The sequence below is a fragment of the Gemmatimonas groenlandica genome (assembly GCF_013004105.1).
Classification (GTDB): domain Bacteria; phylum Gemmatimonadota; class Gemmatimonadetes; order Gemmatimonadales; family Gemmatimonadaceae; genus Gemmatimonas; species Gemmatimonas groenlandica.
Genome location: NZ_CP053085.1, coordinates 865,072 through 980,414, shown reverse-complemented (window position 1 = coordinate 980,414; position 115,343 = coordinate 865,072). Strand labels below are relative to the sequence as shown.

Sequence of the window (115,343 nt, the reverse complement as noted above, 5' to 3'; positions counted from 1 at the left end):
ACGTCGCGGTTGGCTTTCTCATGGCATGGCAGACCGCCGTGACGCCAGGACCGCTTGCTCTACCGCTTCCGTCGGATTCCCTGCACCAGCCACGTGCGGCCGTCGTGATGCAGCCGGTCGGCCTGACCATGGCTTCTGCGGATACCGTGCCACGCGTGCGCCGGAAGGCGGTCGCGTACAGCGATGGCTACGCGACGCGACTGCGGATCCACAAAATTCTGAGTTGGGGAATGATTCCGTTGTTTGCGGCGTCGTACTTTTCCGGCGACCAGCTGCTGGAGAAAGGTACGGACGCCCCGTCGTGGGCGCGCAACATGCACGCGCCAGCCGCCACGGGAAGCGCTATCCTGTTCGGCGCCAATACGGTCACCGGAGGATGGAACCTCTGGGAAGGCAGAAAGGATCCCAACGGCCGCACCCGTCGCATTATCCATAGCGTGCTCTTCACCGCCGCCAGCGGCGGATTTGCCTATGCCGGGACGAAGCTCGCCGACGACGCCGAACAAGACTTGGACGCACGCCGCAAGCACCGGAACGTGGCGCTCGGCTCGATGGGTGTCTCGACCGTGAGTTGGCTCATCATGCTGATCGGCAACTGACCCACCCTCTGCCCACGTTATCCTGATGCTCGAGACGCTGACCACCCTGCTCCTCCCCTGGTCGGAGCTCTATGCCGACAGCGCGTGGATTCCCACCACGATTCTTGCGGTGCACGTGCTGGCGCTGTTTGCCGGCGGCGGCATTGCGATCGCGGCGGATCGTCGCGTGCTGCTGGCGACTCCGGGCACGCGTGAGGCATATCAGGCGGCGGCCGAGGATCTGCGTACCACCCATGCCATCGTGATCGGTTCGATCGCGATGATGGTGCTGAGCGGCATCGCGCTGGCGGCCTCCGACATCGGGACCTTCGCGGTCTCGAAGGTGTTCTGGGCTAAGATGGCTGCGTTCACCGTGTTGATCGCGAACGGGGCCTACATGCGACGTACGGAATCGCGCGTGCTCACCGCGGCGACCGATGCGGGCGTCGTGATCGACAAGACCACGCAGTGGCCGAGCCCGCACCTTCCGTGGGCCGTGCTCAAACGATCGGCCACGATCAGTCTCGTCTCGTGGTTCTGCGTCGTCCTCCTTGGCGTCGTGCTCTCCGATATCTGAGATCTCCTGTCCATTTTGCCACGGATCATTTTCGTATGACTGATTTCGACTCGTCCTGCTCCGGGTGTTCGGGGCGCCGCGAGTTCCTGCGCACCGCGCTCACGGGCGCGGCCTCGATCGCGGCCCTCTCGGCGCTGGGGCCGGTGAACGCCATCGCGGCACTTGCCCCGCGCGCACCCGGCGGCAGTGTGCGCTACGCGCTGCCGGCCGCCGACGGCGTGTCGATCGACAGCGCGAACGAAGTGATCCTCTGCCGCACCAACGGCGAGGTGTTTGCCTTCGCGCTCTCGTGCCCGCACCAGAATACGGCCCTCAAAACGATGCCGAAGAACGCGGGCTTTCAGTGCCCGCGCCACAAGTCGAAGTACCTGCCCAACGGGACGTTTGTCAGTGGCCGCGCGACGCGGAACATGGACCGCCTGCAGATCTCGCGTGAGAGCGCGCAGATCATCGTGGATCCCGATGTCGCGTTCGAAAGCGACGTCGACCCCGCGAAGTGGGCAGCAGCCTTGGTGAAAGTCTGAGCCACTGCGGCCAGATCTCTACTCTACACGGAGTCGTCATGTCCGACTGTACGAATTGCCCAGGCGCCGGCGTGAATCGGCGGGAGTTTCTGGCCACGAGTTCCGCGCTGGCCATCACCGCCGTGCTGGCCGCCTGCGGCGACGGCATTGGCGGAAGTGCCACCGGGCCGTCCAACGTGAACGCCACGGTTACCCTGGCCAACTACGCGACCCTTGGCACCGTGGGCGGGATCGCGGTGATCAGCGGAGCCGGAACCCCGATCGCCGTGGTTCGCGCCTCCACGACGCAGTACCGCGCGTTTTCATTGATTTGCCCTCATCAGGGCACCACCGTGGCGATCAGTGGGACGGGCTTCCGCTGCCCGAACCATGGCGCCACGTTCAATGCGAGCGGCGCGTGGACCGGTGGCCAGCGAACCAACGGTCTGTTCGAATTCACCGTCGCTTCGAACGCCACCGCCGGTACGATCACGATTAGCTCCTGACGTCATGTCCCCTCTTGTTTCGCCTCGCAGCGCCGGCACCATGATCCCGGCGCTGTTGTCGTTTTTCACACTCTCGCTGACGTCGCCGGCCATTGGCCACGCGCAGCAGCCCAAGGTCGCCGCCAAGGCCACACCCACCGAGGCCGCGCTTGATCGCCTCGCCAAACAGCCCGCGGTCGCCAAGGCTATGGCCGCGCTGCAAAGCGAGAACGAGTGGACGCTGACCGAGCAGGCCGCGCTTTGCGAGATTCCGGCGCCGCCATTCAAAGAGGCCGCGCGCGCGGCGGCGTTCAAGGACAAGCTCGCGGCGCTCGGCGTGCAGAAGCTTCGCATCGACCGTGAAGGCAATGTGATCGGCGAGATCAAGGGCACGGGCCCGGGACCGACGCTGGTGTTGAGCGGTCACCTGGATACGGTGTTTCCCGAAGGCACGAACGTGAAGGTGAAGCGCGAAGGCACGAAGCTCACCGCGCCCGGCATCGGCGACGACTGCCGCGGCCTGGCTGCCGTGCTGGCCACGACACGACAGATCATCGCGAACAAGATCCCGTTCAACGGCCGACTGCTGATCGTCGGCACGATGGGTGAAGAGGGTCCGGGCAATCTTCGCGGCGTGCGCGCGCTCTTCAGCGGTCCGCTCAAGGATTCGATCGACATGTTCATCTCGATCGACGGCACCGGATTCGGCATCACGAACGGTGCCGTGGGCAGCAATCGCTATCGCGTGACGTATAAGGGCCCGGGCGGGCACAGCTACGGCGCGTTCGGCATGCCCAATCCCATTCATGCCATGGGGCGCGCCATCGCAAAAATCGCCGAGCTCGAGGCGTCGACGAACCCGAAGGTCACGTTCAACGTCGGTCTCGTGTCCGGCGGCACGTCGGTGAATTCCATTTCTGCCGACGGCGTGATGGACATCGACCTGCGCAGTGAATCGGCGGCGGCGTTGGCCGACATCGACGCTCGATTGCAGGTCGCGTTGCGTCAGGCGCTGGCCGAAGAAAAGGCACGCTGGCCGAAGTCGACGGTACCGCTGTCGCTGGTGATCGACACGACCGGCCTTCGTCCCGCGGGCACGACGGCGGACAGCACGTTCATCGTCCGCACGTCACTGGCGGCGGCACGCACGATGAACGTGTATGCGCCGCTCACGATCTCGAGCACCGACGCGAACATCCCGATTTCCAAGGGTGTCGCTGCCGTGACGCTCGATGGCGGTGGCGTGGGACGCGGCGCGCACTCGCTCGACGAGTCGTACGACGACCGCGCCGATGGCTACAAGGGACCGCAGTGGATTCTGCTGGTCGTGATCGGCCTGCTCACGACACGCTGAACGCGTTCACACCCGATTGAAACAACGCCGGCAGTTCGTCGATCGAGAGATCACGTGCTGCCGGCAACAATCCCGAGAGGAACGCCGCCTCTCCAAGCAGTCCCGCCGCGTGTGCGCCGGCGGCGCGGCGCTCACGAATCGACGTGTCGTGATTCGCCTTGCTGAGCTTACTGCCGTCGGGATGCACGAGCAGCGGATGGTGCCACCACGACAGGGGCCGCTGGCGTTCGAGCATCGCCGCGAGACGCAGCTGCCGGCCCGTGCTGGCGAGCAGATCTTCGCCGCGAATCACGACATCGATATCGTGCGCCATGTCGTCGACGACCACCGCGAACTGATAGGTCCACTGGCCGTGCCGATCACGCACGAGCACGTCGCCGCACTGCGCCGCCGGCGACTGCTGCACCGGGCCAAGACGCCCATCGTCGAACGGCACATCGCCGTCGGCCATACGTGCCCGTCTCGCCAGCGATTCCGAGTCGGCATGATGCGCGTCACGGCACGTGCCTGGATAGCGCGGCTCTTCGCCCGGCGCCCGCGGCGCATGACGCGCGATGTCGCGTCTCGTGCACGTACATGTATAGGTGAGTCCGCACGCGGTGAGTGCGGCCAGCGCTGCCGCATAGCGTGCGTCATTATCCGACTGACGCTGGGTATGACGCGGCGCGTGCGCGCGATCGTGCCGGGCCGCGCGAAAGCTGTCGGTGCTGCCGATGTCAGGGGCGAAGCCGAGCCAGTCGAGATCATCGAGCAGCGCGTCTTCGTATTCGTCACGGCAGCGTGTGCGATCGTGATCTTCGATGCGCAGCAGCACCTCGCCACCGAAGGCGCGCGCCAGGCCCCACACGTGGAGCGCGTTGACGACATGCCCGAGATGCAGGTACCCGGTCGGTGCCGGCGCGAAGCGTGTGCGCCAGGCCACCAGCTACTTCCAGCTGGTCACGTCGGCCTTGTCGCCTTCACCGCCCGGCTGACCGTCGGCGCCGTACGTCAGCAGGTCGTAGCTGCCGGGATTCACTTTACCGGGCGCCACGTACAGGTACGGACGCCCCCACGGATCGTCAGGGACGGGCTTCCGCAGATACGGTTCGGTCCATCCACTCGGCGGATCAATGACCGGCTTCTGCCACAACGCCGCGAGCCCCTGCGTGGTGGTCGGATAACGGCCGTTGTCGAGACGATAGGCGTCGAGCGCGGTGCCGAAGCTCTCAATCTGCGCCTTGGCCGTCGCCACACGGGCGTCGTTCACATTGCGGAAGAGACTTGGGGCCACGAAGGTGGCGAGTACGGCGATCACGACGATCACCACCAGCACTTCGATCAGCGTAAAGGCGCGCCGGGAGGAGATCGCGGTCATTCTCCGCGACTGCGCAGTGAATCCGGCGCGAAGAGACGCGGATCGACCCAGCCGTTCACGTCGGGGGAACGCACCTGACGCCAGCCGGCGCGATCGGTGCCGAGCATGGCGCGGGATGCAGGTTTGATGACACCCACCACTTCGCCGCCACGGCTCGCGTCGTTTCGGACGTTCACCCAAGTGCGTGCCACGGCCGGCGTCCACGTGATGCTGTCGATCGTACTCGGCGTCGCCAGCGCCAGGCTGTCCGGCAGCGCCATCGTCGCGACGGTTGCCGCGCTCGCGACGTCGGCCACAGCGGTCGGCGCGCCCGACGCGCGCGCGCTGGTCGCCACTTGATTCACCGCCACCGATTCGGCGTTCAGCCGCTGCAGGAGGTCGGCTCGCAACGGTGATCCATAGCGCCACGCGGCGCCGGCCACCGTGACCGAGAGGAGTACGGCTGCAGCCGATCGCCATACCGCGGGTGACTGCCACGACGCCTTGGGGAGCACGCCGCACCAGTGGCAGGTGGCGTCGAAGCGATGCATGATCCCACAGCCACGACAACGCGACAGCTTCACCCGGTCACCGCGTGAACTCAGCAGGTTGAACGGGTGAGCACAGCGCGGACACTGCGAGGCAGCGACCAACGCTTTAGAACCACATGCGGTGCAGCGAAGATAGGCCATGGGATCGAGCGGCCGAAGAAGCAAACCCTACTGTGAAGAACGCGATGCCGTGCGTCACCGGGATTTCGCAACGAGCGATGCGCGGCCATCCTAGTGACGGTTGGGAGTCGTGTCCGTAACCGTCGCACAAGGATTGGAGACCAAACCCATCCGCGCTACGTGACGGCGAGCAAGCGGAGCGGGAATCTTCAGACTCAGCGTTCACCGGCCGTGGTCAGCCTTCGCGAACGGGCTGATGCACGGTGCAAGTGGATGCTTGCTAGACCTTTCGGGCGCCTTAGAATCGAACCGCGAGACCGGCTCCTTTGCCGCCTGGGGCGATGATGAACTGCGCGGGCCCGCGCTTGGCAAACCAGGCGGCTTCGAGGGCAGCAGCGAGCGTGATCCCTGCCGCGGTCGCCAGCGCCGCCGTCCGGTACGGGCGCTCCTTCACGAGCGTGATGTAGGGCGCAGGTACGCCGTTGGGATCGACATACGGCACCGTCACGTTGCGGTTGGCCGTGTGCAATGAAGCGTAGGCGGCCCCGCCCACCAGCGCGAGCACCGCGAGGCCCTGCGCCGGACGGCGTGTGTAGAACTGTCCCATTCCTGGAATGAGCCCGCTGGTGAAGGCAGCACCGGCAGAATGCTGCGGTCGGCCGAGTGCGTCGATGGACCGTTGTACCAAGGCCCGATCCATGGCATCGGGACGGCGCGCGAGATATGCGGTCAAATCACGACGCGCGGCCGACCGGTCACCGAGTTGAAGCTCGGCGATCGAGCGATTGAATAGAGCGTCGGCCTCCGTAGGAATGGCACGGGCGGCGTCGTCGAACGCGCGGCGAGCCTCCTCGTTGCGACGCGCATCGAAGGCTACCACGCCCATCCCGAAGCGCTCACGCGCGCGGAAGAGTGCATCGGCCGATGCACGCGGCGTCAGTTTCGCGACGCGGGCGCGAACGTCGGCCGCGTCACGGCCGGCGGGCGAGAGGCGAAGGGCCCGACAATACTCACGCAGCGCCGACGTGCTGTCGTTGGCTTCCTCCAGCGCGCGCGCAAAGGCGTACGCGATGCGATCGTCGGTGGGATCGAGCGCGGACGCACGCGCGAAGGCGACCCCGGCCCCTTTCGGATCGCCCTGCAACGCCAGCTCCTGTCCCGACGCGAACACGCGTCGCGCTTCCGCCGCGTCGCGTGGCAACGCGCCGATCGCACTCACCGTCGGTTGGCACCCTGCAACCTCGTTTGCGGCGAACGTGCGTTTGAGCGAGAGGGTAATCGGCTGAGCACGAACCGGCTGTGCGATGCACCCAGCGATCAGTATCAGGGTCAGCAACGGTCGCACGTGTGGCGCGCTCATCGCCTCACCACCGTGATCGCGGAGGTACCGCCCTTGGGGCCACTGGTGGCAGTGATGGTTGCCGTGCCCTCGGAAAGCGCGGTGACCACCCCCGTGGGACTCACCGAGGCAATCAGGGGCGCGCTGCTGCTCCAGACGACGAGCGCATTCGTCAGGACGCTGCCTCCACTCGCGCTATCGGCGTAGACGACCGCATCGAGTTGCACCGTACGATTCGACGGCCCCGTCGATTTGATCGTCGCCGACGACGGACTCACCGTCACTCGCCCAACCGTTTGCACAACCGGAGTGGAGACGACGACTTGGGCCGTTCCCGACTTGCCATCCACCGAGGCGGTGACGGTAGCCGTCCCCGGCAGGAGCGCAGTGACACGTCCGGCGCTCGATACCGCGGCGACCGCGACGGCACTCGAACTCCAGGTGATAGTACGTCCCGTGACCACCGCGCCATTCACATCACGAACCGTGGCGACGAGATCGACGGTGCCACCGACATCGAGCGTGCTGCTGGCGGGTGCCACGGTCACCGTGCCGATCGGCGTAGGCGTCACCGTGATCTGTGCCGTGCCCGACCTGCCGTCGACCGTCGCGGTGATGGTGCTCGTGCCGGCCGACGCGGCGGTCACACGTCCCGTGCTCGACACCGTCGCCACGGCTGTCGCGCTCGACGTCCACGTAATCGTCCGCCCCGTGACCACCACGCCATTCACATCGCGTACGGTCGCGACGAGATCCGCGGTGCCGCCAATCGCCAACGTACTACTGGTCGCTGCGACGGTCACTGTGCCGACCGGCGTCGGCGTCACCGTGATCTGTGCCGTGCCCGACCTGCCGTCGACCGTCGCGGTGATGGTGCTCGTGCCGGCCGACGCGGCGGTCACACGTCCCGTGCTCGACACCGTCGCCACGGTTGTCGCGCTCGACGTCCACGTAATGCTCCGCCCGGCCACGACAGCGCCGTTCACATCGCGAACCGTGGCGACGAGATCGACGGTGCCGCCAATCGCCAGTGAGCTGCTGGTCGGTGCGACGGTCACTGTGCCGACCGGCGTCGGCGTCACCGTGATCTGTGCCGTGCCCGACTTGCCGTCGACCGTCGCGGTGATGGTGCTCGTGCCGGCCGACGCGGCGGTCACACGTCCCGTGCTCGACACCGTCGCCACGGCTGTCGCGCTCGACGTCCACGTAATGCTCCGCCCGGCCACGACGGCGCCGTTCACATCGCGAACCGTGGCGACGAGATCGACGGTGCCGCCAATCGCCAGTGAGCTGCTGGTCGGTGCGACGGTCACTGTGCCGACCGGCGTCGGCGTCACCGTGATCTGTGCCGTGCCCGACTTGCCGTCGACCGTCGCGGTGATGGTGCTCGTGCCGGCCGACGCCGCGGTCACGCGTCCCGTGCTCGACACCGTCGCCACGGCTGTCGCGCTCGACGTCCACGTAATCGTCCGCCCCGTGACCACCACGCCATTCACATCGCGTACGGTCGCGACGAAATCCACAGTGCCGCCAATCGCCAACGTACTACTGGTGGGCGCGACCGTCACCGTGCCGATCGGCGTGGGCGATACCGTGATCTGTGCCGTGCCCGACTTGCCGTCGACCGTGCCCGTGATGGTGCTTACGCCAGCCGACACGGCGGTCACCCTTCCCGTGCTCGACACCGTCGCCACCGACGGCGCGCTCGAACTCCAGAGCACAGCGCGACCAAATACGGTGGCTCCCGTCGCGTCTCGTACCGTGGCGGCGAGATCGACGGTGCCTCCCACATCAACGGAAACCGTCGACGGAGCAACCGTGACCGAAGCAATGGGCGGTGCGTTTACGGTGATGGTTGCCGAGCCGGTTCGGCCCTCCGCTTGGGCGAGAATGATCACGCTGCCGACGCCGACGGCGGTGACGACACCCGTCGTCGAGACCGTTGCCACGCTCGGTGATCCGCTACTCCACGCGATGGCGCGACCCGCGAGTGCAGCGCCCGACGCGTCCAGTGGCGTGGCGATCAGCGCGGTGTCTTCGCCGACCGTCAGCGTCGCCAGACTGGGCGACACGCGAATGCTGGCGATAGGAACCGCCGAGACCACGACGCTCACGCTCGCACTGCGCCCCTCGCTCGTCACAGTAATCGACGTGGTGCCTGGTGCGACGGCGGTCACGGTACCACCCGTCGACACCGACGCAACCCCGACGCTCTCGGAGCGATAAGTCACTGGTCGTCCGCTCAACAGGTTGCCCTGTGCGTCGGTGACCTGCACCGTCAGCGCTACCATCTGGCCGGCAATCAGCGACAGCTGCGACGGCGACACGACAATCGCATTTACTGGGCGCGCGGTGATCGTGACCGACGCGCTGCCTGAACGGCCCTCACTCGAGGCGGTGATGATGGTCGTCCCCGTGGAGACGCCCGTCACCAGGCCGGACGACGACACACTGGCGACCGACGCGTTCGACGACGCCCACGTAATCGTGCGTCCAGACAGCACAGCGCCGGACGAAGAGCGCGTTTCCGCGCGCAACTGCGTGGTTTGCCCTTCCACGATCGAGGTACTGGATGGCGTGAGCGCAACGGTGGCGACCGGTACCGACGTCACGAAGACCGCCGCGGTGGCTGTCCGCCCTTCGCTGGTGGCCGTCACGGTCGTGCCTCCGGGCGCGAGCGCCGTGACGGCGCCGGTGCTATCCACCACCGCGATGCTGGCGTCACCAACGGTCCAGGTGACCACGCGTCCACTCAAGGCCGCGCCCGACGCGTCGCGGGCGCTGGCGGAAAGCTGCACGCGCTGGCCGGTGGTGAGCCGTAGCTCAACGCTTGAGAGCTGAACACTGGTCACCGCGGTGGGAGCGACCGCGACATTCGCCACCGCGCTCTTCCCCTCTGCGGTCGCAGATATCTGCGCTGCACCCGGCGCCAGCGCCGTGACCAATCCCGAGGCCGACACCCGCGCGATCGTCACATCGCTGCTGGACCAAAAGATGGTGCGCGGGCTCGTGGGCTGACCCTCGGCGTCCAACAACGCGACATCGAGCGCGACACTGCTGCCCACACCAAGCGTAAGGGTTTGTGGCGAGAGCGTGATCGAACTGATCGACCCCGAGGCCGGTTTCGTGGACGATTCGCCGCCGCAGGCCACCACGGTCACGCACATGGCTGTGACCAGCAGCGCACGAAGCAAGTGATGCACGTCGTGTAGGGCACGCGGCATGTGTCGTCGCATCGAGTGTGGACGAGCAGTATTGCAGTGTTGCACGATCATCGCGGAGTTCCTACGCGGACCGGCCGCGGCTGATTGTTTCGGGTGCCATCGCCGAGTTGTCCGTCGATGTTGTATCCCCAGCACATCGTTTCACCGCTCGTGAGCACGCCGCAGGTATGCGCCCCGTTGGCGCTGAGCGACGTGAACGGCAACGGTGCGAGCACTTTGACGGGGACGTTTCGATCGACGGTTGTGCCATCGCCGAGTTGTCCGTATCCATTGCGGCCCATGCACCAGGCCTCTCCCGACGTCGATCGCGCGCAGACATGCACCGTACCGGCGACCACTGATGTGAAGGCGGCCGCTGACGCGACGCGGGTTGGCTCCGTGCGTGGCGTTCCAGGCGAGCTGCCCGCGCCGTCGCGTCCCCAACACCAGAGCGAGCCTAGGGTGGAGATCGCGCACGTTTGATTGCTGCCGGCGGCGATGCTGGTGAATCGCATGGCGCTCGTTACCGGCAAGGGTGTTGCCCGGGACACAACGGTGCCGTCACCCAACTGCCCGCTCGCGTTGTCGCCCCAGCAGATCGCAGCGCCATCGCGCGTGAGACCACAACTGTGTTGCCATCCTGCCGTCGCCGCGATGAATCGCAACGACGTGGCGGCCGCCGTCGGCGTGGCGCGCGCGATCGTGGTGCCGTCGCCGAGCTGTCCACGCGCATTGCTGCCCCAGCAGACCACGACGCCGTCAGTGGTCAGCGCACAGCTGTGATCACGACCTGCACGAATCGCCATGAACAGCAGATTCGACGCAACGCGAACGGGTGCACTGCGCGAGGTGCGCGTGGCATCTCCCAACTGTCCAAAGGCATCACTGCCCCAACAATACACGTCACCTTCACGCGCCAACGCGCAGGTATGCGAGAGACCGGAAGAGACTTGTGTAAACTGGAACTCGCCACGAACCGAGCCGGGAAACGACGCGTCGTCGAAACCGCCGCTGCCCAACTGCCCATCGTCATTCGCACCCCAACAGGTGAGTCGCGCGTCGTGCACCACGCATGAATGACGGCCACCGGCGGCGACAATGCCGGGATCGGACGTCGCTCGCAGCGAAGGCTCAACAGGCACGGGAGCAACCGGCGGGGCACCGGCGAGCACGGGCCCCGGAAGCGTCGGCTCAATCGGTCGTGCGCGTGGCAACACGTTGGTCGGCGCGGGCGGCGGCACGACAGCGTTCGACACACTATCATCCGGCGCGACATCGAGCGTGGCAGAAAGACTGTCGCTGGAGGAGTCGCTGGAGGAGTCGCCGACGGGTGGTGCGATCGGCAGTCCGACTGGCAACTCCCGAGCGGCAACGTCGGAGAGCGTGGAGATGGACGCGCTGTCGGACCGGCCGATCTCGGCGGGCGTGCCGAGCACGCGCCACGCGCCGATCAACGCCAGCAGCGCAACCACGGCAACGCCGAGCGCCACCCAACGACGTCCGCGCGACGGCGACACGATATCCACCTCGTCATTCCCGCCTTGCATCCACGTAGGCTGATCGTCGTTTGCGACGTTCGCGCCACTGTTGGTGTTGGCCGCGCCCGTGTTGATCACAGCGGGTGCCGCGAGTGCGGAACTCTCGACCAGCGCGATGGAGCGCTCGCTGTTGGATGTCGGGGTGAAAGGCTCCGCGCCCGACTCCGGTCGCCGAAAGCGGATCGTCTGCAGCGCCGCGGCGAAGAGACCAACGGGCGCCGCGCCGTGAGCGGCAGCGGCTCCATCGTGCGGCGCACGTCGACGCGCTTCGCGTTCCGCGGCGCGCACTTCCTGTCGGCGCTGATGCGCGACCCGCCAGTGCACCCAATCCGGGGGAAGCACACTCCCTTGGAGCTGGGCCAGCAGACCATCCGCGCCCGCCCAGCGCGCTCCCGGACGCTTCTGCAGGGCCCGTTCGATGAGATACTGCAGCCGCTCCGGCACGTCGGAGCGCACGTCATCGATCGGACGCAACGCTTCGTTCTTCTGCCGATACATGACGTTGTACAGCGAATCGCCTTCCCACGGACGATGTCCGGTCAGCATTTCCCAGGCGACCAGTCCGAGGCTGTACACATCGGAGCGCGCGTCGGCCGCCGCTCCATCGATTTGCTCGGGCGCCATGTACGTTGGCGTGCCGATCGCGGTGCCCGTCATCGTGAGTCGTGAGTCGAACTCGCGCGAGAACGCAATGCCGAAGTCACTCAGCAGCGCCCGCCCGCTCACGGCATCGAGAAAGATATTCTCCGGCTTCACATCGCGATGGATCACGCCATGCGCGTGCGCGTACGCGAGCGCCGAGGCAATGTCGCGCAGCAACGCTTCTGCACGCGCGGGCGCAAGCGGCCCTTCCTCGAGAATCGTCTGCTTGAGGGTACGCCCCGGTACCCACTGCATGATCAAGGCGAGTCCATCCGGCAGCCGCTTCACCGCATGCACCGACACGATCTGCGGATGCTGCAACTGTGCGACCATTCGCGCCTCGCGGCCCAATCGCGCGATCAGCTCGGCGTCGAGTCCATCGGGTCGCCCACGTACCACTTTGATGGCCACATCGCGGCCGAGCGCGCGATCCCGGGCGCGATACACGACCGCACTACCGCCGCGTCCCAACTCGGCGAGAATCTCGTACTCCTCATCGAGATCGGCGACGACCGCCGCTTCGCCGCGATCGTCCACCATCAGACGTGAAACCGGAAGACCACCTCGCCCATCTCAATCCGGTCGCCCTCGGCAAGTGCAAGGTCGACGTCGCCGTCGCCGTCGAGTACGAGACCGTTGCGCAGCACGGGATTGGTGGCGGAGAGATTGGACAGCAACCACTGTCCATCACGGTAGCGCATGCGAGCGTGGGCCCGGCTCACAGTGGCATCGTGCAGTTGCACGTGTCGATACGGCGGCCCTTCGTTCCGCCCGAATGTCACCTCGATGGCGTCACGACCGGGAGTGCGCACGAAGCGGATCTCGCGCCCGACATCGGGGCCACTAATGACCTCGAGGCGCCCGGGGAGAAACTGGAGCGTGCTATCGGTTGGAACGCTGTAGCGGATGGACCGGCCGTCGAACTCGGTCGCAGCGGGCATCGACACGTCGGGCATCGACACGTCGGGTAGCGGCGCGTATTCGGTGCGCGAGGCAGGTGCTGACCGGTTCGGGGACGCGGTTCGCGCGCTGCGCGACGGGACCCGATCGGCGTGATGAGCAACACCATTACCAGCTGCCGACGACGCCGTGGCAGCGGCACCGTTGGTCGCCGCCGACCAGTGGGGGGCACGCGCCATGATCAATTGCGCGCGTTCGACCTCATCGTCGTCGTCTTCGGCCCGTGCATAGACCACAGCGCGGTCGTGCCCAAAGAGTGGCAGTGCACCACTCGAGTGCCGACGGCCCGAGATCGGTCGGCGGACCCACCACACGAGTCCGCCGATGAATGCAATGAAGCACAACACGGCGAGCAGCGCGCCGAACACGAGGCCATAGGACATGTCCTCCTGTTAGCGCAACTTCCATTCCTCAGCTGAGCGTCGACGTGATATTCCGCACGAAATGCGCGGCGCTACTCAGCGAGCCCGTCCGTATTACCGACCCGTCCGCTACAGCAGCGTCGGATTGCGACGCCACACGACCACGGTGAGCGTCGTGGCAAACGTGACCCACGTGAGATACGGCACAAAGAGCACCCCTGCGAGCGTATCGCGACGCCAAAATAGCACGAGCGTAATGGCGATGAGAATCCACAGGCTCACCACTTCAATGGTGGCGCCGAGTCCGGTCCGTCGGACGAAGAAGAAGTAGCTCCACGCCATGTTGAGCACGAGTTGAACCGCATAGAACGATAACTCGACCGTGGCTCCGTCGAACCCAGCCAAACGCCACACGCGCCACGCGGCGGTTCCCATCAGGATGTACAAGAGAGTCCAGGCCGGGCCGAAGAGCCATCCCGGCGGGGCCCACCACGGCTTCTGCAGAATCCCGTAGAACTCGTTCGCCGACTTGGCGGTGACGGCACCACCGATGGCCGCGACACTGGTTCCGAGGATCCAGGCGAGCAAACTTGGAAGAGATTGCAGCATCCATGTAACATGGTCGACTGCGCGAACGAGCGTCAGGGACGCCATGATCGTGCGCCGGACGTGCTGGCATGCGCGTAATATGCGCGCTCACCGCGGACAGCACCAAAACTGATACATGGCCGCGAAGGTGTCCGGGTGCGCGGCCTCGAACGCCTCCCAAGCAGACAGTTCGAGCCACTGCGCAGGATGCTCGGCACGGAAGCGTGCCTGTACCGCTGATGAGACCTGAAAGCCAAGGAAGCGCAGCTCGAGCGTATCAAGATCGCGCGCGATGTCTGACACCGTATAGCTCCGCTCCTGCACGTGCATGAGCAGATCTCGGCACCCGCTCATCGAGAAGAAGTCGATGAACGCCAGCACGCCACGCGCCGGATGTACGGACGGCAACGCGAGGATGGCCTGTCGGCTGGCGCGAATGCCCTCGTCCGTAGCGGCGAATCCGCCCTGCTGCACCAGCTCCCGCGCGGCATCGATCTGTCGGCGCGCCGCCCTCGAGTACAGGCCGATCTTCATGACGCCGTGCGGTTCAAGTACACGGATCAACCGGCGCCAGCCGTCGAGTGGCTCGGCAAGATGATGCAACACTCCGGAGCAGGATACGATCGCGAAGGATCCGATCGATTCGTCGACGGCGAGGATATCGCCGTGTGCCCACTGCACATTCGTCACGCCATGTCGCGCCGCCATGCGAGCGGCATACGCGAGGCTGGATCGACTCAGATCGATCGACGACACGACGGCATCAGGAAATGCGAGCGCCATCTGTACCGGCTGCTGGCCGCTCCCGCCGCCAGCCACCAGAATGCGCGGTGTTTTCGGTACCGCCGATTCGGTGGGACGCAACGCGCGTACGAACGCGGGGATTGACGTGACCGCGGGCTGCTGCAGTGTGACCCAGCGCGGGTACGGGTTCTCCTCGTACATCGCACGGACGAGCGTCGACACGCCTTCCGAGATCGACGTCAGCGCGGGCAGCGCGTCGGCGATTGCCCGCTCGGCGTGATACTCCACCACCTGTTCGCGCACGAGGCTGGCCATCTCGTCTGACCACGTACCGGTTGCGCTGTCGTCGAAGGTGCGCCAGGCCGGGAACTGCCGTAACGTGTCGTACATGGCGGCGCGCACGATCGCCCACTCGCAGTCGTTCCTGCTTTCTCCAGCGCGCCAGGCCTCGTCCACACCGCGTCGTAGTTCGTCCAGCGCGACCCGCTCTTCGGCATCGACGGCCCAGCAGTACTCGGTATTGAATGCCTGCGAGGCGAGCGCACCAATGAACCGGGCGAAGCCCGACGTAGCATTGGCCGGAGCCATCAACAGCGCTTTCCGAAGTCTTGTGAGGAGCCACTCCATGTCCGCATCGGTCACCACTAGGCGAGGCAACGCGGCGAGGAGGAGTTCATCGTGGGCAAGCTCCTCCACCGCCTGCGATGCGACGCTCAGCACATCTTCTCTTCGCCGCAACGATGCCGTGATCGTTTCGTATGCCGGCGTGCCTTTCACTATTCCCAGCATCGCACCGGAGAGCGTCTGCGCTGATATTGATTCGTCGCGACACAGCGTGAGCAGGACGGACCGCACGAGTGGATTGCCCGACCCCAGGCTGACGCCTTGCAGCAGCACCGCGAGGCGTCCGCGCAGTAAGCCTTCCTGGGGATACGCCGCGACGGCCTCGAAGAGCATGATGAGCGCCTCCTCGATTCGCCCGCCCTGCTGCAGGGCGGTGGCCAGATTGAGGTGGGCGTCCACGTAGGGCGTGCGCCGCGCGATCGCCGCGCGGAACGACGCGATGGCCTCCGGCAGCTGACCGAGGGCACGCCACGCGTCGCCGAGCGAATTGTGGAAGTCGGCACGGTGGTCGGCGAGCGCGACGGCCCGCCGCAGCAGCGGAACGGCGTCAGACGACCGTCCTTGTTGATGCACCGCGAGACCGAGGAGATACGCCGCATCGGCGTGCTTCGCGTCCCGCGCAAGCACCGTGCGATATCCCTGCTCCGCCTCGGCCAGTAGCCCGGCTTGATGCGCGATCAGCGCGCGCTGCAGGACGTCCATCGACGAGGTAGACATGCTGCCGAATGTACAGGACGCATGGCGTTCGGCGCACGCTCTTATCGGCAACCTCGCCGCTGCCGATTTCGATCCATCACGCAGCGTTGCCGGTGCGTATAGCGAGTGGCACTATTGCCGGGCGTGTTTGGCCCGACCTGTCTCCCGTACCGGATCCTCATGCATTTCTCTCGTGAACTACTCGCCGGCGTGCTCTTGTCCGCCACGGCGAGCATCGTCTCGGCGCCGCTGGCCCAGGCACAACAGACGCCGCCCGCCGGCGGTATTGCACAGCCTCCCGCCGAGGGAGCCGCCGGGGCCGCCGGAGCTGGCGCCCGGCGTGGCCCGCGTCCGTATGCGCAGGTGATTCCGGCGCGCGCGCACACCGAACGTGGCGGCATCACCGTCCACCGTGTCGACGACCGCTACTTCTTCGAGGTCCCCGACTCGCTGGTGGGGCGAGACTTCCTCATGGTTACCCGTGTGGCTGGCGTGCCGGCGGGTGCCGGCGGATTCCAGAGCGCGGGCAGCTCACTCAACGAACGACTGATCCGCTGGGAGCGGGTCAACGACCGCGTGCTGCTGAAGAGTGTGAGCACGGGCGCCGTGGCCGACGACTCGCTGCCGATCGCACGCAGCGTGGCGCAGAACAACTATCCGGCGATCATCGGCGCGTTCCCGATTGCCGCCTTCGGACGCGACAGCGCGGCGTATGTGATCGATGTGACCGACTTCTTCGCGAACGACAATCCCGCCACGTCGGGTCTCGACGCCAACGCGCGTCGCACCTACGGCGTACGGCGCTACGACGCGGCGCGCAGCTATATCAGCAGCATGCGCGGCTTCCCGATCAACATCGAAGTCCGACAGGTGCAAACGTTCGATGCCGCCACGCCGCCGAGCGATGCCGACGGAGGCACGGTGACCATGGAGACGCGGCAGTCATTCGTGCTTTTGCCGAAGACGCCGATGCGCCCGCGCTACGCCGACGCCCGCGTGGGCTATTTCTCGGTGGACCGCGTGAACTACGGCCTCGATGTGCAGAAGGCCGAGAGTCAGGAGTTCATCACGCGCTGGCGCTTGGAGCCAAAGGATCCGGCAGCATATGCCCGCGGCGAACTGGTCGAACCGATCAAACCCATCGTGTATTACCTCGACCCAGCCACGCCGACGCGCTGGAAGCGCTACGTGCGCGAGGGCGTCGAGAACTGGCAGAAGGTGTTCGAGAAGGCCGGATTCAAGAACGCCATTCTCGCCAAGGACGCGCCCACGCGAACGGAAGATCCGGATTTCGATCTCGACGACGCGCGCTATTCCATCGTGCGCTGGGCCGCGAGTCTCACACGCAATGCCACGGGCCCGCATACCCATGATCCGCGTTCCGGCGAGATCATCAACAGCGAAATCACGTGGTATCACAACCACATGCGCTCGTACCGCAACTGGCTGATGATGGAAACCGGTGCGGCCAATCCATCGGCGCGGACACTCGACATTCCGGAAGAGCTGATGGGCGAGACGATGCGTCAGGTGATCACGCACGAAATCGGCCACGCGCTTGGGCTCCAGCACAACATGATCGCCTCGGCGTCGTTCCCGGTGGATTCGCTGCGCAGCCCGTCGTTCACGCGCGTGTATGGTGTAAGCGCGACGATTATGGACTACGCACGACAGAACTACATCGCGCAGCCGGGTGACGGCTTGCAGCCGAAGGACTTCATCCGTCGCGTCGGACCGTTCGACGATTTCGCCATCAACTGGGGGTATCGCGTGATCGCCGCGCCGACGGCCGAAGCCGAGCGCGCCACGCTGCACCGCTGGCTCACGCAGCAAACCGGCGTGTTCCCGTATCGTTTCGCGTCGCAGCAGCTCGCGGCCGGCGACCCGCGTAATCAGACCGAGGATCTGGGCGACGACCCGATCAAGGCGTCGACGTTCTCGACGATGAACTACAAGCGCGTGATTCCGAATCTGGTGGCATGGACGTCGACGCCAGGTGAGGACTACACCGAGCTCCGCGAGCTGTACGAGGAGACCGTGTCACGCTGGTTCGGCAACATGAACCATGTGGCTACGATGGTCGGCGGTGTTGAAGTGGACCTCAAGACCTCCGAGCAAAGCGGCGCAGTCTATCGCGTGGTGCCCAAGGCACGGCAGCAGGCGGCGCTGGCGTTCCTCTCTTCGAACGTCTTCGCCACGCCGGCGTGGCTGTCGCCGCCGGGCATAGCGCAGCGGATCGGCCCGAGTAACGTGGTATCGACACGTCAGGCCGGCGTGCTCACGTCGCTGCTCACGCCCGCGCGCCTCGGCCGCTTGGCGGAATCGGAGAAGTACGATGTCGTGAACGCCTATCCGCTGGCCGAGTACATGGCGGATCTCAAGCGTACGGTGTTCAGTGGCAATGCGCCCGACGCCGGCCGTCGTCAGCTGCAGCGCGTGTACGTGCAGCGGCTGGAGGCCTTGATCACGCCGCCGGTGGCGCCGACCGGTGGACTGCCGGGCGGCGGTGGCGGTGGAGGCGCGGCCGCGCGCTTCGTTCCGTTTGTCTCGGCACCAGCCGTGGCGCAGAGTGACTTGCCTGCCATGGCCCGCTTGCAGCTGCGCGAAATCCAGCGTGAAGCACGCGCCGCCGCGCTCGCGTCGGCCGGCACGACGAATCGCGCCCACTGGAGCGACATCGCCGACCGTGTGACCGCGATTCTCGAGCCGAAGTAGTCCACATAACGGCGGAGTAGGGAGTAAGTACGGCGTTAGGAGAAAAAGAAGGGCCCCGAACAATCCACCGTTCGGGGCCCGCTTTGCCGGCAGGAAGCACTAGCGACTCCCTACCCCATACTCCGTACTCCCTACTCCGCCGTTATCAGGGGAGCCGATCGGTGCAACCCTTGAAGTTCGGGTTGTTCCGCTCGTCGGTGACCACGGGGAGATTCACATCCCCACCGTAGTTGCCGCCCTTGTAGTGCACGCCTTGCGGGAACGTGTTGTCGACCGTCCGCCCATACTGACGGATCAGGCGACGCATGTCGCCGAGACGCTGGCCACGGCTGAACGTCCAGAAGGCCTTCTCCCGGAAATGCAGCGAGACACGGCTGGCTTCCGTACCCGGATCGACCAGCGCCGTCATGGCGGCGGGCTGGATCTCTCCGAGCTTCGGCGGCGCTGCGCGAAGCGCGTTGTGAATGGCGAGCCACGACGTCACGTTGCCAGCCTTGAGTGCCGCCTCGGCTTCGATCAGGCGCGCATCGACGCCGTTGGCCACGTCGACGGCCGAGAACTGGCCCCACATCGTGGTCGTGCGCGTGTAGGTCAGACCGTCCTGACCGTTTACTGAACCCGAAGTCGGTGTGACCACCGGTAGGCGATTGTCGCGGGCTGACGCGAACGGGATCGCGTTGCGCACCAGAATCGTGCGCGCGTTGCCTTCGACGCTGTCGCCCACGCTGTAGCGGCGGGAGCTGAGTCCCTGCCCCCAGATCGTGTTGGTGCCAGCGTTCGCCGAGAACGTGTGCTGATACGCAAAGGCCGTGGGCACGCCCGCGACCAGCGTACCTGCACCGGCAAAGTCCCCACGGGCGAGGGCCACACGGGCCCGCGCGACGCGCAGTGACCGGTTCATCAGTACGCTCTGGGCATCGGTGCCGTTCGCGAACGTCAGTCCCGAATCGAGCGATGCAGCGGCGATGGCGAACAGCTCTTGGTTCGACTTGGGTACACCGTCTTCCGGCGGCAACGCGTTGCCGTTGCCGATCGGCGTCCCGTTGCAGAAATCGGAAGCCAACTGCATCTCGGCAAAGCCGCGCGCCAGATACATCTCCGCGATCAACGCCCGCGCATCCGGACGCAACGCGACGAGTGCAGTGATCGCCTGATCCGAGCGGGTGCGCACGCGATACAGTCGACGCAACATGCCGGTAATCGAGGAGTTGAACTCCTGAATCTGCCGCTGGTCGGTCTCGTCGTTTTGGATGAACGTTGAACTGGTCGACCACTCGTCCGCCAGCAATCCACCAAACAGCCACGTGCTTTCGTCAGCGCCCGTCACCGACCGAAACGTCGCGATCGCACCGTTCGCAATCGCCACGGCCGCTTGCGGCGTGGTGGCCTCTGACGGCAGGATGATGTCCGGGTCAGTGACCTGGAGGAACTGATTATTCGCTTCCTGACACGCGGTGACCGACATGGCCAGCGCGAGAGTGAATCCGGTACCCAGGCGTCGCGGCATGGTGGACCGGCCCTTGGAGTTGTTCTTAGTCATGGGCGGTTCTCCTAGTAGCCGACGTTGACGCGGAAAATGAAGTAGCTAGGCGGACCGACCGTTTGGAACTCGTTCGGTGCTTCGGTACCCGAGGTCGTGTTGAAGCCCGACTCCGGATCCGTGCCACGGTACTTGGTGCTGAGGAACAGGTTACGACCGGTGAAGACCACCGACAGTGACTTGGCCCGCGTGAGCTTGGAGGCGAGCTCCGGCGACATCGTGTACTGCACCGAAAGTTCGCGCAGGCGGACGAAGGCACCCGGCTGGAAGTAGCCGTCGAGCGTACGCGCGGGATGCTCGTTGGCCGCGATGTTCGTGGCCTGGTCGATCAGTTCAGCGCTGGTGTTGAGACGGCCGGAGCAGTTCGGACGCGTGCAGCGAATGCGTTCGGTGTTGTTGTACCACTTGTTGCCACCACGGTAGTCCCACAAGGTGCTGACGCGGAGCTTGCGGGTGAAGAAGTCCCACCCCGAGCCGAGCGTGACCGAGTAGCGCGGCGCCGCGTATCCGCGGAAGATCGCGGAGTCGCCCACAAAGACTTCATTCTTGGCGTTGTCGGCCCAGTAGGTGAGCAAACCATCGCCGTTCTTGTCTTCGTAGCTGGTGATCGGGCGGGCCCACAAACCTGAGATCGGGTAGCCGGCCACGATGCGGGACGTGGTACCGACCTGCGGTGGGTTGTCGCCGAGCGACACGACCTTATTGTCGTTGGCGGAACCAGACAGGTTGATATCCCACCCGAGCTTGTCACCCTGCAGCAGCTGCGCATTGATCGCCACTTCAACGCCGGCATTTTTCACGGAGCCGAGGTTACGCAGCTGGGAAGTCACGATGCCATACGAAGGCGGCAGCACGGCGCTGATCAGCGCGTCCTTCGTGATCTTGCTGTAGTACGTCGCGTCGAGGTTAAGCCGCGAGTTGAACATGCCCACTTCAAAGCCGGTTTCCTGCTCGGCCGAGCGTTCCGGCTTCAGGTTGTCGTTGCCAAGGGCAGATTGAATGACGGCCGGCTGATCGGTGCTATTGATGTTTGTGTTGGAGGCCGTGAAGAACCGATTGGCATCGTTCGGACCCGGCTGTACGCCCGACTGTCCGTAGGCGTAGCGCAAACGCACGGTGTTCACGAACGACGGCGCCTTCCACCAGTCTTCCTGCGAAATCAAGTACGAAGCGGAGGCCTTCGGATACAGAATGCTCTTGAACTTCGTGCCGAACGCCGAGTTCTGGTCGCTGCGCACGGCGGCGGTGAGGAACAGGCGATCGCCTACATTCAGCGCCTGTTCAATGAACACGCCGAACGTTTTTTGGGTCGTGGTTGCCTCGCTGACCGAAGCGATCGCGCCCGAGCCGACGATTTGTGAGCCCGGCGCCAGCTGGGTCGATCCCGTGGAGGCACCTGCGGTGCGGAAGCCGATGTACTGCGCGCCAACCGTGGTCTTGAGCGCAAAGTTGGATAGCGAGTACGAGGCGGTGGAGCCGAGATCAACCGTGAGGTTGTTGGTATTGACCCGATTGATACCGCGGGCACCGAGTCGCGTGGTGGCGGTGAGCGGCGGCCCCTCGCCGTTGAGCAGCAGATTTTCATCGCTGCGGGCGGTGTAGTCATTGCCGACCGTGGCGCGATTGACCAGCCAGCTGAGCGGACGCCAGTTGGCGTTCGCCGACCACAGAAAGCGATTCACGTCCTGGTTGGTCTTTTCCTGCCACATGTATCCGGGCGTCCAGGCACGATAGCCATTGAGCGGCGTGCCGAGACCAGAAACGGTGCCGTTGCTGCGTGTGCCCGGACCACCGAAGAGATGCGAGCCGAGACCGGCGGTGGCGTTCGATTCGAGCGAGTAGCGCTGCGCGATGTTGATGAAGTTGGTTGCGACAGCGAGGTCCAGCTTCGGGTTGATCGCCGAGTTCAGATTCATGCGGAGCGACTTGCGCGCCATCACGTTCGGATGGCTCGTCCACGGGCGAAGCACCAGGCCGGCAGAGTCGAAGCGATCACGTTCGAACTGGGGGAGCGAGAGCACGCCCGTTTCCTTCTCGTCTTCAGCCGAGAAGAAGTAGCGAACGGCTTCCGTGCCACCCGACACCTGCGCACCCATCTGACGACGGACGCCCGTGCCGATCGGCGTGAGGTCCTTTTCGTTGAAGATATTGAGCGACACGGTCGAGTCGGCGGTGCAGACGCCGGTGCCGAGCGACTGCAAGCTGCAGCCGTTGGTGCGCGACGACGTGGTCGACGTTCCGCTCTTGGCGAACAGGCTGTATGCGTCCGGGTAGTAGTTCCGGTCGGTGAGTGCTCCGCCCTCGCCGTACACGTTCCAGCGGGCGGCGCCGGCACGACCCTTCTTGGTCGTGACCAAGATCACGCCGTTGGCGGCATCCGTGCCATACAGCGTGGCGGCCGACGGGCCCTTCACGATTTCGATGCTCTCGATCTCTTCCGGGTTGAGGTCGCCGACGCGGCTGGCATTGTTGCCGCCGGTAGTGCCACCGCTACCAGTTGCGGTATTGAAGTCAGCGTTGGTGCTCGTCATGCGAATGCCATCGATGATCCAGATCGGCTCGTTGGACAAGCTGACGGAGTTCGAACCGCGCACGCGGATACGCGAGCCGGTGCCCGTCTGCGAGCCGCTGGTGACGGTCACACCTGGGGCCCGCGAATTCAGCAGGTCACTGAGGTTCGACACCGGCGCCGACTGCAGCACCTTGCTGGCGTCGATGTTGGCCGTGGCATTACCGGTTTCCACGCGGCGGGTTTCGCCCGTGGCCGTCGTGACCACGGCGGCGAGATTGATCGCGGCGGTGGCCATGGTGAACTCGATGTTGGCCGTCTGACCGGCCGCGATCGGTACACGCTTCGTCTGTTCGGTGTAGCCGACACGGAGTACGCGCACCGTGTACTCAGCGGCGGGAATGCCGCGCAACGTCAAGCGGCCATCGACCCCGGTTGCGCCAGCGAAAGTGGTGCCGACGAGGAATACACGCGCTGCTTCGACCGGACGCTGGCTCGCAGCGTCAGTCACACGGACGGATAGCGTTCCCGGCCCGCTTTGCGCGCGGGCTTGGGGAACGGCGACCGCGATCGTGCCTGCGAGTAGCAGCAGGGCACGCCAAGGGTGTTGCATGAGCGGGTCTCCTCGAAAGTGGGAAGGAACTGGAGCGCCAGCCGACCGCTGCGGGGCAAGCAACGGTCGTGGACCTACGGTTGTCGAACCAAACGCGAACGGCTGATCAACGCGTAAAGCATACATCTCAGCGCATAACTATGCGAACCAACCTGATCTGAAGGCGACTTCACCCAGCGGGTTGAACGCGTACTACGTTTCCTAATCGACAACCACGACCGATGAGTTCGGACTCATGGGTCCACTCGCCACCGATTTCGCACTGCTCAACGTGCCCACGTCATACTTATTCGCTGTACTGCTGCAGGTCGTACAGCCGGTGCCGCCGGCCTCCACGGTGCCTGCCCCGACACGGCCGACTTCCGGACCGCCGGTCGCCAGCGCGTCCACAACGACGAACAGCGCAGCCGGTGGTTCGCGTCACGCCGGCGCCGTTTTCCATGGACGCCGCGGACAGCTCACCGTGACGACACCACGTCGCGACGCGGCCGTGGTCGTTGACGGCCGGTTAGATGAACCGGCGTGGGCTGATGCGGCCCTGCTGACGGGGTTCTCGCAGTTCTTTCCGGCCGATGGTATTGCCGCGCAGGACAGCACCGAAGTCCTGGTGTGGTACTCTGCAACGGAACTGCACGTCGGCATCCGCGCCTTCGCCGCCCCGGGCAGCGTCCGGGCCACACTCGCCGATCGCGACAAGATTTCGGCCGACGACAACGTGCAGCTGTTCCTCGGCACGTACAGCGACAGCCGCCAGGCAATGGTCTTCGCGGTGAATCCGTTCGGGATTCAGAGCGACGGCGTCTTGACGGAGACCGGCGCCAGCGTTGGCGGCGGCTTCAACGCCACCACCGCCAAAGCCCGCGAAAGCTCCGACCTCGCGCCGGACTACGTGTGGAAGTCGAAGGGGCAGCTCACGGACTTCGGCTATCAAGTGGAGCTGTCGATTCCGTTCAAGAGCTTGCGGTACCGCGCCGGCGACGAACAGCGCTGGCAACTGAATGTAGCGCGCACGGTGCAGACGTCGGGACACGAGGAGACGTGGACGCCGGCGCTTCGCGGCGCCTCGAGCTTTCTCGCGCAGTCGGGTGTGCTGGCGGGCCTGCGGGATTTGCGCCGCGGACTCACGGTGGATGTGATTCCGACCATCACGTCGAGTACCGTCGGGACGCGCAATACGAGCAGCGCCGCGTGGGACTACAACGGTGGTCGGCCCGAGCTCGGCGGCAGCGTCCGGTGGGGCGTCACGAGCAATCTCACCGTGGCCGGTACGGCGAATCCCGACTTCTCGCAGGTGGAAGCCGATGCCACGCAATTCTCGTATGATCCGCGCGTAGCGGTGTTCTTTCCGGAGCGACGCCCCTTCTTTCTGGAGAGTCAGGAGCAGTTCACGACGCCGAATCGCCTGATCTACACGCGTCGCATCGCGCAGCCAGTGGTGGCCAGCAAGCTCACGGGCAAGTACGGCGGTTTCGATATCGGCCTACTCTCGGCGGTGGACAATCAGGACGCGTCATTCGACCAGCAGCATTCGCCGTTGTACAACATTCTGCGACTGCAGCGCGACCTCGGCGCACAGAGCCGCGTGGGTGTGGCCTACACCGACAAGGTCGACGGGCAGCGATGGAACCGCGTGCTCGGCGTCGACGGGCGGCTGGTTCGCGGCATCTACAATCTGCAGGGGCAAGTCGCGAACAGCTTCACGAGCAGCGACAGTGGCACGCTGAGCGCGCCGCTGTTCGATGTGAGTGCGTCACGCAACGGCCGCCGCTTCGTGGCCCGCTACGCCATGAATGGCATCAGCCCCGACTTCGACGCACAATCCGGCTTCATCGCACGCCCGGGCATTGCGAACATCTCGGCCACCCATCGCTGGAATTTCTACGGCAAGCCGAAAGCGTTGCTCGAGCTGTTCAGCCCCGAGTTGTTCATGCTGGGCCGCTATCAGTACGACCGCTTCGTGAACGGTGATGGATCGCAGGATCGGCAGCTGCATCTGCGCGCCAACGCACGGCTGCGCGGCGGCTGGCAGCTGGGCACCCAGCTGCTCCTCGAAGTCTTCGGATACGACCCGTCACTCTATGGCAACTACGTACTGCTGCAACCGACTGGCGGCGGACGCGTGGATACGGTGGGTTACAGCGGTGCGCCAAAGATCGGCAACCGCGACTGGGTCTTCTCGGTCGGCACGCCGGAGTTTCGCCACTTCAGCTACAACGGCTTCGCGGTGATCGGCTACGACGAAAACTTCCAGGAGTGGAGTTCGGCGCGCATCCTGAGCGTGCAGAACACGCTCACGCTGCGCCCCACCGAACAGCTGCGACTGGCCGCGACTTGGAATTTCGATTCGTTCGATCGTCGCAGCGACGGGACGCGGGTACTCACGCGCAACACCCCACGGCTGCGGGCAGAGTACCAGGTCACGCGGCAGTTCTTCGTGCGTGTGATCGGCGAGCACGCCGTGGTCACGCAAGATTCCCTGCGGGACGACACGCGCACGAATGCGCCGATCTATCTGCGCGGCGCCAATGGCACACTCACGCGGGCGGCGGCGTTTGAACGCACCCGCGCCCGTATAGACGTCCTGCTGTCGTATCTGCCGTCACCGGGTACTGTCGTGTATCTCGGCTACGGCGACGCGCTGGCGGCCAATCGTCCGGCCGGACCGGAGCGCCTGCAGCGTACGCGCGATCAGTTCTTCATGAAGCTCAGCTACCTGTTCCGCCTGCAGTAGCACGCTAGGCGCGATAGTAAAAAGCCCCGGTCGAGCGTTGCTCGACCGGGGCTTTTCGCGTTCCAGCGCTTAGAAGCTGCGAACTAGTTGCGGCGGCCCTGTAAGCGCGACAGCAGGCGCAGAAGCTCGAGATACAACCAGATCAGCGTGACCATGAGTCCGAACGCCGCGAACCACTCGAGCTGCTTTGGAGCGCCTGACTGCACACCCTGTTCGATGCGGTCGAAGTCGAGCACGAGATTGAGCGCCGCGATACCGGCGACCGCGAGATTAATGCCGATCGCGAGCGGACCCGACGATGTGAAGTAGCCGATCGAGACACCGAAGAACGAGAGCAGCATCGAGCCAAGATAGAACAGGCCGATACCGATCATGGCGGCAAGCATCATGCGCTTGAATCCTTCCGTGGCGCGCAGGATGTTGAAGCGGTACAGCAGGAACACCGACGCGGCCACACCAAACGTGAGAAGCACCGCCTGCTGCGGCAGTCCGGCAAAGCGCAGGTTATATAGCGCTGAGACCGCGCCCAGAAAGATGCCCTGCAGCGACGCGTAGATCGGCGCGCTCCACGGCGCCGTCTGCGGCTTGAAGCTGGCGATCATGCCGACAATGAACCCGCCGATTCCACCCAAAAGCATGGCCGGCATGAGCAGGTCGAGGTTGCCGGTGGCAAACTGCTGCCAGGTCACGGCGGCCGAAAAGAGCACGACCGCCAGCAGAATCGCGGCCTTACCCGCGACACCGGCGGTGGTCATGGAACCCGAGCGCGAACCGGCGGCGGTGGCACGTGCCGCGTCGGCTAGGCGGGACAAAACGGGATTCGTAGTGCGCATAGTCGTTCGTCGTCGAGAGAGGTGAATCAGCGTACACGTACAAGATACCCCACAGTGCTCAGTCTGGCCGCCCTTTACGTATCAACTTTTACTGATATATTACGTATCTGAGCGCCCTGCGGCTCGATTTATCCCGCTCCGCCAGCATCTTCCACGCGCTGTCCGACGAGACCAGGCCAGTTTCTGGCAGAAAGTGGCGTCGACGTGAATGCGAATCTCGACGAGATCGACGGCAAGTTCATGGCGGCGTTCGTCCGCGCGCAGAAGCCGGGTACCGACGCATGAGTGTCTCGCTGAGTGTCGACGACGGTAGCGGGCCGACCGCTTTGCGCAGCGGAACAACGGATGACCTGACGGCCGTGCAGCAATTGCTCACAATGGTGAAGCTGCCGATTGTTGGGGTCGACATGATTTTCGGGCTCCGCGCGGAGGATTTTGTGGTGGCGACCTACCCGGCGCAGCCTGCCTACTCACTACGACCGCCGAGCAATACTTCCCGCGCTGCGGTGCCTCTCGCGATCGCGCACACCGATGAATTCGCCGACGCGTGTCTGATGTGCGGGTTTCACTGACTTCCGGCGTGACCGCTTGCGGCGACGACCGTCAGACGCTTGCCTTCATCCATGGAATCGAATGGACCACGTCGCTTCGATGAGCAAGAAATCTCCAAGATTCTCGAGCACGCGAGTCAGCTCGACGCCGATGACGGCCCGGCTGAGCCGAAGAGTCTGAGCGGGCCATCGAATCCGGGAACAGCGCACGGCATGACCTTAGCCGAACTCCAGTCGATCGGCGAAGAGGCGGGGATCTCCAAAGCTGCCGTGGCACGAGCCGCCGGCGCCATTGTGCGCGGCGATCATCTCCCGCCCGAGCGTCAGTCACTGATGGGCCTTCCCGTCGGTGTGGCGCGCACCGTGGTGTTCGATCGTCAAGTCACCGACGTCGAATGGGAGCGCATGGTGGTGCTTTTTCGTCGCACGTTTGGCACGAGCGGCGTGCTGCGCGGAGCGGGTTCTCTTCGCGAATGGGGCAACGGTCGCCTGCGGGCGAGTCTCGAGCCCACGGCGCAGGGCGGACATCAGTTACGCCTGTCGACTACGAAGAGCGATGCCGGCATGTTCAACCTGCTGGGCACCGTGTTCTCCGTGCTCGGTCTGTCGCTCACGGGCCTCGTAGCCGTCAAGACCGGCTTTGATCCGTCGGCCGCATGGTTTGGACCGATGGCAATCGCCGCCGGCGGACTGATGGCGTTCGCGAGAAACGCGATTGTGCTTCCGCGATGGTTTACCCAGCGTGCGACACAGATGGCCTCGATCTCGGCCGCAGCATCGGAGATCGTTTCGGAGAGCACGACGATGGTCGAGCGAGAGACGTAGCGGAAAACACCAGTCCGTGTGGTGGGAACCCCGACGAAATCGGGGGAAGTTCCCGCTGATCCTCAATACAGAGAGCGCCGAGCATTCCATGCAATGCAAGTCGCCTCGTTCGAACGTCGCCGTTCTTCGCCCGTGCCGGTCGCGGCCGCGCTGCTCTTCGTGCTTGCCGCAACGAGTCCGGGGGAACTGACGGCGCAAGCCGCCCACAGTGCACCTCCTGTGTCTGCACCCGGGATCGCACCGGCGCTCGCGGCCACACTGAGCGCGCCGAGTCGGCCGGCCTTCGGCATGGGCGAGGTGCTGGACTATCGGGTGAACGTGTCCAGAGCCGGCAACGTCGGACAGGGACAGATGCGCGTCGAGGGTCCGGTCATGGAGCGCGCGACGCTCACTTGGCGACTGGTGTTCGTGATGCAGGCTCAACGCGGGCCCATCAAGGCCATCGACCGGACCACCTCGTGGATCGATCCCACGACGTTCGCGACCACGCGCTTCGAGAAGACCGAACGGCATCCGCTTTCGCGTGACCAAGAGACGGTCGAGATCGATGCTTCCGCCGGCACATGGACGCGCAACAACGGCGCATCGCAATCCCTCGCCACGACGCTGCCCCTGGACGAACTCTCATTCATGTACTTCCTGCGCGGCCTCCCGCTCGATCACGAGGGCACGTTCACGTTCTCGCGTCACTTCGACGAAGCACGCAATCCGACGGTCGTGTACGTCCGTGGAGAAGAAATGGTCGACACGCCGGCTGGACTCTTCCGAACGCGCGTACTTGACATGCATGTGCGCGACCCGAAGCGATTTCAGGGCGCGGGTGTTATCCGCATCAATCTCGATATGGCCGGCTGTCACATGCCGGTGCGGATTACGAGCAAGATGCCGATCATCGGCACCACTACGCTGACGCTCACGAACGTTAGCTCGACGGCCACCGTGGCCGAACACGCGCCCGCCAGCTGCGCGCTGTAGGGGTTCTCACGACCGAAGTCGTGCCGGATCACCACAAACAATCCGGATCGCCCTGACCGTGGGGCACACTACACGGGCCGAACATACAAGTATCAGCGTGCCGTTCGGCGCTGTGCCTTCATCATACAGGAGAAGCCACCATGCGCGTGCGCATTTCGCATCTTACGATCGCCTCGGCAGTCCTGCTGCTCACTGCCGCCACCGCCAGCCCGATGGAGCGGATCACGCTCGCTCCGGGCAGTCGCCTGTGGTTCGACGGTACCTCGACTCTCCGCTCCTGGACCTGTACGGCCGACAAGATCGAGTCGAAGATCGACGCCGAGTCCGGCGTCGCGGACGCGGTCCTGAACGGTCGCAAGGTCGCCGGAACGCTTGAAGTCGAGTTCCCCGTGGAGAAACTCGAGTGCAAGAACGGCACGATGAACGAGCACATGCGCAAGGCGCTCGTGGCCGCGAAGCATCCCGACATCACGTTCAATCTGTCGGGCTACGACCTCAGCAAGGGCACGCCACAGGGCGGGACTGTACAGGGCTCGTTGACCATGAACGGCCAATCGCATCAGGTCGCGGTGCCAGTGCAGTTCGTACGGGCTGACGGTGCGCTGCGCGTGACGGGCAAGTTGCCGCTCAACATGACCGAATGGGGCGTCAAGCCGCCGAAGCTGATGATGGGCACGATCAAAGTCGGCAACGTCGTGACCGTGCAATTCGACCTCCTGCTTCAACACTGACCGGTAATCCGGCCAACATTGCTCCCCTCCCGAGACAACTATATGAAAAGGACTCAAGTTCTGCTGGCACTCTCGCTACTCGGCATGGCGATTGCACCCCTCGGCGCTCAGCCGGCGGTGAACACCGACAGCTCGAAGACGCCGACGCAGCAGCCGGTCACCATCCAGTACCTGCGCGCCCAAGATGCGCGGGGTATCAACGTGTTCGAAGCGCCGAAGGAAGCGGGCGTCGCCTACACAGGCTTCAAGCTGGCCTGGGGCGCGGCGTTCACGCAGCAATTCCAGGGTATCACGCACGAGAACACCGCCGATTCCGTCTTTGTGGCGGCGGTGAATCCATCGCCGGGCAACGCGGGGAGCGTGGCGAATGCGAACAAGAATCGCTTGATGACCATCGGCAACGGCTTCAACAACGCCACGGCTAATCTGTTCATGCATGCACAGCTGGCGAAGGGCATCCGTGTGCAGCTCACATCGTACCTGTCGGCGCGTCACCACAACGAAACATGGGTGAAGGACGGCTTCATCCAGATCGACGACTCGCCGCTCGACATCAAGGCGCTCAACACGCTGATGAAGTACGCGACGCTCAAAATCGGTCACTTCGAAGTGAACTACGGCGACTTCCACTTCCGTCGCTCGGACAACGGCCAGGCCCTGTACAACCCGTTCGTCGGTAACGCGATCATGGAAGCGTTCACGACCGAAGTCGGCGTCGAAGCACAGCTCCGGCATAAAGGCCTGATGGGTGTCGTCGCGATGACCAACGGCGAGATACGCGGCAACATCGCCCGCCCGGCCGACCGTGCGCCGGCGTACATGGCGAAGCTTGGCTTCGACCGTCAGCTCAACAGCGATCTCCGCGTTCGACTCACTGGCTCGGTGCGTACGCAGAAGAGCGCGATCAGCAACACGCTGTATGCCGGCGACCGCGCAGGCTCACGCTACTACTACGTGCTCGAGAACGACAAGGCGACCGAGTCCGCAAACTTCACATCAGGTGCGATCAACCCCGGCTTTAGCGACAAGAGCAACTCGTACATGATCAACCCGTTCGTGAAGTTTCATGGCCTCGAGCTCTTCGGCATGTACGAGGGGGCGAAGGGCCGCTCAGCGCCGGACAACACACCGGAACGCGAAGTGAAGCAGTACATGGCCGAAGCGGTCTATCGCTTCCTGCCGGGCGAAAAGGTGTATGTCGGTGGCCGGTGGAATCAGGTGGAAGGCGATCTCGGTGGTCTGAACAAGGCGATCACCGTGTCGCGCAGCAACATCGCGGCGGGCTGGTTCATTACGCAGAGCCTCGAGCTCAAGGGCGAGCTGGTCGACCAGCGCTACACGGGCTTTGCGAAGTCGGACATTCGCAACGGTGGCCGGTTCAAAGGATTCGTGATCGAGGCGGTCACCGCCTTCTGATCGCGACTCGCCCCTGATGTACCAACGCCGATCCCTTACGGGATCGGCGTTTGGCGTTCGGACATGTCGTTGTTCACGTAATGTTGCAGCAGCTCTTCCGCGGCCGGTAGATACGCCTCGATTGGCGGTAGTCCGCCGTCGAGGTTTGGCCCAGCATCGCGAAAGACGGCCGCGATGCCGTGCGTGAGCGCCCCCAGATCGCGATGCTCATGCACGCAGGCGTCGAGGAGCATCACCAGGTAGCTGGCGAGGACTTCGGGCGTCGGCTCACGCACCGATCTCCATCCGATGCGCTCGAGCCCACGCGCGAGCGCCAAGGCCGCGCCGCCGCCCCCAAGTCCGGTGTCCGCCCGAAAGCGAGCGCTCAAGGCGTCGAGACGGATCATGCGCGTCGCATTTACTGCGCGACCACGTTGGCGCTCAGCGCCTTGGTGAGGCGATAGAGGAACTCCTGCCCTTCGTAGTAGCTCTTGATGCCCATGCGTTCGTCGCGACCATGCGCCCGTGCGTCGACCGTGGGATCGGAGAAGAGTCCTGACACGCCAAAGGCCGGAACGCCGAGGGCGCGGAAGAAGCGCGAATCGGTCGCGCCGGTGCTCATCGTGGGAATGATCGGCATCTCGCCCCACAGCTCTTTCGTAATGCGGGCGACGTTTTGCATCAGCTCCGGCAGCAGCGCCGACGGCGGTGAGGCCGGCCGCTGCGACCGGATGATCACCTGTACCGTGGTGTCGCCAATGGCTTTCGCCAGCTCAGCCTGCACCTGTGGCGCGGTTTGCGTGGGATATACGCGGCAGTTCACGTTCGCCTCGGCGAGCTGCGGCAGCGCATTCGTGGCGTGACCACCCTTCAGTTCCGTGGCCACGCAGGTCGTGCGCAGCATCGAGTTGTACTTGGGATCGGCCGTCACGACGGCGATGGCCGCCTTGTCGGCTGGATTCGCCACCAGCGCCTTCATGGCCTTGCCCATCGCGGGTTCTTCCAGCGCAGCCGTCTGCGTGAAGAACGCGCGTGTCACGTCGTTGAGCTGAATGGCGAATTTGTACCGGCCGACTTTCGACAGCGCGTCGGAGAGCGACGTGATCGCGTTGTCGTCGCGCGGCACCGAAGAATGGCCGCCCTTGTTGGTCACGCGCAGCGTGAAGTTGGTCGTGATCTTCTCCGTCGCCTGCACGCTATTGAACAACGGCTTGCCGTCGCGCAGCGTGCCACCGCCGCCCTCGTTGATGACGAGCGCGGCATCCACCAACTCCTTGTGATTCTTCAGCAGCCAATCGACACCATTGGCCGGACCACTTTCCTCATCGGCGGTGAGCGCGATGATGATGTCGCGATCGGGCACGAACCCTTCGCGCTTCATACGATAGACGTTGGCGACGAAGATCGAGGCCATGGCCTTATCGTCAGCGGTTCCCCGCCCGTAGTAGTAGCCGTCGCGCTCCGTGAACACGAAGGGATCGAGGTCGGGCGACCAATCGGCCTTGAGTGCCTCCACGACATCGATGTGCGCGAGCAGGAGCAGCGGCTTCGGCGCATTTGGGCCGCCCTTCCCGCGAATGCGCGCCACCACGTTGTGCTTCTCCGGGCGCGGTCCACCCACAAAGATGTCGGCCTCCGCGATGCCCGCCGCTTTGAAGCGCGCGGCCATGGCCACTGCGGCCGTCGTGATATTGCCGGTCTCCACGCCGGTATTGATCTCGACGAGCTCCTTGTAGATCTCGCGGGACAGCTGCTGCTGCGCCGTGAGCGCGGTCGGGTTGAAGATCGGCGCGCGTGATTGCGCCGAGGCAACGTGCGACACAGCGAACGTCGCGCTCAAACCGATGACGGGCACGAAGAACCGCCGCATGTGAACTCCACGAGTGGGACATGAAAAGACGAGCGGCATCTAGTGCCTGCCGTCGAGCGAAAAGGCGATCAGTTCGGCGTTGTCACCGCCGCCGGTGGCGATCACGATGTACTGTACCCCGTTCGCCGCGCGGTACGAAATGGGGTTTGCGTAGCCCCGCCCTGCTGGCAGGTCGAACTGCCATTTCACAGAGCCGTCGCGCGTGTCGAGCGCATAGAGCACCGAACCGCCGCCGGTGGCGAAGATCAGTCCGCCTTTGGTGACCGTACCGCCCACGGCTCCGGCCACCCCGAGCGGAGGCAGCTTCACGTTTTCGAGCAACGGGTGATTGCGGATCGCCGGTGTATCGCCGAGGGTCACCTGCCAGCGTCGCTTGCCGGTGTCGAGGTTGATCGCGGTCATGGTGCCATATGGCGGCTTGATCAACGGCAGCTGCTCGGGCGGCGCATGATCAGCTTTTCCCGAGTCGGGATCGGCCGTTACGCCAAGTCCGCTGCGCACCAAATCGACGGTATACTCGAATCCGATGGTGTCATTCGGCACGCCCTTCTGCACCCGATAGACGACCGGGTTGTCGGTGCCCTTCACGTACAGCGTGTGCGATTCGGGATCGTACGACGTGCTGCCCCAGCCTGCCCCGCCGATCGAGCCCGGCATCACGATCGTGCCTTCGAGCGAGGGCGGTGTGAAAATCGGACCGCTGCGATACTTCGAGAACACCTCGAGCGCGCGACGCCTGAGCTCCGGCGTGAAATCAATGAGATCGTTCTCGCTCACCGTTTGGCGGGTAAACGGGGCGGGATTGGTCGGCATCGGCTGGGTCAGTGCGGCACGCTCCCCCGGCACGTCGCTCTTGGGCACCGGGCGCTCCACGATCGGCCAGATCGGCGCCCCGGTCTCACGGTCGAACACGTAGATCCATGCAGTCTTCGACGGAACCGCCACGACATCGCGCGGCCTACCGTTCCAGGTAATAGTGGCTAGCACCGGCGGTGCCGGCAGATCGTAGTCCCACAGTCCGTGATGCACGATCTGATAGTGCCAGACGCGCGCGCCCGTTTTGGCATTCAGCGCGACGACGGATTCGGCGAAAAGGTTGTCGCCCTTGCGATCGCCGCCATACCAATCGTTTGTGGGTGTTGACACCGGCAGAAACAACAATCCACGCGCCGCGTCGAGGCTCATTGGTGCCCACACGTTGGTGTGCCCCATGTACTTGTACGAGCCGTCTTCCCAGGTGTCCCAGCCGACTTCGCCGGAATCGGGCACCGTGTGAAAGCTCCAGACGCGCTTGCCGGTGTTCACATCGAACGCTTGCACGTCGCCGGGCGGATCGTTGCGATAGCGAATGCGATCGCCCACGCCATTCCCCACGATCACCAGGTCGCCATAGACCACCGGGGGAGAGGTGTTCGTGTACTGCAACTGGTTCACGGCGCGACGAAGCTCTTTCGTGAGATCGACTTCGCCGTTTACGCCGAACGACGGGATGGGTTTGCCCGTGGCGGCATCGAGCGCGATCAACTTCCAACGTGCATTGATGAAGATCCGTCGCTGCGTTGACGATGCCCACGTGGCCACGCCACGGTGCACGAAACCGGTGCCGTTCGACGGCTGTCCGGTGCGCCACATTTCCGGATCGAACTTCCACAACTCGCGACCGGTGCGCGCGTCGAGCGCGGCCACCGCCGCGTACGGCGTTGAGACGTACATGGTATCGCCGAGCACGATCGGTGACGCCTGAAATAATCCGGGACGCGCGGCCTTCTGATTCGCGCTGGCTCGCACGCTGCGCTCGCCGGTGTTCCACCGCCAGGCGAGCTTGAGTCGACCCACATTGTTGCGGTCGATGTCCGCCAGAGGCGCATAGCGCATAGCGCCGGGATCTCCACTGGTATTCGCCCAATCCACGCGCTGCGCGAACGCCGGCGTGGCACCGACGAGGAGCGACAACGTCGCCGAGCGAAGCAGGGCGCGCACTATCGGGCCCTCGGTTCGCCGAGTTTCGACGCCTTGCGCACGTACTCGGCGACCTCCGCGTGCGTGGCCCACCACACCTTGCCGGCCCCTTTGGCCTGGATGTGCGCGATCAGCAGCTCGAGGGCCACAATACGGGAGCGATGCCCCGACACATGGGGATGCAGCGTGAGCACGAACATCGTACCCTCCTCGTACGCCTTGTCGAACTCGTCCATCCAGACGCGAGCGACATCGCGCGGATTCATGTAGCGCTCGCCGCGCGGATCGAACAGCGGCGCATCGTCGAGAATCCATTGCACCGGCAACTCCACGAGTCCGGTGGGTTGCCCGCGTTGCACCAACTCGTAGGGTGCATCATCGGCCATGAGCGAGCTCTCGTAGCGGAAGCCCATGTCACGAAGAATCGCCAACGTATTCGGACTGAAATTCCAGCTCGGTGCGCGGTAGCCGGTTGGCTTCTGCCCGGTCAGCGCCGTGAGTTCGGCGACGGCCTTCGCGAGCAACGCGCGTTCGGCCGAATCGGGGAGCGTCATGTTCAGCTCGTGAATCCAACCATGCACGGCAAATTCATGTCGACCGCTCTTCTTGATCAGATCGGCCATCGATGGCGTAATCGCCAGGCTCACCGAGGGGATAAAGAACGACGCGGGAATCTCGTGCTTGTCGAGCAAGCGCATGATGCGCGGCAATCCTACACGTGCGCCGTACTGCATCTCAGCCAACGATCCCACCGTGGGCTCACCGTAGCGGATCGCGATCGTCTCGTTGTCGACGTCGAACGAGAGCAGCACCGCGACGCGCGACCCATTCGGCCACGCCGCCGGCTGCAGCGAGCGGCCGGCGCGGACTTCGTTGACCACGGTGTGTACACTGTCCATGGTCCACTTCCATCCCGGCTTGGCGGTCGTGATCGGCACAGGCTGCGCCTGCGCCTGGAGGATGGCGGGACAACAGGCCAACAGCAGCGCGAGCGGGAATCGAAGCATGGTCGGGGGCGGGCGAGGAGTGGAGGTCGAGCTACACTGTTCTATCAGCGAATCGTCTTGAGCGCTATCCGGGTGTATCCAGCGACGGCCACGGACCCTCCAGACGCAACTCGCACAGCATCGACGGTGCGTCGGGATTGTCGACATCGAGCACCACAAAGACCTGGCGCTGGTCGGCGCGACCGCAGGCGATTCCCTCGACCTTGAGCGGCAGCAGCTCACCCTGCATGTCGCGTAACAACGCGTAGCGCATCACCGTCCCCTCACAACGCGGGTCGAGGAAGCCGATGGCGCTACCGGCCACCTCGCCGTCGCGCCGGGAGTCAGGTGAGCCTTCGGCGGCGGCCGTGTAGAGCACTACCGGCTGCGCCGACCGATCGCCCCACGCGACCGTGGCGTCGGTGAAACTCAGGCGCACGCCGTTGGCCTCGCCGAGGGAATACTGTCGCAACCGCCGGGGCATGGGCGGCTCCACGCTATCCGGCGCGTCGAGATAATCCCGTACCGAGGGCCAGTGCAGATCACAGGTGGCGTCGAGGGGCAGATGGCGTTTGCTCGCCTCCCCGTTGCCGCGCCCGAAGAGTCGTAACACATCGCCGATGCACACCGCGCCTTCGATGTTCATGTCACTCCCCGAGAAATCGGTCGCCTGACGCAGCACATCGTAAAGTCCCGGCGCCGCGATGAGCGACAGCGCTTCGTCGGCTTCACCAGCGCGCTTCACCGTGACCATGCGCTCGCGGCGCTTGGACGACCCGGAGCCGATGGCCAGCAAGAAGGGGCCGTCGGGGGAATCAACGCTGACCAGTGCTTCAAGATCGAACTTCTGCTTCTTGTTGCCGCGACCCGTATCGAACTGGCGCACCCCGCTTTCGCCGGCTGGCAGCACCACGGCGGTCGCATGACCCGACGCGGGATCAACCAAGGCGATGAAGTTGGCGTCGTCCTGCACGATGGCGAGCCGCTCGCCAACCCACGCCAATCCGGAACCAGCCCGCACGTGCGCTGGGCGATCAACGGAGGGGTCCGCGCCGTCCGCGTAGTGCAGCGGTAGCTGGCGGACAAGGCGGACAACGAGCGCCGGATCGTGCTGGGCGTGAATCATGGACGGGGCACTGACCTGATGAAGAGACGCGTGCGCAATGGCTCGACCGGTGCAATGTTCAAGCATGCCCACGTCGACGCCACTGATCAATCTGCACAATTTTGAGGCCGCTGCCGCCGACGTGCTGCCGCGCATGGTCTACGACTACTACGCCGGTGGCGCGAACGACGAGGTGGCGCTGGGCGCGGCACACGCGGCCTGGAATGACATCACCCTGCGATATCGGGTGCTGCGGGACGTCTCCGAGCGCTCACAGCGCACCGAAGTCCTTGGGCACACCCTCGATTGGCCCGTGTTCGTGGCCCCGATGGCGTTCCAGCAGCTCGCGCATGCGGACGGCGAGGTCGCCACGGCGATGGCGGCGGAGGCGACGGGCGCGGGTATGATTCTCTCGACGCTGTCGAACCGGACGATCGAGGCCGTGCGCGCCGGCACGTCGGGTCCCCTCTGGTTTCAGCTCTACATCTATCGCGATCGCGGCGTAACGGCGGAGCTCGTGCGGCGGGCCGAGCGCGCGGGGTGCACGGCACTCGTACTGGCCGTTGACGCGCCGCTCCTGGGAAGGCGGGAGCGCGATCTCCTCAACGGCCTTCACCTGCCGCCGGACGTGCCGGTGCCCAATCTCGGGGTAACGCTGCGTGACACGCTCGCCGCTGATCGTGATGTAACTGGGTCGCAGATCTCGGCGCTGGCGGAGTTCTTCGATCGACACTGGGATCCGTCGATCGCGTGGCGCGACCTCGCCTGGCTGCGGTCGATTACGACGCTCCCTATTCTGGTGAAGGGCGTCGTCCGAGGCGACGATGCGGTGCTGGCCATCGAGCACGGCGCGGCCGGCGTGATCGTATCCAACCACGGCGGCCGTCAGCTCGACACCGCGATCCCCACCGCCCGCGCGTTACCCGGGGTGGCCGACGCCCTTCGCGGGCGCGGCACCGTGCTCGTGGACGGTGGCATTCGCCGAGGCACCGATGTGATCAAGGCGCTCGCCATGGGTGCCCAGGCCGTCCTCCTTGGACGCCCGGTGCTCTGGGGGCTCGCGGTGAACGGCCAGCCAGGCGCGAAGCAGGTGCTGCAGTTGTTGAAGGACGAATGCGACCTCGCCCTTGCGCTCGCCGGCTGTCGCACGCCGGCCGAGGTCACAGCCGACCTGATCGCCTGACGACGGCTCGCGGTCGCGCGGTCGTTTCCCAAGCGGGACCTTTCGCCGCAGATTGTCTCGGAGCAGCTCACCCGAAACCCGAATGGTGCTCCGATGACCCGTGCTTTCGTTTCGCGTACGTTGGCCGCACTCTGCCTCGTGTCGTCGGCCACCACCGCTGGCGCGCAACGACGCGCGACGCCCGCGATTCCCTCGCCGGCGAGTATTCTCGGGTGGGAGCCTGGCGCCGATCGAAAGCTCCCTTCGTGGAAGCAAGTGACGGACTACTTCGCGGCCGTCGATAAGGCCAGCCCGCATGTCTCGGTGCGTACGCTGGGCAAGACCACGCTGGGACGTCCGTTCATCGTGGCCTTCATCAGCGACTCGGCCACGCTCGCCAACCTGCCGCGCTATCAGAAGATCCAGCAGCAACTGATGGATCCACGTTTGCGCACGGCGGCCATGCGAGCATCGCTGATTGCACAAGGCAAGAACGTCATTCTGATCACGTCGAGCATTCACTCCAACGAAGTCGGGGGATTTCTGACGCCGCTGGTGGTCGCCGACCGCCTCGCACGCGCCGACACACCGGAAGCCAAGTCGATTCTCGCCAACACGATCATCATGATGGTGCCAAGCCAGAACCCCGACGGCGTCGATATCGTCGGTGACTGGTATCGCAGCACACTCGACACGCCGGCCGAAGGCACGAATCCGCCGTCGCTGTACCACTTCTACACGGGACACGACAACAACCGCGACTGGTACGCCTTCACGCAGAAGGAGACCCGCTATACGGTGGACTCGCTGTATTCGCCGTGGACGCCGCAGATCGTGAACGATGTGCACCAGCAAGGCGCCAACGCGGGCCGTATCTTCATTCCGCCGTACATGGATCCGCTCGAGCCAAACATCGACCCAATTCTCACCGCGAGCACCAACGCGCTGGGCATGGCGATGGCGTGGCGCATGACCGCCGACGGCAAGACGGGCATTGCCACCAACGCGTCGTACGATCAATGGTCACCGGCGCGCCAGTATTCGCTGAATCACCGCGGTGCGCGTATTCTCACGGAAACGGCGAGTGCACGACTGGCGTCGTCGATTGATCTCCCGTTCGACAAGCTCGGCACAGGGCGCGGTTATGACGCCAAGGTCGCATCGTGGAATTTTCCCGCGGTGTGGCCGGGCGGTCGCTGGGGCATCGGCGACATCGTGTCGTATCAGGTGAGCGCGACGTGGGCGCTGCTGGTGCAGGCGGCGCGCGACCGCGGCGCTTGGCTCGAGAGCTATGCGACGCTTGGTGAGCGGGCGCTGGCGGCTGATCATCCGTGGACGACGACCGACGTGCCAGCGATGTACGTGATTTCGAAACAACAGAGCGATCCCGCCGCCCTCACGCGACTGCTGTGGACGCTGCAGCACGGGCAAGTGGTGGTCCACGAAAGTCAGCCTGCTGGCAGCTACCTCGTGCCGACCGCACAACCATTCGGGTCGTATGCCAAGGCGTTGCTGGAGCGACAGGCCTACCCGAATCTGCAGGAGTACCCGGGGGGTCCGCCGAAACGTCCATACGACGTCACGGCGCACACGCTGCCGCTGTTGTTCGGCGTGGATATCCAGGCGGTGAAAGCACCGACGATGCAACTCGGTGCCGTCGTGAAGCCGGTGGCCGAGCCGACGTACAACGTATCGGGCTTGAGTGGCACGAGTGGCAAGCGCATCGCCATTTACCAGAGCTACAGCGCGTCGATGGACGAAGGGTGGACACGGTGGGTGTTCGACGCCAACCGCATTCCGTTCACCACGCTGCACGATCGTGATGTCCGCGCCGGCGGACTGCGGGCGAAATTCGACGCGATTCTGCTGCCGGATCAGCCCGCCGCACAGCTCCGTCGCGGCCTCGCGGCGCCGTATCCGGATTCCCTGCGTGGCGGCCTCGGTGAGGCCGGCGCCGCTGCCCTCAAGGCCTTTGTGGCGGAAGGTGGCGCGTTGCTCGCCTTCAACGAGGCCAGTGAGTATGCCATCGAAGCGCTGGCGCTGCCCGTCACGAATGTCCTGGCGAATGTGCGCAACACCGACTTCTACGCACCGGGCTCGATGTTCGCCGTCGAGGTGAATCGCGCGCATCCGGTCGCAGCGACCTACCGTGCCCCGACACCTGCCGTCTGGTTCGAGGACAGTCCCACGTTTGCGATAACCGACACAACCAAAGCGAGCGTCGTGTTGCGCTATCAATCGGCGGGCGATCCACTGCTCTCCGGCTGGCTTCTGGGCGGAGCACGCCTGAACGGCCGCGCCGCGATGGTCGATGCCGCGGTTGGGACGGGCCATGTCTATCTCTACGGTTTCCGCCCGCAGTATCGCGCGCAAACCAACGCGACCTGGCCTCTCATCTGGAGTGCGATTCTGCGCTAGGCCGTGGACGCCTAGCCGCGGCGCGCAAAAGCCGGTGCGTCAGTGGTATGACGGTCAGCCTGACGCCGCAGGGCTGCACCGACTTTCGCCATCAACCGTTCACGACGGTACCACAGATGAGTTAAGCGTCGTCGGTGCCTGCGCATGCGTGCGCGTCCGTATCGCCCCGCTCGGCAGTACGGCGGGCCCGAGTTGTGCACAAGAGGAGTTGCGGATCCGAGAGTGATATGTGATCCGTGTCTCCCTTTTGCACACGGATCTGCCCGTTGACTCGCTCTTCGCACCGACCCTGCCCTCGTCACTGGTTCGACTTCTCTGGCGCCGAGCGCGCGAGGGCTGATCGGATGGCCGCGAGGTGTCTCGCGTGAACATCTCGTGGTTGGAACGGGATCGCATTGACGCGTCGGACGAATTGCTCGCCGGTCCGATTCATGGTGATCTGCTTGGCACGGAGCATCTGGCCGCTCGCGCCCGGGCCGTAGCCCGGGGCCAACGGCTCGCCGATCAGCGCCGCGCGCTGCGGCCGGCGCGACTGCTCGCCCGATTGGCGAATACCCGCAATATTCTCGCGGACGCACACGGGCGCCTGCTGCGAGCAGGCGAAGACGGCGTCGATGCCGGTCCGGCCGCGGAATGGCTGCTCGACAACTATCACGTCGTGCAGGAGCATCTGCTCGAGGTGCGCGAAAGCCTGCCCGGGAGCTACTACCGTGAGCTCCCTGAACTGGCCGCCGGTCCGCTCACCGGCTATCCGCGCGTGTACGAGATCGCGATCTCGCTGATCTCACACAGCGAAGCACGCATCAACCTCGAGAACGTAGACCTGTTCGTCGAGGCCTTTCAGAGTGTCACTCCGCTCGCGATCGGCGAACTCTGGGCCATGCCGGCGATGCTGCGACTCGGCCTGATCGAAAGCATCCGGCGCATGGCCCTGCGAACCGTCCAGCGTCTTGATGAGCTCGAGGCCGCGCAGCGGTGGGCCGCGCACATTCTGGAGGCCAACACCAAAGGCGGATCCGAGCTCAGGGCGGCCCTTCGGGAGTTTGCCGACGCGGAGCTCGCGCTCACACCGCACTTCGTCTCACAGTTCCTGCAAACACTCCGACATGCGGAAGGCGCCTCGCCGGCCCTCGCGTGGCTCGAACAGTGGCTGCGCGACGCGGGCCTTGCTCCCGAAAACGCCGTTGCGCTCTCGGCCCAGCGTCTCACGCTGACGCAGCTGATGATGGCCAACGGCATCACCAGCTTGCGGGATGTTGGGCGACGCGACTGGCGCACCTTCGTCGAGCATCAAAGCATTCTGGAGGCGACGCTGCGCGACGACCCATCCGGGTTCTACCCGCAGATGACCTTCGCCACACGCGACTCGTACAGGCATGTGGTCGAACGCATTGCCAAACGAACCGGTCACCGTGAGGCCAGTGTCGCGCAATGGGCAGTGGATCTCTGCCATCGCCCGCTCGGCGACAGGGATCGGGGCGACGGCGTCCGGCAGAGGCACGTGGGCTACTTCCTCGTGGATGACGGCGTGCGCGAACTCGAGCGCACAGCAGGCTATACGCCAACGCTGGCCGAACGACTCGAGCGGGGCGTACGCACGCATCCAAACGTGGTGTTCGTCGGCGGGCTGATCGCCTGTACGATCCTCGCGATCCTCGCTGTCGTCGCGCTCGTTGAACCTGATGCCCGCGCGTCATTCTGGCTGATCCTGCTCTTTGCGTTTCTGCCGGCGTTGGACATTTCCGTGACGGTGCTGAACCAGCTCGTGACCACGTGGCTGCCGCCGAACGTACTGCCGCGGCTCGACCTGCACGCCCTCGGCGTGCCGTCGCAGTACCGAACCGCGGTGGTGATCCCGACGCTCTTCGGCACCAGCGAGGACGTCGCCGATGCGCTCGAAACGATCGAAGTACAGTTTCTCGCCAATCGCGAAGCGCATCTGCACTTCGCGATCCTCAGCGACTTCACAGACGCCGCCACGGAGAGCGCGCCGACCGATGCGGCGCTGCTGACTCAAGCCATCGACGGCGTGACACAGTTGAATGCGCGCTATGCGCACGACGAGATCACGCCATTTCATCTGCTGCATCGTCCGCGGCGATGGAACGCGCAGCAGGGCGTTTGGATGGGCTGGGAGCGCAAGCGCGGCAAGCTCGCCGAGTTCAATCGGGTGCTGCGAGCGGACGGACGCACCACCGACCCGCCGATCGACCACACGATCATACCGACGAGCGCCTTCTCCACCATCATCGGTGATCCGGATGCGCTGCGTGGAGTGAAGTACGTCATCACGCTCGACGCCGATACGGTCCTCCCGCCGGATGCCGCTCCGTCCCTGATCGGCGCATTGGCGCATCCGCTCAACCGCGCTGTCTACGATCCCGCGCTTCGCCGGATCGTGCGCGGCTACGGCATTCTCCAGCCGCGGGTCGGTGTGTCGCTGCCGAGTGCTCATCGCTCGCACTTTGCGGCCGTCTCGTCGGGACATCCGGGTGTAGATCCCTATTCGACTGCCGTGTCGGACGTGTATCAGGATCTGTACGGCGAGGGCAGCTACACCGGCAAGGGCATCTACGACGTCGACGCCTTCGAGCTCGCCACGCACGGTCGCTTTCCTGAGAACACGCTGCTGTCGCACGATCTCATCGAAGGTAACTACGCGCGGGCCGGCCTCGCGACCGATGTCATCGTGTACGATGACTACCCGTCGTCTTACGTAGCCTTCACGCGCCGCAAGCACCGCTGGATCCGCGGTGACTGGCAACTCATGCCGTGGCTTGGGCCACGCGTACCGAGTGCGGAGGGCACCGAACGGAACCGGCTCTCCTTGCTTTCTCGCTGGAAGGTGCTGGACAATATGCGTCGCAGCACGGTGGAGCTGGCGCAATTGGCGTTCCTGCTGGCTGCCTGGTCGGTGCTGCCCGGCTCCGTCATTCGTTGGACGCTGCTCGCGATCGGCGCGATCATCGCGCCCTGGGCGACGTCGCTCGCCTTGGCGCTGGTGCGCCCGCCACGCGACAAGTCCTGGCGCACGTACTACGCGGCGGTCGGACAGGATGCCATGGTGTCGGTTCAGCAGGCGGGCCTCGCACTCGTGTTCCTGTTGCATCAGACGCTGATCTCGATCGACGCCATCGTCCGCTCGCTCTACCGACTGTACGTATCCCGCAAGCACATGCTCGAATGGCGCACGGCGTCGACCGTTGAGCGCAGTGTGGACGACGTCGGACAGGAGACGTGGTACGCGATGCGGATGTCCGTGCTGGCGGCGTTCGTTATCGCCGCCGCCATCGCCTACCAGCGTATCGGAGCGCAGCGTGCACTCGGTGCACCGCAGCTTGGGCTCCTGCCGACTGAGCTACTGCTGGGTGGCATCGTGCTACTCTGGATCATGGCACCGCGCCTGGCAGCGTATCTCAGTCAACAGCGGGTCGAAACCCGCCCTGCCCTCTCGACGTCCGACCGAGAGACAGCCCGCCGCTACGCGGCATTGCACTGGCGCTTTTTCGATCGGTTCGTCAATGCGTCGACGCATTGGCTGGCTCCCGACAATGTGCAGTTCGATCCCGAGTCGGTGGTCGCCATGCGAACATCGCCCACCAACATCGGCCTGCAACTACTCTCCACGATCAGCGCGCACGACCTGAGCCTGATCACGTCGGCCGACCTGACCGAGCGACTGGAACGAACGTTCGGCACGTTGCAGCAACTGCGTCGTCACAAGGGCCACTTCTTCAACTGGTACGACCTTCACGATCTGCGTGTGCTCGAGCCGGCGTACATCAGCACCGTGGACAGCGGGAATATTGCCGGGCACCTCATCGCACTGCGGCAGGCGTGTCTGGAGCTGGCGGTGCGCGAGCCTTTGCTCGAGGCGCGCGTACTCGCGCTCGCCGAGCAGGCCGATGCGTACGTGACGGACATGGATTTCGGCTTCCTGTACGATGCAAAGCGGAAACTTTTCACCATCGGGTACCACACCGAGTCACTGACGGCCGACGAATCCTTCTACGACCTGCTGGCGTCCGAGGCGCGTTTGGCGAGCTTCGTGGCGATCGCCAAGAATGACGTACCGGTCGAGCACTGGTTCCGGCTCGCCCGCCCGCTCAATCGCACCTCGTCGGCGACCGCTCTGGTGTCGTGGAGCGGAAGCATGTTCGAGTATCTCATGCCGCTGCTGGTCATGCGGTCGCTGCCGTTTACGATTCTCGATCAGACCTATCACGGCGTCGTCGAGCGTCACGCGGCGCATGGCCGAACGCACAACGTGCCGTGGGGCGTGAGCGAAAGCGCCTACAATGTGCGCGATCTGCATCTGACCTACCAGTACCGGGCCTTCGGCATTGCGGATCTGGCCCTCAAGCGAGGCCTCGAGCGCGATCTCGTCATTGCGCCCTACGCCACCGCGCTCGCAGCCATGGTGGAGCCGGCGCGAGCCTTCGAAAACCTACGCCGCTTGGAATCGCTCGGCACGCTCGGCGAGTTCGGTTTCGTCGACTCGCTCGATTTCACCAGAACGGCTCCCGGCGAGCGTTTCACCATCGTGAACACGAGCATGGCGCACCACGTCGGCATGACCGTGGTCGCGCTCACCAACCTGCTCGACAGCGATGTCTGGCAGAACCGCTTTCATGCCGCGCCACTCGTCCAGTCGGCGCAACTGCTGCTGCACGAGCGAATTCCCCGTCGCCTCTTGCTGCGTCAGGCGCAGATGCCGCGGATCCCCGTCGAACGTCCCGCCACCGCGAGCGATCAGCCGGTCGTTCGTGAAGTGGACACGACCACGCGTACGAAGCCGCGCGTGGCCATGCTCGGCGCGTTGCCGTACACGGTCATGTTGAACCACAACGGCAGCGGATACAGCCGCTACGAATCGCTGGCCGTTACGCGATGGCGCGCCGACAGCACACGCGACGATCTCGGGCAGTACTGCTACGTGAAGGATGTGGACAGCGGCCGCACTTGGTCCACGTCGCATCAACCCGTGTGTGCGCCAACGCATCACAGTAAGGTATGGCTGGCGTCCGATCGCGTGACGATGCATCGCGTAGACGGCGATATCGAGACACGCACGGAGATCACCGTCGTTGCCGCGGATTGCGCCGAGGTTCGGCGGGTCACGCTGATCAATCTGGGCAGCGAACCTCGCGACATCGAACTGACCAGCTACGGGGAGATCGTCATGGCGCCGCCCGACGCCGATCGGGCGCACCCGGCCTTTTCCAATCTCTTCGTCGAGACCGAGTGGCATGCGTGGTGTACCGCCATCACCGCCACGCGTCGACCCCGCTCTCCTGACGATCCGGCCCTCTGGTGCGTGCATGTCGTGGACGCCGGTCCGGATCGCGTCGGGGACGTGAGCTGCGAAACAGACCGGTCGAGATTCCTCGGTCGTGGTCGTGGCGTGCGTCAACCCGCGGCACTCGAGACGAACGGCGCACTGAGCGGCACCATCGGACCAGTGCTGGATCCGATCTTTGCCTTGCGCACCCGCGTGCGCGTGACGCCCGGGCGCGCTGTGAGTGTGGCCTTTACCACACTGGTGGCTTCCAATCGCAAGGCCGCCTTCGAGTTGGCGGGACGCTACCACGATGATCATGCCGCGCAGCGCGCCCTCGACTTCGCGTGGACATCGACCCAGCTCGAATTGCGTGAACTCGGCATCACACCGGCCAGCGCCGCGACGTTCCAGGAGGTCGCCGCTCAGTTGCTGTTCCGCGATGGGTCACTCGCACCGCCGCCCGATGAGATCCGACGCAACCGCGGCTCGCAGCCGCAACTTTGGATGTACGGGATCTCCGGTGATCGCCCCATCGTACTGGCGACCATCGACTCGATGGACGGTCTCCCGACGTTGCGGGAACTGCTCGTCGCCCACCGGTTCTGGAGTCGGCGCGGGCTCACGGTCGATCTCGTCATCATCAATGCGTCCGGCCATGACTATCTGCAGGAGCTGCGCGACGCCATCACCGAGGCTGTCATCTCGACCAATGACGCCGCGCTGATCGATAAGCCCGGCGGCGTGTTCGTGCGTCGACTCGACGCGTTCTCAACGGTCGACTACCTCATGTTGTCGGCCACGTCACGGGTGCAGCTCACCTGCGACGGCCGCTCGCTGACCCGCATTCTCGAGAGCGTGGCCCTCCAGGCCAGCGATCGACAGCGCAATGCGTCGCAGAGTCTCGCCACCCGCACGCTCGAGCGCAGCACGCCAAGCAGTTCGACCATGGGGATCGTGCCGGTTGATCGCCCGGGTGCGATCGCATCACTGGTGTCGGCGCTTCGACCGCTGGTCAAACCGTTGATGCCACGGATCCTTCGCGCGCGCGCAGAGCCGGATAGCCTGCCGACACTGCCGACGAGCGCGCGATTCGACAACGGGATCGGCAGCTTCGACGACGAGGGTGACTATCTCATCCGAGTCGACGACGAACAGCTTCCTCCGGCACCGTGGTCGAACGTGATCGGCAATCCGCACGGTGGATTCCTCGTTACCGAACGCGGCGCCGGCTGCATGTGGGCGGAGAATGCGTTCTTCTATCGCGTGACGCCGTGGCACAACGATCCGGTCTCCGATCCGACGAGTGACGTCCTCTATCTCAAGGACGTGGACACGGGAGACTTATGGAGCGCCACGCCGGCGCCGATTGATGACGGTCGCTATCTCGTCCGACACGGGGCTGGCGAGTCCACGTTTGAGCACGAGCACGATGGCATTCACACCACGCTACATCTTGGGATGCCGGATGATGCGGCGGCCAAGCTTTCTCGCTTGCGCATCACCAACACCTCGACCGAGACACGACAGCTCTCCGTCACGGCCTTCGTGGAATGGACGCTCGGCTCGCGTCGTGAGGACACGCAGCACCAGGTCCGCACTCGGTTCGCTCCCGAGCAACAGGCGATCCTCGCGCAGAACACCTTCGATGCGCAGTTCGCCGAGTGGACGGCCTTCCTCGCCGTCAGTGAGCCAGTGTCCAGCTATTCGGCCAACCGGCGCAGCTTTCTCGGGCGCAATGGCTCGCTCGCCGACCCGGCGGCGCTCCGTGTGGACGGACTGGACGGGATGACCGGTGTCGCTCTCGATCCGTGTGCAGCGCTGCAATTCGACGTTGTCGTGCCGCCGGGCGCTTCCCGTGAAATCGTGGTGGTGCTGGGCGCGGCGCGTACGGAGGCCGAGGCGCGTCGGCTCGCCGATCAACTCCGGTCTGTGCCGGGTGCGACAAGCGCCGCCCGGCGTACGGTCGATGCGTGGGACACACGACTCCGTGCCATCACGGTGCGTACGCCGGACCCGTCGTTCGATATCCTGATCAACAAGTGGTCGCTCTATCAAGCGCTGTCGTGTCGTATGTGGGCGCGGATGGGGCTGTACCAGAGCAGCGGCGCGTACGGCTTCCGCGACCAGCTGCAGGACGTGATGGCGTTCCTGTACGCCGAGCCAGGTGTCGCGCGCGAGCACATTCTGCGTGCGGCGTCGCGGCAATTCCTTGAAGGCGATGTGCAACACTGGTGGCATCCCCACAGCGGGCGCGGGGTGCGCACACGATTCTCCGACGACCTGGTCTGGCTGCCGTACGTGGTCGATCAGTATGTCCGTGTTACCGGCGACGCGACCGTGTTCGATGAATACGTACCGTTCCTGTCGATGCGTGAATTGCTGCCGCACGAGCACGAGATCTATGATTTGCCCACCGTAACCGAAGACTTCGGGAGCGTGTACGAACATTGTCGTCGGGCGCTTCGCCGGGCCTGCACCATCGGCGTGCACGGGCTCCCGTTGATCGGCACCGGCGACTGGAACGACGGCATGAGCCGCGTGGGTTCCGACGGCAAGGGCGAGAGTGTGTGGCTGGCGTGGTTTCTGGTATCGACACTGCGCACGTTCGCGACGCACTGCGAAGCGCGCGGCGATCATGGCGAAGCGCAGGACATGCGGCGGAAGGCAGATGCCTACGTGCTCGCCGTCGAAGCGAACGGCTGGGATGGCGGCTGGTATCGGCGTGCGTACTATGACGACGGTACGCCGATGGGCTCGTCGGCGAACTCAGAGTGCCGAATCGACTCGATCGCACAAAGTTGGAGCGTGATCTCCGGTGCGGGCAATACGGCACGCCAGCGCATGGCGATGGAAGCGCTCAACGAGCAGCTCGTACTCGACGATGCGCGGTTGATCATGCTGCTCACCCCGCCGTTCACCGAGGGAACGCACGATCCGGGCTACATTGCCGGATACGTCCCGGGAGTCCGCGAGAACGGGGCGCAATACACGCACGCCGCGCTCTGGGCCGTACTGGCCACGGCCATGCATGGGGACGGTGAGCGCGCGTACGAACTGTTCCAGATGATCAATCCGCTCACGCATGGCGCGACGGCCGAAGGCGTCGAGAAGTACAAGGTGGAACCGTACGTGGTGGCGGCCGACGTATATACGGCGCCGATGCTACTTGGCCGCGGAGGATGGACGTGGTACACCGGATCGGCCAGCTGGCTCTATCGCGTCGGCATCGAGAATATTCTCGGATTCACCAAGATCGGTGATACCCTGCGCATCGAGCCGTGCGTGCCGCACGACTGGCCGGAGTTTCAGATCCAGTACCGCTTCGGTCGCACGACGTATGACATCACCGTGCGGAACCCGGCGCTGCTGCGCCAGCGTGGTTCACGCGTCACTCTCGATGGAACCGTATTCAGAACCAATACCATTCCGTTGGTCGATGACGGCGCCGTTCATCACGTAGTCATCGACGTCGCGACACGACGGTGACATCGGACCGCGAACCATCCGGGGAGCGACTTATCGAGGGACCCGGCGGTCGATGCTCGTCGCAGCAGCACAGGTCGTGCCGACCGTCACGCGGTCTGGCCGGATCGGAGTGAGCACCCATCCGGCCTCGGCACTCCACGTGCCCGTTCCGAACGCCTCGCGGCATTCGGGCGGACGGCGCGCACCGACCACGTAGATCATGTCAAAGAGAATGCCCGACGCGCGGCGCAGCGCGTGGTGGGTGCCGAAGAGCTCAGCAAAACGATTCTCGGCCGAGAGGCCCTCGGTGGCATCGACCGTCTCGAGAGCGCCACGCCGCAACGGTCCGTCGCGGCGCTCTCCTGCGCGGGGTGTGCCGCTGCGAACCCTCGAGAGCGCGAGCATGCGATCGTGCCCCGAGACGTACAGCACCAGGCGTTCGGTGAGCGGCTGGAGGTTCGCGACCACCGAATCTGCGAAGCGGTCGCGATCAAGATCGGGCGCCGCGAACACGATCGCCCGCGTGGCCTCACGCGCGAGCCGCGCACGCAGCGCCGTGGAATCACTGAGCGCACCGACCAGCAGCTGCGCGCCAAGCGAGTGCGAGACCAGCATGAGTCGGGACGCGGGGAGCGCGTCGAGCATGACCTCCGTGGCGCGTACCAAGGCCGGCTGACTTTCCACGGCCACCGCCGAGTCGCTGCGGTAGGCGCGATCGAGAATTGCATTTCGCGTTGGCCGCTCGAAACCGGCGCCGTTCGACGGCCAACAGAAGGCCACCCAGGGCACCGGCGAGCGGGAGCGAATCCGCGCTTCCGCCGCGTATCGCCAGCACTCGCGCTGCGACGTGCCATAGCCGTGCACGAACAACACGGCGAAGTCGTCGGTCGCATCGCGGCCCGTCGCGTCCCGGATACCGCGCACAAACTCGCTGCGCGTCAGCATCACGGAGTCTGCAACCGCGATGTCCAGACCGTCTTCGAGCACGTCGGCGGCGCGACGATACGTGTGAATGGCGAGCCCGTACGCGAGCGAATCGGCGAACCGTCGCGTGTCCCGCCCAGCCTCACGGGCCCGCGCGGAGATGTACCACACCGTGTCGGCCAGTCGTACCGACGCCGCCGGTGACGACTGGGGCGCTGGCGTGGTTACCGGCCGCTGCGGTGCACACCCGGCGCCGCCGAGCAGCACGACGGCGAGGATCGTCCACAACCGCCCACGACGCGCGCCCATTGAAGCGTGAGACATGTCACCCGATAAAGTGTTCTGGCAGCGTCCTAGAAGTGCGCAGCGCTCGCATTCTCCCACGCACGAGACATGCCCGTGGTCGACGGGTCGATGAGCAGCTGCCCGTGCATAAGCTGCGGGTAGATGTCGGCGTAGCTGCGGATCTCCATGGCGCTGACGCGCTTCATGATGAACCACGGTTTGAGATCCTGCGGCCGTTGCAGTCCCGCGGCGCCCAGCACCTCGAAGAAGCTCTTCACCGTTTCGCGATGATACCGGGCCACGCGGTGCGACTTGTCTCCCACATGCAGCCCGCCCACCAACGCGGGATCCTGCGTAGCCACACCGGTCGGGCACTGGTTGCTGTTACACCGCAGTGCCTGAATGCAGCCGATGGCGAACATCATGGCGCGGGCGGCGTTACACATGTCGGCGCCGAGGGCGATCTTGGTGGCCATCGAGAAGCCGGTGTTCACCTTGCCCGACGCGATCACGCGAATGCGGTCTCGCAGTTCGCTGGCGACGAGCGCATTGTGCACGAACGACAGCCCTTCGTTGAGCGGCGTGCCCACGGAATCCGAGAATTCCAGCGGTGCCGCGCCCGTCCCGCCCTCGCCGCCATCGACCGTGATAAAGTCCGGCGTGATGCCCGTGCTCATCATGGCCTTGATGATGCCGAGGAACTCGTGTCGCTTGCCAACGCACAGCTTGAACCCAACGGGCTTTCCGCCAGAGGCGTCACGCAAGCGCTTCACGAACTGGAGCAGTTCCGTGGGGGTGGAGAACGCCGTGTGGGCCGGTGGCGAGATCACGTCGTGACCGGGCTCCACCCCGCGAATCTCCACGATTTCCTGGGTGAGCTTTGACGCCGGCAGGATGCCGCCGTGCCCCGGCTTGGCGCCCTGCGACAGCTTGATCTCGATCATCTTCACGTTCGGCAACGCGGCGCGTTTGGCGAACTCCGACTCGCTGAATCGCCCCTGCCGGTCGCGCGCGCTGAAGTAGCCCGTGCCGATCTGCCAGATGATGTCGCCGCCCGGCTCGAGGTGATACGGACTGAGTCCGCCCTCACCGGTGTTGTGCGCAAAGTTGCCCATCTTCGCACCGGTGTTGAGTGCGAGCACCGCATTTTTGCTCAGTGAGCCGTAGCTCATCCCCGACACGTTGAACACCGACGCCGAGTAGGGCTGCGTGCAATCGGGCCCACCCACCGTCACACGCGCAAACGCCGCATCCGGGTGCGCGGGCGCGAGCGAATGGTTGATCCATTCGTAGCCGGTAGCGTACACATCCTTCTGCGTACCGAATGGCAGGGTATCCAGCTCACCCTTCGCACGCTGATAGATGAGCGAGCGATCGTTGCGGCTGTATGGCTTGCCGTCGCTGTTCGACTCGATGAAATACTGATTGATCTCGGGCCGGATCATCTCCAGCAGATAACGCGCGTGCCCAATGAGCGGGAAGTTCCGCTTGATGGCCTGCTTGGTTTGCTGCATGTCGGCCACGCCGCGACCGATCAGTGGCAGAATGATGAACAGCGACAGCCAGGCCGGGGGCCAGATGGCGGAGGCCGCCGCGACCAGCAGCAGGAGGCCGGTCGACACAATCAGGAATTGGGTACGCATTATGGCGAGTATCGGCCGGAAGGCGCGTGATGGCGAGTCGGCAGGGCATTTGCGGGGTACGACGCCTCAAGCGTCGTCGCATCAGACGACGCCCCCTTTCACTCGCGCGCAGGAGTTCCGTATGGCCGAAGCAGTCGCCCGTCGTATTGTCATTGCCAGCTTTGCCACTCCCAAGGGCGCTGAGAGCACCCTCGATCGGTTGAAGGGCGCCGCCGTCGGACTCGGCAATACCGCCGTCGTCACCCGTAACGAGAGCGGCGAGGTCGAGTTTACGGAGTCGCAGGATTGGGGAATGGGAAAGAGCGCGCTCGTGGGCGCGATCGCGGGTCTCTTGTTACCCGGCGTCGGTACGATCACGCTGGCCGCCGGTGGCGCGCTGGCGGCGTACTTCATTGACCGCGGGTTCCCGGACGCCCTGCTCAAGCAGATGGGCGAGGGACTCGCGCCCGACAGCTCGATGCTCGTGCTGTTGGTCGCGGACACGGACATCGCGCGGGCCACCGACGTGCTCACGCAGGGCGGCGGGACCGTGATTGGCACCAGCACGGAAAGCGATCTGACGGCGGCCATCGCCGGGCTCTCGTCCTGAATCGCTTAGCCCACTCGGCGGTCTTGTCCGCAACGGCGGCCGCCGAGTAGGCTTCGATTCACCCAGTTTTCGGAGCAGCATGCAGCGTTCGGCCATTCTTACCGCAGTGCCCCACGGACGTGGCCGTACTCGCCAGGTCACGATCCGCAACGTCGGCGACGAGGTCGCGCTGGAGCTCGGCATTCAGTTAATGGCCGAGAAGGAAGACCGGACCGATTGGCTGGAGGGCACGCGCCCGCGCGTGCTGGGACCGGGCAAGGAAGTGTGCCTCGACATCGCGCAGTCACCGGGACCGACCGAGTGCCGGCTGATTGTGTCGTGGGTGGACGGGCGCGGGAATGCGAGCCGGTGGATCGGAGCGATCAGCCGGCGGTAAGATCGGCGCGTATTGTTACATGGTTTGATCGTCGGGAATGCGGATTTGACGCGGTCGTGAGTGGCATTTGACCGCGAAGCGGCATCGTGAACGCTGTCGGCAAGGCCTACGCGAACCACCCCGTTCCAGCTTTTAGCGAACAAGGAACGCACCGCACCCGCTCCCTCGCTTTACGCTGCAGGCGCTCGGCGATTTGGCGCTGCACGCGGACGACCACCGACTTGGCGAGGCCCGTCGCAAGCCACTCGCGGTGCTCGCCTATCTGGCCGTAGAGGCCGACCCGGAGACCGAGCGCGCGGTCAATCGCGAAGCGCTCGCCGCCCTGCTCTGGCCGGACGTGTCGCCTGAACGCGCGCGTCGCACGCTGGCCCAGACGCTGTACGCGCTACGACGGGAGTGTGGCGCCGATGTGGTACTCGGTACCAGCCAACTGACGATCAATGCCGATGTGATCGCCTCGGACGTGCGCGATTTTCTCCGCGCGGGCGAGGCCGGCGATCACGCTGCGGCGCTCGCTTGCTACCGAGGCCCGTTTCTCGATGGCGTCGCATTCGCTGGAGCCGTCGAGTTCGAGCACTGGGCGGAGCGCGTGCGCGAACGGATCGCGGCAATGCACGGCGACATGATCCGGGCGCGCGCCAATGCGCGACCTCGCTCGTCGCCGGCCTCGATGCCGGCCTCCTCGCCGGCCGAGCCGCTCGACTTCCCAGCGACGGTTACGCCGCGGCGACGTGCGCGCGGCATGCTCGACGCGCCGCGCGCGGTGGTCGGCGGGGTGATCGGAATGGCCATCCTGGCGCTGGCCGCAGCGCTGCTGGCGCGCTCGCCGGCACGGCCACGACCGGAAACTCTTCACGAACTCGCCGAGCAGAGCCGCCGCGCGCGACTTGAGGCTCGCATCGCGTCGATCGACACCGCACACCTCGGGCGCGTGGTCGTGCTTCCACCGCGCAACGTGACCGGACAGCCGGCGTACGACTCGGTATTACGGCACATGTCGTGGTGGATCTACACCGTGGAGCGGCAGACGCTCTTCCAGACCGTACCGGAGTCGATCACCGTGCGCCTCGACCGGGAGCTGCGCGCTACGAACATGCCGACCACTACGACTATGCAGATCGCCGAGCTCCTACGTACCACGCAGGCAGCTCTGGCTATTCAACCCCTGCTGTCGCGGGCCAAAGGCGACTCCCTGCGCGTCTCATTTGTGTTCTATCGAGACCTGTCCCGCACGCGTGTGGCGGAGCGCGGGTCGTCAAACCTCGAGACCATCACCGGTCCCGCGACGTCGGCGGTCGCGGTCAACGGCAACCGTGCCGCGTCGGACGCCGTGAGCAAGCTCTATCGCTGGCTGCGCTCGACGGAGACGTGCGATCCCGACGAACACGTCGGATACGAAACGGCGCCGTGGTGTTGGATCGAGGGGAAGCAGCTTGGCGTGGTCGTGGGCGTCGACGAGCGGCAGCGGCGCGTTGTGCAGCGATAGTAGAATCCGGTCAGCCGCTACGGCACGACAAACGGATCCGTCGACGCGGTGACGCGGCCGCCGCCAGCGCTCTCAACCGAAAACCCGACCACGAGGCGATACGTCCCGGCTTCAGTCGTTGACGGCAAACGGTATCCCTCTTCCGTTTTTGCATTGCCGGCAAGCACCCTGAGCTCAAGCGTGCACGCCCTCCCACTCATATCGACCACGTCCCATTGTCCGGCGCGGAGTCGATCGAGGCGGCCATTGGCACAGAGATTGTACCCGAGGCTGGCCTCACTCGCATTGATGATCTCGAGTTGGAGACTGGTCGCGGAGGTCGGACCGCTGACCGATCGCACCACTAGACTGACCTCTCCGGCATTCGGCGCCGTCGCACCGTGTGCACGACAACCGGCGCAGACCGCAGCGATCGCGAGTGCGCGAAGAAATACACGAATGTTCACAAGACGCTCCGGTTGGAAGACGGCGGCGTTAGAGTGGAACCAGTGTCAGTGAAACCTGCTGCGTCGTCGCGGCGTCACAGCCGCAATCCGTCGTGGCTCGAACGCGCGCGACACTCACGCTACGCTCAACAGTCTGATAGCCCGTGGCACCAAATCGCAGCGTGTAGTTGCCCGCATTGCCAGGCACGACGCAGCGCCCGGTCGTGGCATCGCACGACACGCGCGTCGTAAACGGCGCGACCACGTCGACGAAGAGTCCCGGAAGCGGGCCGCCGGCGGCATTCGTGACCACGCCTTCTACCGCGATCGGCAACGGACACGGCATGGCCACACAGTTCGCCATATCACAGCCGCCCATCAGCAGCGCGAGGCCGGCCGCGGCCTTCACGCGCCCTCCTGCAACAACACCGCCGTCACCGGTCGATCCGCAGCCTGCGTGCCAAATGCCACCGACGCTCGCGCGCCACCAAACGTCTGGCCCGCCGCGCCGAACGCGCACTGCACCTGCGCGCCCGGCGGCGGAAATGGCAAATCAATCTTCACGGTGAAGCGGCCCTGCGCATTCGTGCCCACGCCGGTCGTCGAAAATCCAGCACAGCTCACGGTCAGACCCGCCGATGGCGCGACGACATACGGCTGACCATTCGCGCGCAACACTGTTCCTTCGATGGTCGCGAACGCGACGGAGCTGAAGGGACAGGTTCCACCACCGCAGCCGCCGGCATCGTCGTCACAGGCCAGCAGGCTTAGCGCGAGCGCAATTGGGGCGAGCGCACGCAGACTGCGCACGATTGCCGGAGGCCGATCGCCAGCGGCACCGATTGGCGCGAGCTCGTGTTGAGAACAATCGTGCCAGTTTCGCGCTTTCACATTCCCCTCCGGTTGGGTGGACGCTTCACGTCGTCGGCAGTGCATTGGAATTCAACTCGAAGTGCCGCGGAACGTAGAGCGGCTCCACGAATAACAGCCGAACAATGGCGTTGTGGACTCCGTGAAATCCAGTGGTTGCAGTGGAAGAAACACAGCCTTGGGTATCGCAATTGTTGCCACTTGCGCCGCGCTGGAGACTCGGTGTTGGTGCCGAAGTTCCGCAAGGCGTGGGGACGCTCGACGACCTGCGGCCGATGCGTGGGACTCACGTTGAGGTGGTCATGCGCCGGTCATGCGAAGCGGTGCGGAAGCCGGACGATGGCCGCGTCGGCGCGGACGATGCACTTTCTCCGTTGGAAGCGACTCGTATGCCGCTTGGTGTGCCACCTCTGGGAGGGAATGCATGTCTGAATCAAGACCAGATATCGGAGATCGTGTTCCACGGGCCGAGGCGGTGGTGGCGGCTGCCCTGGACGCATTTGAGAAGCAAGACTGGCCCCGATTGATCGCACTGACCGACGCGGGCTCGCTCGTGACGCTCAAGTCGCGATACCTCGCGATGAAGCGTATCGAGCTCGGCCGAGAACCTCCGTTTGGCGCGACGGAAATGGAATTGGGCGAGGTCCCCTCGGAACTCGAGGAGTGGTGGCGAAACCGGCGTCAATTCGGCGAGCTCGCCGGTATCACCGAGATCGAGCATGCCGAAGCGCTGGACGACACCGAATTCCTTCTGCGATGGGCACAGGCGCGGCATCCTCAGTATTTGGTCGACGGGGTGTCGCCGTGGCATCCCCGAGACCACGTCGAGCGTCGCTCGGTGGTAGGGAGCGTGGCCTTGTTGCCCGACACCGTCGCCGTAGTCGTGCGCGCGGCCGAGACGCACCCGTTGACCACACTTGCCGCGCTGTCAATGATTGCCGTTCTGGGTGACAACACCGGTGACTGGGCCCTCGACGCATCGAGTGGCTGGCTTGGTCTCGCCGATTCCTATCTTTGATCGAACGCAAAAAGCCCCGGCGCGAGGCCGAGGCTAAGTGCTTGTAAAATCGACTGTTATGCAGTCGGGATGACAGGATTCGAACCTGCGACCCCCTGAACCCCATTCAGGTGCGCTACCGGGCTGCGCCACATCCCGTCGCGGTCAACCATCCCGCGGACAGACTGAAGAACGTAATCCCCTCGGCCGTTCCATACCAGTGGTTCCCCGCCAGATTCCACGGTGTCGAACGAGGCGCCCCCCGGCTGCGTACCCTTCTCGACCGCCTCCGCCCGCCTTTGCTGAGTACCGTGTGCCCCGTTTCGCTCCACGTCTGCTGTCCCTGCCCCGTCGCTTCGCGCTCGTCGCTGTCATCATCGGCGTGAGCGCCACCAGCCCTCGTCGGCTCGCGGCCCAGCCGTCGCCCAAGGTCGCCCGCGCCGTCCGCGTATCACGCGCGCCCAAGATCGACGGCCGGCTCGACGATGCCGCGTGGACCCCCATCCCCGCCGTCGAAGACTTCGTGCAGCGCCAGCCGCTCGAGGGACAGCCCGCCACCGAAGGCACGCAGGTGTATCTCGCCTACGACGACGACGCCATCTACGTGGGCGCCCGTATGCGACGGGTGAATCCGCGCGACATCGAACGCGCCGTGACACGCCGCGACGGAGCGGGCACCGCCGAACGCTTCACGATCACCTTCGATCCGCAGATGGACCGACGCACCGGCGTGGGCTTCAGTGTGTCGGTGGCTGGCGTGCGCTCCGACTATCGCCATACCCGCGACGCGGACGGCGACGGACGCGAGAGTCAGTTCGATCCCGTCTGGAGCGCCGCCGCACACGAGGACGCGACCGGATGGACGGCCGAGATGCGTATTCCGCTCTCGCAGCTACGCTTTCCGAAAGTCGCGAAACAGCGCTGGGGCCTGCAGCTCGAACGGTGGATGCCCGACAAGAATGAAGTCGTTCAGTGGGCCATGATCTCGCCGCGCGAAACGGGGTTCATTTCCCGTTTCGGCACCCTCGAGGGGCTCGACGATCTTACCACCACGCGCCCCGTGGAGCTGGTACCGTACGTGGCTGGTGACGCGACCCGACGCGCGACCTCGGTGGCGAACAATCCGCTCGACCGCCCCTTCGCCGGTCGCATGGGACTCGACGCTAAGATGGCCGTCGGCTCCAGTCTCACCCTCGATGCCACGGTGAATCCCGACTTCGGTCAAGTCGAAGCCGATCCGGCTGAAGTGAATCTCTCCGCCTTCGAAACGTTCTTCGACGAACGCCGCCCCTTCTTTACCGAAGGCAGTGAAATGGTGCGTGGTCCCGTGTCGGGATACTTCTATCCCCGTCGTATCGGCGCACCGCCGCGCGGCACGGCGTCCGGCGATTTCGTAGATATCCCGCGCGCCAGCACGATTCTCGGTGCCGCCAAGCTTACCGGCCGCCTGCCGAGTCGCCTCTCCATCGGCGCCGTCGCCGCCGTGACCAGCGACGAGCAGGCGCGCGTGCACATCAGCGACTCGAGTCTCACCCGGTCCGTCGCGGTCGAACCGCGCGCCGCCTACGGGGTGCTGCGGCTCCAGCAGGAAATCGGCAAGCAGGCGTCTACCGTTGGTGTTGCCTTCACCACAGTGCAGCGGCAGTTCAGCAATGCCCCGTCGCTCGCGTCGCTGCTGGCCCGGGAGAGCTACTATGCGGGGGCCGATTGGCGTCTCCGCTTTCAGCAAGGCAAGTACGCCATCACCGGATTCGTGGCCGCCACGCACGTCGCCGGCGACACAGCGTCGATACGCCGCCTGCAACTCGCCAACACGCGCCTCTATCAACGGCCCGATCGGCGCAACGCGATGTATGATCCGCTCAAGACCTCGCTCTCGGGATACTCCGCGCAGCTCCGCGCCGACAAAGACGCCGGCCGGCACATCCTGTGGGGCGCCGAAGTGAAAGTCGAGTCGCCCGGCTACGAGGTCAACGATCTCGGGCGCCTGCAGTCCACCGATGACGTCGAGTACAACGCGGACATTCAGATTCGCGAAACCGTACCGGGTCGCATCCTGCAGAACTGGCGATTGGGCTTCGACACCCGCGGCGCGTGGAATTTCGAAGGCGCGCATCAGCTGAATACGTGGGCGCAGACGACCAACCTCACATTCAAGAATTTCTGGAGCGCCAACGTACGCAACCAGATCGAACTGCCCACCATCGACGACGCGCTCACCCGCGGCGGTCCGTACATGGGCACCCCCAAGCGTTTCCGTCAGGAACTCCGTCTCAGCAATCAGTCCGGCGCGCGCACCGGCTGGCGCGTGAACGGCGCGTGGGGCACCGACGAATTCGGCGCATGGCGTCGTGACGCGGCCGCCCAACTCACGCTACGGCCGTCGCCGCGCGTGTCGGTATCGGCCGAACCCACGTTCCAGTCGGGGGTCGACCCACGCCAGTACGTCACGAGTATCGCGGGCGGCACCCGCACGTACGCAACGCGCTACATATTCGCGTTCATCGACCGCACCACGATTTCCACGAAGCTCCGCGCCAATTACGCGTTCTCGCCGAACCTGTCGCTCGAGGCGTACGCCGAGCCGTTCGTGGCCAGCGGACATTTCTCGCGCGTGGGCGAACTCTCCGCGCCGCGCAGTCGTGTACTACGGGAATACGGCACCGATGGCACGACGATGACCACGGACTCCGTCGGCACACGCACGATCACCGACGGCACGCAGTCGTTCACGATCGGTAATCGCGACTTCAACATTCTGTCATTCCGTTCCAACATGGTGATGCGATGGGAATGGACGCCGGGCAGCACCTTCTTCCTGGTCTGGCAGCAGAACCGACGGACCGCCGAGGCGTTCGGCGACCCCGCCCGCGCAAGTGATCTGTTCCGTACCACCCGCGCCAGCGGTGACAACTTCCTGGCCGTCAAAGTCAGTTACTGGTTGCCCGTGCGGCTCGGGGGACGCCGCTGAGGCTGCTCCCGACGTGCAAATGTCACACCGGATCACCGTCAAAGCGGCCGCCGGCGAATTGACATCCAGACCGCCGACCGCACCTTTCTCATATGCCTACTGCCCTGCGCGTCCTGCTATTGGCCTTCGGCCTGGCACCTGTGTCTCTCGCTCCCGGCACGACGTCATCGATACCGTCATCGATCACGCCAGCGGCGGTAGCAGCCCGAAAGACCGTCGCCGTGCTCACGTTCGACAACAACACCGGCAAGTCGGACTACGATCACCTCGGTAAAGGCATGGCGGCCATGATGACAACCGACCTCGCCGCGGTGAACGACATTCAGCTGTTGGAGCGTGAGCGGCTGGCCGATGTCACGAAGGAGATCGATCAGCAGCGTTCGCGCTATTTCGACTCGACGACCGCCGTCAAGGTGGGACGTCTCTCAGGGGCGCAGTACATCGTGATCGGCTCGATCGCCGCGGTGGATCCGCAAATGCGCATCGACACGCGCATCATCCGCGTCGAAACCGGCGCCATCGTGAAGACCGCCAACGTGACCGGCAAGGAAGAGAAGTTCTTCGACCTGCAGAAGAAACTGGCGCGGCAGTTGGTGAAGGATCTCGACATTGCGCTCACGCCGGAAGACGAGGCGCGGCTCGATGCGCGACAGGAAGCCAATCGCGTGGACGATCTCGACGCGGTGGTGAAACTCTCCAACGCGATGAGCATGGCCGATGCCGGTGACTACGGTGGCGCCACACTCAAGATCGCGCCGGTGGTCGCGAAGTATCCCAACAGCACCTTCGTGAAAATCACCGCCGACGAAATCAAGAAGCGGGCGGCACAGAGCTCGAAGGAAAAGGCCAAGAACGGTATCAACACCGGCATCAACAAGCTGATCAAGCGGAAGTGGCCGCCCGCGAACTAAGCGGGCACTGCACAGTCGACCTAGCCGCGCGCACTCGCCAGTGCCTCGTCGACCGACTTCCGCAGATCATCGAGTGCCACCGGCTTGAGTAATACCGCATGCGCGCGAGCGGCCGCAATCCGCTCCGGCGTAAGGCGATGGCTGAAGCCCGTGAGAATCAACACCGGCATGTCCGGCCGCAGCATATGGACCGCCTCCGCCAGCATATCACCCGTCATGACCGGCATCGTCTGGTCGGTAATCAGCAGGTCTACCGCCGACGGCTGCCCTTGAATGAACGTGAGCGCCGCCTCGGGCTGCGAGAACACGTGCACGACATGTCCATAATGCTGCAGCGCGCGCTCGACCACGCGTGATACGCCCGGTTCGTCATCCACGACGACCAGACAGGCACCGGCGTACGGACTCTGCTCGAGCACATCGTTCTCGTCCGCGTCCATCGCGCTCCCGTACGCCTCCGTTGACATCTCGTCCTCGGCTTCGAACTCCGTGATCATCTCGGTTTCGTCGAGTTCTTCGTCCCACAGCCCCTCGATGATCGCGCGCGGAAAGACGATTTCGAACGTGGTGCCATGGCCGATCTCGCTCATCACATCGGCACGACCAAGATGTGACACCACGATACCATGCAGCACCGCCATGCCCAGTCCGGTGCCTTCGCCGGTCGGCTTCGTGGTGAAGAAGGGCTCGAAGATCCGGTTTCGCACATCGGCCGACATACCATCGCCCGTGTCGCGGACCTGAAGAACCACGACCGACCCGTGCGGCTCGGGCGCGAAATCCGGCACCGTACGCGACGACAGCGCGATGGTGAGCACGCCATCGGTCTTGTCGCGCATCGCGTACTCGGCGTTCGACACGAGATTGAGCATCAGCTGCTGCAGTTGGGTGGGATCACCCATCATCAACTGCGAGTGTTCCGCGCCCTCGATCACGAGCGTGACCGTGCGCGGAATCATGCGGCGCAACAGCGGTTGGAGGTCGAGGACCAGCCGCGACAGATTCACGTACTCGCGCGTCGGGGTGGACCGTCGGCTAAAGGTGAGAATCTGCCGCACAACATCGCGCGCACGGTCGCTGGCATCGAGAATCGCACCGAGATTCTCCTCGTTGCTGCGCCCCTTTCGCAATGCGCTCTTTGCGAGCTCGGCGTTACCGCGAATGACGCCGAGCAGGTTGTTGAAGTCGTGGGCAACGCCGCCGGCGAGTGTGCCGAGGGATTCGAGCTTCTGCGCCTCCCGGATCTGCGCCTCGAACCACGCCTTTTCCGCTTCCGCCTGACGGACCGTACTCAGATCGCGGATCACGAGATGGCGCAGCAGGCTTCCCTCGTTCGGTACCGCGGTCACCGTGCATTGCACCGGAACTTCCGTGTCACCGCGCCGCACCGTGAACTCCTGCGGCGGCGGCGTTGTCGCGCCCGTGCCTGGCGGCAACGACACGAGCTCGTCGAGTGGACGGTGCTGCAGCTGCTCCGGCATCGAGACGCCGAACAAGGTCGCCGCCATCGCATTCCCCGTGACGACGCGACCGTCATCCACCAGCAACTGCGCATCCATGGCGCGATCGAAGATCGTGCGGAACTTGCGCTCGCTGTCGCGCAACCGACGTTCGCTCTCCAGTAACCGCAATCCGTTGCTGCGGATGACATTCACCCGCCAGCGGAATGCGGCGATCACCAGCAGTACCGCCAACGCGGCGTACAGGCCAAGTGCATACCAGGTCCGCCAAATCGATGCACGCACGGAGAAGGTCCGCCGCACGGGTCCATACTCGCGGCCTGCCCAGTCGTACGCCCACGCCTCGAGGTCGTAGTCACCGGACTCGAGATCGAGATAGTACCGGTTCGGTGCATCGAGCCACTCCGAGCGCCTCGCCTCGGGGACACTATCGACGATGCCCACCGAAGCACTACCGCCGTCGACCTCATCACCACCACCGAAGATGGCGTTGCGGCGGTGCAGGCGCACGCGATATCGCGTCTCCTCCTCACGATGGTACGTGAAGAGCATCGGTTCGACGTGCAGGTCGTTCTCGTCAGGATCGAGCACGAGGTCGTCCGCGAGCTCACGTGCGGTTGCTTCGGCCGTTGCGCGCAGTTCGAGTCGGGCAGGAAGCTGCCGGCGCGCTGCCGTCAAATCCACGACGCCAAGTCCGGCTGAGGTGCCGACCCATACGACATCCGTCGACCCGCCGATCGAAACGGACGACACTTCGCTCGAGGGAAGTCCATCCGATTCGGACACCTGCGTGGCGACCCGCCACTGCGCCGTATCCGACTTCGTCACATCGACCGCGGCCAGACCGGTCAGCGTCGAGACCAGTAGCAGACCGTTACGGCCGCAATGAATCGAGGTCGGGCCCAGCGAACTGCTCAGCGAGAGAAGCCGCGGCGGCAAGAGTGTCCACGCCGTCCCTCCGTCCTCCTTGCGCCAGAAGACGCCGCGCTCGCTATCGAGTGCGAACAGATGCGGAGATCCGCCAACCGGCATCCGACAGATCTCGCTGACGACGCCGGTGCCGAGCGCTCGTGCTCCGACGTCGGGAATTCTCTCGAGCGCGCTGCCCGACGCCATGAGGCGGTGCACGACGTGCGCACCGCCTGCGTAGATCACCGGCGCCCCGTTTACATCTCCCGACGCAAGAGCGGTCACCGAGCCACTCACCGGAAGCGATGAGGGCATCCAGCGCGTCCCGGTCCACTCGACGACGCCGCGGTCTGTTGCGGCCACGAGCGCATCGCGACCGTCAGGAAGCGTGAGACGTTGCACGCGATGTACGCGGCGATCATCCAGCCCGGCTCCGAACGACTCGATCAAACCGTCACGCCGGACGAAGAGACGCCCATCGGCCACGAAGATCATGCGCGCCGCGGCCGACGATACCTTCTGCCCGACCGGCAACGACGGATCGAGACGCACGAAGGCGATCTGACGCACCGTGCCGTACGACGTGCCGTTCGGGCGCACCAGCCGCTCGACGCGACCATCCGATGCCAGGTGAATCAAACCGGAGCGCGTAGATCCCATCCACACTTCGTCTCGGCCACCAGCGGCTGACACCGCAAGTACCGCGGTCAAAGGCTCTTCGTAGCCTCCACTGCGCAAATCGACAGTGCCCGCGACACCGACGGACAGCCGTGAGAGGTGACCGCCACGCGCCGAGATGTACACGGCAGCGCCGCCAGCGTGGCGCGGGACTGCACGCAGCAGTGTGACCGTCCCTCGGCGTTCGGAGATATTCGACGGGATCGCGCGCCACATGCCGTTCCCCTGCGACTCATACAACTGTCCGTCGGTGGTACCCACCCAAAGCGTGAACCCACCGGACAGCGCGGGCACGGCTGCCACGCGATTGGCGCGAGCCGGCGAGCCGGCGAGTCGTACAAAACGACGTTCGGTTGCATCGAGTGCGTACACACCGCCGATGCCCGCCACGAACACTCGCGCGCCGCGCGCGCCGGGAGCCGCGGCGAGGTACTGTGCGTCTGGGGTATCGAGGCCCTCGCGCGCCGTAAAGGCGGTCCATGCGCCTTCTCGATATCGCGCCACGCCGCCGAGCGACGAGGCGACCCAGAGTTCGGGTACGCTATCTGCACCGCTCGTCGCCGTCACCATCATCCCGAGCGGTGAAATCCCCGCAGGAAGCGTCATGCGCACGAACTTCGCGCCGTCGAAGAACGCGACGCCGTTCGACGCGCCCACGACAACGCGGGACGTTCCGTCGATCGCACGCGTTTCCGCCAGGCTGTAGATCACTGGTCCGGGAAGCCCGTCCGCCTCCGAGAACCGCTGGAGCGGCAATCCGCTCCGCGATCGGAGGACGCCGCGGCGCGTGCCCATCCATCGGGAATGATCAGTGCTGAAGAGCAATGACCGCACTTGCTGGTCGGCGAACTCCGCTGGCAGGGGTTCGCGTCGCCACGTGCCGCCAGCATACGAGTACAGGCCGTCCTCTGTGCCAAGCCACGGCTGGCCACGTGCGTCGACGTCCAGGGCGTACACGGTGGAGCTACGCAGACCGGAGCTTCCATCGAACCGCCGCTCGGCCAACATGCGCAGCTCAGCCGCCGCCGGAATCACCGCCGCGAACGATGGCGATGGTTGTGCCTCGGACTGCGGTGCCGTTCCCAAACACAGAAGCGCGGAAAACAGCGCCCCCGCCACGCCATTGGTGCCACGACTCACGCGAAACCCTTGGCAGCGGCCCGCACGGCCTCGTCCATCGGCGGATACGCCGACTTGGTAGACTCGAGCGTCTCCACCAGCATCCGGGCGATGAGATGATTGCGCACCGCCTTGTCGTCGGATGGAACCACGTACCACGGTGCCCAGGGCGTACTGCAGCGTTCGAGCATCTCTCGATACGCGTCGGTATACGCATCCCATCGATCGCGATCTTTCAGATCTTCCAGCCGGAACTTCCAGTTCTTCGTCGGATCGTCGAGTCGTGCCTTCAAGCGATCATGTTGTTCTTCACGGGACACGTGGAGCATACACTTGCGAATGATGACACCGCTGTCGGTGAGCATGCGCTCGAACGTGTTGATGTGATCGTACCGGGCGCGCCACACCGGCTCGGGTACCAGCTCGCGTACACGCACCGCAAGGACGTCTTCGTAATGCGACCGGTTGAAGACGCCAATCATGCCACGCGGCGGCACTACCTGATGCGCGCGCCAGAGGAAGTCATGACGCAGTTCGAGCGGCGTAGGCGGGCCGAAGGCCGCCACGTGTACGCCGGTGGGATTGAACGCGCCGTACACCGTCTTGATGACCCCGTCCTTTCCCGAGGCATCTCGGCCCTGCAGGACCAACAGCAACGCGTGGCGTCCGTCGGCGTGAAAGGCGTCCTGCAGTTCTGATAGCCGTGCGAGGAGCGTGGCGGTGGCCGCCTCCAGTTCGGTCTTGTCGAGCGAGCTCTCGATCCGCGCCGCCTTACTCCCGAGTTTGATCTTCTCGTCCAGGTCGACCGGCGACAGCCGCAGCGACGACGTAGGATTCGCCATCAGTCGGTCCCGCCGATCGTGGCCGCGCGACCCGTCATCTCCTGCACCGCGATCACAAACGCCAGTTCGCGCGCTGGCGTGGGGTCGTTCGCGTCGAAGGCCGTGGGCACCAGTGTGCGAAACATCTCTACTGCCTGGCCGAACCGTTCGACATCCTCCGGTGGCCCGTCAGGATCGGGAAACTCGATGCGCCCGTGCACGACCACACTGCGCCACTCGAACAGCGCCGTGATCTCATCGACCTCAAACGCAATCCACGGATGATGCGCGAGCACGTTCACCTTGGTGCCGTACTGCGTGCGACCGTAGATGTGTCCATTCGCGTACACGTAGTGGATCGGCTCGATGTCGACGCGATCGCGAAAAGTGAAGGCGAGACGACCGACGTGCTGCGCCGTGAGCAGCGCCTCGCATTCCGATCGATCGATTACGTGAAAATCAGGCGGCTTGGTCATGCTTCCTCCGTCGGCTCGAACGGCTCCATGTGAATCAGCACTCCCATGGCCGCCGGCACCCGCTGCCGAATCGCGGTTTTCACCATACCGGACAGAATGTGCGCGTCATGGAGCGAAAGCGCAGGATCGGCCTGCACGTGAATGTCGACGTAGAATGCAGTACCGGATTTGCGGATTTTGAGCTTCTCGATGGCGAGCACACCGGGCGTGCCACGCGCGGCGTCCGACACCGTCGCCAGCACGGACGGTTCAGGCGCACGATCCATCAAATCACGCAGCGCGGTGCGCAGCAACAGGCTGCCGTTGATCACGATGACGCCGGCCGCCACCAGCGCCGCCCAATCATCCGCCGGCTCCCACCCGGGACCGCCGACCAGTGCGAGGGCGATGCCGATGAAGGCCGCACCGGAGGTGATCGCGTCGGCGCGATGATGCCACGCGTCGGCCGCGACGACGACGCTACCTGACACCTCGCTGACGGCCATCACCCGCTTGGCGAGCAGTTCCTTGACCACGATGACCATCGCCAACACGAGCAGTGTCCACCAGGCGGGCGCATGGTGCGGCGTGCGAATCTCCGCGATGGCTTCGATGGCGATGCCCGTCGCGGCGCCGAGCATAAGAGCGGACACGGTGGCCGCTGCGAGCGCCTCGGCGCGTCCGTAGCCGAACGGATAGAGCTCGTCGGGATCCCGGCTGGCGATCCGGAGACCACTCCAGACTACCAGCGAACCGATCATGTCAGTCGAACTCTCGACGGCGTCGGCGACCAATGCGTAGGAATTCCCGAGCAGCCCGGCCACCAGCTTGATCACCGCCAACCCCGCATTGATCACCAATCCGAGTTGCGCGAGCCGCTGGGACTGGGGAACGGGGGGACGGGAAGAAGGGTCCGAGCTCATCTGTGGCGAAAGGTAGTGGGAAAGTGTGATGGATGACCATTCTCGATCGTCCCTCCCTTTGAAGTCGTCCCTGTGACGCTCGTGGCATCATTTGTGTGATGTAGCTACTGTTGCCGGGAGACTCTGGCGACGTAAGTTACTAGACGGTGAGTGCGACAACGGTTCTAACTCCTTTCGTCCCAATTCGTTGACGGACGTTGGTGACCGCGCTCATCAAAGCAAACCTATTCGGGAGGGATATGCGTACCCTGCACAAGTTCATCATCGGTGCCACGCTCAGCGTTGCACTTCCGGCGTCCGCGTTCGCGCAGCGTCAAGGTGCCATCGAACTCGGCGCCTTCGGCCGTGTCACCAAGTTTGCCGACACGCTGAAGCTTGACACCGGTCTCGGCCTCGGTGGCCGCGCCGGTATCTACGCGTTCAAGAACTGGCTCCTTGAAATGGAGCTCAGCTACGCCGATGTCGACGTCAACCTGCCGCGCACCGGCGACACGTCGCGCGACACCCTCAACAAGGTGTCCCACGCGTTGTGGGCCTACCGTCTGACGTACAACCATCCGCTCTCCGATCGCCTCAAGCTGCTGGCCGGAGCGGGCTATGCGTATGACTCGTATGGCCGCGTGCGCATCGTGGCACCGCGTGGTGGTGGCCCGCAGGGCCTGCTCGGCTTGCGCTACGTCATCAATGATCGCCTCTCGGCGCGCTTTGAAGGCACCGGCACGTACGTGCTGCCGGCCGACGACGACGCCAAGCCGGTGGCTCGTGCCGCCGCGTTCAACCTCGGCGCTCAGGCTGGCCTGAGCCTGTCATTCTTCACTCGCGACCCCAAGCCGCGCATGCAGTATGACACCGTGCGCGTATCACAGCGCGACACGGTCTACGTGAATCGCATCGACACCGTTCGCATCGCCGGGCCGGCGGCCCGTCCGATCGTGATCGGCGCGATCAACTTCGCGTTCAACAAGAGCGATATCTCGAACGAAGCGAAGACGATCCTCGACGTCATTGCGGCGTCGCTGGTCGAGCCGACCAACTCTTCGCGCACGATCACCGTCACGGGTAACACCGACGCGATCGGCTCGGAGCGCTACAATGAAACGCTGGGTCAGGCCCGCGCCGATCAGGCGAAGGCCTACCTCGTGTCGAAGGGCGTGGCGGAATCGCGTGTCGTGGCGCGTACGCAGGGTGAGAAGGACCCGGTTGCTCCGAACACGACCGACAACGGCCGTGCGACGAACCGCCGCGTCTTGGTGATGCTGACCAACTAAGGCTCGTCCTTGGTTCTGCAGTACTGCGAACGCCGCGTCGATCTTCGGATCGACGCGGCGTTCGACTGTGATCCAGTTAGATTGTGCGACGCATGAACACTTCAGACACCCCTGCCCCAGTGCCCGCGCCGTCGAGCAAGCCCACGGCGAAGCCGGAGGCGAAGCCTGCGACGCTCTCGCACCGGCTGGAGTACATCGGGACGCGCATCGCGGTGTTCGGGCTCCGGCTTCTCGGCTGGCGCGGTGCGAGTTGGGTGGGGGGCCTGATCGGACGCTTTGTGTATAGCCCCGTGGGCATCCGGGCCGGCGTCGTGGAGCGGCAGATTGCTGCCGCCTTTCCCGACTTTTCCCGTGAGCGCGTGCTCGAGGTGTCGCGCCGATCGTACGATAGCCTCGGCCGAACGTCCATCGAAACGGCGGTGCTCCCGGGGACCTCGTCGCAGCACGTGCTCGACCGGGTGGAACGCGTCAAAGGCTGGGAGCTGGTCGAGGCGGCGATGGCCAAAGGCAAGGGTCTGCTCATCGTGACCGGCCATTTGGGGAACTGGGAGTTCGGCGGCGCGTACTTCGCGGCGCGCGGTATTCCCATCGATGTCGTGGCCCGTGGCATGGCCAACCCGATCTTCGATGCCTATCTCACACGCACGCGGCGAGAGATCGGCATGGAAGTGATTCACGACAAGGATGCCGTGCGGCGTACGCCGCGATCGCTGCGGGAGAACCGCGCCATCGCTTTTGTGAGCGACCACGACGCCCTGGGGCTCGCCAGCACCTTCGTGCCCTTCTTCGGCCGCCCGGCCAAGACGCCGCGCGGCCCCGCCGTGTTCTCATTGCGCTTCGATGTCCCCACGGTGTTCGTGGGTGTCGTTCGTCAGCCCAGCGGGCGCTATGCGATCCTCATCGAGCCGGTGGAGGTCGAACGCACTGGGGATCGCGAGGTTGATATCGACGCGATCGTGCTGCGCTACACGCAGATCCTCGAGCGCCTCGTCCGCGAGTACCCTGAGCAATACTTCTGGCAGCATCGGCGTTGGCGTCGCCAGCCGCCCGATACGCCGCCGCATCTGGGCGAGCCGTAATCCGTGAGCCCTTTCAAGAAGTCGAAACGCCCCAAGACCGCGAAGCGCGTCACCGGCTGGCGTGCCATCGTGAAGCGGCTGGCGATGATCGCGCTCATTCTCATGGTGTTGCCGATCCCGTTCATTCTGCTGTTCGCGATGGTACAGCCCCCCATCACATCGGTAATGCTGCAGCGCGTGGTCGCGCGGACCGCCAACGGCGAGCGGCCGATCTGGCCGGCGCATACCACGGTGTCGCGCCGCGAGTTGTCGCCGTATCTCCGCCGCGCGGTGCTGGCATCCGAAGACGATCGTTTCTATCTCCACTTCGGCATCGACACGGTGGAGATCAACAACGCGCTCGAACGCCGGCGCCGCGGCGGGAAGCTGCGTGGGGCATCCACGCTCACGCAGCAGGTGGCCAAGAATCTGTTCCTCTGGAACGGACGTTCCTTCGTGCGGAAGGGCATCGAAGCGTACATCGCGTTACTCCTCGAACTGATCCTGTCGAAGGAGCGGATTCTCGATCTGTATCTCAATTTGGCCGAATGGGGGCCAAACGCATTCGGCGCCGAGGCAGCCGCTCAGCTGCACTTTCGCAAAAGTGCAGCCGATCTGACGCGGGAGGAGGCTGCACGGCTGGCAGCCATTCTCCCGGCCCCGCGGCGGTGGTCGCCGAAGGGCTCGATCGCGACCCGACGCGCGGCGACGATTCTGATGCGGATGCAGTACGCCGCGCCGAAGACCGAACCGCCCGCACCGTCGAGAAAAGCACGCAAGGCTTAGCCGCAAGGCGTAGTCGCCAGCCGTTCCCCGGCGTTAGGTGCCGATCACCAGACCGCCGTCCACGGTGAGCACGGCGCCATTGATGTACGCGGCGAACTCGGACGCGAGAAAACAGTAGGCGTTCGCCACGTCCTCGGGTGAGCCGAGGCGACCGGCTGGTGTGTGCGCCTGCATGGCCTCGAGCGCCGACGCCGGCATTCGGGCGGTCATCTCAGTGGCAATGAACCCCGGCGCGATCGCGTTCACGGTGATGTTTCGCTTACCGAGTTCCCGCGCCCACACCTGCGTCATGCCGATGACGCCGGCCTTCGTGGCCACGTAGTTGGTCTGACCGAAGTTGCCATTGAGCGCCACCACCGACGATGCGTTCACGATACGTCCGCCGCCGCGTTTCAGCAGCTCGGGGACCACGGCCTGCGTGCACGTGTATACCCCTTTGAGATTCACGGCGATGACGGTATCGAACTCGTCGTCCGTCATGCCTCCCGTCACGGCACCGTCCTTGATCTTCACCAACTGCGCGTCTCGCGTGACGCCGGCGTTGTTGATGAGAATGTCGATGCCGCCGAAGCGTGCCACGGTTGCGGTTACTGCTGCCTCGACGCTGTCGCGCTGTGTCACGTCGGCCTCGACGAACACGACCTCCAATCCTTCACTGGCAAGCTCGGCTGCAACGGAGTTACCGAGCGCGGCAACGCGATCCCAAATCGCGACGCGGGCGCCACTTTGCGCGAGACGACGCGCCGTGGCGCGTCCAATGCCGTTTGCGCCGCCGGTCACTACCGCGACGCGCTGTGTCAGATCGATATGCATGCGCGCCAAACTATCGTGCGGCCTCAGCCGTGCAAGGGGAAATATGTCTGTATCTTTCGTACATGAAGCAAACTGATCTCCTGTGGAAGGTGGCTCTGCTCGCGACCGGCTTTCTCAGCGCGTGCCGCAGCGAATCACTGACGCCCTCGGCCCCGACCTCTCGACCGGGGATGCGCAACATTCCTGAATTGCCGTCGATGCCGGTGTCGATTGTCGATGCGCCGATCAGCTACGCACTCGAGCCCGCACTCGTGGCACTCGAGCAAGCGGTGCCGACACGCTTCGGCGATCTCGAGAAGCGCGTGCAGATTCCGAGCAACAAGCGGCAGGCGGTAGCCTTCGCCGCCAAGCGCACGCCATTCGCGGTCAAGTTCGACGGCCAGAAGCTCACGTTGACGACCACCGTCTCCTACACTGGCCGCGGATGGTACAAGCCGGTGATCGGTCCGACGCTCAGCGCGTCGTGTGGAACGGATGACGCGCCACCGCGGCTCAATGTCGTGCTGTCCACCGACATCGGGCTCAATCCGGCGTGGGTGTTGGAGTCGCATTCGCGCGTGGCATCGCTACGTGCGGCGTCGAGCGATGTGCGTGACGCCTGCTTGGTCACGTTCCTCAAGATCGATGTCACCGATCAAGTGATTCGCGCCGTCCGACCGCTGCTGGCGTCGAAGCTGCCTGCCCTCGACCGCAAGATCGCTGCATTCGACGTGCGTAAGCGCGTCGAGAAGTGGTACGGCATGCTGCAACGTCCCATTCGTGTGCGCGACAGCCTCTGGCTCGAACTGTCGCCGGAGCAGCTCCGACTGGGCGAGTTCTCGCTGCAGGACAGCGCGCTGGTGGCGACGATTCGCCTCTACGCCCATCCGCGCCTGGTGGCCGGCCCGCAGCCGATCGACCCCAAGTCGCCGTTGCCGCCGCTCTCGCCTGCACTCAAAGAGGTCGGCGACAGCGCCCGCATTCGCATCGAGGGCTTGCTCCCCTACGACGTGGCGTCGTCGACGCTGTCGCGTGAGTTGATCGGCCGGAAGTTTCGACGGTTCGGCCGCTCGGTCCGCCTCGACTCGATCGCCGTCTCCCCGCTCGACGACGGCCGGGTCGTGCTCGCGGTGCGCGTGAGCGGTGACATCGACGGCACGGCGTATCTGGTCGGCACCCCGCAACTCGATCAGGCCACACGTGCCCTGATCGTTCCCGATCTGGATTTCGACGTCTCCACCAGCAATGCGCTCGTGCAGGGCCTCGCGTGGCTCCGCAAGGGCGACATGGTCGCTCAGTTGCGCAAGCAGGCCCGCTTCCCCCTCGACACCATTCTCGAGGAAACGCGGACCAAGGTGGAAGGCGCGTTGAACCGGGATCTCACCAGCGGAGTCGAGCTGTCGGGAACGGTGCGAACTGGCAAACTGCTGGACGTCCTGGTTCATCCCCGCTGGCTCGTCGTGCGGGCAGAAGCCGCCGGTACACTGGCGCTCGCAGTCGACCGTCCCATCAAGGTCAAGAAGAAGATCGGCGCGGCGCGCTGAGTGTCGCACGCCACGACTGCACCCTTGGTTCGTTGCGAAATCGCCGTTACACTGCGCTCGCGGCCCGTCATGGCGCCGCCTGTGCCCAATCATCACGCCTCCGTGCCGACTCGCGCCATATTCATGTTCTCCCGTCAATCGTTCTCGCTCGTTCTGAGCGCAGTCGTCGCCGTTGGCACTTCGCTCGCGCCGGTCGCAGCGACGGCGCAAACGACGGCAAAGCCCGCCGCAAAGCCTTCCGCAACGTCGTCGACCAAGCCGAAACCCAAAGCACAGGGCGCGCTCGGTCCGCAGTCCGGCGATCGTCACCTCGCCTTCAAGGGCAACGGCAGTGACGCCGACTCCCTATGGCCCGTGAAGACGCCTGCCCCGCTTCCGGGATCCATCCTTCCCGCCAAGCGCGTGCTCGCGTACTACGGCAACCCGCTGTCCAAGCGCATGGGCATTCTCGGCGAGTTCGAAACCAACGAGATGCTCGCCAAGCTCGAGGCGGATGCGGCCGAATGGACGCGCCTCGATCCGGCGCATCCGGTGCAGCCCGCGTTGCACCTCATTGCCATGGTGGCCAATCCCGACCCGGGCCCCAGCGGCAAGTATCGCACGCGCATGGACAGCGCGCTGATCGAGAAGGTCTATGGCTGGGCGAAGTCGAAAAACGCGCTGCTCTTTGTCGACCTGCAGGTCGGTCAGAGCACGCTGCAGCAGGAACTGCCGTGGATCGAGAAGTTCCTGATGCGCCCCGACGTGCACCTTGGCATCGATCCTGAGTTCTCGATGAAGGCGAGTGGCGCGGTGCCGGGTCGTCGCATCGGCACCTACGACGCCGCAGACGTGAACTACGCCATTCGCTTTCTCGCGAACCTCGTGGACAAGTACAAGTTGCCGCCCAAGATCCTCGTGGTGCATCGCTTCACACCGAAGGGCGTGACCAACGCGCGGAATATCAAGCTCGACCCCAAGGTGCAGGTCGTGATGCACATGGACGGATTCGGTGCGCCGTGGCTGAAGCGCGACACCTATTATCGCGACATCAAGCGCGAGCCGGTTCAGTTCACCGGCTGGAAACAGTTTACGAAGGCGAAGAACGACAAACCGCCCACGACGCGCGAAGCGATCTTGCGCCTGTGGCCTGTGCCGCTGTACATCCAAGTGCAGTAGCACCTCCCGCGGCCGCCGCATCGCAGTCGGGGAGGTCGATCGCCTCCCCGACTGTCCTCGTCACTCCGCATGCAACGTCGCGAACTCCTGAAGGCCGCCGCCGCAGCGGCCGCCCTCACGCTGATGCCCCGCGAGGCCCGCGCCGCCTGGACGAAGGCGCTCGCCGATGCTGCACCAACGGCCTTGCCCTCTGCCGCTCAGCCAGCGCTGCTCACCGCCTCGCAGCGTACCACGCTCGCCGCCCTCGCCGACGCGATCATTCCCCGCACCGATACGCCAAGTGCGACCGATGTGGGCGTATTGGCGTGGATCGACGTCATTGCGATGGACTACTACACCGACACCGACCGTCGCGCCTTGACGACGGGGCTCGATGCCATCGATGCGCAGGCCCGCGCGATTGCTGGTCAGCCATTCGCCGCGATCTCCGGCGACACGCTCACCCTCGTGATGAACGCGCTCGACACGCCGTACGATCGCAACGCGCCCGCCGCACGCGGCTATTCGCGCGTGAAGGGGCTGGTGATTCACGGCTACTTCACGAGCGAGCGTGTGCAGCGTGATGTGCTGAAGACCGAAATCATGCCGGGTCGCTTCGACGGTGCCGCGGACATGCCCGCCCGCAATGGAGGACGCGATGAGTGAGGAGCTCTTGATCGACGCGCAACCACAGCGTCGCGTGTTTGACGCCATCGTCGTCGGCTCCGGCATCAGCGGCGGATGGGCGGCCAAGGAACTCACGGAGCGCGGCTTGGCCACCCTCGTGCTGGAAGCCGGGGGCCCGGTGGATTTCGGCGGCAAGGACTTCGTGGAGCACATTCAGCCATACGAGATGAAGTACCGCGGCTGGGGCGATCGCAACGCCCTGGAGAAGGAGCAGCCGGTGCAACGGCAGTGCTACGCGTGCGACGAAACCGGACGCAAGTTCTTCGTGAACGACCACGACAATCCGTATGTCTCGCCCGACGACGCGCCGTTCAAGTGGTTCCGTGGACGTCAGGTTGGCGGACGCTCGATCATGTGGGGCCGTCAGGTCTATCGCTGGAGCGATCTCGACTTCGAGGCGAATGCGAAGGACGGTCACGGCACCGACTGGCCGATTCGCTACAAGGACATCGCGCCCTGGTATTCTCACGTAGAGCGCTTCATTGGCGTGACGGGCGCGAAGGAAGGATTGGCCCATCTGCCTGATGGCGAGTTCCTGCCGCCGATGCAGATGACGGTGGTGGAACAGGTCGCGCGCGAACGCATCATGAAGGCGTTCAACGGCGAGCGCGTCATGACCATCGGTCGCGCGGCGATTCTTACGCAGAATCACAACGGACGCGCTGCGTGTCACTACTGTGGACCGTGCGAGCGCGGCTGCGTGACGCACTCGTATTTCAACAGCATCGGCAGCACGCTGCCCGCCGCCCAGAAGACGGGGCGTCTCACGCTGCGCCCGCACAGCGTCGTGGCCGAAGTGCTGTACGACGCCAAGCGCGGCCGCGCACGTGGCGTACGCGTCATTAATGCCGCCACGAAGCAGGAGACCGTGTACGAGGCAAAGGTGGTGTTCCTCTGTGCCTCGACCATCGAATCGGTGCGACTGTTGCTGAACTCCACCAGCACGCGCTGGCCCGACGGTCTGGCCAACTCCAGCGGCACGCTCGGACGTTACGTGATGGATCATCACTACGGCTCCGGTGCCGGCGGCACGATGCCCGGCTTTCTCGACAAGCGCACCATCGGCCGTCGACCGAACGGCATATACGTGGCGCGCTTCCGCAACGTGAGCACGAAGAGCCCGGATTTCCTGCGCGGCTATGGCATGCAGGGCGGATCGAGTCGCTCCGGTTGGGGACGCGGCAGCGGCATGGCCGGCTACGGCGCGGCATTCAAGCAGTCGCTGATCGATGATCTCGGACCATGGGGCATCAACATCGGCGGTTGGGGCGAAACGCTGCCGCACGCCGACAACCGCATCACGCTCGATGGGACTACGAAGGACAAGTGGGGCATTCCCGCCGCCCGCATTGACGTGCGCTGGCGTGACAACGAAATCGCCATGAACAAGGACGTGTCGGCCAGCGCGGTCGAGATTCTCGAAGCGGCGGGCGCGATCAACGTGCGTCCCAATCGCACGATGCATCCACCCGGCCACTGCATTCACGAGATGGGCGGCGCACGCATGTCGACGACGGCGAAGGACGGCGTGCTGAATGGCTGGAATCAGGCGTGGGATGTGCCCAACTTGTTCATCACCGATGGCGCCGCGATGTCGAGCAGCGCGTGTCAAAATCCATCGATCACGTACATGGCGCTGACCGCGCGTGCCGTGGCGCACGCCGTCGGTGAACTGAAGCGGAGAAACCTGTGATGTCGAAGCCTTCCGAACCGGCCAGCGACTCGCTCAGCGTGTCCCGCCGTGGGGCGCTCCTCGCCCTTGGCGCCGCGGCCGTCTCCGTCTCCGCATCGCCGCTCGGCGCCGCAACGACCGACATCGCCGCGGGGCGCATCGACGCCGATAGCGTTCGGGCCGGACGCCTCAATCAGTCCGTGGCGCGCTGGTGCTTCGCACGAACACCCATCAACGATCTGTGCGCCTCGGCAAAAGGCATGGGGCTGATGGGTGTCGATCTCCTCGGCGATACCGAGTGGGAAGTGCCGAAGCAGTACGGCTTGCAGTGCACGATGGGCAACAGCTTTGGCGCGATTCCGGTGGGCTTCAACCGGCTGAATCAGCACGACAAGCTGCTGGCCGACGGTGAGGCCATGATCCCGAAAGCCGCCGCGGCAGGCGTTCAGAAGATCGTGGTGTTCAGCGGCAACCGCGGCGGAATGTCGGACGGCGAAGGCATCGCGAACTGCATCACCGGTCTCAAGCGGTTGATGCCCGTCGCTGAGCGGCACGGCGTCGTGCTGTGTATGGAGATGTTGAACAGCAAGGTCGATCACAGGGACTATCACGCCGATCACACGGCGTGGGCCGTCGAAGTGGCGAAGGGCGTGAACTCACCGAGCTTTCGCCTGCTCTACGACATCTACCACATGCAGGTGATGGAAGGAGACGTGATCGCCACGATCAAGGCGAACCTCCCGTGGATCGGACATTTCCACACGGCAGGGGTGCCGGGTCGAAACGAGATCGATGGAGGGCAGGAACTCAACTATCGCGGCATCGCGGAGTTCATTGCGGGATCGGGATACCGCGGGGTATTCGCGCATGAGTTTTTGCCGAAGAGGGAGGGGATGAAGTCGTTGAGGGAGGCAGTGGAGGTGTGCACGGTTTAGGGGGCTGTCGGCTTTACGGGCTTTGGGCTGTTGGCTTGGGGTGGTGGGTGGTGTGTGGTGGGTAGTGGGTGACAGCGGCGTGACACCGGGAGACGATTACACCGCATTGAGGCGCTTCAGCAGGTTGATGAGCATGCGCCTCACTCGTCCGATTCGAGAGAGGAGTTCTTCGGCGACGGGAATCGGGAGCGCGTGGGTATCACGCGCGAGCATGAGGTGATTCGCGGACTCGGTCGCCGAGCCAAGCGCAATCGCGAGGAAGCGGACGAACTGCGGGTCGGTGAGTTGCCCCGACCCTTCCGCGATATTCGCGGGGATGGAGTCGGCGGCACGACGAAGCTGGTTGATCAGCTCCGCACGCCCTCGTGCAGACTGTTTCGCCGCGAGATCGACCGCGACGGCAAAGGCGTGCGCCTCGTGCCACACGCGCAGATTCTGAAAGTCTTGCATGCGGTCGAGTGTAGGCGCGATTTCAGAACCCGCGTCATCCAAGCGACGCACGCGTGGTCTTGGCGGCGCCACCCGCTGGCACCCACTACCCAAAACGCATTACCCACCACCCCAAGCCAACAGCCCACAGCCCGTTACGCACCGAGCCCGCCTCCACCTACGGATAAACCAGTTGACAATTTCCCACCCTCTCCCCATACTACTGCACAACCAGTACTGACTTCCCCGCAGCCGCCATCGACATGACCGACGTCCATTTCCCACCGCGCGAGCTCGCCGTCATGAGTGTCCTCTGGCGACTCGGCTCCGCGACCGTGGCTGATGTCCGCGACGCCATGGAGGAGGACCTCGCCTATACCTCCGTCCTCTCGGCCCTCCAGACCCTCGAGGATAAGGGCTACGTGCGTCACGAGCCCGAGGGTCGGGCCTACCGCTACTTCCCGGCGGTCGCCGCCGAACGGGCCGGGCGCAGTGCACTGACCCGCATCAAGGACGCGATCTTTCAAGGGTCGGCCGAGCGCATGTTCACCCAGCTCGTGTCGGATAAGCAGCTTGGCCGCGAAGAGCTCGAGCGCATGCGGGCCCTGCTTGATGAGCGACTCGGGGACGACGCATGACGCCCTCGCTGATCATCGGCTGGATGACACAGGCGATCGTGGTCAGTGCCCTCCTCGCCGCCGCCGCGCTGGTGTTGCAGCGGCTGGCCGGTCGCGCGTTGCCGGCGCGCGTGATCTGGGCAGGCGCGCTGTTCTCGTCGCTGGTGCTGGTGCTCGTCGCGCCACTCCGGCCCGCGCCGCAGTCGACGCTCGCCACCATCACGCTCGACGTCGCCGGTACGGCGACCACCGGCGCGAGGGCCTCGCGACCTATGGACGTGCGCGCCGCCGTCGCCGCAGTGACTGGTCGCGTGAGTCGCGCGCTCTCAGCACCGGTGTCCTGGACCACGACCGCCGTCGGCGGCGCCATCGATCGCGCACCGGTCGCCGCACAGCAGGCCATCACGCTTGCCTGGCCGCTCTCCTCCGCGCTCGTGCTCTGCGCGTTCGGCGTGAGCTATCGTCGTCATCGCGACGAACTCCAGCGCGCCGCACGTCATGAGATCGACGGCGTGATCGTGAGCGTGACCGAGGCGCTCGGGCCCGCCGTGATCGGTGTGCGCTCCCCGCGTATCGCGGTCCCCGTTTGGCTGCTCGATCGGTCCGACCTCGAGCAACGGCTGGTGATCGCGCACGAACAGTCTCACATCGCCGCCGGTGATCCACTGCTCCTGCTGGCCTCCTGTGGTGCCATTGCCCTGATGCCGTGGAATCCCATCGCCTGGTTCGTCCTTGCGCGCCTTCGGCTCGCCATCGAGCTCGATTGCGATCGCCGCGTGATCGGCACCGGCGCCTCACCGCGACAGTACGGCCAACTGCTGATCGAACTCTCTTCGCACGTCCCGCAGTTCATGCACGGCAGCATCGCCCGCACCCCGCTGGCGCTCACCAGCCCCGCCTTTTCCTACCACGCATCACACCTCGAACGGAGACTGATCACCATGACCTCACGACCGTCGCAGTTCATTCGCTCCCGTCGACTCGGCAGCGGTTTGTTGGCCACCGTCGCACTGCTGGCCGCGTGTGAATCACAGCTGCCTACGGCGGCCGAAATGCAGGCGATGGACGTGAAGGGCGTCGAGTCGCGAGTCGCCCAAGTGACGAAGATCAATACGGCGACCGCCGTGTACACCGTCAACGGGCGGACTGTCAGTCGAGCCGAAGCGAATGCGCTGTCGGCCGACAGCATCGCCACCGTAAACGTGCAGGGCGGACAGCAGCAAAAGATTGCCATCACCACAACGGAGGGATTGCAGGGCATGCGCGTGAGTGCCGCCGATGCTTCGGACAGCACGGTGCGTGTTACCGGGTTCAAGACCAAAGGCGCGGCGCCGGCCGTGATCAACCTCGCCGGGTCGCCGCGACGTCAATTCACCGGGATCCTCGTGCTCGACGGACAGCGGGTCGAGTCGTCGATACTGAGCACGCTCAACCCCGACGCCATCGAGTCGATCGAGGTGATGAAGGGAGATGCCGCAAAGGCGATCTATGGCGACGCCGGGGTCAATGGTGTCATCAAGGTGACGACCAAGAAGAAATAGCTTGCGGTTTTCGCACGACGAGCCGATACTGAAAAACATGACCGCGTCCCGCACGGCAGTTTCGCGACTTATTTGCCTTATTCCCGCCGACGTAACGATTCTCGTTACGTCGGTACTAGTCGTACGCACGCGGGAGAAAGGCCTCGTCGTCGCCGCCATGTGACGCAACCGCCGCCCCTCCCGAGTTCTCACGGGATGGGCGACCTGGTCACACTGCCAAGGCCCCTCCCACGGAGGGGCCTTCGTCGTATCAGGAGCACCCGATGTTCATGCGATTCGATCGTCAGCCGCAGTCCCGCTCAAACGCCCCGCATCAGCCCTCACAGGATGCAACCGGCACGCCGTTCACGCGCCCCGGCTCGTCGAACACCGGCCGTACGGTCGGCCATGAAGCCAACGATTTCCGCGAGCAGGCCGACGGTGCGCCGTAAGGGTGCCGCCAGCCGGCACCGTTTGCATTCGGCGGGCTAGGACAGCAACCGGCGGGCAAGCGCCGTCCGCTGAATGACAGTGATGGTGAGCAGGACAATCCAGACCACCAGGACGTATCGACTGACCGATGGGGCGAGCGCGATCACCACGTACACCGCGGTGGTCTCGCCGCCCTCGGCCAGTGCGCGCGTGAACTGAATCGATCGATTTCCACCGAGCGTCCGGTCTGCGCGTTCGGCGAGCGATGAAAGCGCCAGCGTGCTGGTAATGGCCAGTACGTATCCAACGAGCACCACCATCCACAGTACGACATCGGCCGGCATGGCGATGGCGAAGGCCGTGGCCATCGCGGAATACGCGAGCATGTCGAGTGTAATGTCGAGATAGCCCCCATACAGCGAGGTGCTGGCCGCAAGCCGCGCGAGCATACCGTCGAAGCCGTCCAGTAGTCGGCTCACGAGCCAGAGCGCGATGCCGATCAGCGGCAACTGCACCGCGACCAGCGCCGCCGCTGTGAGACCAAGCACCGCCGCGACAATGGTGACCTGATTGGCCGAGATGCCCGCCCGATGCAGGGCGACCGCCGGCGCACTCCAGCGACGCGCCAGCCATTGCCGAAACGGTTCGTCGATCATGCGATGAAGCTTACCCGCTACGAGGCGCGTAGGTCAGAGCGCGCCTCGTTCGCCAAAGAGGTAGCGTGCCGAGAACTGGAACTGACGCGGCGGCGCGGCGGAGAACAGGTACACCGGATCGCCCGGCCGTCCGAACTGGGTGCGGCTCCCACCGCCGCCGATGCCGTTCGCATACCCGCCCCAGGCGAGCGTGTTGAGCAGATTGAACACGTCGGCTCGGAGCTCGACGCCGCGAATGGCCTTGAGGCGCGGACGATATGCGGCGCTGGCGCCGATCGTCACAAAGCCCGGCAACCGTTCGGCGTTGCGCGCCACGCCGAAGAAGCGATCGGCGTTGCCGATGAAGCCGTTTCCGCGAATCGGCCCCGAGCCCAAGAGGTCGTAGCGCGCGACGCCGTTGCCACTCACCGCGCCAGCCAGGCGGTTCAGCGGCACTCCCGTTTGCGCGTCGCCGATCATGCTCAGCGTGAAGCCACGCGGCGACTCGTACACTGTTCGCACGGTCACACGATGACGGCGGTCGTTGTTGGCATCAGCCCACTCATCACTGGTGCACGCGGCGCCAGTGACGGCATCGACGCGATCCGTGTCGAAACAGTTGCCCTGCGTGGCGGAGAAGTTGATGTCCTCGGTGCTGTTCTGCGCGCGTGACCAGACCCAGTTGGCGTCGAGTTGCCAGTGCTCGGTGAGGGCGCGACGTGCGGCGACGTACACGGCTACGTAGCGTGCCGATCCACCACTTTGCGCAGTGGACACGCGGCGATAGCCCGACGTCGCCGGGTTGTCCGGCCGCGACGCATCACCGGGGCACGAGAACGCACTCGCGCAGGTGCGCGGTACGGAATCGGCAGCGGTGAGTCGACGCGCCAACGGATTAAGATCAGCCGTCCACGGCAGGTTCTGCGTCTCGCTCCACACCAAATCCGCACTCACGGCCCACGCGCGGCCGAACTGACGCTGGTAGCCCAACGTAGTCTGCCAGCTCATCGGCTGTTCGAGACCGAGGGCGAAGGTGCGGAAGATTTCGCGCGGCACCGACTGCACGTTCGCGTTGGGAATATTCGCGGGCAGAGGGCCGGCGCCGAACGCAGGCGCACTCGCGCCACTGAACGTCAGCACGGCGTTGCCGGTCTCACCGAGCTGTATCGCATCGGAATAGATCGCGTACGGCAGCTTCCCGGCGTAGCGGCCGACGCCGCCGCGAATGACATCGGACCCAGTCCGCGACCAGTTGAACGACACACGCGGCTGCACGTTGTCGAGATCCGGATCACTCTCGCCGCGCGACGTGAGGTCGTCGTAGTCCCAGCGAAGGCCGCCAACCACCGTGAGTGAAGGCGTGGGGCGCCACGTGTCTTCCACGAATGCACTGTAGAGCGCCTGCGACAGATTCACCTGCTGTGGGCGCGCGTCGATCGTGTACGACTGCACGCGCGCATTGGCCGGAATATCGGAGATCGAGAGCGGACGCCCCGCCTTCGGCGAAATGTTGCCGTCATTGAACACTACGTACGAACCGTTGGGATTTGTGCTGGCGGCGGCGAGGCGAAACGCCCCCGCTATGACATCGCCACCAAGGCGCAGCGTGTGACGTTCGCCGAGCTCCGTTTCAAAAACGTCGCGTAGCTGCCACTGCCGCTCCGTTTCGTCGAATACAAAGTTGCTGGATCCGACAATCGCCTGCGTCGAGAGATCGGGCGCGAGCACGGTGACCTGCGGTCGCGAGAAGTCGCTGCGTGCCGGCGGGAAATACCACCGAAAGGTGCCGAATTGCACGCTCGCGGTGTTCGACGCACGGCCGTCGCGCAGCGCGCTGCGGTGAATGAGCGCCGACAACGAGCCGATGCGTCGCGTGGTGATATCCGCTTCCGGCGTGAGTACGCCGCTACCGTCACCAGCACGATCAACCGCGCTCGCCGCGAGACGCAGGGTGGTCGTTTGTGTCGGCGACCAGCCGTGATCGAGCCGGCCGTATCCCTTCCACGTCTGCCGTGTTTCCGTACCGAGGAATTGGGCCTGCGCGGTAGACCCGATGCGATCTTCCTGCTCGCGCGTATACTCGGCGGCGGTGGCGAAGAACGTTCTCGTCGGGTTGATCGCACCGCGCAACGATCCGCCAGCCTGGACGCGCTGAAAGCCCTCCTGCTTGCGGGCCAGCGCGTTCGGCTCGGCACCGAACGTGACCGGTACGCGAGCATCGAGCGGACGGCCCGGCCGCTGATACAGGAACAGATCACCGGCCAGCGTCGCACGACCGGCTGCCGATGCGATGTCCACGATGCCGTCGGGGCTGCGTCCGATCTGCGTCGAGTACGTGTTGACCAGCGCGTCGATGCGCGCGATGGCGCCGAGTGGCACCTCCACCCGCGGACCGCCGAGGAAGCCTTCGTTGTTGTCGAGGCCATCGAGCAGGTTCTGCGAGTAGAGCGAGTTGCCGCCGTTGAAGGACAGGCGCGGCGCATCGCCGAAGAAACCCGTCGCCTGCGTGATGCCGGGAATGTTGTAGAGCAGCGCGATGGGGTCGCGCGCGTCGGTGGGCAGTGACGTCAGTTCGCGCGCCTCAATCGACCCCCCAGTGACGGCATTGGCCGTATTCAAGAGGGGCCGCACCCGCGGAGCCACCACCGACACGGCATCCAGTGTCGCGAGCGACGAGAGCACCACCGATACCGACTTCACGCTGCCGGCGACAAGTGGTCCTACCGAGACGCGCGTCGGCGAGTAGCCGCGGGCGATCACCGTCAGTTCAACCGGTGATCCACCGACCACCACGAGGCGGAACCGGCCCTCGGCGTCGGTGACGGCGCGTACGCCCTGCCCTGTCGCCTCCGCACCGGCGACCGGCGCACCCGGCTGGCTGCGCACCGTCCCCTCAATCGTCGCGGTGGACGCCTGTCCCCACGCCGTGCGGGGGGCGATCATGACTGCGGCGAAGTACAGCACGGGCACCAACCACGGTCGCATCCGGGCGACCACTGACAATCCGTTCATCACAACTCCCTTAGGTGGCGTTCAGGTCTGACCTGATACGACTGGCGTACTAAGTCAGATTCCTCCTCCTGCGTTCCTGTTTCCTGCTCTCCGACCAACGCGAATGGCCGTCAGTCCGATCGATATCGCCACGTTTGTGGCCTTGCTCCTCCTGCTGGCCGGCGCCGGATGGCGCCGGTCCGCGTCGGCTGCGTCCTTCACCGTGGCCTCCCGGGATCTGGCACTTTTTCCGCTGGTCGCCACCCTGGTGATGACCGAGTTCAACACCAGTACCCTGCTCGCCTTCGCAGCGGCTGGCTACGGGGCCGGCCCGATGGCGCTGGCCCTGCCCGCGGTGTTTCTCGTCGGACTGCTGTTCTATACCGTCACGGTGGCGCGAGCGTGGAAGCGGTTCGACCGCCTTTCGGTCGCCGAGCTGTTCTCCGTGCGCTACTCGAAGGGCGTCGGACGCACCGCGTCGCTGCTGCTGTTGCTTGCGATGACTGGTTTCACCGCCACCTACGTCAAGTCGCTCACACTGCTTTTTACGCCACTCGCTCCAACGTGGTTGCCCATTCCGGCGTTGTCGGCGTTGCTTTCTTTGGTCGTATTGCTGGCGGTGCTCCCGGGCGGACTCGTTTCGATTGTCCGGGCGGATGTCGTGGCGTTCGTGGCCACGATCGTCCTGCTGCCCTTGTTGCTGGTGCTGGGTATGAAGCAGAGCGCCCTCACGGGCGGCCTCGCGTCCGTGTTTCCCGCGAGCCAATTGTCACTGAACCCAGGCGCGCAATGGAACAGTGAAGCGCTACCGATGCGGTTCGTCTCCACGCTGACGGTCATCACCTGCTTCACCTACATCGCGGCGCCGTGGTACGGGCAGAAAATCTTCGCGGCACGCAGTACGTCGGTGGCATTTCGCGCGGTCGGCATTAGCGCCGTCCTGGTGTTCCTGCTGTACGGGGCCGTGGTACTGGCGGCGGCGCATCTGCGCGCCTCGCAACCGCTACTGGCCGACGCCCAACTCGCCGTGCCGACGATGGTGCTCGTGTGGTTGCCGGCGGGGCTGCGCGGCTTCGCGTACGCGGTGCTGTTTGGCGCGGCGCTCACCACGCTGGCCGGTGTATGGAGTGCCATGGCTACCATGATCGCCGCCGACTTCGGCGGCCCACAGCTCGCCACGGTGTCGTCGCAGCGGGTACTGCTGATTGGCTTCGCCATCAGCAGCTGGCTCGGCGCGACCTTTCTCGTCGACCAGATTCTCGATCGACTCATCCTGGCCAACATTCCGGTGGCCGCGCTGTCGTTTGCGCTCCTCGCTGGCTTTCATTGGAAGCGGGCCACGACCGCTGGCGCGTGGGCCAGCATGATCGTCGGCGTCGTGTGGGGCGTGGGCTGTTATCTCGTGGTCGGTGAAGCGGGCGGCTACACCTGGCCGTGGGCCATGTACGGCATCCCCCTGATTTTTGCGACGGGTATCATTACGTCGCTGTTGACGTCCACCGGTGCAGAGCCATGAGTGATGTGCGAGCCGCCCCGCGAGCCGGGGCATGGATTCGGCTGGCGATCTTCGGTGTCATCCTCGTTGCGTTGTGGTCTCTGGCGCGCGTGCTTGGCTTCGATTCCTACATCAGTCCGGAGCGGATCGGCACGACGATTCGCGATGCCCGTGCTGTGCCCTTCGCTGCCGCGATCTTCGTCGCGGCCTACGTCGTGGTCACCACCATCGGACTTCCCGCCTTACCGCTCACCCTCGCCGGCGGCGCCATCTTCGGCGTGGCGGCTGGAATCGCACTCACCTGGCTTGGAGCGACGCTCGGTGCCACCGGCGCCTTCCTGCTGGCCCGCGCTTTGGGCGGCGATGCGCTGCGGCGACTTCTTGGCGCTCGCGCCGGTACGCTCGATCGCATTCTCGGCGACGGGGCGTTTCTGACGATGCTGCGCTTGCGACTGATTCCCGTCGTCCCGTTCAACGCCCTCAACTTCGGCGCTGGCCTCGCCGGCGTGCGCCTCACGCACTACGTCGCCGCGACGGCCATCGGCATTCTTCCCGGAACGAGCGTGTATACCTATTTCGCCGATTCACTCCTCGCCGGCACCGACGGCGCGCGTCAGACGGCCTTCATTCGCGTCGCCATCGCCGGCGTGTTGCTGCTCGCGTTGTCGTATGCGCCGGCGCTGGCGAAGCGCGCCGGTTGGATCAGCGTGTTGTTGCTGTCACTCGCCGCCGCCACCGTGCCGCGCGTGCTATCGGCGCAGCCAGTCAGCGCGCCGGCATCCGTCGTCGATCATCGCGCGTGGAACGCCATGCTTGCCGATTACGTCACGAATGGCCTGGTGGACTACAACGCCTTTCAACGCGACGCGCGGTTCACGGCCTACCTCGCGCAGCTTAGTCGGGTACCGGTGGCAAGTCTCCCGCGAGACGAACAACTCGCGTACTGGATCAACGTCTACAACGCGTACACGATTCAGTTGCTAAACAGCCGGAAGGAGCGCACCTCGATCCGCGACATCAACAAGGTATTGGGCGTCACGCTCAAGAGCCCGTGGGCCGAGCCGATCGTGAAGGCCGACCGACGCACGCTCACACTCGACGACGTGGAGCACGAGATCATCCGCAAGCAGTTCAAGGATCCGCGCATTCACGTGGCGCTGGTGTGCGCGGCCATGGGCTGTCCGCCACTGCGCAGCGAAGCGTACGACGCGGCGCGTCTCGACGCGCAGCTCGACGATCAAGCGCGCCGGTTTCTCGCGCAGACCGCCAAGAACCACGTGGACCTGAAGAGCAGCACCGTTTACGGGTCGCCGATCTTCACGTGGTACCGCGAGGATTTTGGCGGAACGCTGCAGGGGGTCGGCGCCTTCTGGGCGAAGTATCTCCCCGCGGGTCCGGAACAGGATCTGGTGCGCGGCGGAAAGTTCACGTGGGTGGATACGGACTACGATTGGCGCATCAATCTGCGGCGTTGAGCGTTCACCGCCGCCCCAGCGTGTCTCCCAGCACGCTCCGGTTGCCTTGATACGGCGCGTACCCGGCGCCCCAGTCCACGCCGACAACCTCCAACCACATGCGCTCACCGTCCACGTGCACGACGGTGAAGTGATAGGGATTGTCCCCCGCCTTGCTACCCGGCCGCACCAGGTGCGTCACGCGCGCGGAATCCACACCGGAGGATCGCATATACGCGTTGAGGTCTGGTTCACCCTGATACGTGTATAGCGGGGCGCCACCACCGCCGCTCACGATTTGATCGATGCGACGCGGCACTCCGGCGACGTCACGATACCGCTCGACGAAGTGCTCGAAAAAGTGCTCGTGTCCGGTGAACAGCAATTGCACATTGTGCTTGCGAAACAGCGGCATGTAGTTCGCGCGCACCGCCATCGTCGGACGCTCGATCGTCGACCCACCATGCGGTCCGGATGAGTAGGCCGGGTGGTGAAAGAATGCGACCACGTGCGTATAGCGCTTGCGATTCAGTCCTTCGAGCTGAGCGCGCACCCACGCCAGCTGTGTCGAATCCTCGGCAATGTTGGAGTCGAAGGCGATCACGAACGTATTGCCGTAGCCGAAGGCGTAGGTCGGATACCCGGTGAGGCGTCGTGTCGCGCCGTCGGGTGGAATGAGCTGACCCATGGCCCGCAGATAGTTCTGCAGCCCAACCAGCCGGCCCGGCGCGCTCAGCTCGGCCGCCGATGTCACGTCGTGATTGCCGGGCGCCAGGTAGTAGGGCACGCCACCGGCCGTGGTGAGTCGATTGATCAGACCGATGAAGCTGACGTTCCATTGCTTCGGATCGCGGCCGTTCACGACCGCGTCACCGCTCTGCAGCACGAAGCGAACGGGCTCGGGACCGGACTCCATGCTCTTGATGGTTCGCAGCATCGACTCGACCACCAGCCCGTGTTCGTACTGCTCATTCACGCCGTCGCGCCGCCCTCGCGTATCGCCGTACGCGATGAACGAGAATCGGGTCACGTTTGCACTCGCCGCCTCGGCCGGAAGCGGACTTCTCGGCTTCTGGATAGCCATCACCGTGTCCGCGGCACCCGCCGCTTGCGTGACCTGCGCCGACAAAGCTGACGCCGCCATGGATAGGGATATGGCGCCGGCCGCCGCACCCCGGTAGAGAAGTCCGCGTAGCATTGGCACGTGGGAACCTGAGAGAGCGAGAGAGAGGTGGATCGTCGGAGGAGTCGAAAGAACGCCGCCGACGCCTAGACTAGCGGGAGCGGATACGTGACGCGCATCCCCGGCGCGTTCGGATTGTTGGTCGTGTCGCGGCTCACCACGGCGAACGGGGCAGCCGCGAGGCCGGGCACGTCCGCCACGAGCCCCGCTTTCACGTCTCCGCGGTACGCGTTCACGGTCACGCCGACGTAGCCCCGGCCGCGAAGCGCATCGAAGAATCGTTCGCCAAACGAGCGCTTCAACGCCGCCGCTTCATCCATGCGATCATGACGCGCGCGAACGATCGCGGCGACCTCGTCGAGCCGCTCACCGACAAGCCGTAGCATTGCGTCCTGCCTCAAACCGGCGGCGGCGGCGACGTCATGGCGAAACTTCTCCCGAACCTGGTCCGCCACCCGTTGCTGCTCGAACGCGCGCTGCTCCGCGTTGTCATTCATCCCTGCGCCACAGGCGAAAAGCTCGATCTGCTGATGTGCCTTGGACAGTCCTTCCTTCTCGATCACGGCGGCGAGCTGCGCGGCGGTGTAGTCCTTGCTGTCCGACGCCGGCGCCATGTTGGCGAGCGGATCGGCGCCGAGCGGGCGCAAGTGGTTCGGCACACGCTTCACGAGCTGTTGCTGATCCGCCGGCGGATCATCGTACAGCTCGCGCTCCCGATTGCGTTCGCCGCTCACCGCTTCCATCGCAAGATTGCCGGTCCCGTGGATGCAGATATACAGCACGTCCGTGGACCCGATCCCCGTGAGGCACCCGGAACACCCCAAGCTGCGAAAAATTCCCTTCCAACGGCCACGGCTGACGATGTTCCGTCGAGGGGCCGCGCACGTGCCTGGGGCCAGTGCATTGATCCGCACTTGCAGCTTACTCGCGATAGCCTGCAAGCCGGGAGTGGGAACCGGAAGGTAGATGTAGCTGGCCATGAAGGTCGGCTAGAGGAGAAGAAAAGCCCTCTCGCCAAACTACGCGTGCGACGGGAAAAGCCCAGCCCATTAGCTACCTGAAACCGTTCCCAGCCTCAGTCTGACCCGCCGCATCCTCCGATCACTTCCGCGTGGCCGCCGTTTTCGGCGTGTACCACTCCTGACGGATCCAATCCACCACCATCTCGATCTCACGCTGACTGAGGCTCTTCTCGGTGCCGTACGAAGGCATGCGATCGTTGTCACGGCCGAAGAAGCGCGGGTGCGACGGGTCGTTCACGAATGCCACCATCCACTCGCGCGAACCCCACCCATCGAGCTCCGGGCTATCTGTGCCGACATCCTGGAACTTGTGGCACTCGGCGCAGCCGTTCTTGGTGTTCCGCATGAACGCGATGCCCATCGCGATCTGCGCGCTGTCCTTCCGGTCCATCGCCGCCTGCGACGGCAGCGCCGCCTGCGCGGACAGCGCCAGCACCACGTTGCGGCGCGTCGCGATCTGCTCGTCCGTCTCCGGGATGTGATCGCCCAGCCAGCCGACCATGTCGCCTTCGGTGTGCGCAGTGCCGCCCCAGTACCGCGTCGTGAGAATGGTGTCGGCGTTGAGGAAGCCCTGCAGCCACTCGCGGGAGCCATAGCCCTTTAAATCGGACGCCGAGATCGAATCCTTCGGCAGCGCGTTGCCCATACCATCGTGCCCGTCGTAGCGATGGCACGATGCGCAGTTGCGTGAGAAGATGCGCGGGCCCTGCGTGTAGGGGTCGTTGCGCATCAGCGTGAGCGCGCCGGTGATCGGTACGCCGGCGTTCGCCATTTCCACTGCGCGCGCCGCGTCGCGCTGGGATACGGCCTTGGCCACCTGGTACTCGGGATCGTTGCGGTCGGCGCTGATCGACTGCCACGAGAGCAGCGCTGCACCGGCCAGCATCGCGAACATGAACCCGACATTGAAGCGATGTCCCAGCTTCCAGCGTCCGAGAAACGGCATCGCCATCAGCACCACGAGACCAAGCGTGGGGAGTACGATGGCGCCGATGATTTCCGTGCTGCCCGGGAAGTACTTGAGGAACTGGTACAGGAACAGGAAGTACCACTCGGGACGCGCGGCCGAGAACTGTTCGGCGGGATCCGCTGGCGCGCCGAGCGGAGCGCCCTGCTCTCGCACGACGAAGAAGAGCACGACAGCGAGCACGGCCAGACAGGCCACTGCGTCGCGCAGCACCTGCTCCGGCCAGAAGCCCTGATCGGGGCCCTTCAGCGGCTGCTTGGGGGTGAGGCCGTGCTTCCGGAACAAGTACACGTGTCCCACGATCAGCACGATGATGAGCCCCGGAATCACCCCGGCGTGCAGCGCGAAGAAGCGCGTGAGCGTGAGATGCCCGTAAGTCACGCCGCCCACCACCACCGTTTGCAGCGACTGTCCGATGCCCGGACTCATACCCACGATGTTGGTGGATACGGCCGTCGACCAGTAGCCGTTCTGATCCCACGGCAACAGATAGCCCGTGAGCGACAGCGCCAGCACCAGAATCAGCAGCACCACCCCGAACCAGTAGTTCATCTCGCGTGGCGCCTTGTACGCGCCGTCGATGATGACCTGCATGAGGTGCAGCACCAGCAATACCGTCATCGCCTGGGCGACGAAGTGATGCAAGCCCCGCAGGAACCAGCCGCCCAGCATTTGATGCTGGATGTAGTAGACACTCTCCCACGCCGTCTGCGAGCTCGGGCTGTAGGACATCCACAAGAACACGCCCGTGATGACCTGCACCACGAAGAAGAACGACAGCGTGCTGCCCCACACATAGCGCCAACGGGCACCACCGGGGACGTTCTCGAACAGGGCTTCGTGAAGCAGCCCTTTGTATCCGGTGCGCGAATCGAGCCAGGAACCGAGGGACGGACGTTCGTTACGCGGCTGCTCGGCCATCAGACGGCGATCTTGTCGGGGGAGCCTTTGCGGAAGTTCTGAAAGCGCACCCAGACCTCTCCGTCGCGAACCACCGCTTCCAGTTCATCCATGCCGCGTGGACTTGGGCTCTTTGGATCGGCGATCGCTCCATCCAGCGTGAAGCTGCTGCGGTGGCACGGGCAGAAGTAGCCGTGCGTGCTGGCGTTGTAGCCCACCGAGCATCCGAGATGCGGACACACCGAGTTGAGCACGCGCACCGTGGCATCTCCGGTGCGCTGCAGGTAGACCGACCCCACCGGCACGTTCTCGGTCTTGTTCCACGCATCGACCAGCGTGTCCAGCACCGGGAATTTGCGTGGCTGGCCGTCAGTCGCCAGCGACGCGAGCGACGCAACGCGAACGAGACCACGGGTGTCTGTCTTTCGCCGGAGCGGATCGAGCAGGGTGAACAGCCCGGCGACAGGCGCTACGACGGAAATGAGGCCGCCCACGACAACCGCGGCGGCCTTGGCTAAGAAGTTGCGCCGGTCGGGCGCGGGCGTAGACTCGGACATGTCGGCGATTAAAAGGCGGGTGGAAGCAGCCGGGGGCGCGCATGCCGCCCCGCACAGCCGACTCCATGTGCTAAGTGTACGCACGGGACCGGACCTTCGCTGACAGCCGTAGGGCCCAAGTCGGGAACATCATGAGCCGTGAACGGTACGTCAGCGAAGGGCCGCGCTTCCGCGTAATCTTTCCAACGAAGCGCCTCCGCGCGTCCCCGGTTGCGCACTTTCACTCCTCTTCGTAATCCATCTCACATGCATCTGCGACTCCGGCAGTTTGGTGCCGCCTGCGTTCTGGCCTTCGCCATTTCCAGCGTGGCCCACGCCCAGCAGGACGAAGAAAAGACGCCGCTCGGCAAGAAGATGAGCGCGATGAACACCGCGTTCAAAGCGGTTGGCCGTCAGATCGACGACCCCTCGAAGAATGCGAACACCCTCGAGCAGCTGGCCATCATCGAGACGAACGCCAAGGCGGCGCTGACGCTCGAGCCGGAGAAGCAGTCCAAGATCCCGGCGGCCGAGCAGGCCAAGTTCAAGGCGGGATATCAGGCCGGCATGAAGGAATTCATTGCGACCGTGCAGAAGCTCCAGGTGTCCATCAAGGCGGGCAAGAACGCGGAAGCAGTCGCCACGTACGATGAGATGAAGGGCATGCAGCGCGAAGGCCACAAGGAGTACCGTATCAAGAAGGCCGGCGCGCCCCCGGGCGGGAACTGACCGGCTAACCCGCCGGTCATGTGACGCACTAACGGTCCCGAATCCTGTGATTCGGGGCCGTTTTGCGCTCAGCTCCTCGAGCCCGAGAGCTCAGGCGGCGACCAGCTCCCGTGCGCCGAGCGCGCCATGCCGACGCGCAATCGCGATCACATCTTCGGCGTCGAGCACTTCGTGCTCCAGCAACGCGGCGGCAATCGCTTCCACAGCACCCCGATGCGCGCCGACGAGCGCCTCCGCACGATCGGCCTGCGCTTTCACGAGATCGGCCACTGCGTCATCGATTCGCGACTGCAACTGTGCGCTCGGTGCGCCGCCGCCATGCGCCGCCGGATCCGCGCTCACGAGTCCGACACGGTCGCTCATACCCATCTCACCCACCATGCGTCGAGCGACGCTGGTCGCTTGGATCAGGTCGCTCGCGGCTCCTGACGTGACGCCGTTCACACCGAGGAAGATCAACTCGGCGGCCCGACCGCCCAGCGCCTTGGCAATGACCCCTTCGAGGTAGCGACGCGAGTAGAGATGCTTGTCCGCTTCCGGTGAGAAGTGCGCCGCACCGAGTGAGCGTCCACGTGCCTGAATGGTCACCTTGTGGAGCCGGTCTTCCGGACAGGCGATCATGCCAACGACCGCATGACCCGCTTCGTGCAGGGCGATCACGTGCCGCTCACTCGGCGTGATCACCACCCCGGCGCGAATGCGACCCAGCAGGATCTTGTCGCGAGCCTGCTCGATGTCGGCACCGGTGATCATCGACGCTCCCGCGTGGACGGCCACCAATGCCGCCTCGTTCAACAGGTTGGCCAACTCCGCGCCCGAATAGCCGGGCGTGAGGCGGGCGATCACGTCCAGGTCGACGTTGGGGCTGAGTGGCGCGCGCGCGGCATGGATGCGCAGAATCTCAAGCCGATCGGCCAGCGTCGGGAGTGGAACCTCGACCACCCGATCGAAGCGTCCCGGACGGCGCACCGCCGGATCGAGCATGTCATCGCGGTTGGTGGCGGCCATCCACACCACGCCTTCGTTGCCCGCCATGCCATCCATTTCGACGAGAAGCGCGTTCAACGTGTTCTCTTCCTCGCCGCTGCGATTCGGTCGGCCGCGTCGTCCGCCGAGCGCTTCGAACTCATCGATGAAGATGATGCACGGCGCGGACTCGCGGGCACGACGGGCGAGTGCTCGCACCCGACTGGCGCCCACGCCCACGTACATCTCCGTGAAGTCGGATCCGCCCGCGATGATCACCGGAACACCGGCCTCACCGGCAACCGCGCGTGCGAGCAGCGTCTTGCCGGTTCCCGGCGGGCCGACAAGCAGGACCCCCTTCGGGCATCGCGCACCCATCGCCTCGAACTTTTCCGGAGACCGGAGAAATGCGACCACGTCTGCCAAGTCGGCTCGGGCTTCGCGCGCGCCTCCCACATCCGACATCGTCAGGTGTCGGGCTGGTGGTGCGACCACGAACGTGCCGCCGCGCATCCGGCGCTGCCACCCGACCAGGGTGCCTGCCGCGACGAGGACAATGAGGATCGGTACGAGCACGTTCCACGTTTGCGGGGATGACATCGTGTCGGCCGGGCGGACCGATACCGCGATGCCCGCGCTGCTCCACCGCTCGAAGTCCGCGAGTGCGACCGACGTCGGTACCAGCGTGATGACCCGCGTCGCACCGCGTGCATTCGCGAGCACGGCCCCCGGGGACAGCGTCACCGTAAGGCGGCGTCCACTCTCACCCACCTCGAGCGATGTCACGCTGCCGGTAGCGATCGCACCGGCGACATCGGAGTACCTTACGGTCGGTGGAAGCGCCGTGTCGCGGGCGGTGAGATACCAGCCGAGCGTGCTTGCGACCATCAGAAGTGTGATGACCGCCCCCACACGCCAGTAGCGCGTCGGTCCCGTTCCCTGCGGCCTCAGCAGCTCACGCCAAGACGAACGGCGGGCGCGGGCATCGGTCGCGCTGGCACGACGGACGGTGCGACGAAGATCGGATGACGACATGAACTCGGGAGTAGGCGACGGAGGCGGACCTCCAGACGAAGGCGGACCTCCACGAGCGACGACGGTGTCGACCGAGCGTCACACGGGTGGCCTCTCTCGTCATGCGAACTGCCAACGCACGTGGGCATTTGCCCCCGCTTGGCGTCGATGCGAACTCGTTGCCGGTTGCGTGGCGCTGGAGTTCCAGCGCAGGGAGTGCGATAGTTTCCCGGCGGATCCCGGGCAGTGTTCGCGCTCGCGCTTCGATTCCCCCACGGCTCCTCGAGGAACTCATGCGTCCTGCGTTGCTCGCCTTTGCTGCCACCGTGTGTCTGTCCGCCTGCGAGTCCCCGGCGCGCATCGCCGCGCCTGATGTCCTTCAGCGATCGGCGATCACGAGCAGCACCGCGACGGGGAGTGTCGGCAGTGGCGTGTTCCTCGAGAGCTCTCCACTCGGTAAGCTCGGCCTCAAGGCGTGGGACACGTGGACCACCAAGGTGGGTGGTCGTTCGGCGTACGTGATGTGGTATACCGATTGGTCGAGCAACTTTCAGGGCTTCGCGGTGACCAGCGCGTACGACCGTGCCTCGACACCGGTGATCACGTGGGAGATGAAGAATCGCCGCGGAAAGATCACCTATGCCGACGTCCTAGCCGGCAAGCACAACACGTACATCGACAGCTGGGCTACCGACGCGAAGGCAGACGGCCGACCGATCGTGGTACGACTCGGTCATGAGATGAACGGCGACTGGTATGGTTGGGGCGGTGCGCAAAACGGCGGCAGCGAACAGTCACCGGCGCAGTTCATTGCCATGTGGCGCTATGTGCGCGGCCGGTTCCAAACGAAGAACGTGACAAACGTGAGTTGGGCGTGGTGCGTGAACCACGAGTCGGTGCCCAACGCGAGTTGGAATCAACCCGAGAACTACTATCCCGGCGATGCGTATGTGGACTGGATCTGCGCCGACGGCTACAACTGGGGCACGAGTCAAACGTGGAGCAGTTGGAAGACGTTCGATGAAGTCTTCGCGCCAATTTACGGCCGACTCACGACACTCGCGCCGACCAAGCCATTCATGATCGGCGAGTTCGCCTCATCGGAGCTCGGTGGATCAAAGGCCACCTGGATCACGGCTGCCGCCTCGAGCATGGCGACGTCGTATCCGCAACTGCGCGCGTTCATGTGGTTCAACATGAACAAAGAAACAGACTGGCGCGTGGAGTCGAGTGCGTCGTCGCTCGCCGCCTTCAGGTCGGCGTTTGTGGGCGATCCAGTGTTCGCGTGGAAGTGAGACACGAAAGCACCATCGAAGCACGTGGAGAAAAAGCAACGCCCCGCAACGGAAACCGTTGCGGGGCTCTGCCTTATCTCAGAGCGGGCGACCGGACTCGAACCGGCGACGTCCAGCTTGGGAAGCTGGCATTCTACCAACTGAATTACGCCCGCAGCGCGGCCGAGCCTCCGACCACCCCACCCCAGAAGCTACTCCGCGCGGCCCGCTCGGGTAAAGCCCTCGCCCCCCAATCCGCGCCACCTGCACGATCTCGTCCCATCCATACGACGTCTAGCTGGAGCGTACTACCTTCCGGTGACACCTCTGCCCCGTCCCGCCGTGCGCCTGCCTGAGTTCATCGAAGCCAACCGCGACGCCATTCTCGCTGCTTGGGAGGAGTTTGCCAGCACCCGAGAAGGCGCCGAGCACCTCGACCGCGCGGCACTGCGCGACCACTCCGCCAGCATGCTCCGCGACATCGTCGCCGACCTGCACCGGACGCAGTCGCATGACACCGGGGCCCACAAGGCGCGCGCCGAGCACGACGAATCGGTGGGGGGCTACGACTCGGCGGCCCAGGCGCACGGAGCCGAGCGCGCACACCATGGATTCAGCGTCGGAGAGATGGTCTCGGAGTTCCGTGCGCTGCGGGCGAGCGTGCTCCGGCTCTGGACCGCATCCCGCGCGACGCTCGACACCGATGACATCAACGATCTCCTGCGCTTCAACGCGTCCGTCGACCAATCCATAGGTGAATCGGTCACGCGTTTTACCAGCAGCATCGACGAGTCCAAGGATCTGTTTCTCGCGATCCTCAGCCACGATCTTCGCGCGCCGCTGCAGACGGTGCTCATGGTCACGGATCACCTGGCCACCAGTCCGTCACGCGACACGACGCAGTCCGTGCTTGTCTCGCGCGCCTCGCGCAGTGTGACCCGCATGATCGAACTGGTCGATGACCTGCTCGACTTCACGCGCACGCGTATGGGGGCGGGACTGGGCATTGCCTCCGAAGCCACCGACCTGAGCACGCTCGTCCAGCACGCCGTGGAGGAGATCGAAGCCGCCCACCCGCAGTGGGCCTTCGAGCCGCAGATCGAAGCGGGACTGTGGGCGCCGGTGGACGCCGCGCGAATCCGACAGGTGCTTGCCAATCTGCTCAGCAATGCGGTGCATCACGGGGATTCGTCACTGCCCGTGTCGATCCGCGCGCATGGGACCGATCGCCAGGTAGTCATCGACGTCGGCAACTTCGGTCGTGTGATTCCCGCCGCCGACATCGCTGGATTGTTCAGTCCGTTCAAGCGCGTGCTCGCCGACGCGCCCTCGGATTCCGCCGACCACCACCTCGGCCTTGGCCTATACATCACCGATCGCATCGTGTCCGCGCACAACGGGCGCATCGACGTCACCTCGTCGATTGAAGCTGGTACGACCTTCCGCGTAACGCTGCCGCGCTGAGACATCGAGCGTGTAGCGAAACGCGTATCGAGGATTCGGCGACCGCGTGTACGTCATCTGACGGATACCGTGGCCCTCCCGCACGCCAGAAGGTAGAGGCACGCACAGTGTGCGATGCAGCACTACCTAATTGGGCGTGTGCCCGGGAGATGTCTCCATGTTGCTCCACTTCCAGCGTTCCGTGCTCGCCGTCGTCGCGAGCGCCGCAGTTGTCATGCTTGCCGCGTGCAGCGACGGGATCGTCGCGCCATCAACGGCCGTCACCGCCTCACCCGCCCTCGAGAAGACCGCCGGACCGCCGGCGTACGGCCCATGGGCGCGCATCGTCGAGGGCAGCACCGGCCCTGGCGCCCTGTACGCCATGTACGTGCCCACCGCCTGGAATGGTCAGACCGTCACGGTCGCGCACGGCTTCCGCGATGTCTCCACGCCCGTCGATCTCCGTGATCAGGACGGACTCTACGCGACGCGGGAAGCGCTGGGCGCACTCGGATACGCCGTTGCCTACTCGAGTTATTCCGAGAATGGCTTCGTCGTGAAGGACGGCGCGCAGCGCACGCACCAATTGCGGGGCCTGCTCGCGTCGAACCTCCCGGCCACACCGACGAAAAACTATCTGATCGGATATTCACTGGGCGGCGGCGTCGCGCTCACGCTCGCCGAGCAGTACGCGTCGCAGTATGACGGCGCGCTGCTCGTGTGCGGAATGGTCGGCGGGTCGCGTGTCCAGACGCAGTATCTCGGGCACGTACGTGCCCTGGCTGATGCGTACTTCCCCGGCATGCTGCCCGGCAACGTGCTCGGCGTGCCGGCCAACACCGTCATCAATCCGATGACGATCATCGGCACCATCGCGCCGAGTCCGGCCAACCAGGCCAAACTGCTGGCGATGGCCAGCACGGCGCAAACGCCGCTGCCCGTCGATCCCGCGAATTTCTTCCCGAGCCTCCTCGAGTCGCTGATCACCGGCGTATCCTTTCACGCGCGCGGCATCAACAACATCGTGGAGCTGACGCACGGCTTCTCCCCCTTCGACAATGCGACGACCGTGTATAGCGTCGGCACGCCGCTGCTTCCGGCGGCCGCGCTCACGCCCTTGCTGCAGCTGGCCAACGCGACCGTCACGCGCTATACCATCGATCCGGCGGCCGAGCAGTATCTGTCGCACAATTTCACACCATCGGGAGACCTACGCATTCCGGTGCTCACGGTGCACAACGCGTACGATCCGGCCGTGCCGGTGCAGCATGAGTCCGAACTGCTAAATGCCGTCACGGCCGCCGGCGCCACCGATTTTCTGTCGCAGCGCTTGATCAATCGCTATGGCCACTGCAAGGTCAACGCGGCGGAAATCTCCGATGCCTTCGGCGATCTCACCGCGTGGGTCACCAGCGGTGTGAAACCGGCCCCGTAGTCCACGGCGCAGGCGCCTGGGCGTGCGAAACGAGGGCGGGGAGAGAGAAACTCCCCGCCCTCGGAGCTGGCCGTCGTCATGCGACCTCTGACGCGTGACGTATCTCCAAGCGCCGTTCGTCGAGCCGGCCCGTGGCTAAATTGTCCCGATGACTTTGCCGCACCTTCTCATCGTCGACGCCCAATCATTGGCCGGCCGCGCTGCTCACGTGGCAGCCGGCGATGTCACGAACGGCGTGCGTCTCTGGTGCCAGATGGCGCGGGGCGCGGCGATGGATATCGCCGCCACGCACCTGGTGGCCGCCTGGGACCACGAAGGGCCGACCTTTCGGCATGCCCTGTTCCCCACGTACAAGCACCGGCGCACCGGCTCGATGCGCACCCGCATCACCCCCATCCGCGAAGGCGTGGAAGCGACCGGCATCGCCAGTGTGAGTGTCGCGTCGTTCGAAGGCGATGACAGCGTGGCCTCGCTCATGGCGCGCTTCCGCGATGAGGCACGGGTAACCGTGCTGTCGAACGACTCCGACCTGCTCCAGTTCGTGTCGGAAGGCGTCGATGTGGCGACGTATGTGGGTGCCGGAAAAGGACCGAACGGCATGCGGATCAAGCCGTGGAGTGCCGCCGAAGTGTTGGCCAAGTTCGGAGTGCTTCCCCCCAACCTGCCGGCCTTCAAGGCGCTGTGCGGCGAAGAGGGCGACGACATTCCCGGCGTGAAGAGCGTGGGGAAAGGCACCGCGGTGAAGCTGCTGCGACGCTGGCAGTCCATCGAGAAGGCCCTCGAGGCCAGCGAGTTCGTGAGTCATCGTGACGACACCGCGAAGCTGGCCGGGCAGCACGAGCACCTACGACTGATGCTGCAGCTCACCACAATCCGTCAGGATGTGCCGCTGCCCGAGATAGATCTCGCGCGATGCGCCTTGAGTGCCATCGCCTGGCCCGGTGGTTCACAGGCGCGTGCCGGCGTGGCGGCCGGCAGCACCGACGGTCCGGTGTCGCGTACTGCGGCCGGCCCCGGGCTCGATGTCGTGCCATTTCCCGAAGAATGACGGCGCACGTACCCACCCGGCTCCGCCGCGCGGCGGCCCTGGCAGCCCTTCTGGGGGCCTGCGCGACGGCCGCGTCGGCCAACCCCTTCTCGGCCCGCGATCGCCGCGTGGTGGACCGCGTAGAGGCCGGCAACGCCAGCAGTGAAGCGATGCACGGATACGCGGCGCATGAGGACACCACCGGCACGGCCGACGGCCGCGCCTTCCGGCAGGCTCGCGACTGGATCCGATACGCCCTCACGACCTTCGACGATACGGACGTCACGATCGCCTGCACGTTCCTGAGCACCACCTCGGGCGACTACGATCTAGTCGTGGAGGATAGTCTCATCGCCTCCAGGCACTACGCGGCGGCAGGCGCTACGCCCACCGTCGTCGAAATCCTCGTGCCGTACGCGGTGACGAAGGGCAAGACCAGCATTGCCGTGGTGCTGCGCGCGCGCGGCGGCCCCACACCGCGGCTGCACGAGCTCCGCACGATTCAGGACCACAACGAAGTGGCCCCCTTCGCCGTCGTTCAACAGCACCAGACCCCGATGTTCTCTCCCCCTGGAGTCGTCCGATGAAGCCGTTGTCCGTTTCGCGTGCCACGCGCGCGCTGTGCGCCCTCGCCTCTGCCGTTGCGCTGCTCGACGGGCGCGCCCTCGCCGCTCAAGGCCCTGCCAAGGCGACCGCGACCAAGGCGACCGGCGGTGCGCAGTGGCTCACGCGACCTGAGCGTACCGACTTCGCCGAGACGAGCCGGTACGACGAGGTCATCGCGTACATGAAGCAGATGGCGGCGGTGAATCCGAATATTCATCTCACCACCTACGGCTACACCACCGAAGGACGGCCGCTGCCGCTCGCCGTGATCGGCGCGCCCGGCGCCACCGCGGCGCAGGTGCTCGCGACCAACAAGACCCGTGTGTACATCCAGGGCAACATTCACGCGGGTGAAGTGGAAGGAAAGGAAGCGCTGCTCTGGTTGCTGCGCTCCATCGCGAAGGGCGAGCGCAATGCGTGGCTCAAGACCACCGTGCTGCTGATCAACCCGATCTACAACGCCGACGGCAATGAACGCGTGGCGGTCACCAACCGCGGATCGCAGGCGGGCCCGGTGGGTGGCATGGGCACGCGTGAGAATGCGTTGGGCCTCGATCTCAATCGCGACGGGACCAAGATGGAAACCGCCGAAGCGCGTTCGATGGCGTCGCTGCTCACACGCTATCAGCCGCACGTGGCGATGGATCTGCACACCACTGACGGGAGCTCCACCAGCGGGTTCAACATGACGTACGAGACCTCGCTCAATCCGAACAACTCGAAGGCGCAAATGAGCCTGCTGCGCGACGTATTGCTGCCGGAGATCACGAAGAACGTGAAGGCGAAACACGGCTCCGACTGGTTCTACTACGGCGGCGTGTCGGGCACCGGCGATCAACGCGCCTGGCGTTCCGACGCCGAGCTCGCGAAGCCGCGCTACACGTCCACGTATTACGGTGTGCGCAATATCCTCGGTCTGCTCACCGAGACCTACTCGTACGCGTCGTTCAAGACGCGCATCACCGAGACGTACTGGTTCCTCGAGGAGTCGCTCGGCTACGTGGCATCGCACGGCGAGACGGTGCGCGACGTGGTCGCCAAGGCCAACGCCGAGTCGATCATCGGCCAGCAGCTTGCCGTGCGTCAGCAGTTGGTGAAGGCACCGGCACTGCAGAAGATCGTGTTCGCGCCCACCATCTCGGTGCGCAATCCGTATGTCGCCGACCGTCCGTATCGCTTGCGTCCCGATGGCTTGGGCGACGCCAACGTGACGAGCGAAATGCTGCCGTTCTACGGCACCGCCGAGCCCACCGAGACGACTCTGGCACCGCGAGCGTGGGTCGTGCCCATGACGGCGGCACCCACCGCAGCGGCAGCGCCGGCACCCGCGCCTGGTGGAGTCGGCGGCACACGCGGTGGAGCGGCCGGCACACCGACGCAGCGCATGATGGCCACGGTGATCGATCGACTCGAGGCCCACGGCATTCGCTACAGCGTGACGACGGCTGACCAGCCGTTCAGCGGTGACCGCTTCAAGATCGCGACCAATACGCTGGAGACACGCGAGTACCAAGGCACGCACAAGGGGCGCACGCTCACCGGCGCGTGGGAAGCGACCGAGCAGACGTTGCCGGCCGGCTCTCTGGTGATTCCGATGGATCAGCCGTTGGCGCGCCTGACGTTCATCCTGATGGACCCGCGCTCCGACGACGGCTTCATGTGGTGGAACCTGCTCGACGCCGTACTGGGTCAGTCGCCGGCACCGGCGTACTTCCCCGTGCTGCGCTCGATGAACGCGGTGAGGTAACGACCGATCACGGCCTCGGCGTCGCGCCGTTTACGCCTCGACCCAGTCGGCAGCCAGACGCCGCGACGCCAACCAGAGCAGCAGCGACGCCATCACGTAGAAGCCGGCGCCGTAGTAGAGCGCGTAGCGCATCGACTCGGTGCCGTAGCGCGGCGCGAGCAGGTCTGACAGGTAGCCGAAGATCCAGAGGCCCACCGCGATGCCCAGCAGATTGTTGATCAACAAAAAGAGCGAATTGGTTGTGGTGCGCATGTTCGCCGGCGCGAGGTGTTGCACCGCGCCGATGACCGGCCCGAGCCACGCGAGATTGAGACCAGTGGGCACCAGGAACAGCACGAAGGCCCACACCAGCGACGTCGTGTTCATGGCGGCGTAGGCAAATGGGAGCGCCACCAGAAAGCACACGGCCGGCGTGAGGGCGTACGCGGCGCGGTTCTTCTTCGCGAAGCGGTCGGCGAACGCACCGCCCAGCCAGATGCCGGCCACGCCACCGATCAGGTTGATCCCGCCGTAGTACCACGAGGTCTGCACCAAGGTGAGGCCGAGACTGCGGATGAAGAAGCTTGGCAGCCAGAAGGCCACGCCGTATCCGCACACCGACGAGCAGGCGGCCCCGAGTGCGAGCAGCCAGAAGGTCGGCTTCGGCAACACGGTCGCCACCACGTTCGAGAACGGTGGCGCGATCGACGGCGCGGCGGCGGTGGCGCCGTCGAGCCCACCGCGCACCGGATCCTTCACGACGAGCTTGAAAATCGGCGCCAACAGCACGCCAGCGCCGCCGACGATGAAGAACGCCACGCGCCAGCTGATCGACGCAGCGATGAGGCCGCCGAAGAGAATGCCGAGCGCGGATCCCACGGGAATCCCGAACGAGTACGCAGCGAGCGCCCGGGCGCGCTGCTCCTTCGGGAAGTAGTCGCTGACGAGCGAATAGGCCGGTGCCACCCCACCGGCTTCACCGAAGCCCACGCCGACGCGCGCCAGGAACAACGACCAGAAGCCAGTCGCGAAGCCACAGGCCATCGTGAACGCGCTCCAGAGGCCCAGCGCCGCCGTCATGATCCAAGTGCGACTGGCCCGATCGGCGAGCCACGCAATCGGCACCGCCAACGTGGAGTAGAGCATCGCGAAGGCGAGCCCACCCATCAGCCCGAGCTGTGTGTCGGTGAGCCCGAGCTCCTTCTTGATCGGTTCCTTGAGAATGCCGAGGATCTGGCGATCAAGAAAGTTGAACGTGTAGGCAAGTACGAGCATCGCGAGCACGACGTAGCGATAGCGCGAGCCTTGCTCCGCGGGATTGACGGGGGCATTCGCGGGCGATTGCGTCGACGGAGTGGCCATGTCGGGAATGTGCATGGTCGAGCGCGTGTGCACAGCTGTGCCAATGGTGCCAATACGCCGCAAACGCGAAACGGCCCCCGAGTGATCGGGGGCCGCTTCGATGTTGCTGCTATGAATCTGCTCTGAACCAACCAGAGCCACAGATCGGGATTGAACCGATGACCGCCCGATTACGAATCGGGTGCTCTACCACTGAGCTACTGTGGCGTTCGATCTCACGGTGAGGTGCCGTGTCGTGCTATCCAGCGGTAAACAGTGCCCTCGCGCGGACTCGAACCGCGACGCCGTTAAGCACTACCACCTCAAAGTAGCGTGTCTACCAATTCCACCACGAGGGCGTACAACACCTGCAGCACTGCATCTGTGTTCGCGGAAACTCCACCAGCACCTGCATCCCAAACATCCGCGGAACAACGGGAGCGACGGGGCTCGAACCCGCGACCTCTCGAGTGACAGTCGAGTGCTCTAACCAAACTGAGCTACGCCCCCAACAACACCTGCACCTGCATCAGCCAGCTCCAGAGGGAGCTGATAGCTCCAACGGGAATCGAACCCGTCTCTCAACCTTGAAAGGGTCGTGTCCTAACCGATAGACGATGGAGCCAGAGTCTACGTCCTGCAACAGCATCTTCAGTAGCGGTAACGGGATTCGAACCCGTGTTCCAGCCTTGAGAGGGCTGTGTCCTAGTCCCCTAGACGATACCGCCGTGGCGTTCCGCCTGCGGCGGGAAGCCACGGCGGATCTTTCATTTCCAGTCGTGATCGCTGGTCGCGATCACTCCAGTTTCCGAGCGCTCTACCGAGGCGCGAGGCCACGGCGGAACTATCCTTGCTACCGAACGCCCTTCGGCGCCCGCCCTACACCCGACGCTGATACACCATACTCAGCAACAGGCCCGGAGGGAATCGAACCCCCAACCGCCGGTTTTGGAGACCGGTGCTCTACCAATTGAGCTACGGACCTCCTGAAGCGCCGTGGCTCACCGGCGCTTACAGTGCGACCAGGGTGACCGACGGGAATTGAACCCGCAACCCCCGGAATCACAATCCGGTGCTCTAACCAATTGAGCTACGGCCACCATCGACGAACGCGTGTGCTTGCACCCATCGCGCTCGAACCCCGACATCTGCTCGGTCATCACCAAGGATGACAACCGACGGGAGACGCAAACTGTAACCAGACGAAAGACCGATTGCAAGCGGGGCAGCGATTCTTGGCCCCGACTTTTTCAATCCGCCGACGACTCAGTCCTTCGCGCGCTCCAGATACTCGCCCGTCGTCGGGTTCACACGGACGCGCGTCCCCTCTTCGACGAACTCCGGCACGTTCACCGTCACACCGTTCGACAGCTTCGCCGGCTTGGACGAGGCCGTCTTGGTGGCGCCACGCACGACCGGCGCGGTTTCGACGATCTCGAAGATCAGCGAGTTCGGCAGCTCGATGCCGATCGGACGGCCGTTGTAGTACTCGGCCAGAATCTTCATGCCCGGCTGCATCCACGGAGCCGAATCTCCCAGCGCCTCTTCGTCCATCTCGATCTGATCGTAGTTCGCGATGTTCATGAAGTGAAACACGTCGCCGCCCTGGTACATGAATTCCAGTTCCTGCGTTTCCATGTCCGCCTTCACGATCGTGTCCGCGGCGCGGAATCGATGCTCGAAGTTCGAACCCGTCCGCAGGTTCTTCAGCTTCGCCTGCACCATGGCACGCAGGTTACCCGGCGTGTGGTGACGGAACTCGACGACTCGGCACGGATCGCCCTCGAACACGAGGACCATGCCACGTCGGATCTGGGTCGCAGAAAAGGCCATGCGAACGACACCTTCGAACAGGGGACATCGGGGGGAGACCCCCCGCAGGATAGCAGCTGGAATGTTGCGCCGTTCCCACCCACCGATCCGAACCGCACCGATGAGCCAAGACTGCACAGCCTCGAAAAATAACCAGCCAGTCTCATCACCGGAAGGGACCCCTGACGGATCGGAGGCCGACTAGAACGAGAAGAACTTCCGTCGATCAACGCCGGTCGGTGAGGGGACGTCGTCAGTGCGGCGATCCGGCGTGATCTTGATGTCGATCAAACGCCGATTCGGCGCGTAGGACGGAGGACTCGCGCGCGTCGGCTCTACCCGCTCACCGAAATGCTGGCCCAACCCGCGGACGGCGCCCTCCAGCAGCGACGCCATTTCCGTCGTACCGGTGAAACTCACCCGCACCGTCTCGGCATCGATCAACTCCACATCGAACGCCGGCACCTCCACCCCAGGCACCAATGCATCCAACACGGCCGGCGCCAACTGGTTGATCTGCAGCAGCACCAGTCGCGTGGACTGCCGGTCGCGCGTCACCATCGGAAAATCTTTCACGACCGACGGGGCGAGCTGCATACCGACAAACGCGTACACCTCGGGCAGGGGCCGACGACGTACCTGACAGAGGGCGCGCACGAAGGCCGAGACGCGCGCGGACGAACCCGATCCGGAGTCGGCGTCACCGACCTGCGTTGAGGCCTCGGCGCGCACCGACGCCAGCTCCCCGGGGCCGAACTCCAACCGCACGATGTCTTCCAGCAAAACTAGTATGGAACGCATGGTCCTGATCAGCTCGAGAAATCACCACTGATCGGCAGAGCCGTCAGCGGCGGGACACCTTCGCCAGCAGCGGTGACAAGCCGCGCCATACCGTCTCGGCCACTCGCTTCGAACCTTCCGGATTCGGATGAATGCCGTCCGCCTGGTTGAGCCGTGCATCGCCAGCCACCCCTTCCAGCAAGAACGGGAGCAGCGTTACCCCCGTGACCTTGGCGGCACGCGGGTAGGCCTCGTGAAAGCGCGTGGTGTAGCTCCCGCCCAGATTCGTTGGCGCTTCCATCTGGACGAGCGCCACATCGGCCTCGGGCCGCTGGGTGCGCACCACCTTCACCAGCGCCACGATGTTGGCATACGTCGAGTCGGGATCCACGCCCCGCAATCCGTCGTTCGCCCCCACCTCGAGCACCACCAACGCCGCCGGCTGATCGAGCACCCACCCTGCTCTACGCAAAGCGCCGGCCGACGTCTCGCCACTCAGCCCAGCGTTCACGATCCGCACCGCGTAGCCGGCGGAATCGGCCTTTTGCTGAAGCAGCGCCGGGTAGGCCTTCTCGGGATCGAGCCCCAGCCCGGCAGTAAGACTCGTACCGAGCAGCACCACGCGGGCGGATCGAGTCGCCACAGTTGCTTCGGGGGCGTTTCCCCCGGTTCTTTCAGCCGACGCCGATGCGCCGACGGCTGAATCCGAACGACCCGATTCGCCGTTGGTGCCACAGGCAGCTCCCATTGCCATGAGGGCCGCGAGTACCGCACCCGCCGCCCAGCGCCCGATCTTCTTCTTCCGTTCCAATCGCATGCTCGTTGCCCGTGGATTGACCAAGGAATACCAGAGTGGCACGCAGCGCCTCACGGTGTTGCGCGACGTGTCGTTCGACGTGCCCCAGGGCGCGTTCGTCTCGATCGTCGGGCCGTCCGGCAGCGGCAAGACCACGCTGCTCGGTCTGCTCGCCGGGCTTGATACCCCGTCACAGGGCACAGTGTCGCTCGACGGCGAAGAATTCGGAAGTCTTGACGAAGATCGCCGTGCCAAACTGCGTGGTGAGAAGGTCGGATTTGTCTTCCAGAGCTTCCAGTTGATTCCCACGCTCACGGCGCTCGAGAACGTGCAGGTGCCGCTCGAGCTCTCCGGAGCGGTCTCCGCCAAGGAAGCCACGACCCGCGCCCGTGACCTGCTGGCGCGCGTGGGCCTCGGCGATCGCACGCACCATTTTCCACAGCAGCTGTCGGGCGGCGAGCAGCAGCGCGTAGCGCTCGCCCGCGCGTTCGTGAACGAGCCACGCATTCTCTTCGCCGACGAACCCACCGGGAATCTCGACGGCACGACCGGCGAGCGCATCGTCGAGTTGCTGCAGGCCCTGAATCGCGAGCGCGGATGCACCATCGTGCTCGTCACGCACGACATCACGCTGGCCGCCCGGACCCAACGCACGATCCGGTTGCGCGACGGCGCCGTCGTGGAAGACATCAGACACGAGCCGTCCGCCTCATGAGGACACAGGCCCTACTCCGTCTGGCCTGGCGGGAGAGTCGAACGGCGCGTCGTCGGCTGGCGCTCTACATGTCGTCCATCGCGTTCGGTGTCGCCGCGCTCGTGGCGATCGACTCGTTCGCCGGCAACGTGACGCGCTCCATTCGCGAACAGTCGCGCACGCTGCTCGGCGGTGACATGGCGCTGCAAGCGCGCGCCGCCTTCCCCGCCGTGGTCGATACGCTGCTCGATTCGCTGCGCAACGACAAGATCGCCACGGCGCGCGTCACGACCTTCGCGAGCATGGCACTGGCCGAACCTTCCGGTGGCACGCGACTCGTGCAGGTGCGCGCCGTCTCGGCCGGATATCCGTTCTACGGCGAAATCGAAACGATTCCCGCCAACGCGTGGTCACGCGTGCACAACGAGTCGATCGTGTTCGTCGATCCGTCACTGCTGGTTGCGCTCGATGCCAGCGTCGGTGATTCGCTGCGACTCGGCCAAAAGATGTTCGCCATCGCCGGTACACTCGGAAACGTGCCTGGCGACGCCGGCATTACGGCGGTGATCGGCCCGCGGGTGTACCTGTCCGACAAGTGGCTCGACGCGACGGCGTTGCTCAAGTTCGGGAGTCGCGCCGAGTACGACGTGGTGCTCAAGCTGCCCGCGTCGCTGGCGACACCAGTCGCCGCGAAAACGATGGCGCGTGATCTTCGTCGCCGGATCGACCCGAGAGCGGCTGCGCTGCAGGAAGCGCAGGAAGCTCGCGGAGAAGAACGCCGCGGCCCGGGGGGCGAAGACGAACCTCCGGCGGCCGACTCGGCCGCCACGGCGGCGGCCGCAGTGACCAAGGCGACTACCGATTCCCTAACGAAGGCAGCCGAGCCGGCATCGGATTCCGCCTCGGGACTCGTGTCGGGCGCTGTGCGCACCCGTGTGCGCATACGCACCGTAGCCGATACCGAGCGCGATTTCACCGAGTCGGTCGCCCGACTGGCGGATTTTCTCAGCATCATCGGACTCATTGCCCTTCTGCTCGGCGGCATTGGCGTCGCGAGTGGCGTCAACGCCTTTGTGTCGGCCAAGATCGATACCGTGGCCGTACTGCGATGCCTCGGCGCCACCAGTCGTCAGGTGTTGGCGTTGTACGTCGTGCAGTCGGCCGCCATGGGCCTCGTCGGCGCCATCGCCGGTACGCTGCTCGGCGTGGCTGTGCAGTTCTTGCTGCCGGGTGTCGTGTCGGATTTTCTGCCGATCGATGTCGAACTCGCGCTCGAACCGCGGCCGCTGATCCTGGGCCTCGCCACCGGCGTCTGGGTGTCGCTCGTGTTCGCGATGCGGCCGCTGCTCGCCCTGCGACGCGTGTCGCCGTTGCAGGCGATTCGCCGCGAAATGGACAACACGGCGTTGCCGCGCGAGTGGAACGATCCGGCGCGCCTGACGGTCGATGCACTGTTGGTCGGCAGCATCATCGGCATCGTGGTGTCGCGCATCGGCAGTGTGCGACAGGGGCTGTACATCAGCGCGGCGATCGGTGGGGCGGTCCTGGTACTCTGGGTCGCCGCGACGCTGCTCATTGCCGCAGCACGTCGCAGCACGCGCCCGTCGTGGCCGTTCGAGCTCCGGCAGGGCATCGCCAATCTGCACCGCCCCGCCAATCAGACGCGCGCGGTTACGCTCGCGCTGGGATTCGGTGCGTTTCTGCTCAGCACCGTGTATCTCGTACAGGCGAATCTGCTCAGTCGCGTGCAAGCCACGTCGGCGGGCTCGGCCGGCAACCTGCTCTTCTTCGACGTGCAGGATGACCAGGCGGCACCACTCGACTCACTGCTGCGCGCGCGGCAGCATCCCGTCGTACAACAGACGCCGATCGTGACCATGCGGATCGATGCGCTCAATGGACGCAGCGTGTCGTCGCTGATGGCCGACACGAGCGCGCGACGCGCCGGGTGGGCGCTGCGCCGCGAGTATCGTAGCACGTATCGCGATTCGATCGTGGGCTCCGAAACGCTGGTGGCCGGTAAGTGGTTTGCCGATTCGGCCGCGCGCGCGAAGTCGCGCGCCGCGAATCCGGAGGCACCGTTCGAAGTCTCCTTCGAGCGCGACCTCGCCACCGATCTTGGCGTGGCGCTCGGGGACACCGTCACCTGGAATGTGCAGGGTGTGCCGGTCACCACGATCGTGACCAGCTTTCGTACGGTGAACTGGGCACGCTTCGAGGCGAACTTCTTCGTCGTGTTCGCGCCCGAGGCGCTGCGTCGCGCACCACAACAGTTCGTCGTGGTCGCCAATGTGCCGGCGGGACCGGCGATCGCGGCCGTGCAGCGCGATATCGTGCGACGTTTCCCGAACATTTCGAGCGTCGATCTGACGCTGGTGCGTCAGACGATCGGGGCCATCGTGGACAAGGTCACGCTCGCGATCCGATTCCTCGGCTTGTTCTCGTTGGCCATGGGCATCCCGGTGCTCTTCAGCGCCGTGGCGGCCACGCGGCGCGCCCGGTTACGCGAAGGTGTGCTGCTTCGCACGCTGGGGGCGTCACGGGCGCAGGTCGCGCGGGTGCTGCTGGCGGAGTACGGCGCTCTCGGGGCGCTCGGGGCGCTCACCGGCATGCTGCTGGCGTTCGCCGGCGCGTGGGGCCTCACGCGATTCGTGTTCAAGGATCCGTTCGATCCCGCCGTCGGCCCGACGTTCGTGATCGCCGCGGGCATGCTGCTGCTGACCATGGCGATCGGATTGCTGACCAGTCGCGATGTCTACAAGGAAACACCGATGGCGGCGATCCGCGAAGCCTGACGAAGGAAGGGCGCGCCTACCGCCGACCGATGATGCCGTACGAGTCGGCGGTCGCGCTGCCTTGCTTGAACGCCACCCACACACGCGCGCCGACCATTCCGCGCAGCGCACTCGGCACCGACGGCAGTCGCTTACGGCCGCTACCGTCGGTGAGCCGCAGGCCGCCGTTCTCGTCGAGCGTTCCATCCCAGGCGGGCACGCCGTCGGACGAACGCACCAGATAATCAGACACGACGATGTCGCGCGGCGTGATTTTGACGCCGCGCACCACGACCTCCGTGCCGGCCAATCGACCGAGCCCCGTGGTCGCCATCCCGCTCAGCGAAATGTTGTTGCCATCGACTCGCAGGACGACCTGCCGCGCGGGCTCCGCACCGACGATCGTGACCACGCCACGCACCGAGTCCCCACGCGTACGGCCAGCCAGATCACTCCCGCCGGCCAGCCTTTGGGCGATCGCGCGGGCCATCGAATCACCACGCGCCTGCGCCCGAAGGCTCATCGCCTGACCGGCCGTGGTACCGAGTCCAGCGCTCGCACGCGCGGCGCTGTTCACGTTGGCAATCGTGCCTTCGTTGGTTCCGCTCGCGACGACCTGCGATGCGCTCTTCGTGGCCGCAAGAGAATCGAGCAGGTCGGCCGGACCGCGCTCGGCCTGCGCCAAGAGCGAATCCCCCCGATACCCGAGTGTATCGAGCCCCGGAATGTCGCCCGAAACCGTGACGCTCTTTTCACGATTGCACGCCGCGAGTGCGCAGAGCATCGCCAGATGCCACGCAGTGCGACCGACCGACTTCGGCGAACGCAGCCGTAAGTCATTGAGCGCAAATCGATTCGACGACGAGTTCATGCTCGGGAAGCTACGCGCCGGACGATCGGCGTCAACGCGGAGCGCCAACGCGGAGCGCCAACGCGGCACCACGACGTGGACGTGGATCACGCGAGGTTCTCGTCGCTCCTGCCGCCCGATGGCAGGAGCATGCCATATTGCACTTTGGCCACCGAGATCCCGATCGTGCGCCTGGCGGCAGCTGACGGTATTTCAGTGCAAGCCGCCGGTGGCCGTGCTACTCCGTGCATGAACGTTTCACTGCTGGCACAATCGCGCAAACCACGGTGACGTGGGTTAGGACGGCGCGTCAAACTCTCGCGATGCAAGAGCTATTGATGGCACACGGGTCCGCGCGCTCCGAGCGCGACGGTTGGATGGATGACAACACGCGAGGTCTGTCCCTTGCCGCTGCGGCGGACTGGGATGAGGCCGCTGAGGCATTTGCTGCCGCGGCCGACGTGTTGGCACGACGTGCGCCCGATGTGAGCTCTCACGATGCGCTGGCCTTGATTCTCGGCAATCTGGCGCAGGCCTGCTTCCGGGCGGGACGCACGGAAGACGCCCTGCTCCACGCCCAGCGCTCCTGCGCGCTCCGCGTGGCCCTCGCCGGCGAGGACGCGATGCCGGTGGCCCGCGAACGCATGGATCTCGCGGTGATGCTTGGTGCCCTCGGCCGGCTCGACGAAGCGCAGGCGTTGATGCAGCGCGCGATATCAGCCGTGGAACGCCATGTGGGCGATGAAGATGCGCGCCTCGTCGTGATGTTGGAGAACGCGGCCCGTCTGGCGCTGGCGGCCGGTGTTCCTGCCAACGCCGAACCGCTGTTGTTGCGCCTGCACGCTCTGCTCGATGCGCACGGCATGTCCACCGATCGGGCGGATCGCCTGCTCGCGATGGTCTCCGCCGTCCGCTCACGAGCCGATGCCAATCGCGCCGAGACGAGCCGCATCGCGGCGGTTCGCGCTGAGGTGATGCAGGCCGAGGCGATGCAGGCCGAGGCAGCTCGCGAGGAGGTCGCTCGCACGGAGGAGGTCGCCGTCTACGCGCACGCGTCGATCGACGAACAGGCCTCCGAAGCCGAGTGGGATGATCAGCCGCTCCGTGACGCCGTCGCGATCACCGATGTGCTGCTGCGCACGACGCCGTCGGGGGTCATCGCGATTCAGGAGCCGGTGAATCACGACGCCGAGATTCTCGCCGCCTTCGAGACCGTGGTGGATACACCGGTGGAACCGATGATCGATCTCGTTGACGATCTGCCGACGGCGGCCGTGGATATTGCGCTCGACCTGGCCGACGACTTCGGACTTCCGCCGGAGGACAACGGTGCGCCTTCGATGGGACTCGGCTTCACGATCGAGCATGGACTCGGCGCGTCCGACACTTCGGCGCCGGTACTGGATGCCAGCACCGATCTGATGGGACTCGAGCTCGACGACGCACTGGCGGACTCACTCGTCGATGTACCGACGCACCGTCCGGCCCTCGAACTCGAGGAGGCGGCGCCGTCGCGCATCGAAGCGTTCGAGCCCGCGCCCGTCGTGTCGGAGCCACTCTCGCCGCTCAACGCACCGCTGCGCCCGCCGATGCGGCATGTGGAGCCAGCACCGGCGCATGGATTCGGACCGCCACCGGCTGCGCTCGTGACGCCTGGCGCCCGCATGGAGCCGGCATCCGCGCCCGCGCCGATGCCGCCGACGGCGCGCGACATGACGCGCGCACAGGATGCTCAGAACGCCGCCGACGCAGACGAGGCGAGCGCCCACGCGGCGCACCGCGCCGGACGGACTGGTCGAACTCCGTTGTCGGATCGGCACCCGAACGAGGCCGGCGGCAAGAGCACCGGTCTGATCGGGGCCGGGATCGGCGCTGCGTTGGCCGTGGGCGGCGCCGTCTGGTACTTCCTGCTTCGTTGATGCGCCGCGCGCGATGACGTCGGTACAACCGGAGAGTACGGCGGCACGACTGCACGGCACGGTGCTGCTCGTGGGGCCGGGATGGCTCGGTCAGGTCACGGCGGAACGCTTGGCCGCGCTTGGCGCGACCGTCGCCACGCTGCAGCGCAGCGCGACGACGTCCACCAACTCCGACGTTGTCGCGTTGACGGGCAACATCGCCGACGCGGCACGTGGTCCGGAGCGTTTGGCGGCCTTACAGGCCGTCGTGAGGTCGGCGCTCCCGGCGCCGGTCGATCACCTCGTCGTGTGCATCGCCCCATCGCGTGCGAGCGGCGACGACTACGGCGTCTATCCCGCTGCCGCCGCCGGCGCGGCAGCGTTGGCGCAGGCCCTCGAGATCAAATCGGTGCTGTATGTATCGAGCACTGGCGTGTACGATCGACATGACGGCGGCGTCGTCACCGAACAGAGCGCGATCGAACCGCGTGACGCGCGCGTGCAGGCCTTGTACGACGCCGAGCAACGTATCTCGGCGGTGGCCATGGATCTCGAGGCCACGGTGCGCATCGTGCGCGCGGCTGGGCTGTACGGACCGCAGCGCGATCCCGCCGCACGACTCGCCGACCCCGCGTTCGCCGCCGGCGATGTCTGGTGCAACTTTTCGTGGCGAGACGACGTGGTATCGGCGATCGTGCACCTGCTCCAGCACGAACGCGCGCCCGGCGTGCGCGTGTTCAACTGCGCCGATGGCACGCCGCTCCGCTCGTCGGTGATTGCGGCCACGTTGACCGGTCGTCCGATCAACGCGCCAGTGGAGCGCGCGGCACTCGATGGTGCGGCACTCGATGGTGCGGCTCCGGTTCGCAGTGGCCGCAGCAACCAGCGCATCAACGTGGACGCCTTGCTGGCCACGGGCTGGCGTCCGGTCGCGCCAACGGTCTTCGACGGGCTACGTCTGCTCGGCCATCTGGTGCCGTTCGCGTCGGCGGCTGAATGAGCACCGTGCCCTCGCTGCCGTATGGGCCGCAGACCCCAGCCGTCCGTGGCTTCCTCGTGCGCCTGGCTGGCCTAGGGGCGGCCGATCGTGCCGGCGTCGTCGCGCGCTACGCGACGATCGCCGTCACCACGGAGTACGAGGCGGCCGATGCTCGCCTCGGTGAGGTGATTACGCGGAGCGGTCGGGAGGACGCGCGCGATGCGCTGAGTGGGCCGCTCCTGCAGTTGGTCAAGCGGCCGGTGCAGGACGCAGCGGCGGGGGAAGACATAGAACTCGAGCCCATTGCCGAGCCGGCGCTGGCGGCGCTGCTGGCGCTCATGACGCGGGATCTTCTCGATGAAACGACCGTGCGACTGCTGACCGAGGCCTTCAGCAACACGATCCCACTGGGTTGAACCTCGCCCCGGCGCACGACGCCTCAGGAGACGGTGTCGGCTCGTGGCTCGGCGGCAAGCGTAAAGCGTGGGATGATCGCTTCGAAGGAGGAACCATCGTCGCGCACGAAGCGATACGCGCCCTCCATCCAGCCCTGGGGCGCCTTGAGTACGCAGAACGAGCGATACTCGTGCACTTGTCCCGGAAGCAGATGGGGCTGTTCGCCGACCACGCCTTCCCCTTCAACCACGGTGTCGCCCACGGACTCGTCATGAATCAGCCAGCGGCGCGTGCGGAGCTGCGACGCCTGTTCGCCTACGTTTTCGATGCGGATATGGTAGGCGAACACGAACTGGCCAAGCACCGGATTCGAACGGTCGCGCAGATACGACGGGCGCACCGTGATACGAATGCCTGACGTGATGCGGTAGTAGAACGGAATGGGATCAGGGCGCATCGGAACGGCCTCGAAACGTGACAGTGACTGGTAAGCTTTCGGTGCCCACGCGGTTGAGCGACACGATCGACAGTGCCGTCGGTGTCGTGCCTTTCGGGATCGCCCACGAGGTCGTGGATCCCGCTACCAGCATCGTAATCCATGCCGTGTCGGTGCGCAGCCGGATGGCGTACTGCCACGGGACCGCCGTGCCGGTGGTGCGCAGTAGCAATCGGGTACCCGTACTGGTTTCCGACAGTCGCGCGGTGGGCAGCGGGGGCGCCGCGGCCTCGAGCCACGGCGTGGCCGGCACGAGCGCGGGCGCGGCGTATGGCCCGACCAGCAGCGTGTCATTCATGCCGGCCTGATTGGTCAGGAACGACTTCATGCTGAAATGGACGTTCCCCGTCGCGCCCTCCTGGAGACGCGTGACGCGAATCTGTTCCACGAGTTCGCCCACGGAGAAGGCGCCCGAGCCGACACCACCGGCCCTCGACGTGAAGTTGCCCGGCCACATGTGGCGCCCCATCACGTTCTCGCCAACCCACCAGTCGAGCAACGCCGGATACGCCTGTTCGCGCTTGGTGGTGGGCCAGTAGAG

General features: G+C 65.1%; 88 protein-coding genes and 9 tRNA genes (2 of these 97 only partly in view). 46 read left to right on the top strand and 51 right to left on the bottom strand.

Annotated features, from left to right (window positions below; all coding sequences use genetic code 11):
- The 5 genes in view from HKW67_RS04030 to HKW67_RS04010 are tightly spaced (at most 38 nt apart) and all read left to right on the top strand, a layout consistent with a single transcriptional unit that may run on beyond the window.
- Nucleotides 1-599, top strand: partial view of a hypothetical protein gene (locus HKW67_RS04030; RefSeq protein ID WP_171224169.1) — the 3' portion only. Its footprint begins 16 nt before the window's first position; the window shows 599 of its 615 coding nt (coding positions 17-615); the start codon falls outside the window, past its left edge; its stop codon occupies nucleotides 597-599.
- 25 nt (nucleotides 600-624) lie between these two features.
- Complete coding sequence (locus tag HKW67_RS04025) at nucleotides 625-1,155, top strand: hypothetical protein (RefSeq protein WP_171224168.1); 531 nt, start codon at nucleotides 625-627, stop codon at nucleotides 1,153-1,155.
- 35 nt (nucleotides 1,156-1,190) lie between these two features.
- On the top strand, nucleotides 1,191-1,679 hold the full coding sequence (locus tag HKW67_RS04020) for a QcrA and Rieske domain-containing protein (RefSeq protein ID WP_171224167.1): 489 nt from the start codon (nucleotides 1,191-1,193) through the stop codon (nucleotides 1,677-1,679).
- A 38-nt stretch (nucleotides 1,680-1,717) separates the two neighbouring features.
- A complete protein-coding gene (locus HKW67_RS04015) occupies nucleotides 1,718-2,164 on the top strand; it encodes a Rieske (2Fe-2S) protein (RefSeq protein WP_171224166.1) in 447 nt (148 codons plus the stop codon).
- A gap of 4 nt (nucleotides 2,165-2,168) precedes the next feature.
- Nucleotides 2,169-3,497: a M20/M25/M40 family metallo-hydrolase gene (locus HKW67_RS04010; protein ID WP_171224165.1), complete on the top strand. Its 1,329-nt coding sequence runs from the start codon at nucleotides 2,169-2,171 to the stop codon at nucleotides 3,495-3,497.
- Here the strand turns inward: HKW67_RS04010 and HKW67_RS04005 are convergent.
- From HKW67_RS04005 to HKW67_RS03965, 9 genes are all read right to left on the bottom strand, one after another.
- Nucleotides 3,484-4,419, bottom strand: a complete 936-nt coding sequence (locus HKW67_RS04005) for a glutamate--tRNA ligase family protein (protein WP_171224164.1) — start codon at nucleotides 4,417-4,419, stop codon at nucleotides 3,484-3,486. The two genes, HKW67_RS04010 and HKW67_RS04005, sit on opposite strands and share 14 nt — an antisense overlap.
- A gap of 3 nt (nucleotides 4,420-4,422) precedes the next feature.
- Nucleotides 4,423-4,854 (bottom strand): type II secretion system major pseudopilin GspG, encoded by a 432-nt coding sequence (gspG, locus tag HKW67_RS04000; protein WP_171224163.1) that lies wholly within the window; start codon nucleotides 4,852-4,854, stop codon nucleotides 4,423-4,425.
- Nucleotides 4,851-5,384 carry an SH3 domain-containing protein gene (locus tag HKW67_RS03995; RefSeq protein ID WP_171224162.1) on the bottom strand — a complete coding sequence of 178 codons (534 nt, stop codon included), beginning with the start codon at nucleotides 5,382-5,384 and terminating at the stop codon, nucleotides 4,851-4,853. The genes gspG and HKW67_RS03995 overlap by 4 nt, the downstream gene beginning before the upstream one ends.
- Before the next feature lie 418 nt (nucleotides 5,385-5,802).
- Nucleotides 5,803-6,864 (bottom strand): tetratricopeptide repeat protein, encoded by a 1,062-nt coding sequence (locus HKW67_RS03990; protein WP_171224161.1) that lies wholly within the window; start codon nucleotides 6,862-6,864, stop codon nucleotides 5,803-5,805.
- Nucleotides 6,861-10,067, bottom strand: coding sequence for a beta strand repeat-containing protein (locus HKW67_RS03985; protein WP_171224160.1), 3,207 nt, complete (start codon nucleotides 10,065-10,067; stop codon nucleotides 6,861-6,863). Before HKW67_RS03985 ends, HKW67_RS03990 begins: the two co-directional genes overlap by 4 nt.
- Before the next feature lie 47 nt (nucleotides 10,068-10,114).
- Nucleotides 10,115-12,766: an RCC1 domain-containing protein gene (locus tag HKW67_RS03980; protein WP_171224159.1), complete on the bottom strand. Its 2,652-nt coding sequence runs from the start codon at nucleotides 12,764-12,766 to the stop codon at nucleotides 10,115-10,117.
- Nucleotides 12,766-13,569, bottom strand: coding sequence for an FHA domain-containing protein (locus HKW67_RS03975; RefSeq protein WP_171224158.1), 804 nt, complete (start codon nucleotides 13,567-13,569; stop codon nucleotides 12,766-12,768). The genes HKW67_RS03980 and HKW67_RS03975 overlap by 1 nt, the downstream gene beginning before the upstream one ends.
- A gap of 108 nt (nucleotides 13,570-13,677) precedes the next feature.
- Nucleotides 13,678-14,157: a TspO/MBR family protein gene (locus HKW67_RS03970; protein ID WP_171224157.1), complete on the bottom strand. Its 480-nt coding sequence runs from the start codon at nucleotides 14,155-14,157 to the stop codon at nucleotides 13,678-13,680.
- A gap of 87 nt (nucleotides 14,158-14,244) precedes the next feature.
- Entirely contained in the window at nucleotides 14,245-16,221 is a 1,977-nt protein-coding gene (locus HKW67_RS03965) for a tetratricopeptide repeat protein (protein ID WP_171224156.1), read from the bottom strand.
- A gap of 159 nt (nucleotides 16,222-16,380) precedes the next feature.
- Between HKW67_RS03965 and HKW67_RS03960 the strand changes: the two genes are divergently transcribed.
- On the top strand, nucleotides 16,381-18,915 hold the full coding sequence (locus tag HKW67_RS03960; RefSeq protein ID WP_171224155.1) for a zinc-dependent metalloprotease: 2,535 nt from the start codon (nucleotides 16,381-16,383) through the stop codon (nucleotides 18,913-18,915).
- A gap of 145 nt (nucleotides 18,916-19,060) precedes the next feature.
- On the opposite strand, the gene HKW67_RS03955 is transcribed toward HKW67_RS03960, so the two are convergent.
- Nucleotides 19,061-20,455, bottom strand: a complete 1,395-nt coding sequence (locus tag HKW67_RS03955) for a hypothetical protein (RefSeq protein WP_171224154.1) — start codon at nucleotides 20,453-20,455, stop codon at nucleotides 19,061-19,063.
- 11 nt (nucleotides 20,456-20,466) lie between these two features.
- Nucleotides 20,467-23,577 (bottom strand): SusC/RagA family TonB-linked outer membrane protein, encoded by a 3,111-nt coding sequence (locus HKW67_RS03950; RefSeq protein WP_269141220.1) that lies wholly within the window; start codon nucleotides 23,575-23,577, stop codon nucleotides 20,467-20,469.
- 235 nt (nucleotides 23,578-23,812) lie between these two features.
- On the opposite strand from HKW67_RS03950, the gene HKW67_RS03945 reads away from it, so the two are divergent.
- The gene (locus tag HKW67_RS03945) at nucleotides 23,813-26,308 is read left to right on the top strand and encodes a carbohydrate binding family 9 domain-containing protein (protein ID WP_171224152.1); all 2,496 of its coding nucleotides are present in this window, start codon (nucleotides 23,813-23,815) and stop codon (nucleotides 26,306-26,308) included.
- Between the two features lie 83 nt (nucleotides 26,309-26,391).
- Here HKW67_RS03945 and HKW67_RS03940 read toward each other — a convergent pair whose 3' ends face one another.
- Nucleotides 26,392-27,141, bottom strand: a complete 750-nt coding sequence (locus HKW67_RS03940) for a Bax inhibitor-1/YccA family protein (protein WP_171224151.1) — start codon at nucleotides 27,139-27,141, stop codon at nucleotides 26,392-26,394.
- Between the two features lie 281 nt (nucleotides 27,142-27,422).
- Between HKW67_RS03940 and HKW67_RS03935 the strand changes: the two genes are divergently transcribed.
- The 5 genes from HKW67_RS03935 (at nucleotide 27,423) to HKW67_RS03915 (ending at nucleotide 31,639) form a co-directional block, all read left to right on the top strand.
- Nucleotides 27,423-27,713: a hypothetical protein gene (locus HKW67_RS03935; RefSeq protein ID WP_171224150.1), complete on the top strand. Its 291-nt coding sequence runs from the start codon at nucleotides 27,423-27,425 to the stop codon at nucleotides 27,711-27,713.
- 51 nt (nucleotides 27,714-27,764) lie between these two features.
- Nucleotides 27,765-28,517, top strand: a complete 753-nt coding sequence (locus tag HKW67_RS03930) for a hypothetical protein (RefSeq protein ID WP_206044597.1) — start codon at nucleotides 27,765-27,767, stop codon at nucleotides 28,515-28,517.
- A gap of 93 nt (nucleotides 28,518-28,610) precedes the next feature.
- Nucleotides 28,611-29,492 (top strand): DUF3108 domain-containing protein, encoded by an 882-nt coding sequence (locus HKW67_RS03925; RefSeq protein WP_206044596.1) that lies wholly within the window; start codon nucleotides 28,611-28,613, stop codon nucleotides 29,490-29,492.
- 140 nt (nucleotides 29,493-29,632) lie between these two features.
- Nucleotides 29,633-30,223: a YceI family protein gene (locus tag HKW67_RS03920; protein WP_171224147.1), complete on the top strand. Its 591-nt coding sequence runs from the start codon at nucleotides 29,633-29,635 to the stop codon at nucleotides 30,221-30,223.
- Between the two features lie 84 nt (nucleotides 30,224-30,307).
- Complete coding sequence (locus HKW67_RS03915) at nucleotides 30,308-31,639, top strand: hypothetical protein (protein WP_206044595.1); 1,332 nt, start codon at nucleotides 30,308-30,310, stop codon at nucleotides 31,637-31,639.
- A 35-nt stretch (nucleotides 31,640-31,674) separates the two neighbouring features.
- Here the strand turns inward: HKW67_RS03915 and HKW67_RS03910 are convergent, their stop codons facing one another.
- The 5 genes from HKW67_RS03910 to HKW67_RS03890 all read right to left on the bottom strand — a co-directional run bounded on the left by HKW67_RS03910 (nucleotide 31,675) and on the right by HKW67_RS03890 (nucleotide 37,559).
- Nucleotides 31,675-32,025, bottom strand: a complete 351-nt coding sequence (locus HKW67_RS03910; protein WP_171224146.1) for a hypothetical protein — start codon at nucleotides 32,023-32,025, stop codon at nucleotides 31,675-31,677.
- Between the two features lie 11 nt (nucleotides 32,026-32,036).
- Nucleotides 32,037-33,488, bottom strand: a complete 1,452-nt coding sequence (locus tag HKW67_RS03905; protein ID WP_171224145.1) for a M20/M25/M40 family metallo-hydrolase — start codon at nucleotides 33,486-33,488, stop codon at nucleotides 32,037-32,039.
- A gap of 39 nt (nucleotides 33,489-33,527) precedes the next feature.
- The gene (locus tag HKW67_RS03900) at nucleotides 33,528-35,468 is read right to left on the bottom strand and encodes a pyrroloquinoline quinone-dependent dehydrogenase (RefSeq protein ID WP_171224144.1); all 1,941 of its coding nucleotides are present in this window, start codon (nucleotides 35,466-35,468) and stop codon (nucleotides 33,528-33,530) included.
- Entirely contained in the window at nucleotides 35,468-36,454 is a 987-nt protein-coding gene (locus tag HKW67_RS03895; RefSeq protein WP_171224143.1) for a polysaccharide deacetylase family protein, read from the bottom strand. Before HKW67_RS03895 ends, HKW67_RS03900 begins: the two co-directional genes overlap by 1 nt.
- A 64-nt stretch (nucleotides 36,455-36,518) precedes the next feature.
- Nucleotides 36,519-37,559, bottom strand: coding sequence for a DUF6929 family protein (locus HKW67_RS03890; RefSeq protein ID WP_171224142.1), 1,041 nt, complete (start codon nucleotides 37,557-37,559; stop codon nucleotides 36,519-36,521).
- A 64-nt stretch (nucleotides 37,560-37,623) separates the two neighbouring features.
- Here HKW67_RS03890 and HKW67_RS03885 point away from each other — a divergent pair, with 64 nt between their 5' ends.
- The 3 genes from HKW67_RS03885 (at nucleotide 37,624) to HKW67_RS03875 (ending at nucleotide 49,885) form a co-directional block, all read left to right on the top strand.
- Nucleotides 37,624-38,721 carry an alpha-hydroxy acid oxidase gene (locus HKW67_RS03885; RefSeq protein WP_171224141.1) on the top strand — a complete coding sequence of 366 codons (1,098 nt, stop codon included), beginning with the start codon at nucleotides 37,624-37,626 and terminating at the stop codon, nucleotides 38,719-38,721.
- Between the two features lie 93 nt (nucleotides 38,722-38,814).
- Nucleotides 38,815-41,118: a M14 family zinc carboxypeptidase gene (locus HKW67_RS03880; RefSeq protein ID WP_171224140.1), complete on the top strand. Its 2,304-nt coding sequence runs from the start codon at nucleotides 38,815-38,817 to the stop codon at nucleotides 41,116-41,118.
- 364 nt (nucleotides 41,119-41,482) lie between these two features.
- Nucleotides 41,483-49,885 carry a glycoside hydrolase family 94 protein gene (locus tag HKW67_RS03875; RefSeq protein ID WP_171224139.1) on the top strand — a complete coding sequence of 2,801 codons (8,403 nt, stop codon included), beginning with the start codon at nucleotides 41,483-41,485 and terminating at the stop codon, nucleotides 49,883-49,885.
- A 30-nt stretch (nucleotides 49,886-49,915) separates the two neighbouring features.
- On the opposite strand, the gene HKW67_RS03870 is transcribed toward HKW67_RS03875, so the two are convergent.
- Both HKW67_RS03870 and HKW67_RS03865 read right to left on the bottom strand, forming a co-directional pair.
- Nucleotides 49,916-51,112, bottom strand: coding sequence for an alpha/beta hydrolase (locus HKW67_RS03870; protein WP_171224138.1), 1,197 nt, complete (start codon nucleotides 51,110-51,112; stop codon nucleotides 49,916-49,918).
- Between the two features lie 29 nt (nucleotides 51,113-51,141).
- Nucleotides 51,142-52,716, bottom strand: a complete 1,575-nt coding sequence (locus tag HKW67_RS03865; protein WP_171224137.1) for an FMN-binding glutamate synthase family protein — start codon at nucleotides 52,714-52,716, stop codon at nucleotides 51,142-51,144.
- A gap of 121 nt (nucleotides 52,717-52,837) precedes the next feature.
- Between HKW67_RS03865 and HKW67_RS03860 the strand changes: the two genes are divergently transcribed.
- From HKW67_RS03860 to HKW67_RS03850, 3 genes are all read left to right on the top strand, one after another.
- The gene (locus HKW67_RS03860) at nucleotides 52,838-53,305 is read left to right on the top strand and encodes a DUF1269 domain-containing protein (protein WP_171224136.1); all 468 of its coding nucleotides are present in this window, start codon (nucleotides 52,838-52,840) and stop codon (nucleotides 53,303-53,305) included.
- A gap of 106 nt (nucleotides 53,306-53,411) precedes the next feature.
- Nucleotides 53,412-53,681 (top strand): hypothetical protein, encoded by a 270-nt coding sequence (locus HKW67_RS03855; RefSeq protein WP_206044594.1) that lies wholly within the window; start codon nucleotides 53,412-53,414, stop codon nucleotides 53,679-53,681.
- 193 nt (nucleotides 53,682-53,874) lie between these two features.
- Nucleotides 53,875-55,167 (top strand): AfsR/SARP family transcriptional regulator, encoded by a 1,293-nt coding sequence (locus tag HKW67_RS03850; protein WP_171224134.1) that lies wholly within the window; start codon nucleotides 53,875-53,877, stop codon nucleotides 55,165-55,167.
- Between the two features lie 17 nt (nucleotides 55,168-55,184).
- Here the strand turns inward: HKW67_RS03850 and HKW67_RS03845 are convergent, their stop codons facing one another.
- Genes HKW67_RS03845 through HKW67_RS03835 form a run of 3 tightly spaced genes read right to left on the bottom strand, consistent with a single transcriptional unit; the run spans nucleotide 55,185 to nucleotide 56,402 of the window.
- Complete coding sequence (locus tag HKW67_RS03845) at nucleotides 55,185-55,613, bottom strand: hypothetical protein (RefSeq protein ID WP_171224133.1); 429 nt, start codon at nucleotides 55,611-55,613, stop codon at nucleotides 55,185-55,187.
- A 28-nt stretch (nucleotides 55,614-55,641) separates the two neighbouring features.
- The gene (locus tag HKW67_RS03840; protein ID WP_171224132.1) at nucleotides 55,642-56,001 is read right to left on the bottom strand and encodes a carboxypeptidase-like regulatory domain-containing protein; all 360 of its coding nucleotides are present in this window, start codon (nucleotides 55,999-56,001) and stop codon (nucleotides 55,642-55,644) included.
- Complete coding sequence (locus tag HKW67_RS03835; protein ID WP_171224131.1) at nucleotides 55,998-56,402, bottom strand: hypothetical protein; 405 nt, start codon at nucleotides 56,400-56,402, stop codon at nucleotides 55,998-56,000. Before HKW67_RS03835 ends, HKW67_RS03840 begins: the two co-directional genes overlap by 4 nt.
- A 484-nt stretch (nucleotides 56,403-56,886) precedes the next feature.
- On the opposite strand from HKW67_RS03835, the gene HKW67_RS03830 reads away from it, so the two are divergent.
- On the top strand, nucleotides 56,887-57,480 hold the full coding sequence (locus tag HKW67_RS03830) for a hypothetical protein (protein ID WP_171224130.1): 594 nt from the start codon (nucleotides 56,887-56,889) through the stop codon (nucleotides 57,478-57,480).
- 64 nt (nucleotides 57,481-57,544) lie between these two features.
- Here HKW67_RS03830 and HKW67_RS03825 read toward each other — a convergent pair.
- Nucleotides 57,545-57,618: transfer RNA gene (locus HKW67_RS03825), tRNA-Pro, on the bottom strand.
- 154 nt (nucleotides 57,619-57,772) lie between these two features.
- Between HKW67_RS03825 and HKW67_RS03820 the strand changes: the two genes are divergently transcribed.
- Entirely contained in the window at nucleotides 57,773-60,430 is a 2,658-nt protein-coding gene (locus tag HKW67_RS03820) for a DUF5916 domain-containing protein (protein WP_171224129.1), read from the top strand.
- Nucleotides 60,431-60,522: 92 nt separating this feature from the next.
- Nucleotides 60,523-61,341, top strand: a complete 819-nt coding sequence (locus HKW67_RS03815; RefSeq protein WP_171224128.1) for a CsgG/HfaB family protein — start codon at nucleotides 60,523-60,525, stop codon at nucleotides 61,339-61,341.
- Nucleotides 61,342-61,361: 20 nt separating this feature from the next.
- Here HKW67_RS03815 and HKW67_RS03810 read toward each other — a convergent pair whose 3' ends face one another.
- From HKW67_RS03810 to HKW67_RS03795, 4 genes are read right to left on the bottom strand one after another with little or no spacing between them, the layout of a single operon-like run.
- A complete protein-coding gene (locus tag HKW67_RS03810; RefSeq protein ID WP_171224127.1) occupies nucleotides 61,362-65,528 on the bottom strand; it encodes an ATP-binding protein in 4,167 nt (1,388 codons plus the stop codon).
- On the bottom strand, nucleotides 65,525-66,349 hold the full coding sequence (locus HKW67_RS03805; protein ID WP_171224126.1) for a PPK2 family polyphosphate kinase: 825 nt from the start codon (nucleotides 66,347-66,349) through the stop codon (nucleotides 65,525-65,527). Before HKW67_RS03805 ends, HKW67_RS03810 begins: the two co-directional genes overlap by 4 nt.
- Nucleotides 66,349-66,804 (bottom strand): pyridoxamine 5'-phosphate oxidase family protein, encoded by a 456-nt coding sequence (locus HKW67_RS03800; protein ID WP_171224125.1) that lies wholly within the window; start codon nucleotides 66,802-66,804, stop codon nucleotides 66,349-66,351. The genes HKW67_RS03805 and HKW67_RS03800 overlap by 1 nt, the downstream gene beginning before the upstream one ends.
- Nucleotides 66,801-67,706 carry a cation diffusion facilitator family transporter gene (locus HKW67_RS03795; protein WP_171224124.1) on the bottom strand — a complete coding sequence of 302 codons (906 nt, stop codon included), beginning with the start codon at nucleotides 67,704-67,706 and terminating at the stop codon, nucleotides 66,801-66,803. Before HKW67_RS03795 ends, HKW67_RS03800 begins: the two co-directional genes overlap by 4 nt.
- 239 nt (nucleotides 67,707-67,945) lie before the next feature.
- On the opposite strand from HKW67_RS03795, the gene HKW67_RS03790 reads away from it, so the two are divergent.
- The 3 genes from HKW67_RS03790 to mtgA all read left to right on the top strand — a co-directional run bounded on the left by HKW67_RS03790 (nucleotide 67,946) and on the right by mtgA (nucleotide 70,818).
- Nucleotides 67,946-68,974: an OmpA family protein gene (locus HKW67_RS03790; RefSeq protein ID WP_171224123.1), complete on the top strand. Its 1,029-nt coding sequence runs from the start codon at nucleotides 67,946-67,948 to the stop codon at nucleotides 68,972-68,974.
- A gap of 119 nt (nucleotides 68,975-69,093) precedes the next feature.
- Nucleotides 69,094-70,053 carry a lysophospholipid acyltransferase family protein gene (locus tag HKW67_RS03785; protein WP_171224122.1) on the top strand — a complete coding sequence of 320 codons (960 nt, stop codon included), beginning with the start codon at nucleotides 69,094-69,096 and terminating at the stop codon, nucleotides 70,051-70,053.
- 3 nt (nucleotides 70,054-70,056) lie between these two features.
- Entirely contained in the window at nucleotides 70,057-70,818 is a 762-nt protein-coding gene (gene mtgA, locus HKW67_RS03780; RefSeq protein ID WP_171224121.1) for a monofunctional biosynthetic peptidoglycan transglycosylase, read from the top strand.
- A gap of 33 nt (nucleotides 70,819-70,851) precedes the next feature.
- On the opposite strand, the gene fabG is transcribed toward mtgA, so the two are convergent.
- Nucleotides 70,852-71,631: a 3-oxoacyl-ACP reductase FabG gene (fabG, locus tag HKW67_RS03775; RefSeq protein WP_171224120.1), complete on the bottom strand. Its 780-nt coding sequence runs from the start codon at nucleotides 71,629-71,631 to the stop codon at nucleotides 70,852-70,854.
- A 62-nt stretch (nucleotides 71,632-71,693) separates the two neighbouring features.
- On the opposite strand from fabG, the gene HKW67_RS03770 reads away from it, so the two are divergent.
- The 5 genes from HKW67_RS03770 to HKW67_RS03750 all read left to right on the top strand — a co-directional run bounded on the left by HKW67_RS03770 (nucleotide 71,694) and on the right by HKW67_RS03750 (nucleotide 77,585).
- Nucleotides 71,694-73,154, top strand: coding sequence for a DUF4403 family protein (locus HKW67_RS03770; RefSeq protein WP_171224119.1), 1,461 nt, complete (start codon nucleotides 71,694-71,696; stop codon nucleotides 73,152-73,154).
- Nucleotides 73,155-73,223: 69 nt separating this feature from the next.
- Nucleotides 73,224-74,312, top strand: coding sequence for a hypothetical protein (locus HKW67_RS03765; protein ID WP_206044593.1), 1,089 nt, complete (start codon nucleotides 73,224-73,226; stop codon nucleotides 74,310-74,312).
- Nucleotides 74,313-74,381: 69 nt separating this feature from the next.
- Nucleotides 74,382-74,957 carry a gluconate 2-dehydrogenase subunit 3 family protein gene (locus HKW67_RS03760; protein WP_171224118.1) on the top strand — a complete coding sequence of 192 codons (576 nt, stop codon included), beginning with the start codon at nucleotides 74,382-74,384 and terminating at the stop codon, nucleotides 74,955-74,957.
- Nucleotides 74,950-76,671, top strand: a complete 1,722-nt coding sequence (locus HKW67_RS03755; protein ID WP_171224117.1) for a GMC oxidoreductase — start codon at nucleotides 74,950-74,952, stop codon at nucleotides 76,669-76,671. Before HKW67_RS03760 ends, HKW67_RS03755 begins: the two co-directional genes overlap by 8 nt.
- A complete protein-coding gene (locus HKW67_RS03750) occupies nucleotides 76,671-77,585 on the top strand; it encodes a hydroxypyruvate isomerase family protein (RefSeq protein ID WP_171224116.1) in 915 nt (304 codons plus the stop codon). Before HKW67_RS03755 ends, HKW67_RS03750 begins: the two co-directional genes overlap by 1 nt.
- A gap of 96 nt (nucleotides 77,586-77,681) precedes the next feature.
- Here HKW67_RS03750 and HKW67_RS03745 read toward each other — a convergent pair whose 3' ends face one another.
- Nucleotides 77,682-78,035, bottom strand: coding sequence for a four helix bundle protein (locus HKW67_RS03745; protein ID WP_171224115.1), 354 nt, complete (start codon nucleotides 78,033-78,035; stop codon nucleotides 77,682-77,684).
- A 242-nt stretch (nucleotides 78,036-78,277) separates the two neighbouring features.
- Between HKW67_RS03745 and HKW67_RS03740 the strand changes: the two genes are divergently transcribed.
- From HKW67_RS03740 to HKW67_RS03730, 3 genes are all read left to right on the top strand, one after another.
- Nucleotides 78,278-78,652 (top strand): BlaI/MecI/CopY family transcriptional regulator, encoded by a 375-nt coding sequence (locus HKW67_RS03740; RefSeq protein ID WP_171224114.1) that lies wholly within the window; start codon nucleotides 78,278-78,280, stop codon nucleotides 78,650-78,652.
- Nucleotides 78,649-80,172, top strand: coding sequence for a M56 family metallopeptidase (locus tag HKW67_RS03735; RefSeq protein WP_171224113.1), 1,524 nt, complete (start codon nucleotides 78,649-78,651; stop codon nucleotides 80,170-80,172). Before HKW67_RS03740 ends, HKW67_RS03735 begins: the two co-directional genes overlap by 4 nt.
- A 263-nt stretch (nucleotides 80,173-80,435) precedes the next feature.
- Nucleotides 80,436-80,603: a hypothetical protein gene (locus tag HKW67_RS03730; protein WP_171224112.1), complete on the top strand. Its 168-nt coding sequence runs from the start codon at nucleotides 80,436-80,438 to the stop codon at nucleotides 80,601-80,603.
- A gap of 36 nt (nucleotides 80,604-80,639) precedes the next feature.
- On the opposite strand, the gene HKW67_RS03725 is transcribed toward HKW67_RS03730, so the two are convergent.
- Nucleotides 80,640-81,239 carry a CDP-alcohol phosphatidyltransferase family protein gene (locus HKW67_RS03725; RefSeq protein WP_171224111.1) on the bottom strand — a complete coding sequence of 200 codons (600 nt, stop codon included), beginning with the start codon at nucleotides 81,237-81,239 and terminating at the stop codon, nucleotides 80,640-80,642.
- 33 nt (nucleotides 81,240-81,272) lie between these two features.
- Nucleotides 81,273-84,230 carry a TonB-dependent receptor gene (locus tag HKW67_RS03720; RefSeq protein ID WP_171224110.1) on the bottom strand — a complete coding sequence of 986 codons (2,958 nt, stop codon included), beginning with the start codon at nucleotides 84,228-84,230 and terminating at the stop codon, nucleotides 81,273-81,275.
- A 103-nt stretch (nucleotides 84,231-84,333) separates the two neighbouring features.
- On the opposite strand from HKW67_RS03720, the gene HKW67_RS03715 reads away from it, so the two are divergent.
- The gene (locus tag HKW67_RS03715) at nucleotides 84,334-85,725 is read left to right on the top strand and encodes a sodium:solute symporter family transporter (RefSeq protein WP_171224109.1); all 1,392 of its coding nucleotides are present in this window, start codon (nucleotides 84,334-84,336) and stop codon (nucleotides 85,723-85,725) included.
- Nucleotides 85,722-87,179, top strand: a complete 1,458-nt coding sequence (locus HKW67_RS03710) for a DUF547 domain-containing protein (RefSeq protein WP_171224108.1) — start codon at nucleotides 85,722-85,724, stop codon at nucleotides 87,177-87,179. The genes HKW67_RS03715 and HKW67_RS03710 overlap by 4 nt, the downstream gene beginning before the upstream one ends.
- 4 nt (nucleotides 87,180-87,183) lie before the next feature.
- On the opposite strand, the gene HKW67_RS03705 is transcribed toward HKW67_RS03710, so the two are convergent.
- The 4 genes from HKW67_RS03705 to HKW67_RS03690 all read right to left on the bottom strand — a co-directional run bounded on the left by HKW67_RS03705 (nucleotide 87,184) and on the right by HKW67_RS03690 (nucleotide 91,787).
- The gene (locus HKW67_RS03705) at nucleotides 87,184-88,302 is read right to left on the bottom strand and encodes a metallophosphoesterase family protein (RefSeq protein WP_171224107.1); all 1,119 of its coding nucleotides are present in this window, start codon (nucleotides 88,300-88,302) and stop codon (nucleotides 87,184-87,186) included.
- A 125-nt stretch (nucleotides 88,303-88,427) separates the two neighbouring features.
- Nucleotides 88,428-89,123 (bottom strand): hypothetical protein, encoded by a 696-nt coding sequence (locus HKW67_RS03700; protein ID WP_171224106.1) that lies wholly within the window; start codon nucleotides 89,121-89,123, stop codon nucleotides 88,428-88,430.
- 319 nt (nucleotides 89,124-89,442) lie between these two features.
- Nucleotides 89,443-91,251, bottom strand: a complete 1,809-nt coding sequence (locus HKW67_RS03695; protein WP_171224105.1) for a cytochrome b N-terminal domain-containing protein — start codon at nucleotides 91,249-91,251, stop codon at nucleotides 89,443-89,445.
- Nucleotides 91,251-91,787: a Rieske (2Fe-2S) protein gene (locus HKW67_RS03690; RefSeq protein WP_171224104.1), complete on the bottom strand. Its 537-nt coding sequence runs from the start codon at nucleotides 91,785-91,787 to the stop codon at nucleotides 91,251-91,253. Before HKW67_RS03690 ends, HKW67_RS03695 begins: the two co-directional genes overlap by 1 nt.
- Before the next feature lie 246 nt (nucleotides 91,788-92,033).
- Between HKW67_RS03690 and HKW67_RS03685 the strand changes: the two genes are divergently transcribed.
- The gene (locus HKW67_RS03685; RefSeq protein ID WP_171224103.1) at nucleotides 92,034-92,495 is read left to right on the top strand and encodes a cytochrome b562; all 462 of its coding nucleotides are present in this window, start codon (nucleotides 92,034-92,036) and stop codon (nucleotides 92,493-92,495) included.
- Nucleotides 92,496-92,585: 90 nt separating this feature from the next.
- Here HKW67_RS03685 and HKW67_RS03680 read toward each other — a convergent pair whose 3' ends face one another.
- Nucleotides 92,586-94,496, bottom strand: a complete 1,911-nt coding sequence (locus HKW67_RS03680) for an ATP-dependent metallopeptidase FtsH/Yme1/Tma family protein (protein ID WP_171224102.1) — start codon at nucleotides 94,494-94,496, stop codon at nucleotides 92,586-92,588.
- A gap of 272 nt (nucleotides 94,497-94,768) precedes the next feature.
- Between HKW67_RS03680 and HKW67_RS03675 the strand changes: the two genes are divergently transcribed.
- Entirely contained in the window at nucleotides 94,769-95,770 is a 1,002-nt protein-coding gene (locus HKW67_RS03675; RefSeq protein WP_171224101.1) for a glycoside hydrolase family 26 protein, read from the top strand.
- An 82-nt stretch (nucleotides 95,771-95,852) separates the two neighbouring features.
- Here HKW67_RS03675 and HKW67_RS03670 read toward each other — a convergent pair.
- A tRNA-Gly gene (locus HKW67_RS03670) sits at nucleotides 95,853-95,925 on the bottom strand.
- Nucleotides 95,926-96,091: 166 nt separating this feature from the next.
- Between HKW67_RS03670 and HKW67_RS03665 the strand changes: the two genes are divergently transcribed.
- From HKW67_RS03665 to HKW67_RS03645, 5 genes are all read left to right on the top strand, one after another.
- Nucleotides 96,092-97,213, top strand: coding sequence for a sensor histidine kinase (locus HKW67_RS03665; protein WP_171224100.1), 1,122 nt, complete (start codon nucleotides 96,092-96,094; stop codon nucleotides 97,211-97,213).
- 157 nt (nucleotides 97,214-97,370) lie between these two features.
- Nucleotides 97,371-98,627 carry an alpha/beta hydrolase-fold protein gene (locus HKW67_RS03660; protein ID WP_171224099.1) on the top strand — a complete coding sequence of 419 codons (1,257 nt, stop codon included), beginning with the start codon at nucleotides 97,371-97,373 and terminating at the stop codon, nucleotides 98,625-98,627.
- A 148-nt stretch (nucleotides 98,628-98,775) separates the two neighbouring features.
- Nucleotides 98,776-99,675, top strand: coding sequence for a 5'-3' exonuclease (locus HKW67_RS03655; RefSeq protein ID WP_171224098.1), 900 nt, complete (start codon nucleotides 98,776-98,778; stop codon nucleotides 99,673-99,675).
- Nucleotides 99,672-100,241 (top strand): DUF6805 domain-containing protein, encoded by a 570-nt coding sequence (locus HKW67_RS03650; protein ID WP_171224097.1) that lies wholly within the window; start codon nucleotides 99,672-99,674, stop codon nucleotides 100,239-100,241. Before HKW67_RS03655 ends, HKW67_RS03650 begins: the two co-directional genes overlap by 4 nt.
- Nucleotides 100,238-102,007, top strand: coding sequence for a M14 family zinc carboxypeptidase (locus HKW67_RS03645; protein ID WP_171224096.1), 1,770 nt, complete (start codon nucleotides 100,238-100,240; stop codon nucleotides 102,005-102,007). Before HKW67_RS03650 ends, HKW67_RS03645 begins: the two co-directional genes overlap by 4 nt.
- Nucleotides 102,008-102,037: 30 nt before the next feature.
- On the opposite strand, the gene HKW67_RS03640 is transcribed toward HKW67_RS03645, so the two are convergent.
- The 11 genes from HKW67_RS03640 to HKW67_RS03590 all read right to left on the bottom strand — a co-directional run bounded on the left by HKW67_RS03640 (nucleotide 102,038) and on the right by HKW67_RS03590 (nucleotide 106,562).
- Complete coding sequence (locus HKW67_RS03640; protein ID WP_171224095.1) at nucleotides 102,038-103,348, bottom strand: spinster family MFS transporter; 1,311 nt, start codon at nucleotides 103,346-103,348, stop codon at nucleotides 102,038-102,040.
- Nucleotides 103,349-103,483: 135 nt separating this feature from the next.
- A tRNA-Thr gene (locus tag HKW67_RS03635) sits at nucleotides 103,484-103,555 on the bottom strand.
- 49 nt (nucleotides 103,556-103,604) lie between these two features.
- A tRNA-Leu gene (locus HKW67_RS03630) sits at nucleotides 103,605-103,686 on the bottom strand.
- 76 nt (nucleotides 103,687-103,762) lie between these two features.
- Nucleotides 103,763-103,837 (bottom strand) — tRNA-Asp (locus HKW67_RS03625).
- A gap of 43 nt (nucleotides 103,838-103,880) precedes the next feature.
- Nucleotides 103,881-103,952 (bottom strand) — tRNA-Glu (locus tag HKW67_RS03620).
- A gap of 30 nt (nucleotides 103,953-103,982) precedes the next feature.
- Nucleotides 103,983-104,055, bottom strand: a tRNA-Glu gene (locus HKW67_RS03615).
- Nucleotides 104,056-104,239: 184 nt separating this feature from the next.
- Nucleotides 104,240-104,312: transfer RNA gene (locus tag HKW67_RS03610), tRNA-Trp, on the bottom strand.
- 41 nt (nucleotides 104,313-104,353) lie between these two features.
- Nucleotides 104,354-104,427 (bottom strand) — tRNA-His (locus tag HKW67_RS03605).
- 166 nt (nucleotides 104,428-104,593) lie between these two features.
- Entirely contained in the window at nucleotides 104,594-105,160 is a 567-nt protein-coding gene (gene efp, locus HKW67_RS03600) for an elongation factor P (RefSeq protein WP_171224094.1), read from the bottom strand.
- A gap of 180 nt (nucleotides 105,161-105,340) precedes the next feature.
- The gene (locus HKW67_RS03595) at nucleotides 105,341-105,940 is read right to left on the bottom strand and encodes a heme NO-binding domain-containing protein (RefSeq protein ID WP_171224093.1); all 600 of its coding nucleotides are present in this window, start codon (nucleotides 105,938-105,940) and stop codon (nucleotides 105,341-105,343) included.
- Nucleotides 105,941-105,983: 43 nt separating this feature from the next.
- Nucleotides 105,984-106,562, bottom strand: coding sequence for an arylesterase (locus HKW67_RS03590; RefSeq protein WP_171224092.1), 579 nt, complete (start codon nucleotides 106,560-106,562; stop codon nucleotides 105,984-105,986).
- A gap of 172 nt (nucleotides 106,563-106,734) precedes the next feature.
- On the opposite strand from HKW67_RS03590, the gene HKW67_RS03585 reads away from it, so the two are divergent.
- Nucleotides 106,735-107,430, top strand: coding sequence for an ABC transporter ATP-binding protein (locus HKW67_RS03585; protein WP_206044592.1), 696 nt, complete (start codon nucleotides 106,735-106,737; stop codon nucleotides 107,428-107,430).
- Entirely contained in the window at nucleotides 107,427-110,204 is a 2,778-nt protein-coding gene (locus HKW67_RS03580) for an ABC transporter permease (protein ID WP_171224090.1), read from the top strand. Before HKW67_RS03585 ends, HKW67_RS03580 begins: the two co-directional genes overlap by 4 nt.
- Before the next feature lie 16 nt (nucleotides 110,205-110,220).
- Here HKW67_RS03580 and HKW67_RS03575 read toward each other — a convergent pair whose 3' ends face one another.
- On the bottom strand, nucleotides 110,221-111,144 hold the full coding sequence (locus tag HKW67_RS03575) for a hypothetical protein (protein ID WP_171224089.1): 924 nt from the start codon (nucleotides 111,142-111,144) through the stop codon (nucleotides 110,221-110,223).
- Nucleotides 111,145-111,371: 227 nt separating this feature from the next.
- Here HKW67_RS03575 and HKW67_RS03570 point away from each other — a divergent pair, with 227 nt between their 5' ends.
- From HKW67_RS03570 to HKW67_RS03560, 3 genes are read left to right on the top strand one after another with little or no spacing between them, the layout of a single operon-like run.
- Nucleotides 111,372-112,952, top strand: a complete 1,581-nt coding sequence (locus HKW67_RS03570) for a tetratricopeptide repeat protein (protein WP_171224088.1) — start codon at nucleotides 111,372-111,374, stop codon at nucleotides 112,950-112,952.
- A gap of 13 nt (nucleotides 112,953-112,965) precedes the next feature.
- A complete protein-coding gene (locus HKW67_RS03565) occupies nucleotides 112,966-113,931 on the top strand; it encodes an NAD-dependent epimerase/dehydratase family protein (protein ID WP_171224087.1) in 966 nt (321 codons plus the stop codon).
- A complete protein-coding gene (locus tag HKW67_RS03560) occupies nucleotides 113,928-114,326 on the top strand; it encodes a hypothetical protein (protein WP_171224086.1) in 399 nt (132 codons plus the stop codon). The genes HKW67_RS03565 and HKW67_RS03560 overlap by 4 nt, the downstream gene beginning before the upstream one ends.
- Nucleotides 114,327-114,349: 23 nt before the next feature.
- Here HKW67_RS03560 and apaG read toward each other — a convergent pair whose 3' ends face one another.
- Together apaG and HKW67_RS03550 are read right to left on the bottom strand one after the other, a co-directional pair.
- Nucleotides 114,350-114,763, bottom strand: coding sequence for a Co2+/Mg2+ efflux protein ApaG (gene apaG / locus HKW67_RS03555; RefSeq protein ID WP_171224085.1), 414 nt, complete (start codon nucleotides 114,761-114,763; stop codon nucleotides 114,350-114,352).
- On the bottom strand, nucleotides 114,753-115,343 hold the end of the coding sequence (locus HKW67_RS03550) for a glycoside hydrolase family 10-like protein (RefSeq protein ID WP_171227534.1). 1,047 nt of this gene lie beyond the right edge of the window; 591 of the gene's 1,638 nt are visible here — the last part of the coding sequence; its start codon lies off the right edge, out of view; its stop codon occupies nucleotides 114,753-114,755. The genes apaG and HKW67_RS03550 overlap by 11 nt, the downstream gene beginning before the upstream one ends.

What these genes read in the sequence shown, in the direction of transcription:
- HKW67_RS04025 (WP_171224168.1), top strand. Translation starts at nt 625, where the DNA reads ATGCTCGAGACGCTGACCACCCTGCTCCTCCCCTGGTCGGAGCTCTAT.
- HKW67_RS04020 (WP_171224167.1), top strand. Translation starts at nt 1,191, where the DNA reads ATGACTGATTTCGACTCGTCCTGCTCCGGGTGTTCGGGGCGCCGCGAG.
- HKW67_RS04015 (WP_171224166.1), top strand. Translation starts at nt 1,718, where the DNA reads ATGTCCGACTGTACGAATTGCCCAGGCGCCGGCGTGAATCGGCGGGAG.
- HKW67_RS04010 (WP_171224165.1), top strand. Translation starts at nt 2,169, where the DNA reads ATGTCCCCTCTTGTTTCGCCTCGCAGCGCCGGCACCATGATCCCGGCG.
- gspG (WP_171224163.1), bottom strand. Translation starts at nt 4,854, where the DNA reads ATGACCGCGATCTCCTCCCGGCGCGCCTTTACGCTGATCGAAGTGCTG.
- HKW67_RS03995 (WP_171224162.1), bottom strand. Translation starts at nt 5,384, where the DNA reads ATGCATCGCTTCGACGCCACCTGCCACTGGTGCGGCGTGCTCCCCAAG.
- HKW67_RS03990 (WP_171224161.1), bottom strand. Translation starts at nt 6,864, where the DNA reads ATGAGCGCGCCACACGTGCGACCGTTGCTGACCCTGATACTGATCGCT.
- HKW67_RS03985 (WP_171224160.1), bottom strand. Translation starts at nt 10,067, where the DNA reads ATGCCGCGTGCCCTACACGACGTGCATCACTTGCTTCGTGCGCTGCTG.
- HKW67_RS03980 (WP_171224159.1), bottom strand. Translation starts at nt 12,766, where the DNA reads ATGGTGGACGATCGCGGCGAAGCGGCGGTCGTCGCCGATCTCGATGAG.
- HKW67_RS03975 (WP_171224158.1), bottom strand. Translation starts at nt 13,569, where the DNA reads ATGTCCTATGGCCTCGTGTTCGGCGCGCTGCTCGCCGTGTTGTGCTTC.
- HKW67_RS03970 (WP_171224157.1), bottom strand. Translation starts at nt 14,157, where the DNA reads ATGCTGCAATCTCTTCCAAGTTTGCTCGCCTGGATCCTCGGAACCAGT.
- HKW67_RS03965 (WP_171224156.1), bottom strand. Translation starts at nt 16,221, where the DNA reads ATGTCTACCTCGTCGATGGACGTCCTGCAGCGCGCGCTGATCGCGCAT.
- HKW67_RS03960 (WP_171224155.1), top strand. Translation starts at nt 16,381, where the DNA reads ATGCATTTCTCTCGTGAACTACTCGCCGGCGTGCTCTTGTCCGCCACG.
- HKW67_RS03955 (WP_171224154.1), bottom strand. Translation starts at nt 20,455, where the DNA reads ATGACTAAGAACAACTCCAAGGGCCGGTCCACCATGCCGCGACGCCTG.
- HKW67_RS03950 (WP_269141220.1), bottom strand. Translation starts at nt 23,577, where the DNA reads ATGCAACACCCTTGGCGTGCCCTGCTGCTACTCGCAGGCACGATCGCG.
- HKW67_RS03945 (WP_171224152.1), top strand. Translation starts at nt 23,813, where the DNA reads ATGGGTCCACTCGCCACCGATTTCGCACTGCTCAACGTGCCCACGTCA.
- HKW67_RS03940 (WP_171224151.1), bottom strand. Translation starts at nt 27,141, where the DNA reads ATGCGCACTACGAATCCCGTTTTGTCCCGCCTAGCCGACGCGGCACGT.
- HKW67_RS03935 (WP_171224150.1), top strand. Translation starts at nt 27,423, where the DNA reads ATGAGTGTCTCGCTGAGTGTCGACGACGGTAGCGGGCCGACCGCTTTG.
- HKW67_RS03930 (WP_206044597.1), top strand. Translation starts at nt 27,765, where the DNA reads ATGGAATCGAATGGACCACGTCGCTTCGATGAGCAAGAAATCTCCAAG.
- HKW67_RS03925 (WP_206044596.1), top strand. Translation starts at nt 28,611, where the DNA reads ATGCAAGTCGCCTCGTTCGAACGTCGCCGTTCTTCGCCCGTGCCGGTC.
- HKW67_RS03920 (WP_171224147.1), top strand. Translation starts at nt 29,633, where the DNA reads ATGCGCGTGCGCATTTCGCATCTTACGATCGCCTCGGCAGTCCTGCTG.
- HKW67_RS03915 (WP_206044595.1), top strand. Translation starts at nt 30,308, where the DNA reads ATGGCGATTGCACCCCTCGGCGCTCAGCCGGCGGTGAACACCGACAGC.
- HKW67_RS03910 (WP_171224146.1), bottom strand. Translation starts at nt 32,025, where the DNA reads ATGATCCGTCTCGACGCCTTGAGCGCTCGCTTTCGGGCGGACACCGGA.
- HKW67_RS03905 (WP_171224145.1), bottom strand. Translation starts at nt 33,488, where the DNA reads ATGCGGCGGTTCTTCGTGCCCGTCATCGGTTTGAGCGCGACGTTCGCT.
- HKW67_RS03895 (WP_171224143.1), bottom strand. Translation starts at nt 36,454, where the DNA reads ATGCTTCGATTCCCGCTCGCGCTGCTGTTGGCCTGTTGTCCCGCCATC.
- HKW67_RS03890 (WP_171224142.1), bottom strand. Translation starts at nt 37,559, where the DNA reads ATGATTCACGCCCAGCACGATCCGGCGCTCGTTGTCCGCCTTGTCCGC.
- HKW67_RS03885 (WP_171224141.1), top strand. Translation starts at nt 37,624, where the DNA reads ATGCCCACGTCGACGCCACTGATCAATCTGCACAATTTTGAGGCCGCT.
- HKW67_RS03880 (WP_171224140.1), top strand. Translation starts at nt 38,815, where the DNA reads ATGACCCGTGCTTTCGTTTCGCGTACGTTGGCCGCACTCTGCCTCGTG.
- HKW67_RS03870 (WP_171224138.1), bottom strand. Translation starts at nt 51,112, where the DNA reads ATGTCTCACGCTTCAATGGGCGCGCGTCGTGGGCGGTTGTGGACGATC.
- HKW67_RS03865 (WP_171224137.1), bottom strand. Translation starts at nt 52,716, where the DNA reads ATGCGTACCCAATTCCTGATTGTGTCGACCGGCCTCCTGCTGCTGGTC.
- HKW67_RS03860 (WP_171224136.1), top strand. Translation starts at nt 52,838, where the DNA reads ATGGCCGAAGCAGTCGCCCGTCGTATTGTCATTGCCAGCTTTGCCACT.
- HKW67_RS03830 (WP_171224130.1), top strand. Translation starts at nt 56,887, where the DNA reads ATGTCTGAATCAAGACCAGATATCGGAGATCGTGTTCCACGGGCCGAG.
- HKW67_RS03815 (WP_171224128.1), top strand. Translation starts at nt 60,523, where the DNA reads ATGCCTACTGCCCTGCGCGTCCTGCTATTGGCCTTCGGCCTGGCACCT.
- HKW67_RS03805 (WP_171224126.1), bottom strand. Translation starts at nt 66,349, where the DNA reads ATGGCGAATCCTACGTCGTCGCTGCGGCTGTCGCCGGTCGACCTGGAC.
- HKW67_RS03800 (WP_171224125.1), bottom strand. Translation starts at nt 66,804, where the DNA reads ATGACCAAGCCGCCTGATTTTCACGTAATCGATCGATCGGAATGCGAG.
- HKW67_RS03795 (WP_171224124.1), bottom strand. Translation starts at nt 67,706, where the DNA reads ATGAGCTCGGACCCTTCTTCCCGTCCCCCCGTTCCCCAGTCCCAGCGG.
- HKW67_RS03790 (WP_171224123.1), top strand. Translation starts at nt 67,946, where the DNA reads ATGCGTACCCTGCACAAGTTCATCATCGGTGCCACGCTCAGCGTTGCA.
- fabG (WP_171224120.1), bottom strand. Translation starts at nt 71,631, where the DNA reads ATGCATATCGATCTGACACAGCGCGTCGCGGTAGTGACCGGCGGCGCA.
- HKW67_RS03770 (WP_171224119.1), top strand. Translation starts at nt 71,694, where the DNA reads ATGAAGCAAACTGATCTCCTGTGGAAGGTGGCTCTGCTCGCGACCGGC.
- HKW67_RS03765 (WP_206044593.1), top strand. Translation starts at nt 73,224, where the DNA reads ATGGCGCCGCCTGTGCCCAATCATCACGCCTCCGTGCCGACTCGCGCC.
- HKW67_RS03760 (WP_171224118.1), top strand. Translation starts at nt 74,382, where the DNA reads ATGCAACGTCGCGAACTCCTGAAGGCCGCCGCCGCAGCGGCCGCCCTC.
- HKW67_RS03755 (WP_171224117.1), top strand. Translation starts at nt 74,950, where the DNA reads ATGAGTGAGGAGCTCTTGATCGACGCGCAACCACAGCGTCGCGTGTTT.
- HKW67_RS03750 (WP_171224116.1), top strand. Translation starts at nt 76,671, where the DNA reads ATGTCGAAGCCTTCCGAACCGGCCAGCGACTCGCTCAGCGTGTCCCGC.
- HKW67_RS03745 (WP_171224115.1), bottom strand. Translation starts at nt 78,035, where the DNA reads ATGCAAGACTTTCAGAATCTGCGCGTGTGGCACGAGGCGCACGCCTTT.
- HKW67_RS03740 (WP_171224114.1), top strand. Translation starts at nt 78,278, where the DNA reads ATGACCGACGTCCATTTCCCACCGCGCGAGCTCGCCGTCATGAGTGTC.
- HKW67_RS03735 (WP_171224113.1), top strand. Translation starts at nt 78,649, where the DNA reads ATGACGCCCTCGCTGATCATCGGCTGGATGACACAGGCGATCGTGGTC.
- HKW67_RS03730 (WP_171224112.1), top strand. Translation starts at nt 80,436, where the DNA reads ATGTTCATGCGATTCGATCGTCAGCCGCAGTCCCGCTCAAACGCCCCG.
- HKW67_RS03725 (WP_171224111.1), bottom strand. Translation starts at nt 81,239, where the DNA reads ATGATCGACGAACCGTTTCGGCAATGGCTGGCGCGTCGCTGGAGTGCG.
- HKW67_RS03720 (WP_171224110.1), bottom strand. Translation starts at nt 84,230, where the DNA reads ATGAACGGATTGTCAGTGGTCGCCCGGATGCGACCGTGGTTGGTGCCC.
- HKW67_RS03715 (WP_171224109.1), top strand. Translation starts at nt 84,334, where the DNA reads ATGGCCGTCAGTCCGATCGATATCGCCACGTTTGTGGCCTTGCTCCTC.
- HKW67_RS03710 (WP_171224108.1), top strand. Translation starts at nt 85,722, where the DNA reads ATGAGTGATGTGCGAGCCGCCCCGCGAGCCGGGGCATGGATTCGGCTG.
- HKW67_RS03705 (WP_171224107.1), bottom strand. Translation starts at nt 88,302, where the DNA reads ATGGCGGCGTCAGCTTTGTCGGCGCAGGTCACGCAAGCGGCGGGTGCC.
- HKW67_RS03695 (WP_171224105.1), bottom strand. Translation starts at nt 91,251, where the DNA reads ATGGCCGAGCAGCCGCGTAACGAACGTCCGTCCCTCGGTTCCTGGCTC.
- HKW67_RS03690 (WP_171224104.1), bottom strand. Translation starts at nt 91,787, where the DNA reads ATGTCCGAGTCTACGCCCGCGCCCGACCGGCGCAACTTCTTAGCCAAG.
- HKW67_RS03685 (WP_171224103.1), top strand. Translation starts at nt 92,034, where the DNA reads ATGCATCTGCGACTCCGGCAGTTTGGTGCCGCCTGCGTTCTGGCCTTC.
- HKW67_RS03680 (WP_171224102.1), bottom strand. Translation starts at nt 94,496, where the DNA reads ATGTCGTCATCCGATCTTCGTCGCACCGTCCGTCGTGCCAGCGCGACC.
- HKW67_RS03675 (WP_171224101.1), top strand. Translation starts at nt 94,769, where the DNA reads ATGCGTCCTGCGTTGCTCGCCTTTGCTGCCACCGTGTGTCTGTCCGCC.
- HKW67_RS03660 (WP_171224099.1), top strand. Translation starts at nt 97,371, where the DNA reads ATGTTGCTCCACTTCCAGCGTTCCGTGCTCGCCGTCGTCGCGAGCGCC.
- HKW67_RS03655 (WP_171224098.1), top strand. Translation starts at nt 98,776, where the DNA reads ATGACTTTGCCGCACCTTCTCATCGTCGACGCCCAATCATTGGCCGGC.
- HKW67_RS03650 (WP_171224097.1), top strand. Translation starts at nt 99,672, where the DNA reads ATGACGGCGCACGTACCCACCCGGCTCCGCCGCGCGGCGGCCCTGGCA.
- HKW67_RS03645 (WP_171224096.1), top strand. Translation starts at nt 100,238, where the DNA reads ATGAAGCCGTTGTCCGTTTCGCGTGCCACGCGCGCGCTGTGCGCCCTC.
- HKW67_RS03640 (WP_171224095.1), bottom strand. Translation starts at nt 103,348, where the DNA reads ATGGCCACTCCGTCGACGCAATCGCCCGCGAATGCCCCCGTCAATCCC.
- efp (WP_171224094.1), bottom strand. Translation starts at nt 105,160, where the DNA reads ATGGCCTTTTCTGCGACCCAGATCCGACGTGGCATGGTCCTCGTGTTC.
- HKW67_RS03595 (WP_171224093.1), bottom strand. Translation starts at nt 105,940, where the DNA reads ATGCGTTCCATACTAGTTTTGCTGGAAGACATCGTGCGGTTGGAGTTC.
- HKW67_RS03585 (WP_206044592.1), top strand. Translation starts at nt 106,735, where the DNA reads ATGCTCGTTGCCCGTGGATTGACCAAGGAATACCAGAGTGGCACGCAG.
- HKW67_RS03580 (WP_171224090.1), top strand. Translation starts at nt 107,427, where the DNA reads ATGAGGACACAGGCCCTACTCCGTCTGGCCTGGCGGGAGAGTCGAACG.
- HKW67_RS03570 (WP_171224088.1), top strand. Translation starts at nt 111,372, where the DNA reads ATGGCACACGGGTCCGCGCGCTCCGAGCGCGACGGTTGGATGGATGAC.
- HKW67_RS03565 (WP_171224087.1), top strand. Translation starts at nt 112,966, where the DNA reads ATGACGTCGGTACAACCGGAGAGTACGGCGGCACGACTGCACGGCACG.
- HKW67_RS03560 (WP_171224086.1), top strand. Translation starts at nt 113,928, where the DNA reads ATGAGCACCGTGCCCTCGCTGCCGTATGGGCCGCAGACCCCAGCCGTC.
- apaG (WP_171224085.1), bottom strand. Translation starts at nt 114,763, where the DNA reads ATGCGCCCTGATCCCATTCCGTTCTACTACCGCATCACGTCAGGCATT.